Annotated in this window: 102 protein-coding genes, 1 tRNA gene and 1 pseudogene; 45 read left to right on the forward strand and 59 right to left on the reverse strand. The window is 41.4% G+C overall.

All coding sequences use genetic code 11. From position 1 onward, the window contains the following. The first annotated feature begins 97 nt into the window (after positions 1 to 97). The 8 genes from Q4574_RS18350 to nth all read left to right on the forward strand — a co-directional run bounded on the left by Q4574_RS18350 (position 98) and on the right by nth (position 6,985). Positions 98 to 174: transfer RNA gene (locus Q4574_RS18350), tRNA-Asn, on the forward strand. Between the two features lie 151 nt (positions 175 to 325). Continuing rightward, on the forward strand, positions 326 to 907 hold the full coding sequence (rsxA, locus tag Q4574_RS18355) for an electron transport complex subunit RsxA (RefSeq protein WP_303476321.1): 582 nt from the start codon (positions 326 to 328) through the stop codon (positions 905 to 907). Next, complete coding sequence (gene rsxB / locus Q4574_RS18360) at positions 907 to 1,461, forward strand: electron transport complex subunit RsxB (protein ID WP_303476323.1); 555 nt, start codon at positions 907 to 909, stop codon at positions 1,459 to 1,461. The genes rsxA and rsxB overlap by 1 nt, the downstream gene beginning before the upstream one ends. Positions 1,462 to 1,472: 11 nt before the next feature. Further along, the gene (gene rsxC / locus Q4574_RS18365; RefSeq protein WP_303476325.1) at positions 1,473 to 3,872 is read left to right on the forward strand and encodes an electron transport complex subunit RsxC; all 2,400 of its coding nucleotides are present in this window, start codon (positions 1,473 to 1,475) and stop codon (positions 3,870 to 3,872) included. Positions 3,873 to 3,878: 6 nt separating this feature from the next. Continuing rightward, positions 3,879 to 4,973: an electron transport complex subunit RsxD gene (gene rsxD, locus Q4574_RS18370; protein WP_303476328.1), complete on the forward strand. Its 1,095-nt coding sequence runs from the start codon at positions 3,879 to 3,881 to the stop codon at positions 4,971 to 4,973. Positions 4,974 to 4,976: 3 nt separating this feature from the next. Beyond that, on the forward strand, positions 4,977 to 5,639 hold the full coding sequence (gene rsxG / locus Q4574_RS18375; protein ID WP_303476330.1) for an electron transport complex subunit RsxG: 663 nt from the start codon (positions 4,977 to 4,979) through the stop codon (positions 5,637 to 5,639). Position 5,640: 1 nt separating this feature from the next. Beyond that, a complete protein-coding gene (locus Q4574_RS18380; protein WP_303476331.1) occupies positions 5,641 to 6,339 on the forward strand; it encodes an electron transport complex subunit E in 699 nt (232 codons plus the stop codon). A 13-nt stretch (positions 6,340 to 6,352) separates the two neighbouring features. Next, complete coding sequence (gene nth / locus Q4574_RS18385) at positions 6,353 to 6,985, forward strand: endonuclease III (RefSeq protein ID WP_303476333.1); 633 nt, start codon at positions 6,353 to 6,355, stop codon at positions 6,983 to 6,985. Positions 6,986 to 7,129: 144 nt separating this feature from the next. On the opposite strand, the gene Q4574_RS18390 is transcribed toward nth, so the two are convergent. Continuing rightward, positions 7,130 to 7,528: a MerR family transcriptional regulator gene (locus Q4574_RS18390; protein WP_303476335.1), complete on the reverse strand. Its 399-nt coding sequence runs from the start codon at positions 7,526 to 7,528 to the stop codon at positions 7,130 to 7,132. A gap of 86 nt (positions 7,529 to 7,614) precedes the next feature. Between Q4574_RS18390 and Q4574_RS18395 the strand changes: the two genes are divergently transcribed. From Q4574_RS18395 to Q4574_RS18410, 4 genes and pseudogenes are all read left to right on the forward strand, one after another. After that, entirely contained in the window at positions 7,615 to 8,469 is an 855-nt protein-coding gene (locus Q4574_RS18395) for an SDR family NAD(P)-dependent oxidoreductase (RefSeq protein ID WP_303476338.1), read from the forward strand. Between the two features lie 590 nt (positions 8,470 to 9,059). Continuing rightward, positions 9,060 to 10,121, forward strand: coding sequence for a 1-aminocyclopropane-1-carboxylate deaminase/D-cysteine desulfhydrase (locus Q4574_RS18400; protein ID WP_303476341.1), 1,062 nt, complete (start codon positions 9,060 to 9,062; stop codon positions 10,119 to 10,121). Between the two features lie 30 nt (positions 10,122 to 10,151). Beyond that, positions 10,152 to 11,045: a hypothetical protein gene (locus tag Q4574_RS18405; protein WP_303476343.1), complete on the forward strand. Its 894-nt coding sequence runs from the start codon at positions 10,152 to 10,154 to the stop codon at positions 11,043 to 11,045. A 396-nt stretch (positions 11,046 to 11,441) separates the two neighbouring features. Next, positions 11,442 to 11,534: pseudogene (locus Q4574_RS18410) on the forward strand (endonuclease III); the annotation flags it as partial. A 139-nt stretch (positions 11,535 to 11,673) separates the two neighbouring features. On the opposite strand, the gene Q4574_RS18415 reads toward Q4574_RS18410, so the two are convergent. Both Q4574_RS18415 and Q4574_RS18420 read right to left on the reverse strand, forming a co-directional pair. Next, the gene (locus Q4574_RS18415) at positions 11,674 to 12,552 is read right to left on the reverse strand and encodes a M14 family metallopeptidase (RefSeq protein ID WP_303476345.1); all 879 of its coding nucleotides are present in this window, start codon (positions 12,550 to 12,552) and stop codon (positions 11,674 to 11,676) included. Between the two features lie 409 nt (positions 12,553 to 12,961). Next, a complete protein-coding gene (locus tag Q4574_RS18420; RefSeq protein ID WP_303476347.1) occupies positions 12,962 to 13,429 on the reverse strand; it encodes a hypothetical protein in 468 nt (155 codons plus the stop codon). A gap of 596 nt (positions 13,430 to 14,025) precedes the next feature. On the opposite strand from Q4574_RS18420, the gene Q4574_RS18425 reads away from it, so the two are divergent. Both Q4574_RS18425 and Q4574_RS18430 read left to right on the forward strand, forming a co-directional pair. After that, entirely contained in the window at positions 14,026 to 15,084 is a 1,059-nt protein-coding gene (locus tag Q4574_RS18425) for an AraC family transcriptional regulator (RefSeq protein WP_303476350.1), read from the forward strand. Positions 15,085 to 15,170: 86 nt separating this feature from the next. Beyond that, positions 15,171 to 16,439: a serine hydrolase gene (locus Q4574_RS18430; RefSeq protein WP_303476352.1), complete on the forward strand. Its 1,269-nt coding sequence runs from the start codon at positions 15,171 to 15,173 to the stop codon at positions 16,437 to 16,439. Between the two features lie 296 nt (positions 16,440 to 16,735). On the opposite strand, the gene Q4574_RS18435 is transcribed toward Q4574_RS18430, so the two are convergent. After that, positions 16,736 to 17,911, reverse strand: a complete 1,176-nt coding sequence (locus Q4574_RS18435; protein WP_303476354.1) for an iron-containing alcohol dehydrogenase — start codon at positions 17,909 to 17,911, stop codon at positions 16,736 to 16,738. Between the two features lie 47 nt (positions 17,912 to 17,958). After that, a complete protein-coding gene (locus Q4574_RS18440; RefSeq protein ID WP_303476357.1) occupies positions 17,959 to 18,645 on the reverse strand; it encodes a type 1 glutamine amidotransferase domain-containing protein in 687 nt (228 codons plus the stop codon). Between the two features lie 171 nt (positions 18,646 to 18,816). Here Q4574_RS18440 and Q4574_RS18445 point away from each other — a divergent pair, with 171 nt between their 5' ends. From Q4574_RS18445 to Q4574_RS18460, 4 genes are all read left to right on the forward strand, one after another. Further along, positions 18,817 to 19,731 (forward strand): LysR family transcriptional regulator, encoded by a 915-nt coding sequence (locus tag Q4574_RS18445; RefSeq protein WP_303476360.1) that lies wholly within the window; start codon positions 18,817 to 18,819, stop codon positions 19,729 to 19,731. 190 nt (positions 19,732 to 19,921) lie between these two features. Beyond that, a complete protein-coding gene (locus Q4574_RS18450) occupies positions 19,922 to 21,079 on the forward strand; it encodes a helix-turn-helix transcriptional regulator (RefSeq protein ID WP_303476363.1) in 1,158 nt (385 codons plus the stop codon). A gap of 87 nt (positions 21,080 to 21,166) precedes the next feature. Further along, positions 21,167 to 21,847, forward strand: coding sequence for a DUF4386 domain-containing protein (locus Q4574_RS18455; RefSeq protein ID WP_303476365.1), 681 nt, complete (start codon positions 21,167 to 21,169; stop codon positions 21,845 to 21,847). Between the two features lie 55 nt (positions 21,848 to 21,902). Then, positions 21,903 to 22,922, forward strand: a complete 1,020-nt coding sequence (locus Q4574_RS18460; RefSeq protein ID WP_303476368.1) for a serine hydrolase — start codon at positions 21,903 to 21,905, stop codon at positions 22,920 to 22,922. Positions 22,923 to 22,996: 74 nt separating this feature from the next. Here Q4574_RS18460 and Q4574_RS18465 read toward each other — a convergent pair whose 3' ends face one another. Both Q4574_RS18465 and Q4574_RS18470 read right to left on the reverse strand, forming a co-directional pair. Next, positions 22,997 to 23,668 (reverse strand): hypothetical protein, encoded by a 672-nt coding sequence (locus tag Q4574_RS18465; RefSeq protein WP_303476370.1) that lies wholly within the window; start codon positions 23,666 to 23,668, stop codon positions 22,997 to 22,999. A gap of 16 nt (positions 23,669 to 23,684) precedes the next feature. Continuing rightward, the gene (locus Q4574_RS18470; RefSeq protein WP_303476373.1) at positions 23,685 to 24,116 is read right to left on the reverse strand and encodes a hypothetical protein; all 432 of its coding nucleotides are present in this window, start codon (positions 24,114 to 24,116) and stop codon (positions 23,685 to 23,687) included. Between the two features lie 493 nt (positions 24,117 to 24,609). Between Q4574_RS18470 and Q4574_RS18475 the strand changes: the two genes are divergently transcribed. Continuing rightward, positions 24,610 to 26,010: a M20/M25/M40 family metallo-hydrolase gene (locus Q4574_RS18475; RefSeq protein ID WP_303476376.1), complete on the forward strand. Its 1,401-nt coding sequence runs from the start codon at positions 24,610 to 24,612 to the stop codon at positions 26,008 to 26,010. A gap of 79 nt (positions 26,011 to 26,089) precedes the next feature. Here Q4574_RS18475 and Q4574_RS18480 read toward each other — a convergent pair whose 3' ends face one another. Genes Q4574_RS18480 through Q4574_RS18490 form a run of 3 tightly spaced genes read right to left on the reverse strand, consistent with a single transcriptional unit; the run spans position 26,090 to position 28,935 of the window. Next, entirely contained in the window at positions 26,090 to 26,626 is a 537-nt protein-coding gene (locus Q4574_RS18480; RefSeq protein ID WP_303476378.1) for a redoxin domain-containing protein, read from the reverse strand. After that, a complete protein-coding gene (locus Q4574_RS18485; protein ID WP_303476380.1) occupies positions 26,595 to 27,776 on the reverse strand; it encodes an MFS transporter in 1,182 nt (393 codons plus the stop codon). Before Q4574_RS18485 ends, Q4574_RS18480 begins: the two co-directional genes overlap by 32 nt. A 37-nt stretch (positions 27,777 to 27,813) precedes the next feature. Continuing rightward, positions 27,814 to 28,935, reverse strand: a complete 1,122-nt coding sequence (locus Q4574_RS18490; RefSeq protein WP_303476383.1) for an MFS transporter — start codon at positions 28,933 to 28,935, stop codon at positions 27,814 to 27,816. A 171-nt stretch (positions 28,936 to 29,106) separates the two neighbouring features. Between Q4574_RS18490 and Q4574_RS18495 the strand changes: the two genes are divergently transcribed. Beyond that, complete coding sequence (locus tag Q4574_RS18495; protein WP_303476388.1) at positions 29,107 to 30,018, forward strand: LysR family transcriptional regulator; 912 nt, start codon at positions 29,107 to 29,109, stop codon at positions 30,016 to 30,018. Positions 30,019 to 30,166: 148 nt separating this feature from the next. Here the strand turns inward: Q4574_RS18495 and Q4574_RS18500 are convergent, their stop codons facing one another. Beyond that, positions 30,167 to 31,153: a zinc-dependent alcohol dehydrogenase family protein gene (locus tag Q4574_RS18500; RefSeq protein WP_303476390.1), complete on the reverse strand. Its 987-nt coding sequence runs from the start codon at positions 31,151 to 31,153 to the stop codon at positions 30,167 to 30,169. A 126-nt stretch (positions 31,154 to 31,279) separates the two neighbouring features. On the opposite strand from Q4574_RS18500, the gene Q4574_RS18505 reads away from it, so the two are divergent. Next, positions 31,280 to 32,173, forward strand: a complete 894-nt coding sequence (locus tag Q4574_RS18505; RefSeq protein ID WP_303476392.1) for a LysR family transcriptional regulator — start codon at positions 31,280 to 31,282, stop codon at positions 32,171 to 32,173. 78 nt (positions 32,174 to 32,251) lie between these two features. Continuing rightward, a complete protein-coding gene (gene glpQ, locus Q4574_RS18510; RefSeq protein WP_303476395.1) occupies positions 32,252 to 33,256 on the forward strand; it encodes a glycerophosphodiester phosphodiesterase in 1,005 nt (334 codons plus the stop codon). A 54-nt stretch (positions 33,257 to 33,310) separates the two neighbouring features. On the opposite strand, the gene Q4574_RS18515 is transcribed toward glpQ, so the two are convergent. Beyond that, positions 33,311 to 34,174: an OmpA family protein gene (locus Q4574_RS18515; protein WP_303476396.1), complete on the reverse strand. Its 864-nt coding sequence runs from the start codon at positions 34,172 to 34,174 to the stop codon at positions 33,311 to 33,313. Between the two features lie 204 nt (positions 34,175 to 34,378). On the opposite strand from Q4574_RS18515, the gene rnt reads away from it, so the two are divergent. After that, positions 34,379 to 35,005, forward strand: coding sequence for a ribonuclease T (gene rnt, locus Q4574_RS18520; protein WP_303476399.1), 627 nt, complete (start codon positions 34,379 to 34,381; stop codon positions 35,003 to 35,005). Positions 35,006 to 35,140: 135 nt separating this feature from the next. On the opposite strand, the gene purF is transcribed toward rnt, so the two are convergent. The 17 genes from purF to Q4574_RS18605 form a co-directional block, all read right to left on the reverse strand. Next, a complete protein-coding gene (gene purF / locus Q4574_RS18525) occupies positions 35,141 to 36,667 on the reverse strand; it encodes an amidophosphoribosyltransferase (protein WP_303476402.1) in 1,527 nt (508 codons plus the stop codon). 9 nt (positions 36,668 to 36,676) lie between these two features. Beyond that, on the reverse strand, positions 36,677 to 37,168 hold the full coding sequence (locus Q4574_RS18530; protein ID WP_216050228.1) for a CvpA family protein: 492 nt from the start codon (positions 37,166 to 37,168) through the stop codon (positions 36,677 to 36,679). Positions 37,169 to 37,244: 76 nt separating this feature from the next. Next, a complete protein-coding gene (dedD, locus tag Q4574_RS18535) occupies positions 37,245 to 37,925 on the reverse strand; it encodes a cell division protein DedD (protein ID WP_303476404.1) in 681 nt (226 codons plus the stop codon). Between the two features lie 48 nt (positions 37,926 to 37,973). Continuing rightward, positions 37,974 to 39,245: a bifunctional tetrahydrofolate synthase/dihydrofolate synthase gene (gene folC / locus Q4574_RS18540; RefSeq protein ID WP_303476405.1), complete on the reverse strand. Its 1,272-nt coding sequence runs from the start codon at positions 39,243 to 39,245 to the stop codon at positions 37,974 to 37,976. Beyond that, positions 39,245 to 40,093 (reverse strand): acetyl-CoA carboxylase, carboxyltransferase subunit beta, encoded by an 849-nt coding sequence (gene accD / locus Q4574_RS18545; RefSeq protein WP_303476407.1) that lies wholly within the window; start codon positions 40,091 to 40,093, stop codon positions 39,245 to 39,247. Before accD ends, folC begins: the two co-directional genes overlap by 1 nt. Positions 40,094 to 40,288: 195 nt before the next feature. After that, a complete protein-coding gene (gene truA, locus Q4574_RS18550; protein ID WP_303476409.1) occupies positions 40,289 to 41,086 on the reverse strand; it encodes a tRNA pseudouridine(38-40) synthase TruA in 798 nt (265 codons plus the stop codon). A 241-nt stretch (positions 41,087 to 41,327) separates the two neighbouring features. Next, positions 41,328 to 44,828, reverse strand: coding sequence for a FimV/HubP family polar landmark protein (locus tag Q4574_RS18555; protein ID WP_303476413.1), 3,501 nt, complete (start codon positions 44,826 to 44,828; stop codon positions 41,328 to 41,330). A 403-nt stretch (positions 44,829 to 45,231) separates the two neighbouring features. Next, positions 45,232 to 46,248: an aspartate-semialdehyde dehydrogenase gene (locus Q4574_RS18560; protein WP_303476415.1), complete on the reverse strand. Its 1,017-nt coding sequence runs from the start codon at positions 46,246 to 46,248 to the stop codon at positions 45,232 to 45,234. A 58-nt stretch (positions 46,249 to 46,306) separates the two neighbouring features. Next, a complete protein-coding gene (locus Q4574_RS18565; RefSeq protein WP_303476417.1) occupies positions 46,307 to 47,437 on the reverse strand; it encodes a 4-phosphoerythronate dehydrogenase in 1,131 nt (376 codons plus the stop codon). Between the two features lie 8 nt (positions 47,438 to 47,445). Continuing rightward, positions 47,446 to 47,895, reverse strand: a complete 450-nt coding sequence (locus Q4574_RS18570) for a DUF3291 domain-containing protein (protein ID WP_303476419.1) — start codon at positions 47,893 to 47,895, stop codon at positions 47,446 to 47,448. A 379-nt stretch (positions 47,896 to 48,274) separates the two neighbouring features. Next, positions 48,275 to 49,120 (reverse strand): fumarylacetoacetate hydrolase family protein, encoded by an 846-nt coding sequence (locus Q4574_RS18575; RefSeq protein ID WP_303476421.1) that lies wholly within the window; start codon positions 49,118 to 49,120, stop codon positions 48,275 to 48,277. Positions 49,121 to 49,132: 12 nt separating this feature from the next. After that, positions 49,133 to 49,903 carry an SDR family NAD(P)-dependent oxidoreductase gene (locus tag Q4574_RS18580; protein WP_303476423.1) on the reverse strand — a complete coding sequence of 257 codons (771 nt, stop codon included), beginning with the start codon at positions 49,901 to 49,903 and terminating at the stop codon, positions 49,133 to 49,135. Positions 49,904 to 49,926: 23 nt separating this feature from the next. Continuing rightward, positions 49,927 to 50,784 (reverse strand): amidohydrolase, encoded by an 858-nt coding sequence (locus Q4574_RS18585; RefSeq protein ID WP_303476425.1) that lies wholly within the window; start codon positions 50,782 to 50,784, stop codon positions 49,927 to 49,929. Continuing rightward, the gene (locus Q4574_RS18590; RefSeq protein ID WP_303476427.1) at positions 50,785 to 51,822 is read right to left on the reverse strand and encodes an aldo/keto reductase; all 1,038 of its coding nucleotides are present in this window, start codon (positions 51,820 to 51,822) and stop codon (positions 50,785 to 50,787) included. 12 nt (positions 51,823 to 51,834) lie between these two features. Next, complete coding sequence (locus tag Q4574_RS18595; RefSeq protein ID WP_303476429.1) at positions 51,835 to 52,983, reverse strand: alpha-hydroxy acid oxidase; 1,149 nt, start codon at positions 52,981 to 52,983, stop codon at positions 51,835 to 51,837. Positions 52,984 to 52,991: 8 nt separating this feature from the next. Next, complete coding sequence (locus Q4574_RS18600; RefSeq protein ID WP_303476431.1) at positions 52,992 to 55,469, reverse strand: sodium/solute symporter; 2,478 nt, start codon at positions 55,467 to 55,469, stop codon at positions 52,992 to 52,994. A 65-nt stretch (positions 55,470 to 55,534) separates the two neighbouring features. Continuing rightward, a complete protein-coding gene (locus tag Q4574_RS18605; protein WP_303476434.1) occupies positions 55,535 to 58,324 on the reverse strand; it encodes a TonB-dependent receptor in 2,790 nt (929 codons plus the stop codon). 315 nt (positions 58,325 to 58,639) lie between these two features. Between Q4574_RS18605 and Q4574_RS18610 the strand changes: the two genes are divergently transcribed. The 3 genes from Q4574_RS18610 to Q4574_RS18620 are packed head-to-tail and all read left to right on the forward strand — an operon-like array spanning position 58,640 to position 61,497. Continuing rightward, positions 58,640 to 59,338 (forward strand): GntR family transcriptional regulator, encoded by a 699-nt coding sequence (locus Q4574_RS18610; RefSeq protein WP_303476435.1) that lies wholly within the window; start codon positions 58,640 to 58,642, stop codon positions 59,336 to 59,338. 33 nt (positions 59,339 to 59,371) lie between these two features. Next, positions 59,372 to 60,463 (forward strand): mandelate racemase/muconate lactonizing enzyme family protein, encoded by a 1,092-nt coding sequence (locus tag Q4574_RS18615; RefSeq protein WP_303476436.1) that lies wholly within the window; start codon positions 59,372 to 59,374, stop codon positions 60,461 to 60,463. 59 nt (positions 60,464 to 60,522) lie between these two features. Further along, the gene (locus Q4574_RS18620; protein WP_303476438.1) at positions 60,523 to 61,497 is read left to right on the forward strand and encodes a Gfo/Idh/MocA family protein; all 975 of its coding nucleotides are present in this window, start codon (positions 60,523 to 60,525) and stop codon (positions 61,495 to 61,497) included. A 1-nt stretch (position 61,498) separates the two neighbouring features. On the opposite strand, the gene Q4574_RS18625 is transcribed toward Q4574_RS18620, so the two are convergent. Beyond that, positions 61,499 to 62,212, reverse strand: coding sequence for a GntR family transcriptional regulator (locus tag Q4574_RS18625; protein ID WP_303476441.1), 714 nt, complete (start codon positions 62,210 to 62,212; stop codon positions 61,499 to 61,501). Between the two features lie 304 nt (positions 62,213 to 62,516). On the opposite strand from Q4574_RS18625, the gene Q4574_RS18630 reads away from it, so the two are divergent. From Q4574_RS18630 to Q4574_RS18645, 4 genes are all read left to right on the forward strand, one after another. Next, positions 62,517 to 65,897 (forward strand): CBM35 domain-containing protein, encoded by a 3,381-nt coding sequence (locus Q4574_RS18630; protein ID WP_303476443.1) that lies wholly within the window; start codon positions 62,517 to 62,519, stop codon positions 65,895 to 65,897. A gap of 76 nt (positions 65,898 to 65,973) precedes the next feature. Beyond that, entirely contained in the window at positions 65,974 to 66,573 is a 600-nt protein-coding gene (locus tag Q4574_RS18635; RefSeq protein ID WP_303476445.1) for a hypothetical protein, read from the forward strand. A gap of 237 nt (positions 66,574 to 66,810) precedes the next feature. Next, positions 66,811 to 68,205 (forward strand): M20/M25/M40 family metallo-hydrolase, encoded by a 1,395-nt coding sequence (locus Q4574_RS18640; RefSeq protein ID WP_303476447.1) that lies wholly within the window; start codon positions 66,811 to 66,813, stop codon positions 68,203 to 68,205. A gap of 60 nt (positions 68,206 to 68,265) precedes the next feature. After that, positions 68,266 to 68,736 carry an FKBP-type peptidyl-prolyl cis-trans isomerase gene (locus Q4574_RS18645; protein WP_303476449.1) on the forward strand — a complete coding sequence of 157 codons (471 nt, stop codon included), beginning with the start codon at positions 68,266 to 68,268 and terminating at the stop codon, positions 68,734 to 68,736. 94 nt (positions 68,737 to 68,830) lie between these two features. Here the strand turns inward: Q4574_RS18645 and Q4574_RS18650 are convergent, their stop codons facing one another. Then, the gene (locus Q4574_RS18650; RefSeq protein WP_303476451.1) at positions 68,831 to 69,586 is read right to left on the reverse strand and encodes a class II aldolase/adducin family protein; all 756 of its coding nucleotides are present in this window, start codon (positions 69,584 to 69,586) and stop codon (positions 68,831 to 68,833) included. A gap of 100 nt (positions 69,587 to 69,686) precedes the next feature. On the opposite strand from Q4574_RS18650, the gene Q4574_RS18655 reads away from it, so the two are divergent. Beyond that, complete coding sequence (locus Q4574_RS18655; RefSeq protein ID WP_303476453.1) at positions 69,687 to 70,379, forward strand: Crp/Fnr family transcriptional regulator; 693 nt, start codon at positions 69,687 to 69,689, stop codon at positions 70,377 to 70,379. 35 nt (positions 70,380 to 70,414) lie between these two features. Here Q4574_RS18655 and fabB read toward each other — a convergent pair whose 3' ends face one another. After that, a complete protein-coding gene (gene fabB / locus Q4574_RS18660; RefSeq protein WP_303476455.1) occupies positions 70,415 to 71,629 on the reverse strand; it encodes a beta-ketoacyl-ACP synthase I in 1,215 nt (404 codons plus the stop codon). A 210-nt stretch (positions 71,630 to 71,839) separates the two neighbouring features. Between fabB and mnmC the strand changes: the two genes are divergently transcribed. Beyond that, on the forward strand, positions 71,840 to 73,867 hold the full coding sequence (mnmC, locus tag Q4574_RS18665) for a bifunctional tRNA (5-methylaminomethyl-2-thiouridine)(34)-methyltransferase MnmD/FAD-dependent 5-carboxymethylaminomethyl-2-thiouridine(34) oxidoreductase MnmC (RefSeq protein ID WP_303476456.1): 2,028 nt from the start codon (positions 71,840 to 71,842) through the stop codon (positions 73,865 to 73,867). Positions 73,868 to 73,908: 41 nt separating this feature from the next. Here mnmC and Q4574_RS18670 read toward each other — a convergent pair whose 3' ends face one another. The 6 genes from Q4574_RS18670 to Q4574_RS18695 form a co-directional block, all read right to left on the reverse strand. Then, positions 73,909 to 74,643: a FlgO family outer membrane protein gene (locus Q4574_RS18670; RefSeq protein WP_303476458.1), complete on the reverse strand. Its 735-nt coding sequence runs from the start codon at positions 74,641 to 74,643 to the stop codon at positions 73,909 to 73,911. Positions 74,644 to 74,647: 4 nt separating this feature from the next. Then, positions 74,648 to 75,400: a FlgO family outer membrane protein gene (locus tag Q4574_RS18675; RefSeq protein WP_303476460.1), complete on the reverse strand. Its 753-nt coding sequence runs from the start codon at positions 75,398 to 75,400 to the stop codon at positions 74,648 to 74,650. A 15-nt stretch (positions 75,401 to 75,415) separates the two neighbouring features. Continuing rightward, positions 75,416 to 76,030 carry a FlgO family outer membrane protein gene (locus Q4574_RS18680; RefSeq protein ID WP_303476528.1) on the reverse strand — a complete coding sequence of 205 codons (615 nt, stop codon included), beginning with the start codon at positions 76,028 to 76,030 and terminating at the stop codon, positions 75,416 to 75,418. A 381-nt stretch (positions 76,031 to 76,411) separates the two neighbouring features. Further along, positions 76,412 to 76,693, reverse strand: a complete 282-nt coding sequence (locus tag Q4574_RS18685) for a YfcL family protein (protein ID WP_303476462.1) — start codon at positions 76,691 to 76,693, stop codon at positions 76,412 to 76,414. A 40-nt stretch (positions 76,694 to 76,733) separates the two neighbouring features. After that, a complete protein-coding gene (locus tag Q4574_RS18690; RefSeq protein ID WP_303476465.1) occupies positions 76,734 to 77,864 on the reverse strand; it encodes an ATP-NAD kinase family protein in 1,131 nt (376 codons plus the stop codon). Beyond that, entirely contained in the window at positions 77,861 to 78,421 is a 561-nt protein-coding gene (locus tag Q4574_RS18695) for an elongation factor P hydroxylase (protein WP_303476468.1), read from the reverse strand. Before Q4574_RS18695 ends, Q4574_RS18690 begins: the two co-directional genes overlap by 4 nt. A 168-nt stretch (positions 78,422 to 78,589) precedes the next feature. Between Q4574_RS18695 and Q4574_RS18700 the strand changes: the two genes are divergently transcribed. Genes Q4574_RS18700 through Q4574_RS18715 form a run of 4 tightly spaced genes read left to right on the forward strand, consistent with a single transcriptional unit; the run spans position 78,590 to position 81,774 of the window. Continuing rightward, the gene (locus tag Q4574_RS18700; RefSeq protein ID WP_303476471.1) at positions 78,590 to 79,348 is read left to right on the forward strand and encodes a sugar-binding protein; all 759 of its coding nucleotides are present in this window, start codon (positions 78,590 to 78,592) and stop codon (positions 79,346 to 79,348) included. Positions 79,349 to 79,355: 7 nt separating this feature from the next. Beyond that, a complete protein-coding gene (locus tag Q4574_RS18705) occupies positions 79,356 to 80,057 on the forward strand; it encodes a hypothetical protein (protein WP_303476474.1) in 702 nt (233 codons plus the stop codon). A 2-nt stretch (positions 80,058 to 80,059) separates the two neighbouring features. After that, positions 80,060 to 80,587, forward strand: a complete 528-nt coding sequence (locus Q4574_RS18710) for a thioesterase family protein (RefSeq protein WP_303476477.1) — start codon at positions 80,060 to 80,062, stop codon at positions 80,585 to 80,587. Positions 80,588 to 80,610: 23 nt separating this feature from the next. Beyond that, positions 80,611 to 81,774, forward strand: coding sequence for a TIGR02281 family clan AA aspartic protease (locus Q4574_RS18715; protein WP_303476479.1), 1,164 nt, complete (start codon positions 80,611 to 80,613; stop codon positions 81,772 to 81,774). Positions 81,775 to 81,780: 6 nt separating this feature from the next. On the opposite strand, the gene Q4574_RS18720 is transcribed toward Q4574_RS18715, so the two are convergent. The 4 genes from Q4574_RS18720 to prmB all read right to left on the reverse strand — a co-directional run bounded on the left by Q4574_RS18720 (position 81,781) and on the right by prmB (position 85,991). After that, entirely contained in the window at positions 81,781 to 82,584 is an 804-nt protein-coding gene (locus Q4574_RS18720) for a hypothetical protein (RefSeq protein WP_303476481.1), read from the reverse strand. Positions 82,585 to 82,738: 154 nt separating this feature from the next. Beyond that, the gene (locus Q4574_RS18725; protein WP_303476530.1) at positions 82,739 to 83,872 is read right to left on the reverse strand and encodes an MFS transporter; all 1,134 of its coding nucleotides are present in this window, start codon (positions 83,870 to 83,872) and stop codon (positions 82,739 to 82,741) included. A 59-nt stretch (positions 83,873 to 83,931) separates the two neighbouring features. Continuing rightward, complete coding sequence (gene aroC / locus Q4574_RS18730; RefSeq protein WP_303476483.1) at positions 83,932 to 85,029, reverse strand: chorismate synthase; 1,098 nt, start codon at positions 85,027 to 85,029, stop codon at positions 83,932 to 83,934. Between the two features lie 20 nt (positions 85,030 to 85,049). Next, complete coding sequence (prmB, locus tag Q4574_RS18735; protein ID WP_303476486.1) at positions 85,050 to 85,991, reverse strand: 50S ribosomal protein L3 N(5)-glutamine methyltransferase; 942 nt, start codon at positions 85,989 to 85,991, stop codon at positions 85,050 to 85,052. Positions 85,992 to 86,088: 97 nt separating this feature from the next. Between prmB and smrB the strand changes: the two genes are divergently transcribed. Together smrB and Q4574_RS18745 are read left to right on the forward strand one after the other, a co-directional pair. Then, entirely contained in the window at positions 86,089 to 86,691 is a 603-nt protein-coding gene (gene smrB, locus Q4574_RS18740) for an endonuclease SmrB (protein ID WP_303476490.1), read from the forward strand. Between the two features lie 446 nt (positions 86,692 to 87,137). Then, complete coding sequence (locus tag Q4574_RS18745) at positions 87,138 to 87,866, forward strand: NAD(P)-binding domain-containing protein (protein ID WP_303476493.1); 729 nt, start codon at positions 87,138 to 87,140, stop codon at positions 87,864 to 87,866. A 19-nt stretch (positions 87,867 to 87,885) separates the two neighbouring features. Here the strand turns inward: Q4574_RS18745 and Q4574_RS18750 are convergent, their stop codons facing one another. From Q4574_RS18750 to Q4574_RS18760, 3 genes are all read right to left on the reverse strand, one after another. Next, entirely contained in the window at positions 87,886 to 88,527 is a 642-nt protein-coding gene (locus Q4574_RS18750; RefSeq protein ID WP_303476496.1) for a hypothetical protein, read from the reverse strand. 107 nt (positions 88,528 to 88,634) lie between these two features. Next, positions 88,635 to 90,224 carry a glutamate--cysteine ligase gene (gshA, locus tag Q4574_RS18755; RefSeq protein WP_303476531.1) on the reverse strand — a complete coding sequence of 530 codons (1,590 nt, stop codon included), beginning with the start codon at positions 90,222 to 90,224 and terminating at the stop codon, positions 88,635 to 88,637. A 147-nt stretch (positions 90,225 to 90,371) separates the two neighbouring features. Next, a complete protein-coding gene (locus tag Q4574_RS18760) occupies positions 90,372 to 93,236 on the reverse strand; it encodes a pitrilysin family protein (RefSeq protein ID WP_303476498.1) in 2,865 nt (954 codons plus the stop codon). 86 nt (positions 93,237 to 93,322) lie between these two features. Between Q4574_RS18760 and Q4574_RS18765 the strand changes: the two genes are divergently transcribed. The 4 genes from Q4574_RS18765 to Q4574_RS18775 are packed head-to-tail and all read left to right on the forward strand — an operon-like array spanning position 93,323 to position 95,924. Then, entirely contained in the window at positions 93,323 to 93,907 is a 585-nt protein-coding gene (locus Q4574_RS18765; protein WP_303476500.1) for an Hpt domain-containing protein, read from the forward strand. Between the two features lie 21 nt (positions 93,908 to 93,928). Next, a complete protein-coding gene (locus tag Q4574_RS18770) occupies positions 93,929 to 94,630 on the forward strand; it encodes a TIGR01621 family pseudouridine synthase (protein WP_303476501.1) in 702 nt (233 codons plus the stop codon). Beyond that, positions 94,627 to 94,998, forward strand: a complete 372-nt coding sequence (locus Q4574_RS21515; RefSeq protein WP_368411654.1) for a VanZ family protein — start codon at positions 94,627 to 94,629, stop codon at positions 94,996 to 94,998. Before Q4574_RS18770 ends, Q4574_RS21515 begins: the two co-directional genes overlap by 4 nt. Beyond that, positions 94,995 to 95,924: a ketopantoate reductase family protein gene (locus Q4574_RS18775; RefSeq protein WP_303476502.1), complete on the forward strand. Its 930-nt coding sequence runs from the start codon at positions 94,995 to 94,997 to the stop codon at positions 95,922 to 95,924. Before Q4574_RS21515 ends, Q4574_RS18775 begins: the two co-directional genes overlap by 4 nt. 27 nt (positions 95,925 to 95,951) lie before the next feature. On the opposite strand, the gene lysS is transcribed toward Q4574_RS18775, so the two are convergent. From lysS to Q4574_RS18845, 14 genes are all read right to left on the reverse strand, one after another. Continuing rightward, on the reverse strand, positions 95,952 to 97,496 hold the full coding sequence (lysS, locus tag Q4574_RS18780) for a lysine--tRNA ligase (protein ID WP_303476503.1): 1,545 nt from the start codon (positions 97,494 to 97,496) through the stop codon (positions 95,952 to 95,954). A gap of 44 nt (positions 97,497 to 97,540) precedes the next feature. After that, positions 97,541 to 98,639 (reverse strand): peptide chain release factor 2 gene (gene prfB / locus Q4574_RS18785; RefSeq protein ID WP_303476504.1). Its coding sequence is split into 2 segments (ribosomal slippage): positions 97,541 to 98,563 and positions 98,565 to 98,639, totalling 1,098 coding nucleotides; the frame shifts between segments, so codons are not numbered across the junction. 125 nt (positions 98,640 to 98,764) lie between these two features. Beyond that, entirely contained in the window at positions 98,765 to 99,337 is a 573-nt protein-coding gene (locus Q4574_RS18790) for an NADPH-dependent FMN reductase (RefSeq protein ID WP_303476505.1), read from the reverse strand. Positions 99,338 to 99,360: 23 nt separating this feature from the next. Continuing rightward, a complete protein-coding gene (gene argS / locus Q4574_RS18795) occupies positions 99,361 to 101,097 on the reverse strand; it encodes an arginine--tRNA ligase (RefSeq protein WP_303476506.1) in 1,737 nt (578 codons plus the stop codon). 25 nt (positions 101,098 to 101,122) lie between these two features. Next, complete coding sequence (prfC, locus tag Q4574_RS18800) at positions 101,123 to 102,709, reverse strand: peptide chain release factor 3 (protein ID WP_303476507.1); 1,587 nt, start codon at positions 102,707 to 102,709, stop codon at positions 101,123 to 101,125. A gap of 123 nt (positions 102,710 to 102,832) precedes the next feature. Further along, complete coding sequence (locus Q4574_RS18805) at positions 102,833 to 103,438, reverse strand: mobile mystery protein B (protein WP_303476508.1); 606 nt, start codon at positions 103,436 to 103,438, stop codon at positions 102,833 to 102,835. Beyond that, positions 103,435 to 103,917, reverse strand: coding sequence for a mobile mystery protein A (locus tag Q4574_RS18810; RefSeq protein ID WP_303476509.1), 483 nt, complete (start codon positions 103,915 to 103,917; stop codon positions 103,435 to 103,437). Before Q4574_RS18810 ends, Q4574_RS18805 begins: the two co-directional genes overlap by 4 nt. Before the next feature lie 512 nt (positions 103,918 to 104,429). Further along, complete coding sequence (locus Q4574_RS18815; RefSeq protein ID WP_303476510.1) at positions 104,430 to 106,574, reverse strand: TonB-dependent siderophore receptor; 2,145 nt, start codon at positions 106,572 to 106,574, stop codon at positions 104,430 to 104,432. 12 nt (positions 106,575 to 106,586) lie between these two features. Further along, a complete protein-coding gene (locus tag Q4574_RS18820) occupies positions 106,587 to 107,861 on the reverse strand; it encodes a DUF3526 domain-containing protein (protein ID WP_303476511.1) in 1,275 nt (424 codons plus the stop codon). Further along, entirely contained in the window at positions 107,858 to 109,285 is a 1,428-nt protein-coding gene (locus tag Q4574_RS18825; RefSeq protein ID WP_303476512.1) for a DUF3526 domain-containing protein, read from the reverse strand. Before Q4574_RS18825 ends, Q4574_RS18820 begins: the two co-directional genes overlap by 4 nt. Next, positions 109,282 to 110,004, reverse strand: coding sequence for an ABC transporter ATP-binding protein (locus Q4574_RS18830; RefSeq protein ID WP_303476513.1), 723 nt, complete (start codon positions 110,002 to 110,004; stop codon positions 109,282 to 109,284). The genes Q4574_RS18825 and Q4574_RS18830 overlap by 4 nt, the downstream gene beginning before the upstream one ends. A 529-nt stretch (positions 110,005 to 110,533) precedes the next feature. After that, the gene (locus Q4574_RS18835; RefSeq protein ID WP_303476515.1) at positions 110,534 to 110,686 is read right to left on the reverse strand and encodes a hypothetical protein; all 153 of its coding nucleotides are present in this window, start codon (positions 110,684 to 110,686) and stop codon (positions 110,534 to 110,536) included. Positions 110,687 to 110,708: 22 nt separating this feature from the next. Further along, entirely contained in the window at positions 110,709 to 111,638 is a 930-nt protein-coding gene (locus Q4574_RS18840) for a TIGR03571 family LLM class oxidoreductase (RefSeq protein WP_303476516.1), read from the reverse strand. Positions 111,639 to 111,648: 10 nt separating this feature from the next. Then, on the reverse strand, positions 111,649 to 112,830 hold the full coding sequence (locus Q4574_RS18845; protein WP_303476519.1) for an MFS transporter: 1,182 nt from the start codon (positions 112,828 to 112,830) through the stop codon (positions 111,649 to 111,651). A 165-nt stretch (positions 112,831 to 112,995) separates the two neighbouring features. Between Q4574_RS18845 and Q4574_RS18850 the strand changes: the two genes are divergently transcribed. The 3 genes from Q4574_RS18850 to Q4574_RS18860 all read left to right on the forward strand — a co-directional run bounded on the left by Q4574_RS18850 (position 112,996) and on the right by Q4574_RS18860 (position 115,138). Beyond that, positions 112,996 to 113,883 carry a LysR family transcriptional regulator gene (locus Q4574_RS18850; protein ID WP_303476521.1) on the forward strand — a complete coding sequence of 296 codons (888 nt, stop codon included), beginning with the start codon at positions 112,996 to 112,998 and terminating at the stop codon, positions 113,881 to 113,883. 269 nt (positions 113,884 to 114,152) lie between these two features. Continuing rightward, a complete protein-coding gene (locus Q4574_RS18855) occupies positions 114,153 to 114,419 on the forward strand; it encodes a helix-turn-helix transcriptional regulator (protein WP_303476523.1) in 267 nt (88 codons plus the stop codon). 179 nt (positions 114,420 to 114,598) lie between these two features. Next, a complete protein-coding gene (locus Q4574_RS18860; protein WP_303476525.1) occupies positions 114,599 to 115,138 on the forward strand; it encodes a hypothetical protein in 540 nt (179 codons plus the stop codon). The last annotated feature ends 205 nt before the right edge of the window (positions 115,139 to 115,343 follow it).

Consider the following 115,343-nt stretch of genomic DNA (forward strand, 5'->3'; position numbering starts at 1 on the left):
CCCCCTTAGCTCAGTTGGTTAGAGCGACGGACTGTTAATCCGCAGGTCCCCCGTTCGAGTCGGGGAGGGGGAGCCAACTTCAACGACACAATTTGATTCCCCCTTAGCTCAGTTGGTTAGAGCGACGGACTGTTAATCCGCAGGTCCCCCGTTCGAGTCGGGGAGGGGGAGCCAAATCTCCTAGCTCTATCTCTCAGTGTCATTTTAAGTAATAAGTAGGCTAAATATTGGCCAACATAACCTTATAAATATCAAGTTGTTAATCGGTCTGTAAACAGAGATAATAGACGCCGTTTGCATCATCGTTAGGCGTTACACATATCAAATGAGTGAATTTTTAGTTTTATTGGTAGGTACAGTACTAGTAAATAACTTCGTATTGGTCCAATTTTTGGGCTTATGCCCGTTTATGGGCGTGTCTAATCGTTTAGAAACAGCGATTGGTATGTCTATGGCCACAACCTTTGTACTCACTCTTGCCTCTTTAACCAGTTATTTAGTCGAGCACTATGTCCTTCAACCCTTGGGAATGGGCTACCTGCGGACCCTAAGTTTTATTCTGGTCATTGCAGTGGTCGTCCAATTTACCGAAATGGTGGTTCACAAAACAAGTCCTACGTTGTATCGCTTATTAGGCATTTTCTTACCGCTGATTACGACCAATTGCGCAGTATTAGGTGTTGCACTGTTAAACGTGAATCAAGATCATAATTTTGTCGAATCCGTTATTTATGGTTTTGGCGCAGCTGTGGGCTTTTCCTTGGTGTTGATTCTCTTTTCTGCGATGCGAGAACGATTAGCTGCTGCCAATGTCCCCTCTCCTTTTAAAGGAGCTTCTATTGCCATGATTACTGCAGGCTTAATGTCAATGGCATTTATGGGCTTCACAGGATTGGTGAAGTTTTAATGACCCTAATAATCGCACTTACCGTAATTGGAATCATGGCGCTAATTTTTGGCGCTATTTTAGGCTACGCTGCGATTCGCTTTCGAGTTGAAAGTGACCCCCTAGTTGAACAAATAGACGCCTTGTTACCGCAAACCCAATGTGGACAATGTGGTTTCCCGGGTTGTCGCCCTTACGCTGAGTCTATTGCCAATGGTGATGACATTAATAAATGCCCTCCAGGTGGTGATGCGACGATCAAACAGTTGGCAGACTTAATGGGAGTGGAAGCTAAACCTCTCGATGCAGCCCATGGACAAGAAGATGTGAAAAAGGTCGCCTTTATTCGTGAGGACGAATGTATTGGTTGCACTAAGTGTATTCAAGCATGTCCAGTCGATGCAATTATTGGCGCGGCAAAGCAAATGCATACGGTGATTCAAGACGAATGCACGGGGTGTGATTTATGTGTTGATCCCTGCCCTGTTGATTGTATCGATATGATTCCAATAGCGCAGAATACTTCTTCATGGCAATGGCAGCTCGATGCTATTCCAGTAAAACAAGTCAATTGAGGAAGAGTAAATTGTATTCTGACTATGACCATATTTTACAACGCTTAAATCAAGGCCGATTGTGGGACTTCCACGGTGGCGTGCATCCGCCCCAACTCAAATCACTTTCAAACACAAAAGCCATTGAAACCATAACAATGCCTAAAACACTGTATGTTATGGTTAAACAACATATAGGTGTAGAAGGCGGCTTGTTGGTCAAAGAGGGAGACAGAGTTCTCAAAGGGCAAGCGTTAACTCACAGTACCAACCCCTTTTCTGTCCCAGTACATGCGCCTACATCAGGTTATGTGAGCCATATTGGACCTCATGTATCAGCTCACCCTTCCGGCTTGCCAGAGCTTGCCATAGAAATTAGCACCGATGAGTTCGAAACTTGGGCTCCTCTGAAACCCATCTTAGACTATCAACAGAAGCCTAAATCCAAAATTGTAGAAGCCATTTGCAATGCCGGCATTAGTGGTATGGGGGGCGCGGGTTTCCCAACACACATTAAGTCGTCACCAAAGAAAAATGTAGAATTTTTGATTATCAATGGTGTGGAATGTGAACCTTATATCACTTCTGATGATCGATTGATGCGTGAACATGCATGGCAAATTCGCCAAGGTATCGATATTTTGGTGCATTTACTGTCACCGAAACTGGTGATAATCGCCATAGAGGATAACAAACCTGAAGCCATTGAGGCCATGCAAGTTGCTTGTCAGGAAAATGCAAAGTACAGAGTAATTTCCATTCCCACTAAGTATCCCGCTGGCGGTGAAAAACAACTTATCCAAATTTTAACCAATCGTGAAGTGCCTGGTAACGGCTTGCCTATAGATGTGGGTGTGATAATGCAAAATGTTGGCACCTGTTTCGCCATTGCCGACGCCATTTTTACTGGGACTCCCCTTATACGACGCGTGGTGACCTTAACTGGACAGGCATTTAAGCGCCCGCAGAATATTTGGGCGCCGATAGGAACGCCGATCTCACATTTATTGGAAGTGGGTCATTATAAAGCCCATAAACAACGGGCGAGGAAACTCATTATGGGGGGGCCGATGATGGGCTTTGAAACCATTAATGATCAAGTCCCCGTTGTTAAAATAACCAATTGCATTTTGGCTCCATCGGCAGCCGAAATTCAAGAGCCTAATTCAGAACAACCTTGTATTCGCTGTAGTGCATGTGCAGATGCTTGCCCTGCGACTTTACTGCCACAACAATTGTTCTGGCATAGCCAAGCTAAAGAATATGAAAAAGCCGAAGAACAGAACCTGTTTGATTGCATTGAATGCGGTGCTTGCGCCTACGTCTGTCCTAGTGAGATCCCATTGGTTCACTATTATCGCATTGCCAAAGCCGATATACGCACCCAAGCACAAGAAAAAGCGCAAGCAGATAAGGCTAGGATAAGATTCGAAGCACGTAAAGAACGCTTAGAACGAGAGCAAAAAGAGCGTGAAGAAAAACACGCAAAAGCGGCAGCGGCCCGCAAAAAAGCAATGAGCGAAAAAGGCAATGACGCTAAAGACAAAATTGCGGCAGCCTTAGCTCGGGCAAAAGCGAAAAAACAAGCCAATACGTCGCCATCCGATCCCCAAGACGGACCAGCTGCAACAAATGAGAGTGCGGAAAGCACGCAAACACCGCAGTCAACTAGTGCCAACAATCAGGAAACAACGAGCAAACAAGATAAAGTCGCTGCAGCAATTGCTCGCGCCAAAGCCAAACGTGCAGCGGCAAAAGAAGCCGCGGCTAGTGAAACCAGGGAGACGCCTAAACCTGACGAAGCTAAAACGACTGAAGCTGCAAAAACACACAAAGTGGCTGATGACAAGTCACCCCAAGGTAATACCGCGACTGAATCGTCATCAGCACCTGCGCGTTCCGGCAAACAAGAAAAAGTATCCATTGCCATAGCAAAAGCTAAAGCTAAACGCGAAGCGATTAAAAAAGCACAACAAGCGGAATCCGCTGACACGGCCAAAGGTGAAGAAGGACAAGGCGATAATAGGCAAGATAATGAGCAAAATCAAAACGCTCAAGAGGATACGCCTATTGTCAATAACCACCAACAACGGCAAACAGAGAGTGCCAGTGAAGAGACGCCCGCTCCTTCGGCAAAACAAAAAGCCATAGCCGCAGCGATCGCCAAAGCAAAAGCAAAAAAGTTAGCCAAAGCCAGTGAGAATGAAGCGTCTGAAGTCCAGTCTTCAGCCACACAAACGCCTGATGCTGCAAGCAAAGAATCGACAAAGAGTCAGCAAGGTGAAAAATTAACTGCCGCACAAATTCGCAAACAAAAAGTAGAAGCGGCAGTGGCAAAAGCTCGAGAACAAAATCGTCTTGCGAAATTAAAGCGCGCTGAGAAAGCCGCGAAAAAGTCGTCTAGCTCAACAGCAGACAAGGATGAAAGTTAATTAACCATGAGTTTTAAATTTGCCAGCTCGCCCCACCAAAGAGTAAAACGTACCACAGGTCAGGTAATGCGCTTAGTAATGTATGCAGGAATTCCTGGTTTAGCGGTACAAACTTGGTTTTTCGGTTGGGGCGCATTAATCCATTTTTTGATCGCCAGTATTACAATCATTGTCACTGAAGCTGCCATTCTTGAAATGCGTAAAAAGAATTTTGAAGTGGCGATTAAAGATTGTAGCGCTTTGGTGACCGCATTTTTAATTGCGGTGAGTATTCCACCTTTTGCCCCTTGGTGGATCACAGTGATTGGCAGTATTTTTGCCATCGCCATAGTCAAGCAATTGTATGGCGGATTAGGATTCAACTTATTCAACCCTGCAATGGCGGCATACGTCATGCTGCTCATTTCATTTCCTGTACAAATGTCGACGTGGGCGATCCCCCAAGCATTAAGCCAATTCCCCCAATCTTTCATGGATTCCTTTAGTATTATTTTTAGCGGCTTCAGCGCTGACGGTTATAGTATTGAGCAGCTGCGAACCCATGTGGATGGTTACACCATGGCCACCCCTCTTGATGCGCTGAAAACAGCAATCTCCCAAGGAATGACAGTCCAAGAAAGTATGCAAACCTCGGTTTTCAATAATGGCTTAGGGGTTGGCTGGTTTTGGGTAAACTTTGCATACCTTTTAGGCGGGTTGCTTTTATTAAAAGTAAACGTGATTAAATGGCATATTCCCGTTGGCATGATTGCTGGTATTAGCGTTTTATCGCTGTTTATGTACTTGATAGATGATGGGATTTACGCCAGCCCCATGTTCCATTTATTTAGTGGTGGTTTTATGTTGGGAGTCTTCTTTATTGCCACCGATCCGGTTTCCGCTACGACCACCAATCGAGGTCGTATAATTTTTGGTTTAGGAATAGGCGCTTGGGTTTATATTATTAGAACCTGGGGTGGCTATCCTGATGCCATTGCGTTTGCCGTGTTAATCATGAATATGGGTGTGCCATTAATTGATTATTACACCCGACCACGAACATACGGTCATCGTACAGAACACAAAAATGTGATTAAAGTGAAACAGATTGATGAGGACTAGTTAATGAAACAAAGTATCGTTAGCAATGGTCTGAAACTCACCGCATTTGCTTTAGTGACAACGGCAATCATAGCGGTAACCTATGCTGTGACTGAAGATCAGATAACCGAGCAACAAATCCAAAAACGGCTGGCTATCTTGAACGCAATCATCCCAAATTCTTTATACGATAACGACATTCACCATGATTGCACCAAAGTGATAAATACTGAATTGTTAGGCTCAAAAGACCCTCACACTGTCTATTTAGCCAGAATGAACAATGCCCCTTCTGCAGTGGCAATTGAGACAACCGTGCCAGATGGTTACAGTGGTAAAATTGAGTTAATAGTTGGTATTAACATGCAATCGGAAGTGACAGGTGTTCGTGTTTTAGATCATAAAGAAACTCCGGGATTAGGTGACAAAATTGATATCCGTATCACTGACTGGATTACGTCATTTACTGGCAAATCTGTAACGACTGAAAACCATAAAGATTGGCAAGTAAAAAAAGACGGTGGTCAGTTTGATCAATTTACCGGCGCAACCATTACTCCTCGGGCAGTAGTTAAAGCAGTTAAAAATGCCGTTTTATATTTTCAACAGCATCAACCGGCGCTTTTTAACGCAGCCAATGCATGTGAAGCCGAGAATAACCAGCCAGCGCGTGCTGAGGTAGAATAAGATGAATCAATTTAAAGAACTCAGTTGGCAAGGTTTGTGGAAAAACAACCCTGCCATAGTACAACTGCTAGGCCTATGTCCACTGCTAGCAGTAACAATGACAGTCATCAATGGATTAGGCTTAGGTCTTGCCACAACCTTGGTATTAATTGGCTCAAACTGTACTGTGTCTTTAGTGCGTAACCTAGTACCCAATGAAATACGTATCCCTGTTTTTGTGATGGTCATTGCCGGTTTTGTCACAGTGGTGCAATTACTCATGAATGCATATACATTCCGACTTTATGAAGCCTTGGGGATCTTTATCCCCTTGATAGTGACCAACTGTGCCATTATTGGCCGCGCTGAAGCTTATGCGTCGAAAAACCCCGTAGGTCACGCCGCTTTTGATGGTTTGATGATGGGTCTTGGCTTCACTTTAGTGCTATTGATTCTAGGCGGTATGCGAGAGCTATTAGGTTATGGCACCCTATTCTCTGGTGCCAATTTGTTGTTTGGTGAATGGGCAAGCGTATTAAAAATAACTGTCTTTGAATCCGACAGCCCTTTCTTATTAGCCATACTTCCCCCTGGTGCTTTTTTGGGAATGGGATTACTTATCGCCCTTAAGAACGCTTTAGATAAACGAGTCGAATCTTGGGTTGTAAAACCCGAACAAGATAAAGTGGTACAGCGGGCCCGAGTCACCGCAGAAAGTTAAGGTAGTTGATGTTATGAACAATCAGAAACGTCGGGAGATACTGACACGCTTACGGGCAGAAAACCCCGAACCCACCACTGAATTAAATTATTCTACCCCATTCGAATTACTCATTGCAGTGATTTTATCTGCCCAAGCCACTGACGTTGGCGTGAACAAGGCAACCGACAAACTTTATCCGGTAGCCAATACGCCAGAAGCCATATACGCATTGGGTGTCGATGGCTTGAAACAATACATAAAAACCATAGGTTTGTTTAACGCTAAAGCCGAAAACGTGATCAAAACCTGTAAAATTTTAATCGACCAACATCACTCGCAAGTACCCGAAAGCCGTCAAGCCCTAGAAGCCCTGCCCGGTGTGGGACGCAAAACCGCCAATGTAGTGCTCAACACAGCTTTCGGCTGGCCGACCATCGCTGTGGACACCCACATCTTTAGAGTTTCCAACCGTACTAAGCTCGCCATGGGCAAAAATGTCGATCAGGTTGAGCAGAAACTACTCAAAGTGGTGCCTGCAGAATTTAAAGTGGATGTGCATCACTGGTTAATACTCCATGGCCGATACATCTGTGTTGCTCGAAAGCCACGTTGCGGGGCTTGTATCATCGAAGATTTGTGTGAGTTTAAAGATAAGACTGAATAACTCCTGTCTGTTACGATAAGAAAGCGGACGTTTGCAAGGCTTTCTAAAATCGGGCCTGAGCGAAGTATAGTACCTATAGAGGACAGCAGGCACTGCATGGCTGGCGTTAGGGGTTGTGCTGGTTACAATAATCGACTATTTACGCTAAGAGTTTTCTTGGCGCCTTTTGATGTTCGATAATTCGGTTTTATTTGCAAACATTGCAATTCCGTCATCCAAACAATCTTGTTCGATAACATGGCTTAAAGCTACTTGCATTCTTTGCAACCGTTCAATTTGTTTATTAATTTCATCTAATTTTTGGTTCGCCGCATAACGCCAATCACTATTAGTATCAGCTAGTTGAAAAAGTGATTTTATTTCTTCAAGCCTAAAGCCCGTTGATTTTGCTGCATTAATAAAGTTTATTCGCCATAACATTGATTCACTATAGACTCGCTGGCCTGATTGACGAGAAATCTCCGGCAACAAACCAATTTTTTCATAGTATCGAAGCGTTGAAGCTGGTGTGCTCGTTTTCAGCGAAATGTCTTTTATTTTCATAAATTTGAATTTCTAGTTTGACTTAAACCATACTTTAACATTTAGGCTTTATGCTTCCAAATTAATGAATGAGGTTAAATGCAAGCATGAATAAAAAAGTTGTGGTAATGACAGGTGCAACATCAGGTTTTGGGGCGAGTTGGTTTCATAGCCTGACGAAAGAAATTGATGCTGAGTTTTTCATTCTTGCACGCAATAAAGACAAGTTCCAGTCACTACTCACGGGTGTACCCACGAACGTTAAAAAAGATGTTCATTTTGTAGAGTGCGAATTATCTTCTTTTGTAAGTGTTTTCAATGCTATAGGCAGCATAAAAGCACAAGTGACGTCAGTAGATATATTAATCAACAACGCTGGTATTTTTCCTAGTGATTTACCCTGTTATAACAGTGATGCTCTTGAAATGGCATTTGTTGTGAATCATTTAGCTCCGCTTCTTATCACTCTATTATTGGAAGAAAAATTAAGAAACGCTAATTTGTCAAAAATAGTAAATACGTCGTCATTCCAGCATTTTAACGCCAAATTGAACTTGGAGGATGTCAACTTTAAGGGTTCAGAATATAGCGCAATGCTTGCTTATCAGAACTCGAAACTCTGTACTGTACTGTCAACACGCTACTTATCGACGTTTCTAGGTAAAAATATAAGCATAAACTGTTTTGACCCGGGCATTGTTGACACAAGTATGACACAGAAAGCTTTTCCGAAAGTACTTAGATGGACACATCCCCTTCTTCGTACTTTTTTTCGTAATGGTGCAAAGGGAGCAGAAACGGGTATTTACCTTAGTACCGAACGAAATGTCGAACAGAATACTGGTGGCTACTATAAGGATAAACGGCTTAAGCAACCCAGCTTAACTGCGCAATCTAAGATTATTGCTTCACAATTGCATCAAATGTCAACCGAGCTTATACGTCCCTATTTGTCGCGATAGCGTCAATTACATACTAGCGTGAACAACAGGTTTTAACTGGGACGGTAGAGCTTACGTCTGCAATCAGGCAAAACTGGAAATAATCGACGGAAATCGAAGGTCCGTAACCTGCCTCTAAGCGGTTGGTCAACTGAGTCCTTATCTATTTCTGCATTGGCACCAAACAGTCAATCCCGTAGATGTAAAATCGAATATCTACCTTTCTTATACTGTGGCTGGCCTACCATCGCCGTGAGACCATTACCGTGGACACCCGCATCTTTAGATGTTTCCAACCGTACTAAGCTCGCCATGGGCAAAACGTCGATCAGGATGAAGATAAATGGTTTAAAGTCGTTCCCGCTGAATTTAAAGATAAGACTGAATAATGTTCAGTCTTCAAAGTAGTTAAGGAACTCATCTCGAAACCCAAATACTTGCAGTGATTTTCAACTCGAGGCATGAATAAAATAGATTCGTCATTTAAAGCAAAACATTTGTACTATCAACTTTCCTAGTTTATATTAATTTGCGTGACGTCGGCTTATCAAAATGCCTCTAACATTCAACTGAAACGTCGCTAACCCCAATTAAATACTGAGGAAAGCGATATGATTGATAAATATGCGTTGCATGATCTACATTCCCGTCTTGAAAAATTACCACGTGCCTCGCTGGCACTACTCCCTACTCCAATACAAACACTGAAAAGATTTGGCGCGTCCCTAGGCGGTCCAGAGCTATGGATGAAGCGAGATGATTTATCTGGCTTAGAAGGTGGTGGTAACAAAACACGAAAACTTGAATTCATAGTGGGTGATGCGCTGCTACAAGGTGCAGACATGTTGGTAACAGTTGGCGCTATTCAATCCAACCATACCCGACAAACCGCTGCTGCCGCTGCCAAAGCTGGCCTAAAATGTGCGCTTTTACATTGCGCCTGGACCAAAGATGCAAGCGCTACTTATCGGCAGGTAGGTAATATTCTTTTAAGCCATGTAATGGGTGCCGAACTTTATGTGGACGAAACTGAGCGCCCTATCGAAGATCAAGGTCCTCTGGAAGAATTCATGGACTATCTTCGTCAACAGGGACACAAACCATATCTAATTCCAGGCGGTGCTTCTGAACACCCCTTAGGAAGTATGGGCTATATAAACTGCGCTGCTGAACTAGCTGTTCAAATGGCTGAAACTAGCCAAGCCTTTGATTACCTTGTGCATTGCACTGGCTCAAGCAGTACCCAAGCCGGTCTGGTAGCGGGCTTTGCAGCTCTTGATATCAAAACTCAGGTAATCGGAATATCAGACGATAATGAAACCGAGATTAAAAAATCCCGTGTTAAACTTCTAGCCAATAATGCTTTGAGTGAGCTTGGATTAGATGTGCGAGTGCAACCGAACAGTATTGAAATTATACCTGCCAATACCAACGCCTACGGCATCGCTGATACAGAAATTACCGATGCTATCCAGCTATTTGCCAGTACCGAAGGGTTGATTGCCGATCCTGTCTATGAAGGTCGCGCAATACGTGGGTTATTAAACTTGTCTGCTGAAGGTCGTTTTGAGAAGGACGCAAAAATTCTGCTTATGCATCTAGGCGGATCGCCTGCTATACATGCCTATGCCGAAAAATTTGGCGCAATTCAACTTCATCCTTTTACTGTTTAATTCACTCTTTATTCTCAGAGGTATTGTAACGTGACCGACATTTTATTAGATAAAGATTCTCTTGTAGCAAACATTCGAACCCAATTCCAAAATAGTGATCAACTAAAATATCAGCGGGCTTTACAAGAGTTTTTTGATGGTGAAACCTTTATTGGAGACAATGTTTTTGAAACCTGCTTCAAATTACGTGCGGGCTTACCCCCACTTGCATATGAAGTTTCAGGTCCTTATTGTGCAATCAGCAATGAATACGCCACCATAGGGCGCATTTATGAATGTGGTGAACTAATATTTGAAAACAATATAAAACAGCAGATACAACAGCGCACAGCAGCGATGATTTGGCTTTTTCTCTCTGTTTTGGAACATAAACCAGAAAAAATCTTAATAGTGAGCGCAGGGAAACTATCCCTTGAAATCGTTAAATATTTAAAGCACTTTATACCAAGCTTATCCAACATCGACTATCACACGCGAACTCAGCACACGGAATCATTCGAACAACCTTGCGGCAGCATAGGTGTCACTTCTGACTACCAACAGAACCTTAAGCTTGAAGCTTATGACACTATTATTATGGCTACGAATACCAACTGCTATTTAATCGACGAATCCAACATTACTTCAATCAAACCAGGGGCGGTGATCGCGTCACTTTGCACCACCTCACAAACAGGAGAGATTGCAGGCAATGTATATGCCCGAGATGACGTGAATGTTATTTTCGACTTTGAACTAACGCGTCATTTTACAGCCGATATGAAAGCGGCGGATAGAATGGGTTATTTGAATAACGTCCTATTGCTAAGCGACATCTTAAAAGGGCAACACCCTAAAGATATTTCGAAAAAGAAGAAGGTTTTACGCATTACAGGCACGCCCATGCAAAACGTTGCAGTGCTGGATATGATACGTTCAATTTAATTATACAATTCCCCACGGCTGTGCAGTGGGGATAATTCTCGATAAATAATAAACACCTAAGGCCTTGCAAGCAGCTATATGGGTAATTAAGCACAAAAAAAGCCACCTCATTTGAGGTGACTTTAACCTCAGGATTGTAAGTGAAACGTTGGCAGCAATGAATAGCGGTAGGAACAATATAAAAGCTGAATTAAAGTTGTGTTCTGCGACGGGACACAACTAAGCCTGCTAAACTCAATGACAATCACATAAATGTCGCAGGTGCTGAGACATCAACTGCGGGGGACCAAACAGCCCAGGAAAATTCGCCAAAGCTGGATGTGTCTTCGTCGTCAAATATACCAAAAATAGTAGAATGAACATTAGCACTTGAAGGGGATTGATTAATAGTGACGACAGTGAGAGCTCGCTATGGGTAAAAACGTTGATCAATTTGAGCTAAAGCATCTGAAAGTGGTGCCTACCGAATTTAAAGTGGATGTCCACTACTGAGCAAATTTAAAGTGGGTGTCCACTACTGACCTTCAACACTAGCGGCAACCTCTTTTCTGTTTATACACAACTCTGTTGGGGTGTTGCTTAGGGCTATTTAACTAGAGGCCTGGCTCAGTCACTTAGCCGGCCTAGGTCAATTGGCTTTTTTAACTAGACCAATGGCAACTGGTGATTCCCCTTGTTTAATTGGCGGTGTTTCGTTAATCATTAATACGGTTCCGTTTGCGCCGGCGGTAATAGTTTGAACTAGGTCACCAAAATAATTGGTGATTTCGCCTACCGGGGTAGTAGCTGAAACTTTATCGCCGATGGTGACTAGTGGAGTGAAGAACCCTGTGAAGTTGCTTTTAGGGTAATTAACTTGCCGATAAATTGTGGCTGGCTGTGTCTGGATCGGTGAGCCAGACAGCATGTTTAAAAAGTACAAGGCGTTTTTAGCCACTGTGTGGGCATAGTTAATCGATTCTTCGTCACGCAGTCCTAAGTGTCCAATTTCCGTTGTTAGGCCTGGCTTGCCACGAGTCATGGCGGTATTGGGGAACGAGATTGAATTATCTGGGTCGTTAGGGCGGTCGCCATACATGATGATGTGCTTCATACCAATGGCTTTGGCAAATTCGAAAGTGAATGCATCGAGTTCCGGTTCGCCTATGTAGGGAGAATAAACGTGATCGAGTAATTTTTGGTTAGCGCTACCCGAGTGCATGTCGATAAAAAAGTCTGCTTTGCGAATAAATTCACGTGTTAATAGTTCGGCTATTTGTTCAGTATGTGTGCCTTGTTTACTACCCGGAAATTCTCGATTGAGATTTTTATTATCTTTGGGGTTTAAAGCCAGTAAACGTTCGTGAAACCCGTCCAAGTTGGCCAGATGCAATATTATTAGCGTACCTTTTAGTTGCTTAGGGTTAAGCTCTTTGGCGAGCCGTTGCAAGGCAAACATTGATGGATATTCATCACCGTGGGTGCCTGCGGCAAGCAATAATACCGGGCCAGACTCTTTACCATTCACTACTGTAACAGGTAATTTTATGTTGCCCTCACTGCCTAAATAGGCATTTTTCTCACCTGCTGGGGTTTGAATATTAAGCAGTTCAAAGGGGGTTTACATTGCCCGTATGCACTAAATAGGCATAGCGCGACGAGTGAAATGCGCACTGTAGATAGTCGGTTAAAAATAGACAACATCAAGGGGTTCTCCTTAAAGATTTGAGACTGAAATATAAGAAAACCAAGTTAGAAATTAATTCTGGCGTAAAAATGATTGATTTTGCAAGTCGGTATAATCAGGTTTTACTTTGTTTTTTATACTGTTTTACAACTAGTATTCGTCGCCACTGGTTGAGACTGACGATTACGGCCAATGCTAATACTATGCAAAAGGGCGTTAAGCATCGCCCCTTTGCATTGAGGAGGTTATGTTATGCAGGTTGGTAAGGCAGAGATGATTGATGTAATACAATTCTCACCTTGCCGTCTTCACAAAGTTTAAACACGAAGCTTTTGTTAACAAAAATGTGGCTGTCATCCGCGCCAATAAAATGAACGTTACATTGTACAATGGCAAGGTCGTTGTGCAGAATAAAGTCTTCTTTGCTGTACCAAACTTTAACCCATGGCTTTAATTTAAAGCCATTGTCGTTGGGGTAATTTTCATCACCACCAACGAAGTACGATAAAGCGCCCTCTTTGGTATCGCGAAACGTTTGTTCTCCAAAGGTCAGTGTTGGTTTGAACAACACTTTACCGTTATCATAATCGTAATTCTCTGACAAAACTTGCGCAGAGAAGGCCTTGGCGTCACCTCCTTGACTGTGAACTTCACCCACTTTAACTACATTCTCACACCAAGTTTCTAAGGCTTTATGAACCATCTCATCGGTAAACATCCAGTCTTCTCCTATATGATTTTTTTGCTTAAGCAATGTTATATCGTTTTATTTGTTGAGCGTATATCACTATAAACCTTTTAAATAAACAAGTGTTTCTCTTGATAGCTAAACACTATCAACAAGCTAGATTGTTGTGCTTGCTCCGGTTATCTGATTGACTATGTTCTTTGTAGTCGTATAAGGCATATCCTATCTATTTTCTCTGGCTCACCGGCATTGATAAAGACATCCACCAACGAATGAAAGCCAGCTTGCATTGGCTAGCTGGCCATATGCACGTTCTTTTCTGATGGATAATGATTGTACATTGAACAGTTGTTGCCTTTGTTTAGGTCTTATGAAGATATGATAGCTTACGAAAGCGCCTTGAGGTAGCTGCAGTAGTATTATCAGTGGAATTTAATGTAGATTTCATCACTGGTTGTCTCACTGGCTAAGCTAAATACTGGCTAGCCTCTTCACAGGTGTACTTTATGGCAAGTATACCTGTGGAGCGCTTGGGGTGTAGATGATTTTATCTGCCCTTTCTCTTTAACTCGTATCTATACTTTGACAAACTAAAGCGCGGTTAACGTTTTACAATAAGGTTAGAAGTGGAAATTACACTTTCAGGTGTGCAGATTATAGATATATTTTTCAGGTTTGCTGCAGTAGGTCAATTGGCCTTATTAATCATTTTTTTAGTCAGCAAACATTCGGTTCAACCCCTCGCGCAAGTTGGATTAATTACATGCTTAATAGCCTATGTTCTATTAACGGCTCCAATTGAAAATCATCACTACGGAAGTTTACGCAATATCTTATTGCTGATTACCGATTTGACCCCATTTGCCGCTTTGTGGTTCACCTTAACCAAGCTTCATAAGCACTTTAAATTGGCTCAACAAGCCAAATGGATATTGGCTTTGCTGACGTTTTGGCTACTAATCTTAGCTTATGTGTTCTTAGTACTAGGTGGTAGAAGCCCATTACACGACCTCAATCACATCATTGGAATTGGGCTGTTAATGTGGGTCATTTATTTATGTTTAGCGGAATACTTAGATGACCTGGATAATCGCCGCCGCAATGCTCGGCTGTTAATAGTCGCGTTTTGTTGTTTTTATATGTTAGGACTTGTGTCCTTTGAGTTTATCTATCAAAACCTTAGAGATACTTGGCAGTTTAGCCTGGCTAATGCTTTTGTAATCTTTGGATTAGTTGCCATTATTTCAGCAAAAATCACAACCCCAAAAGACCAATTACCGAGTGCTACCAGTAATCAAGTTGATACCTTCGAAGCGACTATCTCTGCACAAAACAAAGCTAAACCGATTGATTTTCCGCAGCTAACAGCATTAAATAAACTGATGAATGACGGTGTATTTTTACAACAGGAACTCACCATTGGTAAGTTGGCACATTTACTCGATTTGCCTCCTCACCAACTTCGTCAGCTGATTAATCAACAACTCGGCTTTAGCAATTTTTCTCACTATCTAAATAGCTATAGGATCCCGTGGGTATGTGAACAATTTCAGAATACCTCGAAAAAGAAAATACCGATCCTGACGATAGCATTGGAAGCAGGCTATGGTTCTATCGCACCATTTAATCGTGCTTTTAAAGCAACAATAGGTCAAACCCCTACACAATATCGTACTCAATTTTAAAAATGATCAGTATTTTTCATATTCGATAAGACCTAGTATCTAACAATGGATGTAATGGCCTCCACTAATTATTTGTAGAAGTCATTATGAAAAAAGTACTGCTCATTTTATTCGTTTTTATACTCTCTGTTTTGTCTTATTTAGCTTGGCCGATCTACCAAGGCATAGCTTATCGTGATAAAGCACCAATGATAGGGATTGACTATGTTACCTGGCCTAGTGAACAGCCAACAACAAACAAGGTATTCGACGCTGATTTCAAATATGCAGCAAGTAAAGCCTTACAATCACTTATTGATCAACAACAAAGCGTTGCAGCACCGGGCTACACTGCTGCAGTAGCCATAAACGGAAAACTCATTTGGGCAGCTAGTGTCGGCTGGTCGGATATTAGCAAGAAAATACAAATGACCACCGATAGCCAAATGCGAATAGGCAGCACGTCAAAAGCGGTGACTGCCACTGGGCTAGCTCGATTGGTCGACAGCGGCAGGCTTAACTTAGATGCACCATTATCGGAGTACTTTAAAACACCTCCCAACCCACAGTGGAAGACAGTGACGGCTAGGCAACTCGCCTCTCATATGGCAGGGATCCCACATTATGGTGAGAACACGGAAACACTTGGCACCTTGGCAATGATAGGTGCTCAGCGCTACTTTGCTGATCCACTTGCTGCCATGGCTTTATTTGACGATAGCGATATGTTATTTGCACCTGGCGACCAATTTAGTTATTCGAGTTTAGGCACTGTATTGCTTAGTGCATTGATGCAAATAAAAGCTGAAATGAAATATCAAGACTATATGCAGCAGAGGGTATTTGCCCCCCTTGCCATGCATGCAACCTTTACTGAAACGCCGACTCAAACTAGCGATGATCTGGCCACGTTTTATTGGCAAGACAAACATCAACCTAGCAGATTAAAGCCTTGGTATCACTTGGATTTAAGTCACCGATTAGCCGGCGGCGGTTGGATATCGACATCTAAAGATCTCGCAATGTTAGGACAAGGATTTATGAATGAGACGTTTATATCTGAACAAACGAGGACTGCATTTTGGACACCACAAAGGCTTAATAATGGCCAAGTAAATCCTCAACAATATGGTCTTGGCTGGCGTATAAATGATCTCGATTTAGGTGAAGGTTATAAATCAGTGACGTTTATGCATCATGGCGGCGTATCAGCAGGTGCTCAAAGTTTTTTGATGGTTATTCCTGAGTACAAGTTGTCTTTGTCCGTTAACGCCAATATTAGAACTGAGGTATTTTCAGATTTCGCTAGCGTCTCTTATGATATAGCCAGGTTTTTTATCGACGAGATAGAAGCTCCAAGTCATGTAGAGAAATAATCTAAAGCAAGCAAACACTGCTTATTGAGTTTTAGTTATGCTCCGACTAGGTTACTCGCTTCACCTTAAGCTGAGCTCAAAATCACTTATGCAGATGTCATGGATGTATAGCGTTATGTCCATTTACAGTGGGTTGTCATTTATTCTACTTGGCCTTGTATACCACTAGTATCTTTTGACTCGCCCACCGCTATTTAGGTGATTTATATTAGTTGATTGAGTCATGATACTTCGAAAATTAAAGGGATTTGGTGGCGTATAGCGTTTCCTATACACCACCAGTGATTTCCCGATGTTTACAAGGCTTGCGTTAAGATCTCTCGACTTTTGTCTAGGGTGATATCACTGTGTTCACCAAGTGCGGTCATGCCATGCTGTTTTAACCCATCAATAAGTAAATCGATATCTTTTGCAGCAAGATCTACGTCAGATAATCGGGTGGGTACTTGCATTGTTTTGAAAAATTGTTCGGTTAACAGAATAGCTTGTTCAATACGAGCATCCTCATCCCCCTCATTTATCTGCCAAACCCGCGCTGCATATTGCAGTAGTTTTTCACGCTTATTGTCACGACAGACTTTCATGACTGCGGGTAATACTATGGATAGCGTACGTGCGTGGTCAATGCCAAACGCCCCCGTTAATTCATGACCTATCATATGGGTTGACCAATCTTGTGGTACACCGGCACCAATTAGTCCATTTAATGCCATGGTTGCCGACCACATAATATTGGCTCTCACTTCCAGATCATCTTTGGTTTGTGGCAGTAATGCTTTAGGCCCTTCTTCAATTAAGGTTTGCAATAACCCTTCACTGAAACGGTCTTGTACTTTGCCATTAACGCTATAGGTTAAGTATTGCTCGATAGTATGAACAAACGCATCAACAACACCGTTACTGATTTGACGATCAGACAATGACAATGTGACTTTCGGATCTAACACTGCAAATAGTGGGCGCACTAAAGGGCTTGAAAATGCACGTTTATTGCCATCTCGAGTAACAACAGCATTACCATTACTTTCAGAACCTGTGGCTGGCAGGGTTAAAACTGCGCCTATGGGTAACGCTTTCGTGATGGTATGTTGCTTTGTGAGAATATCCCATGGATCTTTCTCCTCACTTGGATCATCTCCCTCAAAGAAAGTCGCTGCGGCAATAAATTTAGCGCCATCAACCACAGAGCCACCGCCAACAGCAAGTAAAAAATCAATACGGTGCTCTTTAATAATCTCCTGAGCTTTCATTAATGTGTTGTAACTTGGATTGGGTTCGATACCTGAAAATTCAAACCAGGTGTGTTGTTCAAGGGCATCAACCACTTGTTGATACACGCCGTTATTTTTTATAGAACCGCCACCATAGACCAGTAAAACCCTTGCGTCTGATGGTATTTGTTGGGAAATGGCGGCGATTTTTCCTTCTCCAAAATGAATATGGGTTGGATTTTGAAAACTGAAATTTAACATTGATATATATCCTAAAATTTTGCCAAGAAAAAATGTATAAAAACTCTTTATGCACCAAGGTGAGCGAGTAACTTTTCAGCGGCTAAAGCTGAACTCGCTGGATTTTGACCAGTGATAAGCAGGCCATCTTGTACAACAAATGCTTCCCAATCTTGGGCTTTTTGATAATCACCGCCGCGCTTAATGAGTTCATCTTCAAGTAAAAATGGCACCACTTCGGTTAATTGCACCGCGTCTTCTTCACTGTTAGTAAAGCCGGTTACTGCTTTTCCTTTTACAACAAAGTCACCAGACCCATGTTTTACATTTAATAATGCGGCACTAGCATGACAAACGGTTGAAACGGCTTTGCCTGCAGTTAAAAAACTTTCTAGCAAAGTGATTGAGTCGGGATTGTCGGTAAGATCCCATAAAGGTCCATGACCTCCGGGGTAGAAAACAGCATCAAAGTCACTTTCACTAACAGAAGACAATTTCACCGTAGTCGCAATTTTGGATTGGGCAGCATCGTCTGAGTCGTAACGTTCAGTGGCGGCAGTTTGAAATTCTACGAGTTTGCTTGTGGGATCAATAGGCGCTTGATCGCCCTGTGGCGTAGCTAAGGTGACTTCAACACCAGCGTCAATGAAAGCATAATAAGGCGCGGCGAACTCCTCAACCCAAAAACCGGTTTTATTGCCAGTGTCGCCAAGTTTATCGTGAGAAGTCAGTACCATTAATATTTTTTTATTCATTTTTGTTCATCCATTTATCAAAACAAGCAAGCTTGTTTAGGTGAGTTTTCATTTTCTATGGAAGGAGTATATGCTCACAAAAAAAGTATACAATGCAGATAAAATTGACATCATTGTATCAATAATTGATACAATGGTTTTGATGTTTGTTTTTCAGTAATGGATCCCGGTATGAATGTTTCGTTTGAACGTCTCAAAAGTATGGTTGTTTTTGCTCAAGTTGTTGAACAAGGCAGCTTAATTGGAGCAGCAAAGCAATTGGGACTCTCGCGCGCGGTAGTCAGCTACCACCTGAAAAAACTTGAATCTCAACTTGAGGTGAAATTACTTAATCGCTCTACTCGTTCGATCAATCTCACAGAAGCTGGCCAAGCCTTTTATGAGCGCTGTCATGCTATAGCCGAACATGCCAATGCCGCCAATCAACAAATTGAAAACGTCAAAAATGAACCCATCGGCCTACTTAAAATAACCTGTCCGGTAAATGTTGGATTACAAACAATTGTGCCTGCACTGAATGAATTCAAAAAAATTCATCCTAAAATTGAGCTGGATGTGATGCTCACGGATGAAGTGGTGAATATTATGAAAGAAGGAATCGATTTAGCGATCCGCGGAGCCCCCTTGCCTGACTCAGGATTACAAGCAAGTAAACTTGCTACCCTAAAAACCTGTTTGTGCGGTTCTCCAGAGTACTTTAGCCAATATGGAAAACCAAAAAACCATACTGATTTAGCCAATCATCAATGGGTAATTTACAAATTAACCTCTGGCGTAGTGAACCTAACAAAAGGCAACCGCACTTATCGTATTGTCACCCAAGGAAGTATCAGTACCAATAATGCAGCGGCGCGTACTGCATTTGTTGAAGCTGGCCACGGTTTAGCGCGCATCCCTATTTATGATGCTTGGCCTAAAATACAAGCAGGCACCTTACAAAGAGTACTTGATGATTATGTATTCAACGATATAAATGTCTATGGTGTGTTCCCGCCAGGCACGGCAAATACCAAAAAACTGAGGTTATTACTGACTTTCTTGAAAGAGTATTTTACCCGTCAAATCAGCTTCAGCTCGACCATTTAATAGATGCCAATGATCCTATTTCCAGTATCAAAATTAGGTGCACATTCAAGCCATCTCATATTCAAGCCTTCTTAGCCAAATAAGCTCTTTATGGCGAAAATCTTGGTTTGGCCTTTGTGGTCTGTTTATCCCATAATACAGGCTAACAAAATCGAAACCCTAACCTAAAAAAACGAGTAAAGCATCTCAAATGATTGTGAAAGTGTTACCAACAATAATCTTTTCATTTCAACTTGGCATTGCAGGCCTTGCTATTGCCCAGTCTTTGTTGAGTGCTAAGGGCGGGCAAAAACACACTTACTATCTAACCGGGGTACTGATATTTCTCTCTATTCATACATTTGGTGATTTACTTGTGGTGTCAGGTGGGTATCGGTATTTCCCCAATCTAGTAGGATTACAATTCCCCTTAGCGACATTGATTGGTCCCGCATTTTATTTTTACGCGCGTTCCATGATGACCCGCTCAAATGTGTTAAGCACGAAATCTATGCTTACAGCTAGTATTGGTCCCGTACTGGGTATTTTAGTATTGCTCCCTTTCGCCTTAGGGCTGACCACCGAACAAAAACTTTCTCTTGCGGATCCACTCACCCGAGATGCTGAACTCTACAAGTTTGCTCTTCTAACTTGCTTACTCTCTACCCTTACCTTTTTAATCTCCACGCTATTGTATTTTAGCGCAACCTACCGGCTTCTTAACAACCACAAAGTTCAGCTCATGAAGAGGTTTTCGGTTATCGAAAAAAAATCACTGGATTGGTTACGCACAATTCTACTTTTATGGGGTAGTGTTTGGGTGCTTTACACCATTGAATATATATTGAATTTTATTGGCGTAAGCTGGATTGGATCGGGTGTCGTTATTCCAATGCTAAATTTACTATTGCTTTTGGCGTTTGCTCACTTATCACTTAATCAACCTTTATTGTCAGAAACAGACAAATCAAAAGACAGTGATTTGCAACCTCGAGCCGCCGCATTAGACGATGATAGAATGAAGAGAATTGCAGTAAAACTCCACAAAGTGATGCAAGGGGAACGCTTATTTTGTGAAAATGAACTGAGCCTTCACCGATTATCTGAAGCCATTGGCATATCTCAAAATCATATTTCCGAGACCCTATCCCAGCATTTACAGATTAATTTTTTCTCGTTCATTAACAATTATCGTGTAGAAGAAGCAAAAAGACTGTTAACTACAACAACCTTATCAATTATTGATATCTCGCTGGAGTCGGGCTTTAACTCTCGCTCGACGTTTAATTCTGCCTTTAAAAAAACCGAAGGCGTAACCCCGTCGGCCTATCGCATGCTCATGAATAATCATAATACTGCGAAAGAATAATGAACGAATGGGCCCATTTGGACGACGTTAGTCTCGAAATCCTTGAAACTTTCCCTATCATCAAAAATCACCTAGAGGAAAATTCATATGTCAAACTTGTTCGCTGCTCGTCTGGTGGGCGCGTTATTTATTATATCAACAGGCGCTTACATGACGGCGAGTCATATCATTTCGACGCTATTTAGTGCACCTGATTTTATCCTTTATCTGTACCCGAATAGAAACCTTTTGACCGTAGCCGCCCTATTGGAGTTTGTTAACTCTGCCGCTGTAGTGGCTATAGCCACCGTTATATTTCCCATCATTAAACCTCTTAGTCAGCGAATCGCTTTGACCTATGTTAGCTTTAGGATCATCGAAGCGGTTATGCTACTTATTGGCGCATTAGCGCTATTTTCTTTAATAGCCATTAGCAAAGAAATGGTAACAGCCATGGCCCCCACTGTTGACTATTTAAGTGTTATGGCTGATGTTCTAAAACAGCAACGTTATGTTAGTTTTCAACTTGGCATGATCCCCCTAGCTCTTTGCGGCTTTATGCTTTGTGTTACCTTTTATCAACACCGTTTAGTCCCAAGGTTATTATCCGCTTTAGGCCTTGTCGGGTATTTGTTATTGTTGCTAAAAGTCAGCGCTGATTTTTTCGCCATTAATATTGGCGGTGGCTTGTTGTATATTCCTGGTGCTTTATTTGAACTACTTCTACCATTATGGTTGTTTTTTAAAGGTTTTCATTTAAGTGAACTACCACAAACACACGAGAAGTGAATGACATTAACGCTATATTTTGATTGCCGTGTTTTGCTTTAGGCTAAGAGTGCCCATGAAAAAATGGAAGAAGATCACACTTAAGGTTTTACTCGCTTGTTTCCTGACAACAACAAGTATTTATTTGTTCGCGCCTTGGGAATATGGGCTGTATTATTTAAAGCCTGTACCTAACTCCATTGAGCAACAAGTTCATGAAGCAACGTCACAAGGTATAGACGGAATCATTGTCTATGTGGATGAGGCCAATAAACCAGCTCGGTTGTATGCAAGTGGTTGGCATAATAGACAAGAAAAAATACCGGCATATGGCAATGCTCTATTTAAAATTGCCAGTATTGGAAAATTATATGAAGCGGCGGCAATCGCTAAACTAGTCGCGTCCAATCAGCTCAAACTGGACCAAAGTCTTGCAGACTATTTGCCTCAATTAGCTGAACGTATCGAATATGCAAATAAAATTACCCTACGCATGTTGGTAGAGCACCGCAGTGGTATTCCTAACTTCACCGATCAGGAAGGCTTTGATTGGGCATCAAACTCCCTTGACGTATTGAGTTTAGTATTAGACAAACCTGCGGACTTCCCACCCGGTACTGATTACGCCTACTCCAATTCAAATTATTTGTTGCTACAAAAAATAATGACCGAAACCTTGGGTTATCCTTACTCCCGCTTCATTAACAATGAAATTCTTTTACCATTGGGCTTAAACCGAACTTTCTTTTCAATTCACCAGATCGATACAAATGAGCTCATGAGCGGATATTATGTAGGCTATGACGAAGACTTAAAACACCTCGACCAAGGTTACGTAGCCAGTGCACAAGATGTAGGGATCTTTTTAAGAGCCCTAAATGATGGAAGTGTGTTTACCGAAGCAGAACGCAAAATTTATGCTTCACTTTATGAATATAACCATACAGGTTGGGTGCTCGGCTATTCTAGTATAGCCCGATACCATAGGGATATTGATACCGTTGTCATTCAATTTACCAACACGACCGGTGAAGATAGAGTGATACTTACAGGCATCATATATGACCGAATTATGAGTATCTTACGGAGCCAATAAAATGAATTGTTTGACTAGGTATTGGTAAGATTTAATTACCTCATTCCCGCCACAGCCCCGCAAAGCTTTATCACCTATGATTTTTCACCTAATAACATACTGCCATCGCCTAAAAAGCTTAAAACAATCTGTATTGCTGGGCGGTTATCGTCAAATAAATAGCTGTATTTCTCCACTATTCTATCTCTATCAGCTTGATTTCTTGCTGTCGACATTTCATCGCGAAAAGGCTGTCCTTCCATAATACCAGCATAATGACTAGCAATAGCGGCTGTTGTGCGCAGTGCATTTTCAACTTTGGGGTTTTCTGTAAACGCCTGCGTCAACTGTGTCGAATACGCATAATCAGCCGGTAAAACTAACTGTCCCTGAGTGTTGAATTCTATACTTGCAGGTGGTGAGGGTATGCCATATTGTGCTAACAATGCTTTAAACTCGTTTTGCGAGTATTTGGATAAGGTATCAATGTTGTGCGCTGTTGGCAGTAATAAGGGTATGTCCTTTAAATTCACCGGACTAGGTTGCGCTCCAGGCGTAAGATACTCATCTAGATTGATTTCTTGTTGGTCTCCTTGGGAGGTATTCATGCTGAAAATCGCATTCGTAGCGGGCTTTTCTACCTTTTGAACCTGATGATTTTGTTGATAAGCGGCTAATAATTCCGAAAAGCCATTGTTTCCTTTCGATTGATTGGGTTGCAGTAGGTTTTGTGAGTGAGTTTTAAAAATACGATTGGAGACGTCCATTTTAACCTCGACAATTTTAACTTTGTAAACGCTCTAAAACATCAAGTACATTGGCTCTTAGCTGTGCATCTTTATTTTGTGCCGTGCCAATAGACTGATCAAACTCCACCGACTTTCTTGCCAAGGCTAAAACGTCATATTTTTCATCGGCATCGAAATCTCGGCTTGGAGGCGCTCTCATTGCTAATCCCTCTTGTGAGGTGATTAACCCGTCTAATTGTAACTCTGACGACATACGCGTTAATTCGTTATATGACATATTAGTCGGATCATACTGGTCAGCGACTTCCTGAAATTTTGTTTCTGCAATTAGACCCGCCTGGCTCAGTGTTACTTTATCTGCTGAGCTGTGATTGTTAGATAACTGGTTAGAATGAGTGGTATCTGCACCTTGGTTTTTACTGCTTTGATAGATAGAGCTCAGCTGACTATTATTATTTATTTCCATTACATTCCCATTAGTCAATTTAGTGCTAATCACCACTAATTATCGGCTTATTTAGCTTGATGAGTTTGAGCAGCAATGACTATGCCAAAGGTACTGTTTTTGATTTAGGCTGATACAGGTTAACTAACAGGAATTGCGCCATTAGGCTGCGAGCTAACCCCTTAAGCTGATTTTCAATGGGGTATTATCAGCAATTAGGCAAATTATTGCCGAGGTTAAGACAATATCGGCAATGACAGGAAAAAACGGCAAGAGCGGCAAGTATGATTCCCGCCTCTTTGAGCTTAAAAATAAGACTAATGGCAACATAAAGTTGCACATTAACTATAGGTTAGCCGACGAAATTTTACTTAGCGTATCGAATTTAGATAGTGTTTTAGTTAAGATGTTCAGACGATTGTTATTTTCCAATTGCGTTTAACCCTAAACGCTCACCAAAATATTACCAAAACGATAACTAACTTAAGCACTTATAATAATGAATGGAGAAACCATGCACCTTCGTAAACGCCTTGTCCTTGGCACAATATTGAGCTTTTTTAGCGTTCAATTGCTGGCCGCAGAAGCCATTGTTAGCGCTGAACAGAAGCAAACTGCCGAACAACTGATGCAAACCGCACTGAAAAGTGATCTTGGCATGGACATAGTCACGTCATTGACGACTGAAATTGGCCCTCGCCTAGCGGGTTCAGAAGCTGAAAAGCGAGCTAGAGGTTGGGGAGAAAAATTGGGACAACGCTTAGGGTTTGATAAGGTTCGTGTGGAAGAATTTACGATGCCGTTCTGGGAGCGGGGAAATTTACACATATCCCTTACTTCCCCCTACAATCAAGAATTATACGGCACAGCATTAGGTGGGGCGGCACCATCAAAACAAGATATTGATGCACCCGTGGTTTATTTTAGAGATATTCACGCTCTAATGGAGGTAGAAGAAGGAGAGCTCAAAGGTAAAATCGCTTTTGTTGATGGCGATATTATGGTGAAAAGTCAGGTGGGCGCAGGTTACGGACAAGCGAACCATCGTCGCAGAGTGGGATGGCAACATGCGCAACGTGGCGGTGCAGATGCGTTAGTGGTGCGTTCCGTGGGTTCAGATTCACATCGATTTCCCCATACAGGCATGATGAGTAAAGATGGAGACAAATGGGCAAGTATTCCTGTTATTGCAATTTCTAACCCAGATGCGGATCATCTTCGCCGTTTACATAATTTGGATAAACCCCTAAGTATTTCCCTTCATTCTGAGTCTGACTGGAAAGGTGAAGTTAGCAGCGGGAATGTTGTGTTAGATTTGATTGGTAGCGAGAAACCTGAAGAGATCGTACTTATCGGTGGCCATTTAGATAGCTGGGATCTGGGTACTGGAGCTGTAGACGACGGTGCTGGTGTTGCGATTACCACTGCAGCGGCTGCATTGATTGCAAAATTGCCTAAGCGCCCTAAACGTACTATCCGAGTGGTCATGTTTGGTGCTGAAGAGGTAGGCCTGTTAGGCGCATTTGCTTACACCAAAAAACATGAAGCAAATTTGAGTAATCATGTTCTGGCCACAGAGTCAGATTTTGGAGCACAAAAAGTATGGCAATTGGGATCTAACGTTAATCCAAAAGCCACAGTGTTAATGGATGAAATAGGCAGAATTTTATCCCCTCTAGGTATCGTTAGAGGCCGTTCAGATGCACCAGGAGGTGGCCCCGACATTATTCCAATGGCCGCCAAAGGCGTACCCACAATTCGTTTAAATCAAGACGGACAAGACTACTTTGATTTACACCATACGCCAGACGACACCTTAGATAAAATTGAGCCTGACGCTCTAGCGCAAAATATTGCTGCTTATGCCGCTACTATTTATTTAATTGCCGACTCAGAGGTTGAGTTAAAACCATAAGCTAGCGCCAGCAACTGACGCGAAGACTGAAAAGCCCTAATCCTTTAATTAGCTGGGATTAGGGTTTAAGCATGCAAATTTAGTAGGTTTGTGTACCGCGGATGGGGTAACCAGTTTGATTACGAACAAAGGTTAACCCCCTTACAACTACATCTAACTCTGGGCGTAAAAAAGGCGTATTGGCAATATTTACCCCCTGTAATACTCCCACTTCGTTAATGACAAAAAGCGCAGGCTCTGAAAAATCATGATCGGTTTCTTTTTCAGAACGTGGGGCTGATATGTACAACCCTAATTGCTGCATTTGCTCAACACTTAGCCCGTAAGCGATGGGATAAGTCACATTTAGCACTTCCATGTTTTGACTAAGTTGTTCTTTTGAATCTGCTGATACGGCTGTGACACTCACACCGATGGCATTTAACGCCTCTTTGTGCTCCTCCAATAAATTGAGGTAGCGTACACATAAAGGACAATGTTTTCCCCGATACACTACCAGCATTTGCCAATCGGCCCCTGAGTGAGCTTGTCCTAGATTAACCGTGGAGCCATCTAGAAGCGCTGCATTAATAGATGGAAAAGGACTACCGGGAATGAGTTTTACTAAGTTTGTCATTTTGATCTCTTTGATAGTTAGTGAGTTTTATAGATTGAATAAATAGTGTGAGGGCTATACCCGTGCATAGAACAACACAGCTGATAAATATATTGCTTATGCCGCCAGGTATGTATTCTACAAATGAGGTTAAAAACTGCCCTAGAAACACCGCCATGGTAAAAAATGATAAATTGCGACCACGCACTTTTACTTCGCTTCGCTCTACTGTCATGTGGTTTAGCAATGGAATACTAAAGCCAAACCCAATGCCGATAAAAATCGCCCCTACCACTAAACTAATAGTGCCTGTTTGTAAGAAGAAAAGATAAGCTACCCCGAAACCAATAAATGCTAGAGCTAACACTTTCTGCTCGCCAAAAAGTTTACATACCTTAGGCAGGAAGTGCGCCGCAACTACCGCCATTAATGAAATGAAGGCCAACAAACCTCCTATTTGCTGTTCGTCGTAATCTTGTCCATACATATAACTGGGCAGCAAAACTATAGAGGTGAAAAACAATACCATTGCAAGCATAGCAATTAGATACACACTTTTGAGTGAAATTCCCTTTTGCAAAGTCGCATGTTCATGTTGGGTTTCCACTTCTTTTTCAACGGGATTTTGGCGGGGTACGAAGACCAAGAGCATGGCTAGAAATACCCAAGCAACGAGATAAAGCGAAAGGGGTAATGCCCAGTGTTGCGCCGCGAGTAAGCCTCCAATAAATAGAAATACCACCCCGCCCAGTTCGATCGCCATGCCCTGTTTAGCAATCATTTTTAACCGCTGTTCGCCAAAATACCATTGGGAAATTAGCACCGTACAGCCTGCCATCACTACTGAAGTCACGCCGCCTAAAACGAATCGATTGAACAATACCCATAACGGACCATGCAACCAATAGACGCTTGCCCCCACAACCCCATATAAGAATAAGCCAATAATAAGCAATTGATATGCGCCATATTTGTCAATTAGTTTGCCAGCTAGGGGAGCAAAGACTAACGCGCCTAATGCGGGTAAAGTGACCAACAAAATAGCATTGTCTGTCACGCCCAAGCCAGCCGAGATACTGACTAAACCTGGGGCAACGACAGCCCCTACCATAATCGTTAAACAGGCAATACAAAGTAAGGTGTAGCCACCGGCACTGTTAAGTTTGTTCATGAAAAAGTCCCTTAAATTGATAAAAAAGAAATGTTATTTAGTGTTTGGCCAAGGCGTTAAAAAATGCACTGATGATAATGAAGAGAATACTCACCACCACCACCCCAGGCCATTGATATAGAGAGTAAGCGGTAAGACCTGCTATTGAGCCTAGCGCCCCACCAAGATAGTAACCGAGCATGTAAATACCATTGATACGACTTTGGGCGCTGTTATCGATGCTAAAGACCCGCACCTGATTAGCCACTTGTGCACTAAAAACAGCAAAGTCGATTAGTATAATTCCCACTATCAAGGACACTAGATTTCCGGCAAATAGCCCTGTTATGGCAAACCCTAACGCAGCTAGCCCTAACACCACCATTATTAAAGTTTTAGCGCCGAGTTTATTCACCCATTTACCCGAAGCCTTAGCACCAATGACGCCCGCTAATGCAATCAGACCAAAGAGGCCGGCTTGTTGGGCGTTGTAATGAAAAGGCGCGTCACTCACATAAATTGCCAGTGTTGCCCACAAAACATTAAATGCGGCAAACCAAAATGCACCGGAAAATGTAAATAGTCGCAGCGATCGATGTCGGGCAAACAACACTAAGGTGCTCTTTAACAGGGGCAAGTAACGTAACGAAGCCTGTGGTTTATTGGAGGGTAAACATATCCATAACAAGATCCCAAGGAAGGCGGCGATTAACGCAGACATAATAAACACACTGCGCCAGCCAAACTGTTCTGCAACAAACCCACTTAAGGTTCTTGAGAGCAAAATACCAATGGTTAACCCCATCATTAAAGTGCCAAGGGTGGCACCTTTGTTTTCAATAGACACCATTGATGCAGCAAACGGAATTAGCTGCTGAGTAATATTTGCGCTCACACCAATTAAAAAGACTGCCAGCATCAGTATTGGCAGATTTGGCGCAAAAACGGCGACTGAACAAGCAACCACTAACAAACAGGATAAGAGACCTATAAGTTGCCGCCGCACTACCGAATCACCCAAGGGTGAGATAAACAAGAGTGCAAAGGCATAACCAAATTGCGTGAGTGCTGGAATACTGCCTAATTGCGAATCATTTAAATGAAACTCGTTGGCAATTAACGGCAAAATAGGTTGGTTGTAATACAGGTTCGCCGCACTAGCCGCAATGGCAGTTGTCATAAGTAATAACATTAAAGGGCTTAACACGGGTGTAGAATCTGAATGGGTCATATGTGTCGTTAAGTAAATAAAACATAGACACAGCATAAGACTTATCTATTAATAACAAAAATGATATTATTTAATTGAATCGATACCAAATTTGTATAGATTCTAACATTGGACTTCGTCATGGATATCAAAATATTAAAGAGTTTTGTTTCAGTCGCTAAACATAAGAGCTTTTCAGAAGCTGCCCGCGAGTTACACACTGTTCAACCAGCGATAAGTCGTCATATATCCGCGTTGGAGGAAGAACTTGCTGTCACATTATTTAACCGCAACTCTAGAGATGTTGCGATTACCCCAGCGGGTGAACAATTACTTGATGATGCTTTAGGGATTCTCGCCTTAACTGAGCAAGCTAAGCAAAAGGTAAAACGTGCCCACAGTGGTACTGTGGGAACCTTGAATATTGCCCATTTAAGTTCAGCATGCTTGTCTTTTATGGCCAGCCTGATCCGAACCTATAGATCTCAGTTTCCCCACGTCCACATCGCTCTATTTGAAATGACCGCAACGGAACAAATTGAAGCTCTAAAGCAAGATAAAATCGATATTGCGTTTTCAAGACCCTTGCCGACCCCTATTGCTGACGAATTTATTAGTCACGATATTTATATTGATAAACTGGTGGCCGTGGTAAATCAAAGCCATCCACTTGCAAGCCAAAAACACACTGATCTCGCTAGGTTAAAAAGCGAACAATTTATTATTTTTAATCGTGAAGAAGCCCTTGGACTTTTTGATGAAACCATCATACTTTGTAAACAAGCAGGATTCTCACCGAACATCATTAGTCAACCGAGGCATATGCAAACCTTAGTCACTGAAGTGGCTGCCGGTTTAGGCGTGGCAATTGCTCCTTTTTGCGTAAGCAAATTGTATAGTCAGGGCTGTCATTTTATTGCATTGGACAATGTCGAGACGCAAATTCCGTTACAAATCCAATTTAAACAAAACGACAATAGCGCCACCACCCACGCCTTCTTAACGGTTGCGTTAAACGCCAAAAACGAAATTCAACGCAGCATGACGCTTTAACCCTACCTGCAAATTTGACTAAATCGAATCTCGCTTTCAAAAAGCATGTAAAGCAAAGAAACCATGACAGTCATAAAAGAGCAGCCATAATAGACATAAGATGAATTCAGGCTAGGAACATCTAGCCTGAATCAGTATTAGCTGTATATTAGATTTCGATGACGACTTTACCTAAGCCTTTACCACTGGCTAATCGGTCGTGAGCTTGACTCACTTGTTCAAGACTATAATGATTTTCATCTAATACAGGAGTTAATTTTCCAGCTTCGATAATTTTAGTTAATTGTTTAAGAATCTGACTGTGCTCAGCGCGCTTATAGTTGTGTAACATTGGAATGAGCATAAATACCACATGCAAGGACAACCCTTTGAAATGCGCTTCCGTTAAGTCGATTTCAAGCATAGACACAGTAGTAGATACTTGCCCATTTAACGCTGCCGCTTTAAACGAGTTGGATAAATTCGCCCCGCCAACAGAGTCAAATACCACGTCAAAACCTGCATTGTTTGTGTGCTTAGCAACGTAATCTTCCACTTTTTCTGTTTTATAATTTATGGCTGTCGCACCCAGTTTTTCGATTAAGTTTAATTGTGCTTCTCCGCCGCCAGTAGAAAATACCTTAGCGCCAAAATAGTTTGCTAATTGTAAGGCAATATGTCCTACGCCGCCTGAACCACCATGCACCAATACAGACTGTTGGGCTTTAACGCCGGCTCGTTTGAGGCCTTCGTAAGCGGTGATCCCGCACAATGGAATGGCAGCAGCCTCTCTCATTGAAATGTTTTTCGCTTTAGGTGCGATTAAATTAGCATCTGCAACAATGTATTCCGCTAAGGTACCGGGTAAATCCGCCAAGCCACCTGCACACCCATAAACCTCGTCACCCACTTGGTATTCGGTAACCCCCTCACCTACAGCTTCCACTGTACCGGCAAAATCCATTCCTAAAATTGCAGGAAGTGGTGGCGCAATGGGGAATTCAGCCCCTAATTCACGCAGCATAGTGTCGACAGTATTAACACTGGTGGCTGCAATTTTAACTAGTACATGTCCAGATTTTACAGCAGGTTTAGCAACCTCTGCCGCTTCAAATACATCGCTGCCACCATAGGCTTTAATAATCATTGCTTTCATGTTCGACTCCTTATTGATTGATGAAACAAGTATATTCAAACAACATTAAATTGATAATAGAGAAATTTATTGAATGACTTTCTATATTTTGTTGATAATAATATACAATGAAGGAGAGCCATGAACATGAATTTAGATCATTTGAAATTATTTGTACGCATAGCGGCATTGAACAATATCAGTGCCGCAGGTAATGAACTTCACCTATCCCCTGCAGTATCGAGCAACTACATCAGTAAACTTGAAGAAAGTTTAGGCACTCGGCTGATCCACAGAACAACTCGCAAAGTATCATTAACAGAAGAAGGTAGAACCTTTTTACCCCATGCTGAAAACGTATTGATGAGTGTGGAATCGGCTATGGCATCCGTGGGCATTGGCAAAGTGACTCCCCAGGGAAGGTTGCGAATTACCGCACCCGCTTCATTTGGACGTATGCATCTAGTGCCTGCTCTGGCCGGCTTTCTCAAACACTACCCAGATATAGATATTGATCTTCGACTTTCCGATAGCATAGTCGATCTGGTTGAAGGCGGCTTTGATATTGCAATTAGAGACGCCTCATTAAAAGACTCTAGCCTGATTGCCAAGAAATTAGCGACAGATAAACGGATCGTCTGTGCATCACCCGATTACATTGCCGAGTATGGTGCGCCAGCGACTCCCGATGATTTGCAAGCGCACAGTTGTATTACCTTGGTCGGTTTAGATAACTGGCATTTCCAAACTGACGGTACTACTCAAACGATTAAAGTGATTAGCAGGTTTACTACTGATAATGGTGAGGCCACAAGGGACGCCAGTGTAAATGGATTAGGCATTACCGTTGCTTCCACATGGAGCGTTTACCAACATTTAAAAGAGAAAACCCTTGTTCCTGTCTTATCCAATTACCCGCTATTATCAGAAACAGACATATGGGCGGTTTTTCCGAGTTCACGACTACTAGCGCCAAAAGTACGCGTATTTATTGACTATTTTACAGCGTATTTTGGTGATATTCCTTATTGGGATTTGTGACAATATTCACTGAACCTTCATATGTGAGTGTTATTGTTGACATAATTATTTGTGCAAATGAAACAGAGGTAGGAAGGTATGTCGTACAAATTTCCGTTGTTAATGTGGTTGTGCCTGTTTGGTACGCAACTTTATGCTAAGCCAACGATTATCGCCCACCGCGGAGCTTCTGGGTATTTACCAGAGCATACCATAGAAGCCGCCGTCCTCGCATTTTCCCAAGGGGCGGACTTTATAGAACAAGATTTGGTCTTAAGTAAAGACTTAATCCCGGTGGTATTGCATGATATTCACTTGGAAACCGTGACCAACGTCGAACAAGTCTTTCCTAAGCGTCATCGGACTGATGGTCGATATTATGCGTTTGACTTCACCCTAGAAGAATTGCAAACCTTAAATGTACATGAACGTACAACCCAAAAAGGCGAACAGGTTTACCCCCAACGTTATCATGGACAGTCACCATTCAAGATCGCCACATTTGAACAACAAATTAATTTAATTCAACAACTTAATCGTCAATTTAAACGAAACGTTGGCCTCTATGTGGAAATTAAATCTCCCCGTTGGCACCAAAAAAATGGTGCCGACCTTAGCCAAATAACACTCAATATTCTACGTAAACACGGTTTAGATAACCAAGACAGCCATGTTTACGTACAGTGTTTTGACTTTGCAGAAACCCAACGACTTAGCACTGAATTGCAGGCAAAGGTAAAACTCATTCAACTTATTGCGGAGAACAGTTGGCAGGAATCTGAGTCTGACTATGATTACTTAAAAACCAGCGAAGGCCTTAAAGCTATTGCTAAGGTCGCCCAAGGCATTGGGCCATGGATACCACAAGTATTCAATTTTCAACATAACAGACCCACAACTTTAGTAGCCAATGCTCACAAGGCAGGTTTGCTCGTTCACCCTTATACATTTAGAAAAGACGAGCTACCAAAAGAGTATTCATCCCAACAAACCCTAGAGATTTTATTTGAACAGTTAAAAGTAGATGGATTATTTACCGACTTTACCGATGAGGTAAAAAGCTATATCGATAAGCAGGTAAATGAGGTAAAGCCAAAAGGCTAAATTATTCTCGGGAAATAGCTCGCAAAACCAACAAGGCCCTGCGAGCTGTGTAAATTAAGGTTTGGCCATTCGAATAACAACGCGTCTGTTCTTAGCGCGAGACATCTTATTAGTGTTGGTGGCCGCATGACGACGTTCGCCGTGTCCGGTGACCTCTATGCGATCAGGATCAACACCCATCTCTGTGAAATACGCTTTTATTTCTTCCCCTCGACGAATGGACAGCTGTTCGTTATTCCAACGACCGCCATAACTATCTGAATACCCGTCTAACAATACCAACTCAAGATCAGTATCTTCTTTGAGGTAATCCCCTATCATCTGCAAACGCTTCTTAGAATATTTGGTTAGATCTGTACTGTTACTGTTGTAACTCAATACAGTGTAAGCAATATCTTCAAATGCAAAGGGTAATAAATTGGCTACGCACTCAGCAAATTCAATGTAAGGTTTTGCGAAGTTACTGGCATTCAACCCCACGGCTATACGATCAAAATCACTGTACCAATCTTGATAATAAAGGGTTGGCCAAAAGCCTTTTTCTAATTCGGATAACATTGTCCACGCCGCTTTTTGCGGTAGATCACTGTTGTATTGTTTACGAATGGGCATTTGTGCAATTTTTCGTTGCATTTGCCCTGGCATCCATTTGGGAGGCACAGAATAGACAGACGCCACCGAATAGGTGTTTGGCAATCGTAACATCTGCAGCTCAAACTCCATATTTAGCTGTTTCGATGCTGAGCTATAAAAAGCCGCCTCGCCGTAACCTGGTAGCTGATGACTTAAAGTACATTGTAAGCGACTTTTTTGACTGACCTGCCACTGAGAATCCTCAATAGGTGCAGCATAGTGTCGCAAGCTAGCCTGACTAGCAAAGCTTAGGGTTAAGCCCAAAAAAATCGCGCAGGTTTTCATATCAAACACAAATCCAGTAAATGGGGTTTATTCATAGTAGGTATCGACATTTGAATCAAAAAGTTTAATCCCCTAATGTGTATAGATAATAACCAACTACTACTAACGAATGCAAATGCTTACCAACATATTCACAACTGAACTGGTACAAGGCTGTAAAGGTTGACATAATAGCAAGCTATTTTGTCAATTAGTAAGGTTATCATGTCTGCGCCAATTCACCTGTTGAACCAACGATTTAGAGGGTACTTCCCAGTCGTCATTGATGTAGAAACAGCTGGATTCAATGCACAAACTGACGCTTTGTTAGAGTTAGCCGCAGTCACATTGAAAATGACAGCCAGTGGAGAGATAGAGATAGATAAAACCTTCCACTATCATATTAATCCGTTTGCAGGGGCCAACCTCGAACAAGCCGCCTTAGACTTTAATGGTATCGATCCCCAATGTGCTTTACGGGGCGCTATTGACGAAACAGAAGCAATTAAAAATTTATGTAAAGAAATTCGTAAAGAACAAAAAGCAGCAGATTGCCAACGTTCTGTAATTGTTGCTCATAATGCTGCGTTCGACCAAGGCTTTGTCAACGCCGCAATTGAACGGTGTAATATTAAACGCACTCCTTTCCATCCATTTGTATCATTCGATACCACTAGCTTAGCGGGTTTAACCCTAGGTCAGACGGTGCTTGTAAAAGCTTGTGAAGCGGCAAAAATTGAATTTGATCAGCGTGAAGCCCACTCGGCGCTTTACGACACAAAGAAAACAGCGGAACTATTTTGTTATATGGTTAATAAGTGGAAAGCCCTGGGTGGATGGCCCATTGAGTGAGCGATATTAACCATATAAATTTGACTTAGTTGGCAAGCAGTAGAGGTTTTTAAGGCGATAAAACAAAAGTGAGGCCGAAGCCTCACCTAAACGAATCTAATACTGGAAGGGATACCCTGCCCTAGCTAATATGCATTACTCATCAGAATCGGAATCAAGGTTGTGCATTTCCAAGTTACTCAACTCTGTTTGAATCATCGACTTTTTCGCCCCTTCAGAACGGGCTCCATCGACTCTTTCTAGATACACCTGGTCGATATCACCGGTAATGTAGTCACCGTCAAATACTGATGTTTCGAAGCCAGTGATAGCGGTGTTCTCGGCACTTACGGCTTCAACAAGATCTTGAATATCTTGGAAAATAAGGCCATCAGCTTTAATTAACTCGCTAATTTCGTCGATATCACGTCCATATGCAATTAACTCATTGGCACTGGGCATATCAATACCATAGACATTTGGAAAGCGGATTTCTGGCGCAGCTGAGGCAAAATACACCTTTTTAGCCCCTGACTCACGAGCCATTTCGATGATCTGCTCAGAGGTAGTACCGCGAACAATTGAATCATCGACTAAAAGCACATTTTTACCTTTAAACTCAGATTTGATCGCATTCAATTTTCGGCGCACAGACTTACGTCGCAAGGTTTGCCCAGGCATGATAAATGTACGACCGATATAGCGATTTTTCACATACCCTTGTCGATACGGCAAATCGAGTTCAATGGCTATCTGTAACGCTACATCAGAAGAGGTTTCAGGAATAGGGATTACTACGTCAATGTCTAAATCAGCCCATTCTTTAGCTATTTTTTGCCCTAGTTTTTTCCCCATATTGACCCTAGAAGCATATACGGAAATGCCATCGATAAATGAATCAGGACGAGCAAAATACACAAATTCAAAAATACAGGGAACATTTTTAGGGTTTTGAGCACATTGTTTTGTAAACAATTCCCCTTCTTCGGTTACGTAGATTGCTTCACCAGGCGCAACATCACGAATAAAGGTGAAACCAACTGCATCTAAAGCTACACTTTCAGAGGCAACCATATATTCATCGCCCTGCTCGGTCTTACGCTTCCCTAATGCAAGTGGACGTATGCCATATGGGTCTCGAAATGCAACCATACCATTGCCGATAATAGCGGCAACTACAGCATAGGCTCCGCGAATTTTCTTATGTACATTAGCAATAGTGGTGAAAACATCTTCTGGGGTTAGGGTTAATCCTGCACTTTGTTGTAACTCGTGGGCAAAGATATTTAGTAATAATTCTGAATCAGAGGTGGTATTAATATGCCGTCTAGCAATTCGAAATACCTCATCTTGTAAATCATGGGCATTGGTCAAATTCCCATTATGGGCAAAGGCGATTCCAAATGGTGAGTTAACGTAAAAGGGTTGCGCCTCTGCAGAGCTTGAAGAGCCAGCCGTAGGGTAACGCACATGGCCAATGCCAAACTGCCCCGTTAATCGCTGCATATGGCGGTTATGAAACACATCTCGCACCAAACCATTGGCCTTTCGAAGATGGAACATCTTATCATCAACAGTCATGATCCCTGCGGCATCTTGCCCACGGTGCTGAAGCACAGTTAACGCGTCATAAAGTGCTTGATTTACTGCACTCTTTCCAACAATTCCGACAATACCACACATGCAATTTACCTACTTATTCGGCGTTAAAAAACTGGAGTTATTTTGTATAAAACTAAAAAACCACTCAATAATAGGAGTGAATTCAGGCACTAATACCGACTCTATCCACCAAGAGGATTCGGAAGCAGTCGTAAAAGTATCTAAGAAGAACAAGGCTGCGCTAACAATGAGAATGCCACGAATAATGCCAAACACTGAACCTAGGGCTCTATCCGTGCCGGTCAATCCGGTAAATTGTACTAAGCGCGCAATTAAATAATTTATCAGCCCACCTAAAATTAGCGTACTGGCAAACAAAATCGCTATGGAAACGCCATTCCTGACCATTTGATCATCAAACTTAGTCATGTAAACAGCAAGGTATTCGTAAAATTGGCTAGCAATAAAAAAAGCGGCGAACCAAATAGCTAAAGAGATAGCTTCTTTAATGAATCCCCGTACCAAACTTATAATGGTGGAGACAGCGATAACGCCAATGATGGTGAAATCTATCCAATTCATAATGACCCGGTCATATTAATTGTTGGTTCGTTAAAATCGCGCGCATTCTATCAGAGATAGTATTTATTTCTAGTATTCATTTTACTGTGAATGGTGTGACTCGCCCTTGCAACTTAGTTAATTCCCTCAGCTGGGGAAGCGCATTTTGCAGTTTTTGTTTGTTTAACTCAGGTCCAACAAACACTTTAGTGAGTTCACCGGAACTCGTTTGCACCGGTCGGCTGAATGCTTGATAGCCCGCTTTTCGGAGTGTACTTAATAATTCACTGACATTTTTTTGGTGACGAAATACACCAAGTTGAACAACCCATCCGGCTTTTGCAAGCAGTCGACTGTCAATTTGACTGGGATTGGATTGGGCGTTGTTATTTATTTCGACTTTGTCTTCTACGGGACGATCAATTTCCCTAGATGTGTTCTTATTCGCATCTGTATTTTCAGACGTTGTGTTACTCACAACATCTTGTTGTTTTACTGTCGATGACGGATCATCATTTTGTTCAACCTGATCAATTTCAAAATCATCTGTGGCCACGTCCGGTACTATTTCAACTTTTCGAGAAACTTCTTGTTTTACTTGCTCGACAGGAAATTCTTCAGTGTTACTGACGTTACTCATTTTAGGTTGTTCGGGGATCGACTCAAATTGGTCTTGGCTAGTTTGCTTTTCACCATCAAGCAAATCGGGCAGAAAAATCACTGCTAGTGCTACGACTATAATGGTGCCAACCAATCGGTTTTGAAGTGCTGAAGACAAGACGTTTCCTCTATTAAACCCATGCCAAGGTCATTCATTTAAATTGTATCAAGATGCTTGTATTACTTCACTCACGGTAAAAAATGAACCGAACACAATAATTAAATCATCATGTTTTGCATTTTTCTTGGCTTCATGAAGCGCATCAGAAACACTTTCAAATTCTACCACTTTTTGTGAGTCAGTGAGCACTGTTTTTAGTTGTTTACTCTTCGCACCTCGCGGCACATTGAGAGAAGCAACATACCAATTGGCATTCATGGATACAAGTGGCAATAAGCTTCCAGCAATATCTTTATCTTCTAACATAGCGACGACCAAATGCAATTGCTGGTATTCCAGTCGTTCTATTCTGGATGCCAACAACTCCGTAGCTTGGGGGTTATGGGCAACATCTAAGACTATTTTAGGATTGTGACTTATTACCTCAAAACGGCCAGGTAGCGTGGATTGGTCGATTAACTCTTTTAGCTTGTCTTGATTAGAAGGTAAATGTCCTAACACGCTTAATACTTGCAGTGCAGTTGACGCGTTCTGCATAGGAATTAATGGTAGTGTTAAATCACTGAACTGGTTATCACCGTTGTACCAACACCAATTGGTTTCACAATCTTTGTAGCCAAACTCTTTACCTTGCCAGTATGGCTGAGCTTGCCGCTTTTCAACAGCCGTAAAAAGGGTTATCGGCGGATCGGGTTCGCCAATGACCACGGGGATATTATCGCGCATTATACCCGACTTTTCCGTTGCAATGAGTTCGCGGGTATCCCCTAAATAGTCTTGATGGTCTAGGGCAATACTCGTTATGACTGCGATATTAGGATCAACTATATTTACCGCGTCTAGTCGCCCACCTAAACCCACCTCCAACACCACAAAATTAGGTTGATGGTTAGCAATTAATACCAGCCCTGCTAAGGTGGCAAATTCGAAATAAGTCAAGGATACATCACCGCGAGCGCGTTCGACTTGCATAAACGCATTTACATGCGCTTGTTCACTCAACATTTGACCATTGATACGCACGCGCTCGGTATAGTCAATGATATGAGGAGAACTATAAACTGCAACACTTTGTTGCTGAATCAGTAGACCCATTTCTATCATTCGGCAAGTAGTGCCCTTACCATTTGTTCCAGCAACAGTTATCACCGTACTGTTCGAAAAATCTAATTTTAATCGCGCATAGATTTGTTGGCTGCGGGAAAGACCCATATCGATTGATTTGCTATGGATCCCTTGTAAATATTCCAGCCATGTAGAGAGAGACCAGGACAAACTAGGTTTGTGCTGGTCTTCTGACGATATGTTATCTGTCATTAATGGGGCTGTGAATGTAGCTTTTTCAGTAAGCTATGAACGGTATCGCGCATTTGGCGACGGTCAACAATCATATCGATTGCACCTTTTTCCACCAAGAATTCACTGCGCTGGAAACCCTCGGGTAAGGTTTCTCGCACCGTCTGTTCTATCACTCGTGGTCCGGCAAAACCAATCAAAGCTTTAGGCTCAGCAATATTAATGTCTCCTAACATCGCCAAACTGGCTGAAACACCACCCATAGTCGGATCGGTTAAAACCGAAATATAAGGTAACCCCTTTTTACTCATACGAGCTAAGGCTGCACTAGTCTTGGCCATTTGCATCAATGAAAACAGCGCTTCTTGCATCCGAGCTCCACCACTTGAGGAATAACACACCAATGGCATATTATGTTCTAAACAAGCTTCTACCGCTTTCACAAATCTGGCACCAACTACAGATGCCATGGAACCACCCATAAATGAAAACTCAAATGCTGCACACACAACAGGCATGCCTTTCAGTTTACCTTGCATCACAATCAACGCATCTTTTTCTTTGGTTGCTTTTTGGGCGGCAAGTAGGCGATCTTTATAACGCTTAGAATCTTTAAATTTCAAGACATCTTGAGGCTCTAAGTCGTCACCAATTTCTTTGCGGTCAGCCTGATCAAGAAAAGCGTTAATTCTCGCACGAGCGGTAATACGCATGTGATGATCACATTTTGGACAGACTTCAAGCTGCTTCTCTAATTCGGTTTTATATAACACCGCTCCACAAGATCCACATTTTGTCCAAATCCCCTCAGGCACATTGCTTTTAATAGAAGACTGGGTCCGCGGTAATATTTTTTGTATCCAACTCATTCAATTCATCCTAATTGCAAAAATTTGCGCTTTATATGCTGCTATTTTCGCCAAAATCATGATTAATATCGCTTTATCGACAGCTTATCGACGTAAAATATCTATTCTCGCCATTAAAACATAGTTTACTCTTGGGAAGAAAACAAAACTGGTCTAAGAAGTGGCTTTGCTGTTTCTAATTTGGTTTTTTCACTGCTAGAAAAACGCCGGTCCCAATGGAATCTCTGGGATCCCAAAACGCTCAGGGTAAAGCACATCCACTAAATACAAACCATTTGGCTTGGCTGTTGCCCCTGCTTTTGCTCTATCTTTTTGTTCCAGTAACGTTTTCATCCACTCAACCGGTTGTTCTCCACTGCCTATAACAGCAAGACTTCCGGTAATATTTCGAACCATATGGTGTAAGAAAGCATTTGCTTGCACATCAATCATAATGTACTGGCCACGCCGTGTAACCTGAATATGCTCGAGCCTTCGCACAGGTGAATTAGCTTGGCATAACGAAGCCCTGAATGCACTAAAATCATGCTCACCTACCAGACATTGTGCCGCTTCATGCATTTTTTGATGATCGAGTTGCGTATACATATGTGTCAAACCACCAGCCAGTATTGCAGGACGAAAGGGGTTATTATAAATAATATAACGATAACGACGACCTACTGCAGAAAAGCGGGCATGGAAGTCTGGGCTCACTTGTTTGGCCCATTTGACGGCGATATCTTTGGGAAGATTGGTATTCACGCCCAAAGTCCAACTGCGTTCGGGTCTAGAGGCAGGTGTTTCAAAATGCACTACTTGACCAGTGGCATGAACTCCTGCATCCGTTCGACCAGCACATAATACGGCAACGGGATGATTAGCAACTTTGCTTAACGCTTCTTCTAAATGCAATTGTACACTAGTGACTTGAGATTGCCGCTGCCAACCGTGATAGTTTGTGCCATCATACTCAATCCCTAACGCGATTTTATTTGTTTGCTGCTGCTCCACTGAGACCATTTTCCTTTAAAACTGGAAGGGGTTAATAAGCCACCTTGAATAGGATCTATCTTTCGCCACAATCAAGAGCTTACGAGAAATGGTTGGGAATGAATCTTTATGAACCTGAAACTAACCTCTATGGTTTACATATCTTAATCAGCACAACCAAAAGCCCGCCATTGTAATGAATTTCGGCGAACTTTTCATAGGTTGATTGCACTTTCAATTTAAATATTTTACGTAAAGGTGTTTATTCAGCCAATTTAGTAAGCAATTCTTGCGCTTCTAAGCGTTGGGATTCATCGCCTTTACTAATGACTTCTTCCAGTAACTCTTTAGCCGCGTCAATATCGTCTGTTTCCAAATAAGCTTGCGCTAAATCTAATTTTGCACCTATGCCATTATCACCATCAACATCTACCTCATCAGCCTCACCAAACCCAGCATAGGATTCAAAGGCCGCAGCAAGGTTCAATTCTTTATCGATTTCCTGCGTACCCTCTGCTTCGATACTTTCATTAATCAAGTCATCCACATCCAAAAAGTCGTCTTCTGATTGCTGGTCAGACGGCGTTTGTTGTGGTGAAGCTGTCATATCAGCATCATTTAATAAGGCATCAAAATCTAAACCGCTATCCACGTTTGATAATGTATTTTCATCATCAATTGATGGTAGATCTTTAGGGTTATCTTCAGTTGTATCTATGCTATCGAGTAACTCATCAAAACTCGTCTTTTCAAGCTCATTCAGAGAGTTACTTTCTTCGGCTTCTTCAGAAGACAGCCAGTCACCCAACCCGGGTAAATCGTCTAATTCAACATTTTCTGACTTATCCGTGCTTTGCTTTTCAACTAGGTTGTCTTGCTCAGCCAAATAATCTTCATCAAATGCTTTTAAAGCTTCATCTAAATCAGCATCATCGAAACCATCTGAACCTTCTCCTGACAAGCTATCTATATCATCGATACTTGGAATTTCTTCATCAAAATCAGAGAGAACCTTTTCGATATCATCTTCTTTATCGATAGGAATGATCTGCTCTAGCTGCATGTCATCTGAGTCTTCACTTGGTGTGAAGTTATCATCTCCAATTTCAACATCAAAGCTAGTTGCTTCTGACACAACCTCTTGTTCAAATTCATCTAGTGCTTTATCGAGATCCTCAATTTCATCACTTTGTATTTGTTCAACTTGGTTTTCTGAGTTTTGCTCGGTAGTTAAATCGACTGCTGTTTCTTGTTCATCTACCGTTTCGGGGCTATCTACAAGATTTTGTTCTTCTGTGGGATCTTGAACCCCTTGAGTCTCTTCAATTTCTAGCGGCTCTTCAGCTTCATTTAACACATCGGCAAGTTCTGACTGAACATCTTCAGGTTCCGGAGGTAATGCAGAACCAGATTCAGTTAACTCATCTATTTTTTCCGATTTGTCATTTTCAAACTCAGCTAAGAGTTCATCCGCCGAAAGCGACTCTACGCTGTTATCTTCAACATTTTCTTGGTTAAGTAAATCATCTATGTCGTCAACATCTTGGCTAAAGACTTCGTCCTCTACCTGACTTTCATCCAAAGGAGTTTCAGCGCCATTTTCTGGAGCTAGTACGTCTTCTGACGGGTTAACCTGCTCGTCAACTTCTTGGTTAAGGACTTCGTCCTCTAGCTGACTTTCATCCAAATGAGTTTCAGCGCCATTTTCAGTAGCTAGTACGTCTTCTGACGGGTTAACCGGCTCGTTAACATCTTGGCTAAGGACTTCGTCCTCTAGCTGACTTTCATCCAAAGGAGTATCAGCACCATTTTCTGGAGCTTGTGCGTCTTCTGACGGGTTAACAGATGCCTCAATATCTTGCTCAATGAGATCTTGTTCAACCTCATCTTCTTCGATGGTATCGAAAAGCTCATCAGCGATATCTAGCTCATCACTATCATCATCAATTACATCTTCAACAAGGTCTTCTTCATCTAAATTTTCTGTTAGGGAATCTAACTCCTGAATTCCCATCTGACTTTCCGCAGGTGTTGGTTCTTCTAGGGTTTCAGTATCTTCATCCAGCATTCCACCCATTTGCTCTAATTGTTCGATTTCATTGAGCAATTCATCAGTAATATTATCTAACTGCGCATTTTGCTGATGAATTTCTTTATCAATATTTTGTAGCATTTCCTCATTCATTAAATCTGAATTATCAGAAACTATGGAATCTACTTCCTGCTCTGATTGAGGTTGCTCAAGTAATTCATCGATACTGATTTCAGGCTTATCAGGTTCATCATCAATAACAGGGGGTTTAATTTCGGGGGTAGTTGATTCCGTCGCCTTTACGGACTCATCAACTGTTGACTCGCTTTGTTCAACTTTATCTTCCGGCGTGTCAATATCTAAATCGGGTAACTCACCTAAGCCGTCAATTTCATCAGCAGCAGTATCCTCTGGGTTAGATTGGGCAAAATCTAACTCATCATCTTCTGCCCCTTGCTCACTGTCTTGTTCCACGGTTGAGTCAGCTTTCGCTTCCGACTCTTCCTCAGCTAACTCATCACCAATGTCAGCGAGTAAGTCTTCCTCATCAAACAGATTATCAAGATCATCTTCAAGAACACTATCATCTTCTGCATTGTCGTCTTTAGATTCCTCTATGACTGGATCTAAACTGTCGTCGTCCAAATCATCAAAGGCTTCAAAACTATCTTCGCCGGTTCCATCTAATGACTCTTCTAACTCTTCTGACAACACATCATCTAGGAGATCATCTTCTCCGAATAAATCATCATCACTATCTTCTAGCTCTTCACTTAATTCGTTGGTTAAGGCATCCGCTAAATCATCCATTTCATCACTTTGCTCGAGGATAGCTGCGTGATTTTCATCGAGTACAGGATCAGTTTCTGTTTGTGGTTGCTTACGGCGAATTAACCACATCGCAAACGCGCCTAGTAAGCTAATAGTGAATAGTACAGACAGTAAAATAAGAAACAGTGGATCAGTTAGCCAGGCAAAGCCACTGCTTTGCATTTCCGCTTTACGCTGATTCTCTGCTTCCCGGGAGATGGCTAAGAGTTCATTTTGCAACGCCAACATTTGATCCATTTGCACTTGCAACTCTTCATCTACCCGCCCTCGTAGACTACCAATTTCGGTATCAACCGCATCTAATCGCTCAACGAGTTTACGATTTTCATTGAGTAAGGTTTGAACACTTTCGATTGATTCGGCAAATTGCTGCCGAATTGCCGTAAATTGGCGATTTTGTTCCGCGTCAAGTGCACTTAGTTTTTCTTCAATGACTTGTTTCGTTTCCGTTAAGTCATCTTTACTTGCTGCCTCTTGAGAAGTCTTTACGTTAACTTGTTGTGTTTCGCCTTTAGTGAAAGCGCGCCAAGCACTATCGTCTTGTTCAGCTTTCATCTGTGCGGCTTTAGGATCGATTCTAGCAACATAACGTTCTGAGGGAAGTTTTAGAATGCTGCCATCAACAAGATGATTAAAATTCTGATCTTCAAATGCGTCAGGGTTGAGTTGATAAATGGCCTGCATCACTTGATACACAGACAGATTCTTATTTTGACGATATCGACTGGCTATGCGCCATAAGGTATCTTCCGGAACCACCGGCCCATAGGTTGTGCCAGAAAACTCGGCGGTATTACTTTTAGGACCTCTAATTTGAAGTTGTTGAGCATCAACAGTGGCGCTAATAGACCAAAGTCCTACGCTGGCAAATAGTAAAAACGCTACCTGTCGCACATTCATATAATTAAGTCATCGCCCTGTAATAATTATTATTTTTTGCTCACTAAAATGTGACCAATTGCATAAAAATTAGTATTAAAAATCCGTCTCTAATCAATAACCTTTAACTCGCACCTAGAAGTGCTAAGTTAGCATAGAGAATCATAAAATAAGGAATAAGCAAAACTCATTCCAAACTATTGTTGTTAATATTCATCGATTAACACAAATATAAACCACATAAGAACTATGATCTACATAGATAGAACATAAAGCTACAGATAGCTACGGTTAATCAACTCAAGACTTGCCGATGTTCTTGCCCATTGTGGTTAACTTAGGTTATCGGCATAGCGGTAAATTACTAAAAATAAATCAAAAAAAAGGCCAGACGGCAGTCTGACCTTCGTAGATAAAAATCGAATTACATGTAATCGCGCACCAGCACTTCTGCTATTTGCACACTGTTCAAGGCCGCGCCTTTTCTGACGTTGTCAGACACAACCCACATGTTTAAACCATTTGGATGAGAAATATCATTTCTTACTCGACCCACAAAAGTTTCATCATGACCACTAGCATTTCCCACTTGCGTTGGAAAATCTTCTGGGTTCTCAAGCAATTTAACTCCAGGAGCATCTGCTAATAATCGTTTAGCATCTTCTGCGTCTAGGGGGGAATGAGTTTCTAGGTGTATGGCTTCACCATGACCGAAGAACACGGGCACCCGCACAGCCGTAGCGTTCACTAAAATAGAATCATCACCCATTATTTTTTGTGTTTCCCACACCATTTTCATTTCTTCTTTGGTGTAGTCATTATCCATGAACACATCAATTTGAGGGATCACATTAAAAGCGATTTGGCGACTAAAGGCTTTGGGCGTAATTTCTCTGCCACTTAGCAAGTCGGTAGTTTGTTTAGCCAACTCTTCCATTGCTGATTTTCCAGCGCCAGAAACCGATTGATAGGTAGCCACGTTAATACGAGCAATTCCAACGGCATCTTGAATTGGCTTCAACGCCACCATCATTTGAATAGTTGAACAGTTAGGATTAGCAATGATATTGCGATTTCTAAAATCAGCCAAAGCATGGGGATTTACTTCTGGCACTACCAATGGAATATCGGGTTCGTAGCGGTAATGGGAGGTGTTATCGATAACCACACAACCTGCTTCTGCCGCTTTAGGTGCAAAAATTTCTGAAACACTTCCGCCAGCCGAAAAGAAACCAAGTTGAACCTTTGACCAATCAAAAGTATCTGCATCTAATACGGTAATCTCTTTGCCCTTGAAGGTCACTTTACCACCCGCTGAGCGACTGCTCGCCAATGGATATAATTTATTAACCGGAAAATCTCGTTGTTCGAGAATTTCAATCATGTGTTGACCAACTAAACCAGTTGCCCCTAAAACAGCAACATCAAAAGCGCGAGACATTAGTGCATTACTCCAAAAAATATAATCAAATTAAGCGGATGCTGAATAAACGATCAGCTTACTCTCCAATGGTATTAAAACCAAGGCCGTAGAGTGCCTCGGAAATCGGTAAATTTCCAGTTTTTAAGGTCACAGATGCAAATTCTCTTCTTATAGCATAGTGTTTTCGGCTATAAACGAAGTCTGCAGCGGATTTTACATCTTGTTTGAATGATTCACTATCCTGTTGAACATTGTAAGTGCTCAAAATTGCGGCACTGACTTGTTCAAATTTGCTGCTCTGGGACAAGTCTTTTATTTCGATAGTGTCAGCTGGCGGTAAACAGCTTTCAAAATTCAATTTTTGAGGCAAATTGAAACGCTGACATAGCTGTTCATATAACATGTAGGTTCCTCTGGCCTTTCCCTCAATGGTATGTCCCGCAATATGGGCAGTAGTTATAGGGCAATAGGGAACCAAATCAAAATCAATCCCGGGCTCATTTTCCCACACATCCATATTTAATCGCAGTTTCTTACCTTCTTGTAACAGGTTTTTCGCTGCTTGATTGTCGACTACTTCGCCACGACAAGCGTTGATCAATAACTGCTGGTCTTGTAGCTCGGATAACCTTTTACGATCAAACATGTGGTGAGTTGCATCTTCCCCTTCTGCGACAAAGGGAACATGTAAACTAATAATGTCACATTGGCAGATTTCCTCTAGTGAGCAGAAAACCCGAGGGTCACCTGCTTTTTGTAACGGGGGATCGCACAATTTCGTTTTTATGCCCAGTACCTGCAAACGTTTATCCAATTGTGTACCAACATGACCTGCACCAACAATACCAACAGTTTTATTCGCCAAAGCGGTTAGATCATCTGCATATTCATTTACTAAGCAACTTAGTACGTATTCAGCTACTGCAATGGCATTACAACCCGCTGCGCTGCCCCAAGGAATGGACCTTTTTTCTAGCATGGGTTTATCAATGTGATCAGAACCTGCGGTTGCAGTGGCAACAAATTTTAGTTTTCGCGCTTTACTAAGTAATTGTTCAGTTACCTTGGTTGTTGAACGAACTAAGAATACATCAACATCCATAAGATCATCAGGCGTTATTGTTTGACTTGAGAATGACTGAATATCACCAAGGGGTGAGAAAAAATGCTCGGCGTAGGGCATCGAGTCTTCGTAAAATATTTTCATGACTAACCTTATTCCGTTGGTTTAGGATAAACCTGTGAAAACGTAAAAGCGGAGGCGCTAGTGCCCTGCTCCCGTAATTGGGTTAAACGCGCTAGCGCTTCTGGAATTTCTGGTAAATGCCCCGCTGGGATCCACCACAGCACATAGGTATCTAATCGCTCTGGTTCAAACCACCTTTTACGCTGTTTGAGGAAGTCCATATGATGAGTTTTAAACATAAAACCTTTTAAGCTCTCCACATCTTCCCAAACCGATAGATTGACCAACATATTTGGATCATCAAAATAGTGTATGTTTGTCGCATTACCACTTTCGTCTTTTAACCGCCAAACAAACCCAGCGGATTGCTCTGCCAACGTATTGATAGGCTCAAGACCGTCGGCAAACTCTTTCATCACAGCACTTTCCATCGTATCTCGCGCTTTGCCGATATTCAGTTGGGCTAAGTGATAACACATGATTTTTCCGAATAATTGTTTACCGCTTAGTTTATACCTTTGATTGGGTAAAATCACTACTTGCTAACTAAAGTGGTTATATAGGTTTTAATAGTCAGACTAAATGAACTAAAAAAAACAACCTTAATTTCCCGCAAATACAGCGAGTTGTTCGATTCAGTTAGGCGGTGAATAAAATAACTAGAGTAAGACTACTGGTTGTTCATACTTAAGCCGTTGCTAAAGGGGAATTGTGAAGTGCCATCTGCGCCAAATTGGATTTAACGCAGATGTCATTTTGGAAAATCCTTACATAACAAGGATGGAGAACTCAGTGTTGATTTTTCTAATGTGTCTCGGTTTAACTTTTTAAGCCTGCATTTTCAAATTATTGTACCCATTAGTTACTCTCAATAACTGTTTGCGATTGGTCACCTAAACCTGCAATTCCCAAGGTGATTTTATCGCCAACATTCAAATATAGTGGTGGATTTTGCCCCAGACCGACACCAGGAGGTGTACCTGTTGAAATAACATCACCGGGCTCTAATGTGCAGAATTGGCTAAGGTAGCTAACAATGAAAGCGGGTTTAAAAATCATCGTTTTGGTATTGCCGTTCTGGAAACGTTTTCCATTCACTTCTAGCCACATAGCTAAATTATGAGGATCTGTTATCTCGTCACTGGTAACCAAGTAAGGACCAATGGGACCAAATGAATCACACCCTTTCCCCTTATCCCACTGATTACCTCGTTCTAACTGAAAGGTTCTCTCGGAAACGTCATTACAAATACAATATCCAGCAATATGCTCCGCAGCATCACTTTCAGAAACATATGATGCTTTTTTACCGATAACAATAGCTAGTTCAACTTCCCAATCTAACTTATCGCTATTTCGAGGTTTGATAATATCATCATACGGTCCACAGATTGCGCTAGTAAATTTTGAAAATACTTCGGGTTCTGTGGGAATAGGCATATTGGATTCAGCTGCATGATCTGCGTAGTTAAGCCCGATGCAAATAAATTTACCAACCTTATTTACACAAGCCCCTATACGCACATCAGAACTAACTATAGGCAAACTTGATAAATCAAGGCCTCTAATTTTTTCAAGTAAATCAGGTTGTAACGCCGTACCATCAATATCATCCAAAAAAGAAGATAAGTCGCGAATTTCATTGTTCCCATCTAAAATCCCTGGTGCCTCTTGCCCTTTGGGGCCAAATCGCAATAATTTCATTATTAGTTCCTGTTAGTTGTTAATGGTGACAAAACCACCGTCTATGGGAAAATTACTTCCGGTAATAAAGCTTGCATCATCTGAACATAGATATTTTACCAATTGAGCGACTTCAAAGGGGGTTGCCATCCGACCTATTGGCTGACTTTTGGACAGTTTGTCAAACATTTCCGGTTTGTTTTCAGGGTAATTTTTGTCTAAATAATTATCAACAAATGGCGTGTGAACACGAGCGGGGGCTACACAATTGCAACGAATGCCATCATTAATATAATCCTTAGCAATTGAATACGTCATGGTTAGCACTGCACCTTTACTCATTGAATATGCAAACCGATCTGAAATACCTACACTTGAAGCAATAGACGCCATATTGACTATGACACCAGACTGTTGTTTTTTCATGTGAGAAATCGCCGCAAACGCGCAGTTATATACCCCCTTCACATTCACCTGAAACACTTTATCCAACTCACTTTCAGTTGTTTCCTCTAGGGTTCCTATTGATCCAATTCCTGCATTATTAACCAAAATATCAATGCTACCGTGTTGCTGGACGACTTGTTCAAAAGCCTGTTTAGCTTGTTCATGATGGGTGACATCTAACGTTACTCCTTGGGCATCACCGCCTGCAGACATGATATTTTGCACAGCTTCAGCACTAGCTTCTGCTGATAAATCCACGACAATAACTTTATGTCCCACCGCTGCCAATGCCTTGCAAATAGCCAGACCAATACCACTTCCTCCACCAGTGACGATAGATACTTTTTGCTTATTCATGTGTTTTTTCATAGCGTTTTATTTTACTTACCTAAGTTATAAAATTCTGTTGCGGTACCAGACCAAAAACGTTGCTGCTCTATCAAACTTAGCGGCTCAACTAGTTTTTGAGAAATGTGTAACCAATCTGCATAGTTACTCTGCAAATTCAACACCGGCCAATCGCTTCCCCACATCATTCGGTTTGCACCAAAAACCTGATATACATGATTAAAATAGGGTTTGAAATCACTTACACTTTGTTGTTCTGCATTCGCTTCTAAGGTGAGACCTGAGACTTTAATAAATATATTTTTGAGAGTTGCAAAACTGCTGATAGCTAGCGCCCATTCAACAAATTCGCATTCTGCTATGTTGGGCTTAGCACAGTGGTCAATCACTATTTTTAAATTTGGATATTGCACCGCAAGTTTATTTATCGCTGATAAATGCCCTATACGCACTAAAGCATCAAACCTGAGGTTGTGCTTAGTGAGATGTTCAAAAATGGGTTGGAAGTCTGGATTCAAAATCCAATTTACATCATCCATATCTTGTAACATGGGGCGCACACCTTTAAACGCGGGATGAGTCGCCAAAAATGCTAAACGCTTGAGAACATTGTCGATGTCAGACTCGAAATCGATCCAACCAACAACCGCAGAAATCCCCTCAACCTCGGACTTAGATAACAAATAATCGGTTTCTGCGTCTGTCTCAGCAGCTTGAATAACGACCGCTTTATACACAGTTATTGGTTGACTTTGTAAGTGGTAATCTTGGGGACTAAAATCCTGATACAACGTAGTTATTTCAGGTGTCAACCAATGATAATCACCTCGTTTTAGTTGCCAAATATGAAAATGGCTGTCAACGATATACTGATCTTCGTTGTATGCCATTTAATTGTTTCCTTTAGGCAAAGGGGCTTGAGCATGGATTAGTTCCTTTGCTTTTAACTTCAACCAAAACCCTTGAGGTATGGTTTCTTTAAACAAAGCAATGGTTTGTTCCATTCGAGCAGCACTGTCAATGCCCGGTATGACTGTTGCAACAGCTGTATGAGCTAAAGGAAATTGTAGGGCCGCTGCGGGTAGATTCACGTTAAACTCTGCACACACAGCTTCAATTTGTGCAACTTTCTCGATAATGGATTTAGGCGCGGGCTGATAATTATAATAAGGCACCGAGCTACCTTTCACACCTGTTGCCAAAATACCGGAATTGTATGGGCCCCCTAAAATAATTGATGCACCGTGCTGTTCACATTTCGGTAAGAAACCGGTTAAAGCATCTTGTTCTATTAAGGAGTACCGACCTGCTAATAAAAAACAATCAAACTGTGCAAAATCCATGACCCGCTCGCAAATTTCGGTTTCATTGACGCCTAAACCGATAGCTTTTATCGAGCCTTGCGAGCGCAACTCATCTAGAGCACGATACCCACTAGACGTAAATTGTTTATAATAAAAAGTATCTTTATCACCATGAGTACTTTTTCCAATATCATGCACTAACAAAATATCAACTTGCGCCAATCCTAGTCTTTGCAGACTATCTTCATATGACCGCATAATGCCACTGTAGGTATAATCATAATGAGCATCAAAAGGCATCGGTGTTTCGAAACCATAACGCGGTTCACCAACATTTGCATGACGATCTGGCGTTAACATTCTGCCTACTTTAGTCGATACAAAGTAATCAGATTTTGGCAATGTTCGTAACGCGTCTCCTAACCTTCTCTCACTAAGCCCTAAGCCATATCTGGGCGCAGTATCAAATAATTGAATACCTTGTTTGATAGCTGCTTGCACAGTGAACCGCGCGTCACTGTCAGATATAGCCTGATACAGATTGCCAAGTGACGCACCGCCAAACCCCAACATCGGTACCTGTAATTCTGTATTACCAATTGATTTAGTTGCAATTTTGGTCATTATCTTTCTCGGCTAGTCGACTAGATACTGCGGTAAGTCAGAGACCTGCGCACAGCCCAGTTGATTCATAATTTGTGTCAGTTGTGTACTAAGCGCATTGATAGCGTGATACCCCCCTTTTTTACCCAAAGCACCTACTGCATATACGAATGGTCGTCCTAGAAATGTAAAGTCAGCGCCGAGTGCTAAAGCACTGGCAATATTAGTTCCACTTCGAAGACCACTATCCATCATTATTTTAATTTGGCTTTTGTACTTTTCACTGATAACTTGCAAAGGTTTGACAGGCGACTCACCGGCATCAAGTTGACGACCTCCGTGATTTGAAATAATTACTCCGTCAGCTCCTAATTCAATGGCACTTTTCACATCGTTCTCGTTAATTAACCCTTTTATGACTAATGGACCTTTCCAAAAATCTCTGATCGGTTTTAAACCTTCTATGTCAACTCTTCCCATTACAGTTTGATTCATAAAGGCAGCTAATTGATCAACTGGCATATTTGGCGGCATATAAGGTTTGAGAGTTTGCATTTCAGGCTTGCCAGCTAGTGCTGTTTCAATAAACCAACTTGGGCGGCTGAGCATTTGCAGTATATTTTTAATGGTCATTTTGGGAGGCATAGCTAAACCATTTTTGATATCTCTTGGTCGATAACCAAAAGTAGGTACATCGACAGTTACCACGAGAACTGGATACCCAGCCAATTTAATTCTTTCAAGTAAATTTTGACGAATTTCCTTATCAGTTGGGTTATATAACTGGAACCAAGCCTTACCTTCTGAAATTTCGGCGATTGTTTCAAGGGATGCCGATGATACGGTGCTCAAAATGTACGGGATGTTCTTATCAGCAGCAGACTTTGCTAAAATTTCGGGGGCCTTGGGCCACATAAGTCCTTGTAAACCTACAGGTGCTATACCAAACGGCGCACTGTATGTTTGACCAAATAGATCAACATCTAAAATACTGCTTTCAAATGGTTTGAGAAACTCACTGCGCAATTGTACCGCTTCAATATCAAGCCGATTACGCTTTACGCTTATTTCTTCCATACAGCCACCGATTAGGTAATCATAAGCAAATCCAGGCATTCTTTTCTTCGCATGGGCTTTTAAGTCTTCAATACCGGGAAACCTTGGATCAAAAAAGTCGTTCATTGGTACCCTTATTCAACTGTGGTTTTAAACTTGAAATCACCATGTAAGATCATGGTTCCCCAATTTTTTAACCATGTCGGTTTGTTTCTGTCACCAGACCACCAATTCTCATGATGAATATTTCCCCAATTCCCCTCACCGTCATGTTTATTATCTAAATCTGCAATGGCAATATTAAGACCCATTCTTGTAGTAGGCATATCTGCGTGCCAAAATTCACCCGGTGCAATTTCTAAAGTCGGATTAGGTTTAATTCGCCATTCAATGGTGTAGCCTTTGTTATTTGATTTTATCTGAACCTTTGCTTCCATCGCTTTTTCTAAAATCCACTTTTGGTAGTTGTTCCAAGCACTCTCTATGGAACGTTCTTCACCTTCCAATAAACCGCCTTGACCAATGCCATTAAGCCTAGATTTATGAGTACTCACTACCATCTGCCAACTATGTCCGTTTCCCTTATTAAGCTCCTCGTCCTCTTCACGCCATTGGTTTTCGGCATTGATTAACACTTCTACGCCATCACCAAACCAAGGAAAACCATCTCGTGTTAACTCGTGAGCTTTATCATTTTCATTTGGCAACCATCTTTTTGTATCAAATCCATAAAGCAGGTTGTCATTGACATCAAAAGCAAAATAGAGATATTCACCGTCATGCTTTATCCATACACTACCATTTAGATCACTCGTGTCTTTAACTGGTGAAAACTGTGAAGTCCAGTGCTCAATTCCACTTAGTTTTGTTGCGTCTGCATATTCACCTTGGCTGATATATCCATCGAAAGTTGGACTTGAACCTCGGTAAACCGACACTTCCGGTAAGGGAGGAATGTCGACTTGTTTGTTTCCATTCGTTTTGAGAGAAGGTGTTGAATCGTTTTGACTGGCAAGAATTTCAAAGCCGGCATATAGTGAGACCATCACTAAAGCAAGTATTGCCCATGCTCGCCAAATATTCTTTGATTGTTTTTTAGATTTACTGGTAGCTTTTCTCGCCATTTCTTTAAAGCTAGGTAGTAACTCTTCTTCAGAGGAATGCTGCGTTAATAGCGAGAGCACTACCGTTAATAACGAAGTAAACAAGAAAAGCAGAAAAGACAATGTTAGAAAATGTGGCCAGGCCTCAAAAAGCCCCAATGTATTGCCATTTACACTTAATAAACCAACTGTGACACAGGTAATACAACCAATAACGAAACTATATATTGCCGCCGTAGTCGTAACCCGCTGCCAAAATAAGCCAATTAAAAATAATGTGGTTAGTGGTGGGGCTAAAAAAGCAATCAAACTTTGCAACAACTCAAACAAATTACTCGCTACCCCTTCCATGGCAATGGCCCAGACAAACGCCAAGACACTAGCTACGACCGTCACGATACGCCCTACAAGCCTGGTTTCTGGTAACGAAAGTGGCTTGCCTTTTTTGAATATGGGTTCGTAAAAATCTAAGGTGAATATAGTACTAAACGAATTTAATCCTGAATCTAAGGTACTGATTAACGCAGCCATTAAAACTGCAATCATCAACCCTCTAAATCCTACAGGCATATACTCGCTGACCATAGAAATAAACGCGCCATCGGTATTTTCAATACCTGGATTGAGGATATAGAACAAAATACCTGGCAGAATAAAGATAAAAGGAGGAAGAATTTTTAATGCGGCAGCAAGGAAAACACCTTTTTGTGCTGTTGGTAGATCTTTTGCTGCAAAGACACGCTGTACGATGGTTTGGTCAGTACACCAAAACCAAACTGCCATAATTGGATACCCTAAAATAAATGCAGTCCAGGGAACCTCTTCTGATTCTAAGTCAATTAACGACCAATACTCAGGTGGTGCTTTGCTAACAAGCTCCCCCACACCACCCACTTCATACAGGCCAATTAAAGTCAATGCGGCCATGCCGACAATCATTAACACAGTTTGGAATGCGTCAGTGACAATAACCGCGGCTAAGCCTCCCACTACGGTAAAACTGGTGGCAATAACCAGCAACAATAAAACAGACTGCCACAACTCCCAGCCAGTAAATTGTGAAAACAGTAACCCGCCAACATATAACCCGCCGCCAAGCCAAACAACGACAACTGTTAATAACGAATAAGCGGTTAATAATCGATACATGGTCTCGCCGAACCGGCGTTTGATAATTTGCGGAATGGTTGTGACATTTAAACTTAAATAATAAGGCGTAAATACCATCGCCAGTAGTAGCATAAATATCCATGCCATCCACTCAAAGTTAGCAATCAACATACCGGAGCCATATGCTGCACCGAAACTGGCAATTAGAAATGAAGGGCCAATATTTGTCCCCCAAATAGACATCCCAATACTGGCAAAGCCGACACTTTTATCTCCAACAAAGAGTGAAGCATCTTTTGATTGCCTTAACGAAACAAATAGCCCTACGGCCATTAAAAGAATGACGTAAATAGCTATGACAAAATAATCGAGAGAGTGGAGTGATACTTCTACATTCATGATGATTTGATTACATATTGAGTGTCCCTATGAACAGGGACACTCGTTCTATGTATATTCCTTAATTAAAAGTTACCTCTAACGGCGAAAACAACGGTGCGACTTCTAGTGACATAATCGCGAAAGTTAGACTCATCTACAATGTAATTTCTGGCGTCTTCTTCTGTTGCATTAATAACATTCAGAATTAACTCTACATTCTCATTTAGGTTATATGACAAATTAATATCTATCTGGCCGGTTGCTTCACTAAAAGCAGGCTGATTCGCTCGGTCGAAGCCACCTCCTAGTGCCTGGAAGAACTCATCGCGATAAACATAGGCTAATCTTGCGCCAAAGGTATCAGTTTCGTAATATACAGTTGTATTAAAGTTGTTTTCGGATGAACCAGGGAAACCGTAGCTCAACAACGGATTGTTTTCAGGGTTGTCAAAACTTGAATCAACGAAGGTATAGTTAGCTTGAATACCAAAAAACTCAGTAATTGGCATATTGGTCCCTAGCTCAATACCTTGTACTTTACCACTAGAAACATTGACTGGTTGTGTCACATCAAATAGCTGATCACCAAAACCATCAAGTTGCACGTCTGAACGTGCTTCACGTAGCACAAAATTCGATACATCTTTGTAGAAAACACTGGCGTAAATTGCACCGTCGTTTTGCGTATAGTATTCAAGCGTTGTATCGAATGACCATGCTGTGTACGGCTTCAAATTAGGATTACCAATTTCGGCGGTGGGATTGATTGTTGGATCGTAACCAGATGCAGTTGGATCGACAAAATCGACTGTTCCATTAGACTTCAAATCAGTATATTCAGGTTGAGACATAGATTTAGAGACACCAAAACGCACTTGCATATCATCACTCAACTCTACCATTAAGTTAGCACTAGGTAGGTATTCCCAACCATCGTTACTCACTGTTGAAGGCACATACTCAGCACTAATCTGGCCTGCAACTGGGTGAACTACTCTAACGTTTTGGAAACCATATACATCGCGATCTGTTTCTATTGCTCGCAAACCTAAGTTGCCGGTAAAGGGCAACTCCATGGAACCAAATTCGCCGTTGAAATCAAGCTGAACATAAAATGCTAGCGTATCTTCTTCAACCACAAAAGAACTGGCTCTATCCAATGGCATCGCGCCATCAACTACATCATACAAGGGAGAATCAAAAGAACTTCTATCGGCGCTCAAACCAAAGATATCCGGATAGGCAGCTAATTGAGCATCATAATCAGCGAGTAAGAATTGGTTATAGCCGAGATTTTCATCTGGGAAGAGCACTTCGGTTAGCGAACCGTCAAAAGTGGCAGACTCTAAAGCTTCATCATCAAAAATAAGACCGAAAGCACTGGCTTCACGAATATCAATCTCCGCTGAGGTATATCGCATTCCACCTTTTATCATTAAGTTTTCGTTGATATAGTATTTTGCGTCTAACTTGAATGCATGTTTATCAGAGTCACCTTCGCGTTCTCTTACAAACGCGCCGATACTGTCATATGAAGCCGGATCATTAGCATCTGCACCAAAGGTAAACGAAGGTACATCGCCCGTTCCATCAAAGGTGATTTGACTCTGATCGAGCACAGTGTTGATATTCGACTCGAAAATACCTAGCCTTAAATCTTGTTTGAAGTCGACAGTAGAATAGGAATAATCAGCCTCGACCGTAAAATCGCTGTATTTCCCCCAAATTAAATTGAAACCAAAAGTAGAGTTATCAGATAAGTTATCAAACAGTAAATCAAATGGACTCAGGTAAATGCCGCTACCGCCAACAACTTTAGAAGCGTCGATACCTTGTACAAAATTATTCTCAATATCAATGGCACCGGGACCAAAAACGCCACTGTAATCAAAGAACACATCTAGGGTAGGACGCTGTGAATAAACATCAAAACTGGAGGTATATCCATCGACAGTGAGTTCTAAATCTTCGTTAATTTTCCACTGTAAACCGGCTGAAATCGACTGACGTTCTTTGCTACCGCGGATAGCATTATAAGAAATTCTGGTATGGGAAAGTACGTCTTCACGAATGGTGTCAGCCTGGCCGTCACCAGTAGTATCTAATTGAAGGTCCCTTTCTTGCGCTCTTGTAAACACTTCATCTACCGAGTAATCTGCATCAGAAATAATTGCTGAAATATAACCAGCAACTGTATCTTCATCATTTTTAAAGCCAAAAATACCCGATAATTTTGGTGCAACCTCACTCGTTTGACTGTCGTGATATCCAGAAATTGTAGCCGCACCAAAATAATTGCTACCATCTTTGAATGAGCTCAACGCATTTAACGGCTTGAGGGTTTCTAACTCAATTGATCCGCCGATACCACCCTCTATAGTCTCTGCAGAAGGAGTTTTACGTACCACTACACCACTTATAATTTCTGAAGGTATTACATCGAGGTTAAATTGGCGGATATTTTGTATTCCTTCATCCCCATGGGACAAGGGAGAACGACCGTTTACTGTAGTATTGACAAAAAGAGGCCCCATGCCGCGAATTGAAGCACGGTCACCTGAAATTCCATTATTATTGCGTTGAATTTGCACGCCCGGAATACGGTTAATGGCGTCGCCTATATTGTCGTCGGTGAATTTACCAAGATCTTCTGTAGTAATGGCATCAACAACGCCACTAGCCCCACGTTTTAAATTTTGCGAATTAACGATACTGCCTCGAATTCCACCTCGAACCTCGATCACTTCAACATCACCAGCTGATGAAGATGGGTTTGCAAGTTCATCTGTCACTTCAGCTGAATGTGCATTAGCTAAAAGGGTGCTACCAATGACAACGGATAACACAGATAACTTAGTTTTCAATTTTTTCATACTTGTACCCTGCGACATAATTTGTGTGTGTATTTTTTTGTTAATTTAATGATCAAATGCGCTAGCTGAAAATCATATTACACCCAATTTATGATATTTCAACCATAACAGTTGATATTTTTTAAACTTTATTTAACATAGTTTAACATTGACTTTTGATATCTCATAAAGTTTACTTATAAGCAGTTTACGTATTTTAAGTGCCAATTCTACAGGTAATATAGATAACTACCAATTAGAAACTGCATACTTAATCAGGGTTAATAATCAATATTATCAACATCTTAACGTTTTCAAGAACACTTAAAGACTGATATGGAAAAAATAATGAGCGGATTCCATGATATTTCAGAAGGCAAGGTAAGCTTAAGTGATGAAGCTTATTTATCGTTAAAAGAAAGTATCTTAAATGGTGATATTGCTAAAGGGGCGACTTATACACAAAGTGAAATTGTAAAAACACTTGGAATAGCCATCAGTCCCCTTCGTGCAGCAATTAACAAATTAGAAACAGAAGGATTAATTAAGGTATTGCCGCGCAGTGGAATTCAAATAATAGACACTGATTTTGCGCTTACAAGAAACACTTATCAGTTGCGAGTTATTTTAGAAAGAGAAGGACTAAAATCGTATATAAGATCGGCAACAGATGAAGAAATTAATAACTTTAGACAGAAACATATTGCATTACGAAACGAAATTAACAGTTGCAGTAGTAACGTACTCGTATGTGAAAAATTAGCTAAGTTGGATTCTGAATTACACAACGCATTCATTTTATCTTTAAATAATCAAATCATTACAAAAAACTATTTAGCCAACGAAGATTTGATTCGACTGACTCGGCTAGATCGAGTTGATTTAGCGTCAAATGAAATGTTGTTGCGCACTAATGAAGAACACTTAACTCTAATAGACGCGATTGCTGACAGAGACCCAGTGAAAGCATTAGAGAGTTTAGATACCCACTTGGAAAAATCAATAAAAAGGGCAATGGGGCTTTGGGGCTTCTGAAAGAATTATGCCGGAAACTAATAAGGGAAATAAATGAACTCTAAAATAGAGAATATTCGCATTCACTGCTTTGACTATCCTCGCGACAGGGTCATTGGCGATTCACAAATATCATCAAGTAGAGTGTGGATCGGCGCTTTGGAGATTTTCGATGAGGATGGGTTATCTGGTTTAGGATTTTTTCAATCGCTAACATCACCACTACCAAATGCGCATAATATTAGAGAGTTGTTAAATGCTAATGGCCTGGACGCTATGCTGAAGCAACCACCAGAAGGGTTAATTCATAAAGTTTATCGACCTCGAGGTGGCAATATCCAAGCCTTACCTTACCATTTAGATCAAGCGCTAGATCAAGCCTTATGGGATTTAGTGGCAAAGCGCGCTAATCTTCCTTTGTTTAAGTTACTTGGCGGTACAGAAGATAGAGTAAAAGCCTACGGAAGTGGCGTATGTTTTCATTTAACAGAGGATGAAGTGACTGATTTTTATAGCAAAGCAATCAAACATAATTTTAGTGGCTATAAAGTAAAAGTGGGTCATGCTGATCTAAGCCGCGATATCAAAAGACTCAAACAAATTGTAGAAATTGTTGGTCCAGACAAACTCATCATGGTGGATTCCAATGAAGCTTGGTCACCTAAAGAAGCAATTTCGAAAATAAAAGCCTTTGAACAAGCTGGTGTACCAATATATTGGGTTGAAGATCCTATTCTAAGAACCGACTATGCCGGTTTGAGAGAAATTAAGCACGCATTAGGTAACACCTATTTAAATGCGGGTGAATATCTAAACCTCGCGGGGAAAAAAGCCCTAGTTGAAAATGACGCTGCCGATGTGATTAATATTCATGGTGATTTCTCTTCTGCTTTAAAAATAGGTTGGTTGTGCGCTGAGAAAGGCATTCCTATTGCCTTGGGAAATACCCCCATGGAAATGGGTGCACATATCGCTTCCGCTTTACCGGAGGTTTTATATACCGAACATTCGATGCTCAATTGGGACTACATAGTAAAAACACCTTATAAAATTACTGATGGCTTTATTGAATTACCCAATATTAATGGTCACGGATTAATACTGTCTACTGACGCTATTGGCGAGTTAAAACCCAGTATTTCTTAATTTACGATGTAAATGAATTAGCAGAAAGGTATCTAAACAAAATTATTAGAGGGCAATGAATGTCTGGAAACACACAAACTAAACAGGTTAATTGGGGAATAGTCAGCGCCGGTCGCATTGCCGAAAAGTTTTGTGAAGATATGCAATACGTGAAAAATGGTAGGCTAGCTGCGATTGCAGCTAGATCTATACAAAGTGCGGTGAACTTTGCAGAAAAATTTCAAATAGAGAGAGCATATGCTGGATACCAGTGCTTATTTGACGATCCCGAAATAGACGTTATCTATATAGCCACAACCCACAACTTTCATTTTCAACATGCCAAAGCTGCCTTACTGGCTGGTAAGTCCGTTTTATGTGAAAAGCCCATCACCGTATCAGTTAATGAATGCGTTGAATTACAAACCATTGCCAAACAAAAGAACGTATTTCTTATGGAGGCATTGTGGACCTATTTTTTGCCTTCTGTGCTTCAAGCAAAACAATGGGCTGAACAAGGTCTAATCGGTAAAATTAAACATATAAAAGCCGATTTTGGTTATCAGGTACCTTATGACGCAATTGGCAGAATGTATAATCCCGAACTAGCCGGTGGATGCCTTTTCGATATGGGAATTTATCCTCTAGCAATCTCCCACTATTTCAATCCAGCTCCTTTATCAGAAATTGCGATTAAGGTGAAAAAAGCCGAAAGTGGAGTGGAAGATGATCTGGTTATATTAGCAAAGGCCGGTGATGTAACCTTGTCCCTTGCAACTTCGTTCCAATGTCGATTACAAAATGCAGCGTTAATTATTGGCGAAGATGGATATATAAAAATTCCGGACTTTTGGCGGGCAAAATCCTGTAGCCTGCACAAAATGGATACTAAAATAGACGAATTCATCGATTCAGAAGCAAACTTAGGGTATTGCCATGAAGCTAATGCGGTAGGCGAAATGATTTTACAGAATTGCAAAGAACATCCTTTTGTACCTCACTCAACAAGCTTAGCTTTGCAACAACAATTAGAAGCTATTCGTACAATGTTCTAATTTAAAATAATTTCATATGACGATGTAAAGCTTCTTTAAAATGCTTCATTAATGCCGCTGAAGCAGCGTCTTGATCTCTATCAGCACAAGCTTGCAAAATCTGAATATGTTCGTTTAAAGTGTTTTTAACTAGATTTGAAGTAAAGTGATGTTCTAATTGAATTAGTTTGATGTAGTATTTCAAACGAGTCGCCGTCACTTCAACAAATTCATTATTTAAGCTAGATATCATAGTACCGTGGAATTTCTGCTCAATTCCTTCAATTTCATCCAAGAGCCTTGGAGTAATACCCGATTTATCCACTTTTTTAATCAGAATTTCATGCTCTTTAATCAGCGAATGAATAATATCTTCGTGTCCATATAACGCGAAATGACGAGCCGCTGCACTTTCAATAATCGAACGGAATTGATACGTAGAACGAATAAACTCTAAGTCGGGTTTCCTGAATTGTATTCCAGCTCTGGGGTGTATCGTCAGCATTTTTTCACTTTCTAATACACGTAGAGCATCTCTCAATGGTTGGGTGGGAATATCCATTAGTTTGGATATTTCATTTTGTGACATAAATGCACCGGGTGCTAACTTACCTTCAAACACCCACTGGAGAATTTTATCGTAAGCAGCTTTATTCAACGAAACACCTTGGCTATTTGATGACTCGCTCTTTGCCATTTTACCTACATTACCTTTCACTTTTTTCGCCACTTCCACGTAAAACCCTTGGATACAAAAACAATAATCTGGTCATTATATTTTTTAAATTTGATTCATCAATACTACCCAAATTCCAAATAAGGGCAAGCTTTATGTGGTAAGGAGGTCTTACCTCTCCCCCCCCTCATTTTAAGAACGTTTTTTTGCGATCCATGTCAAATTACAACATTTTGTAAAATATTAACGATAATTTATAAATGCATTGTTAACTGATTGTGAATATATTAAATTCTACATTTGAGATATCAACACGCGCTAGTTAATATTTTAATTGGAAGATAAATCCACTAGGAGAAAACTTATGAGTCAATCAAACACTGATTGTTTTAGAAACTCTTCTGGCTTATTTAAGCAAATGCGCCGCAGCGTATATGCATTAATGTTAGCCGGAATGTCAGGTTTAGCTACCGGACAAACTTACTATGTGTCAGCGGATGGCGACGATGCTAATCCCGGTAGTTTGACATCTCCATTCAAAACACTAGAAAAAGCCAGAGATACCGTCAGGCTAGTTAATGATGATATGAACGAGGATATTTACGTTTATATTAAAGGCGGGCATTATCCAGTTGAAACGCCAATCGAATTTAATTCAAGCGATTCCGGCAACAATGGATATCGGGTTATTTATGAAGCCTATGATAGTGACAAACCTATTTTTAATGGGGCAACTGAAGTTACTAGTTGGACTCACCATGTTGGAAATATCTATAAAGCGACGCTAAATCGAGACGAAAAGCTTAGAACCTTGATTGTAAATGGAGAACGCGCTTATATGGCGAGTCAACGGGTTGGCACAACGGGTAGTTGGGGAACCTATAACATTACTGCTGGCGAAGCCTCTTGGGCTAGAATTAGCGGTTCACATCCAGACGGCGTAACCTATAAATTATCCGACATCCCTTCCATAAACAACGTTACCGACGTTGAAATCATGAACCAAACTAAGTGGAATACGAACTTTGTAACGGTTCGTGAAACAGCTGTGGAAGGAGATGATCGGGTAATGAAATTTTCACAACCCTACGCCGCCATTGCCATGAACCAAAATTGGGGTGGATTTACAACCAGTGGTACGCATACAGTGATAAATGCGTATGAATTTTTAGATGAGGCGAATGAGTTTTATTTTGATCGCACCACTAATACTCTTTATTACTACACTGAAACCGTCAATATGGATACAGCAGAAGTGTGGGCTCCTCATGCGAGTGAACTGCTTAATTTAACCGGCGATTCAAAATTAAACCGTATTGAAAACATCACGTTTAAGGGGCTAACATTTGCTTACACTGAAGCAAAATTACCCGAAGTAGCCGGCTCTGCCGGTAAAACCACAGTACAGGCTGCCACCTATAAAATGGCTTACAGTGATGGAAATTGGCACAACGATAAATATACAGCTTATGATGTTATGCCAGGTGCAATCAATGTAAATCATGCGCAAAACATTAGTTTTGAAGATGGTGAAATTAAACATATCGGTGGTGAAGGGATTAATTTCACCAATGACGTTGTTGAGTCACAAATTATTGGTAATGCAATAATTGATATAGGCGGTTCAGGTATCAACGTAGCTCATCCACAACATGTCTATATTGGAGACGGTGGCACTTATGAAAAGTATGCCCCTTCAGAAGAAGGTGTTGTGCAAAACATCTTGGTTAAGAACAATCTAATATATGATGCAACTCGCATTTATTGGGGACATGCCGCCATTACCGCATTCTTTACTGATGGTTTAAACATTGAGCATAATCAAATTCAAAATACCAATTATTCAGGTGTAAGTTTGGGATGGGGTTGGAATAATTTTGGTCCAGAGACTACACCGGATAACTACACAACAGTTGCTCGAAATAATAAATTCAATAATAACCGTGTTTATAATGTGATGACGACTCTTGAAGATGGTGGTGCATTTTATACCTTGGGTAACCAGCCAAATTCAGAGGCTAGTAGAAATTACGTAAAAGCACCTACTACCCACTTTCAAGGGGTATATCATCCTGATGAGGGTACAGCCTATTACACTGGTGACGACCTAGTCTTCGAAATTGTCCCAGGACAAGATAATTTTGAATTAAATAAATGGCGTGATAAACGCGATAATCATTACAGCAACATCTATACAACCTCTAGTTCTAACGCCACAGGAGCACCAAACACATCAATTACCAATATGCAGGTAATTCCTGATGCAGATTGGCCAGCCGAAGCACTGGATATTATTGCCAATGCAGGCTTGGAATCTAATTACCAATATATGCTAGATGATATTCCAGAGCCACCTGAAGTACCTGGACTAGTTGGCTCTTCAGCGGGAAGTGTGCTCGAAGCAGAAAGCGGCACCCTGCTAGGCAGTGGTTCTATCTTTAGTGACGGAGAAGCTTCTGGTGAGTTAGCCGTTGAAAATATTCATACCGACGGTTCAGGTATTGAATTTACAGATATGCCTCAAGCAACAGCACTGCAGCTTCGTTACACAACAAAAAGAACAGGCACTTATAGTATTTATGTTGATGGCGAGCACAAAGCAAACGTTGAATTTAACTCGACAGGCAAATGGGCAGGTTCCTATGTGTTTACGGATACTGTTTTAGTTGATATTCCTAAAGGCGCAACACTCACACTGCAAAAAGACAGTGACGATACCGGCATTAATATTGATTACATTTTGCTGATCGATCACAGTTTCAAACAAGAAGCTGAAGATGCAGCTATGCTGGGAAGTGCAAAAGCTCAAGACGAACATTCAGGCTACAGCGGCACCGGGTTTGCTGCGCAAATACTCAATCAAGGAGACGGCGTTGAATTTAATTTAAACGTGGGAGTATCAGGACAATACCTTATCGATATGCGGTATGCCATGGGTACATTCGGTCCTAGCGGCGACAGAACCTTAAGTGTGTATGTTAATGGTAGTGAGCAAACTGAAGCCACTTTTCAAACCACTGTTGAATGGAATGTTTGGGCTAACACACAACACCTAGTCACTTTGCAAGAAGGACAAAATACTTTGAGCTACCGTTTTGATAGCGACGATACTGGATTCGTTAACATTGATTACATTCAATTGACTCATAAAGTTGAAGCGGAAGACGGTTTGTTAAATAGCGTAACAGCAGACAACAGCCACACTGGTTTTAGTGGCTTTGGATATGTTGCCGATATTGTGCACGAAGGTGATTCAGTTGCGCTAACGGTTTATGCCCCTAATGCGGGGGAATATAGTTTTGGAACGCGCTATGCGATGGGCCTAGACGGACCTTCTGGTGACCGCACACTGAGCGTCTACGTAAATAATATCGACCAAGGTGACAGTACTTTTGTAACTACTGGAGCTTGGGACAGTTGGGCAACAGTGCAAGATACTATCACCTTAAACACCGGCTTGAATGTCATTCGTTTCCAAAACGACATTGACAATACTGGTTGGGTAAACCTTGATTTCATAACTCTGGGCCTTGTCGAAGAAAATGACAATATTTGTGCAAACGGTATTCAAGGTGACTTCGATTGTGACGGGGCAATTAGTCTTGATGATAGAGATATATTTTTATCCGCTATGGGCAGTCAAGTTGGCGATGAGAATTATTTAGAAGCCGCTGATTTAGACGGTGATGGCGGGATCACTCGTCTTGATTACAGTCATTGGTTTGTATTGTATAGAAATCAATAGGCCTTAATTAGCTGCCAGAGCTTGTTCGCGCTGGCAGCTTTTTATTTTTGAACAAAATTAATTTAGGAATTACAACATGCAAATTTTTCATAAATACATTTCATCTTTTGTTTTAGGTGCTTCGCTAATTGTCACATCAGTTGCAACCCAAGCAAATATTATCGAATATGAATTAGGCTTCAGTGACATAACGGATGTGCAAATAGGCGACTCTTTTTCAGTCGATGTTTTTATTGATTCACCAACAGATTTAACCTTAACCACTTTCGGTTTTGATTTTGTTGATTCAATCGACACGACCTCCTTCGCTGGTTTTAACAATGTTAGTTTCGATGGGTTCACCCTAGCATCTTGGCTAAACAGTGATTTATTAAATGATGTGGGTGGCCTAACTGATTTGTTTGCTACGCCCGTAGCAGGGGATGATACATTCATTGCGTCTTTAAACTTTACCGCTACTAGCCTAGGTAGCCAAACGGTAGCTGTGTTTGGGGATCTATTTTCTAATGGCGGAGGTGTTTTCTTTGATGATTTTTCTTTTGCCAGTATAGGTGGCATATTTGACATCAATGTTATTGACGAAACAGTGCAAGTATCAGCACCTTCTACTTTTTCTATCTTTTTGATGAGTTTGTTTTCTTTGATAGCGCTGCGCGTTGTTAAAAAATCACACTAATTTATCTAAAGTGTGCGCCACGAATTTAACGCTGGCGCACTTTCCTTTCCGTTTAAAACTGCCGCTGCCCGTATCAAATCCAAAATTGAAAACAGATCTGCTGACGACAACACCTTAAACGTCAATAATGGCAAATTTGGTCAACTGACGTGTAAAAAAGTGAAATGTGTGAATGCATTTGCCCTTCGTTCCCGTTAATCTAGTTAACCTAGATCACTTCAATCAAGGCGCGAACCCATGAAATATGCTTTAGTACTGAGTTTCTTGCTGTTTACGACCACATCGGCATTGGCTAATACGCTAGAAAATTCTGAACATGCTAAAAAATCCTTGGATATTTATAAAACTATTGTGGGTATTCCTACTGTTGCAGGCAGGGGTAATGTGCCCAAAATGGCTTCGTATTTGGCCAGTGAATTTAAACAAGTGGGATTTAGCGATGACGACATTCAGATTATCCCTAGTGGCGAAACGGTTGGGTTAATTGTTCGATATCAAGGAGATAGTTCGAGCAACAAGAAGCCTATTCTATTGTTAGGGCATATGGATGTAGTAGAAGCGTTAGCAAAAGACTGGCAAAGACCGCCATTTGAATTGACCCAAGACGACAAAAATTTCTATGGTCGAGGTAGTATCGATAATAAGTATGGGATTGCCATGCTTTCTTCCACTTTTATTCGTTTGAAAAAAGAAGGGTTTGTGCCAAATCGAGATCTCTATCTGGTGTTTTCTGGTGATGAAGAGACCGGCATGGTCACTACCCGCATGTTAGCCAATGAACGTCCTGAATTGGCATCGGCTGAATTTGCACTAAATTCAGACGCTGGAGGCGGTAGTTTGGATGCTAATGGAAATGCCATAGCATATCTGGTTCAAGCTGCAGAAAAGACATACGTGAGCTTTGAGCTAACCTTGCGCAATAAAGGTGGACACAGTTCTAGACCACGCCCTGATAATGCAATTTACGAGCTTTCAGAGGCTTTATTAAACATTAAAGACTATCATTTTCCAGTCATGTGGAGTGAGATGACGCGTGAATACTTTAGGATCTCAGGCCTTCAACTCGGTGGTGAATTGGGAGATGCGATGCTCGCTTTTGCCAAAGATCCAACGGATAAACACGCATCTGACCGTTTACAAATAGAATCGTCTTATGTGGGTACAACTCGTACCACATGCGTTACGACTATGTTGAACGCGGGCCACGCTGAAAATGCCCTTCCGCAATCTGCCACAGCAACGGTGAATTGTCGTATTTTCCCAGGGGTTTCAGTCGACAACGTGAAACAAACCTTGCAAGAGGTCGTGGATAACCCTGAGATAGAAATTGTCACCCTAGACGATCCCGTTGAAAGTCCGATATCTGAATTACGAGAAGATGTGATGTCTGCCATTGGAAAAGCCGTACATGCAAGGTATCCCAATGTGGATATCATCGCTTATATGGAGTCAGGTGGTACAGATGGGAAGCACTTTCGTAAGGCTGGGATCCCAACATGGGCTATGTCGAGCGGGTTTATGAATCAAAATGAAATGTTTGCCCATGGCCTGAATGAAAGGCTTCCCATTAAGGCATTTTATGACGGATTGGATCACTGGAGTATTATTCTCAAGGAGTTAGCTGGAAATTAGCCATACAAATAGGACGTACAAGGTAACTAAGTCAATCAATTAAAAATAAATAGGAAAATTATGAAATTTATTGTTTTAGCTGTGGTTATTGCATTAGCAGTATTCTACTTCAATAGAAATTCAAATAATAAGAAGTTAGCCGTTGAAAACACCGCAACAGGTAAGGCGTTTTTAACCAAAAATAAAGCTAACGAGGATGTTGTAGAGACCGCAACAGGACTTCAATATCAAGTAATGCAAAAAGGGGATGGTGAGACTCACCCAAGTGCAACTTCAACCGTTAAAGTTCATTATCACGGCACATTGCTCGATGGCACTGTATTTGATAGTTCTGTAAATAGAGGCCAACCTATTAGCTTCCCTTTGAATCAAGTGATTGCCGGTTGGACTGAAGGTGTTCAATTAATGGTGGTCGGAGATAAATTTAAATTTTTTATCCCTGCTAACCTAGCCTATGGCGACCATGCAACGGGAAACATTAGCCCTGGCTCGCTTCTTATCTTTGAAGTCGAGCTGCTTGAAATTCAATAGTGTTTTTTGCCGGTAACTGGTACTGCTAGCCATTTAAACTTAAGGTTTTTCAGCCTTGAAAAACCTTCATTTAAAGCAATGCACTCCCCCATTTTTACTGATCATATCCAGGATTAATGCGATCAAGTTTACGCAATATTCCCGGCCATGCTAACGCGCCTCCTGCAGCGCGAGTTACCTGCTTCGCTTGGGCTTGTATACCGCTTAAAATTGGATCAGGAATTTTAATCATTGGCTGTCCAGTAGCTTGAGCTTGTAGTTGAATTTCGCATGAACGCTGAAGTAGGAACATGCCAAGAAAGGTATCTGCTATGGACTCGCCACAAGTGAGTAATCCATGATTACGCAAGATCATAAAGTTGTTCTCGCCTAAATCAGCCACTAAACGGCTTTTTTCTTCAGGATTAAGGGCAACACCTTCGTAGTCATGATAAGCCATGGACGATAAGGCAAACAGAGACTGTTGACTGTAAGCCTGTAAACTGTCCTTTAAGGTCGATACCGCAACTCCAGCCGTGGTATGCAAATGTAAAACGCATAAAGCATCGGCTCTAGCTTCATGGACAGCACTGTGAATGGTAAAACCCGCTGGATTAATATTGAATTCAGTATCCATTACAATATTTCCCTGCAGGTCGACTTTCACTAAGTTTGACGCTGTGATCTCTTCAAATAATAAACCATAAGGATTAATTAAAAAGTGATGTTCGGGCCCCGGAACCCTCGCAGAGATATGAGTGAAAACCAGATCGTCCCAACCGTAATGGGCGACAATCCGATAACACGCGGCTAAATCCACGCGCGTTTGCCACTCTTGTTGGCTAACCCGTTCTTTTACACCAGCGACCATAATGATTCCTTCAAAAATTACAATTTAATAACATTTGTTCACTGTAAGGGTTTTGTTTGGGTTAGACTGTCGTCAATTTGACAATCTTACTGGAATAGCTATGGATCATTCACAAATAGAACAGCTTTTCAAACACCACAATTGGCTAGATCAGTTACCTTTCCAGGTTATTCAGGCTTTAATTTCTGTGAGTAAATTAAAAACCCTCAAAAAGGGACAAATTTTACATGCTAAGGGGGATAATGCTGACGGATTTTATTGCATTCTAAAAGGCAAAATTCGCGTTAGTAATGTTAATTCTCAGGGCAAGGAAATGGTGCTGACATGGCTAGAAAGTGGGACATGGTTTGGCGAAATATCGATGTTTGACGATTTACCACGAACCCATGATGCCCATGCCGATGATCAATGCCATTTGTTAATGATCCCAAAACTCGCTTTTCATCATTTACTGCAAGAAAAACCGCACTTTTATCCCTATTTTATACGTATGTTATGTCAGCGAATTAGAGTGACATTTAATCTAATTGATGAAACCGGTGGTTTATCTTTATTGGGACAATTGGCACGACGGATATTACTGCTGGCAAACGGACTACATAACACTAAGCAAAATCAAAAAAATAAACAGATCGCTATATCCCAAGAATCATTGGCACATATGATCAATAGTTCGCGGCAGACAGTTAACAAACTGTTGAATGAATTGAATCAGAAAAATATTGTCAACGTTGACTACGGGACAATTGAGATTATAAATATGCAGGCGTTAGAAAGACTGTGTGAAATTTAATGAGCAAGGCAGCACCTTGCTCATTATAAACGTCATTAAGCTTCGTATTTCTTTAATACAAGAGTGGCGTTAGTGCCGCCGAAACCAAAACTGTTCGACATAACTGTATTCAGTTTAGCTTTACGTGTTGAGGTCACTACGTCTAAGCCTTCAGCCGCTTCGTCCAAATTATCAATATTAATTGATGGTGCAATAAAATCATTTTCCATCATTAATATGCTGTAAATTGCTTCATTAACACCTGCCGCGCCTAACGCATGACCGGTCATTGACTTAGTTGAACTGATAGCAGGACTCTTGCCACCAAATACTTCTTGAATAGCCCCTAACTCCTTCACGTCACCTACTGGCGTGGAAGTACCATGGGTATTCAGGTAATCAATGGGAGTATCTACGTCTTGCATCGCCATTTGCATACAGCGAACTGCGCCTTCACCTGAAGGAGCCACCATATCCACACCATCTGAAGTTGCACCGTAACCAACGACTTCGGCATAAATTTTAGCTCCGCGGGCCAATGCATGCTCGAGCTCTTCAACGACGACCATACCGCCACCGCCAGAGCTAACGAAACCATCGCGATCAGCATCATAGGTACGTGAAGCAACAGACGGATTGTCATTGTATTTCGAAGACAAAGCTCCCATGGCATCAAACTGTACCGATAACGTCCAATCCAATTCTTCACCGCCACCAGCAAATACAACATCTTGTTTGTTCAATTGAATTAACTCTAAAGCATTACCAATACAATGAGCACTGGTAGCACAGGCTGAAGCAATAGAGTAATTGATGCCTTTGATTTTAAAAGGCGTTGCTAAACATGCAGACACCGTGCTGGCCATAGACTTAGTAACCATGTATGGGCCAACTCGTTTAACGCCTTTAGCACGTAAAATATCAGCAGCATCAACCTGACTTTTTGATGATGCGCCGCCGGAACCTGCAATAATACCGGTGCGAATGTTAGACACTTGATCTTCAGGTAAACCGGAATCCTCAACTGCTTGTTGCATCGCTATGTATGCATAAGCCGCTGCGTCACCCATAAAACGTAACTGTTTACGATCAATATGCTCTTTAAAATCGATATCTACCTTTCCCCAGACCTGTGAACGCAAACCCATTTCCGCAAACTCATCTGAAAAGGTGATACCTGAACGACCTTGTTGCAAGGAATCCAGAACTTCTTCTTGGTTAATCCCTATGCTAGAAACAATACCGATACCTGTTATGACTGCTCTTCTCATTTTTCACCTTTTTTACGATTTAATCGAAGAATTTTCCGCTTATAATAATGATTTTACAGACTTAACTGGTCTGCTCTTCTGCTAAATGAAATAATGCCTTTAGTAATGCTAGCATGGGATTTACTAAGTTACCTAAAAATCACCATTTTTAAGCAGAATTAAATTGAATTCAGTTATCTACATGATCCAAATATAAATTAAGGACACCCGTTGACTATCCAACCCGCCACAATCGTATACAACTCAGAAGGCACTCCTGTAGCAGAAGATTTCGACGATGTGTATTTCTCTAATCACAATGGACTAGAAGAGAGTCGATACGTTTTTTTGAAGAATAATCAACTGCCTGAGCGTTGGACAACACACAATCAAAGAAGTTTTGTTATTGCTGAAACAGGCTTTGGAACCGGCTTAAATTTTTTGGCTGTGTGGCAATTATTTGAGCAATATTGTCAATCTTCAACAGCTCCCTTCCCTGAGTGTTTGCATTTTATCAGCTGTGAAAAGTTTCCCATACCCAAAGCCGATTTAATCACCGCATTAGATAAATGGCCTGAACTGAAACACTACGCAATGCAATTAACAGAGCATTACCCAGATTTAGTCGCTGGCTGTCATCGTCTTAGTTTTGCACAAGGAAGGGTAATACTTGATCTTTGGTTAGGAGAAGCCACCGAGGTTTTTGCGAGTATGCATAATCAACCTCAAGGTTTAGTTGATGCTTGGTTTTTAGATGGCTTTGCCCCAAGCAAAAACCCTGAGATGTGGAATTCTAGCCTTTATCAACAAATGGCCAGACTGAGTAAACAAGGTGCCAGTTTTGCCACGTTTACAGCTGCAGGTATCGTCAAACGCGGATTAGCAGAACAAGGCTTTGATGTGAAAAAAGCCAAAGGCTTTGGACGTAAACGGGATATGCTGGTGGGTCATTTCGATCATCTTAAGGTAAACCGTCGCAGTGCGCGCTATTTTCAACGACACGGTTTAGCTGAGGCTGTCCCTTTGCAAAAACAATCCATAGGCATTATTGGCGGAGGGATAGCTGCAGCAAATTTAGCCCTATCTTTGGTCCACAAAGGATGTAAAGTGACTTTGATGTGTAAGGACGCGAAACTGGCTCAAGGGGCTTCAGGAAACCCTCAAGGCGGGTTTTACCCACAACTGAATGCCGAAGCCAATATTGCCAGTCGAATACAGGCAATCTCCTTTGGTTTTGCCTGCCGTCGATATCATCAATTGCTGAAGCAGGGCTATCAATATGCGCATCAGTGGTGTGGTGTTTTGCAGTTAGGCTTTAATCATAAGGTTTTACAGCGTCAGCAGAACTTACTGCAAAACAATATTTGGCCAGAATCACTGATTACCTATAGTGATCCACAACGCTCTACACTTATTTCCGGCATAGATTTACCCTACGAAGGATTATTTATTCCCCAAGGTGGTTGGTTAACCCCAGCCGATTTGGTTGATGCTATGTTGCAAATGGCAAAGGATTTGGGAGATTGCGAAGTATTACTAGGTGCAGATGTGTCTGCTATCAGCGAATCTAACGGACAATGGAATGTTGAACTACCTGAAAAATATTCTAGTAATGCTAAGCAATTTGACGCTTTGGTTATTGCCACAGGATCGGATATATCGAACTTTACCTACTGCGATGGGATTCCTTTTCAAATGGTCAGAGGGCAAGTTGAAGCAATTCCAACCCAAGCCCCTTTGGATAAATTGCAAAGCGTTTTATGCCACAAAGGCTACTTAACACCAGCATTAAACGGGTGCCATGCCCTAGGTTCAACTTATATCAAGGAAGATACCAATCTTGAATATCGCCACAAAGAACAAACGACCAATTTAGAGATGCACAAAAAAGCTTTAGCGAACACCACCTGGGCTGACGGTATTTATGGGCAAGATGCAGGACGAGCGGCTGTACGATGCTCTTTACCTGATCACCTTCCGGCCGTAGGGGCGGCTTTTGATCCAAAAGTACAATCGCAGCAATTCAAGGATTTATACAAAGCATTACCCATTGATCGTTATGCAGAGGCGCAGGATCTAGAAGGATTATTTATTTTTGCAGGCTTAGGCTCCAGAGGACTCACCACTGCACCATTGCTCTCCGAGTTATTGGCTTCGCAAATATGCAATGAACCCTTGCCCATGGAAAAGCAACTTCTCGATGCCCTTAATCCTAATCGCTTTTTGATAAAGAACTTAATCCGGCGGAATGACAGCTAAATCAGTATCTCACTGGTTACATAGGATGCTATTTAACGGATTTAGTCGCTAACTAACACATATTCCGGCTGCAATGACTTCACCACAAAATTGGGGATCAGGATGGACGCGCTTGCCACCACAATTTTGGAATCCATGGAAATCACTCTGGCGTTAACCCGAACGCCCTTTTCATTGCTTATTAATGTACCAGATAAGATAAAATCTAAATTTAACTGATTGGACAATTTACGGGCGTCGCGGCTAAATACCATGTCACCGTCAGCTCCCACACCTATGTAATCAGTGGTTTTAAAATCCACCACTTGCACACCAAACCCCTGCACTTCTACAATCAACATCTCAGCCAATTGATTCCCCAAAACACTCGTTTGCTTGAGTGTATTGTCGAAATTAACAAAAGATGCCACTCCAACTTTACTTTGGGTATTCAATTGTCTGCCATTTTTGACCAATTCCATGGTTAACTGCTCAGCATAACCCGATAATGATTTATGGGTGTATGTCGGTTGGTACAGGGAATTAGGAGCCCGATAAATGGCCATAGTTTGCTGATTGTTTTGGCTATTGGATTCTATCATTCGCGCTCTAGAGTCCGCGCGATAGGCTAAACCAGTTTCAGGATTCGGATTAATATCCACTTTTTCAACCGGTGCTTCTGGAGGAGGTTCTGGACTGGAAAACCAACCAACCAAGGCATTGTCAGACGAAGCACAAGCACTCAGGAACAAAACTGTTCCGGCCAAGAAAACACGACTGATGAGCATCCATTTCATCCCACTATTCCCCTTGGGTCAATTGCACACCGTCCACCATGTTGTGCTCACTAGGCAGTAGCGCGTCGACGACGTAAAAAGGCATCAACATTTGTGCGCTAGCCACCACAGCTTTACTTTCTAAACCAAGTATTCGCGCATTAACAATATAACCACCTTGATGCTTAGTCATAGTGCCCGTTAGAATATATTCGATTGGAGATTGCTCAGTTAACTCTAAAAAATCCCTGCTTAGCAAGAAATCACCTCGTTCAGTCACACGAATATATTCAGTTGCTTTAAAGTCAATGACTGGAATACGAAACTTGTGCAGTTCATGCATAAATGACTCGGTAAGTTGAAACCCAAGTAAATTACTTCTTTGTAAATCACTGTCGATGAGGGCAAAATTGGTCACCCCTACCGGAGTTTTATCGGTTATGTACTCCATGTTTGAAATTAAATCTTGGGTCATATTTTGTACGTAGTCACCAACATGCTTAGTCACCATTCGAGCATTTGTGCCAGTGCCATTACCATATAAGGCATCCGCAGGTTCACTGCCGTATAAATCCGATTGAGAAGTTGTAGATGTCTGAGCATGATCAGCAGGCTTTATCGCTGGATCAGCAACAATATTAACCACCTGCATCTGCGGGGTTATTTCAGTTTTAGATTGATTATCCGGCTTTTCTGAGTCAGCTTCACCAAATAAAGAAAAACTTGAACAGCCTGACATGAGCAACGCTGCTGTGATTAGTGGTATTAGTTTAGTCACTTAAGACTCCTTTATTTATGAACCTGTGCGGTAAATCATGCCACCTCGCATGGTGACTTTTTCTCTTAACCAAAACAATTCTGCAGGGAAAAATTTCGTTGCCGATGCCACAACATCTTTACTTTCAACATGAATAATTCTCGCATTTACAATGGCGCCTTCTTGCTGCTCGGTTATGGTTCCAGCAATATAGAAGTCAACATTTTGCAAAGGCGCTAATCGAGAAACGTCTCGACTTAAAGCGTATTCTGCTTCTTTGGTTACTAATATATCGTTTGTAATCTTATAGTCTTGAGTAATAAATCCACGACGACTGGCTTCGGTGACCATTCCTTCGGATAATTGATGGCCTAACAGCATCAACGGATGTTGATAGGTTTTATCAAATTGCAGATTAGTGACAGGAACAAAATTCACTACTGCATAGCGGTAATCGCGATTTGCCGTCAAACCAGCAAACAACTCATTGGCGAGTATCGAAGTGTGATATTCAATGTTCCCAAGTGCCGGTAACGATTCTTCATACTGCATTTTTGGCTGATTTTCAGTTTCAGACATTGAAGAACAAGCGCTCAAACACAAGGCTAATACTGTCCATATACAGCTTTGCAATTTTTGTTTATTTAGCATCTTCACTTTTTACTCTCTTATTCTAGTAATAGGGTTCTATGTTTAACAAACCCCATCCATTGTGCCATTAGCGGTTGTTTAGACATGTTTGCCTAATTGCCAACATCACTCAAAATCAGTAATACCGTTGAAAATATATGATTAAGTAAGTCTTGCTAGTTGTAGGTGAGAAATGCATATATTAAGCCATTTTTGCAAAGGCTAATTGGATTAGGTTTACATTCAGATAAGGTCCTGAATACCTCTAGAATCGGCAGAAACAGGGTTACCCTTAAAACTATCAACAGGCAAAACGGCAATGAATCACCCTTTAGCGGCAAGGATTGACAAAATCAGCGGAATAGAACGCGCTTGAGAGAGTTACATTTAAGGTGAATAACGTTAAGCATTATTTATTAAAGACTGCCACAACAATATCACTTTTTGTTGATCTTCAGGTTCAAGTTCTTTTTGTGCAAAAGCACTGTCTAGATTTTCCGTCAATAGTTTATTCAAGGTCTTGATATTGGCTTGCTCACTGATCAAAGCTTGGCTTACCACCAAAGAAAAATGCCCATGCAAGTAACCAGCAATAAACAATTCGTCATCTGTACCTGTTTCCACCACTGCGTCTAATTGCGATTCGGCTTGTTGAATAAACTCTTCTAATTGCTGATACGACACGACTTAAGGTTCCTAATGATAATGATGAATAAAATCATTGCTAAATTTCAGCAATGGGATATAAAACTTGGTCACGGTAGCCGGTTATGACGGGTATCAATCCGGACAAATGTGCATCCACTTGTACGTCCCCAATATCACTTATTAGGGGACGGCCTTGCAGAGACTGCAATTTAGATTTGGTAGCCACTATATTGATATTATCTCGGCCGATTGTTGAGACAACTTGTGGACTAAGTTGCTGGTTACCACGCCCGAAAATATGCCCTTGCCCGCCGATGAGCGTGATCACTAGCTTACAGGGCTTATTCTCTATGAACCTTAAAATATCTTTTTCAGTTGCATCCTGAAGAACCAAGTGTTGATCAACAACAATATCAACTCCCAACAAGGTGTTTGGTAACCCTAGTTCTTGCATAATTGCCCCCACAGTTGAACCCGACCCCATAATAAATACGGTTTCCGGACAATCTTGCATCAATTCAATAATCTGAGCAGCAATGTCAATTAACACTAACTCTTCGGATTCCTTTCCACCCATTTTAACGGCTTGAATATAACGCAATTCAGTTGGGACGCGCATTTCCCCGTAGTAACGAGCATTTACTTTACCTTGCCGAAATTTCTCCTCATCGATGTCTTTCACTTCGGCTTCACTTAAACTAACAATTTCCCCTTGGATTAACATATTCACCACTCGACCAGCAGATTTAGGGGTAATTGCGTAAACACCAGAATGAATTTTGCAGCCAGCGGGTACGCCTAACACTGCGACTTTATCAGCAACAATGTCATAGATATTACGGGCTGTGCCATCACCTCCAGCAAAGAGAATTAAATCGACTTTGGACTCCAATAAAGCTTGGGCGGTGCGTTGGCTATCTTCAGGCTCGGTTTGAAAGTTTTCAGGGGTATATATAACTTGAGTACGAAAGCCCATTGAACGGCACAAATCTTCGCCCATTTCTCCTGATGCGGTATAGATTGTCAGATTATCTTTATGGCCTAACAATTCTTCCAAGGCTAACTGTGTTTTCCCATTGGCACGTTTCTCAGCCCCCATTGACAATGCTTTTTCTCTAATTTCAGGCCCATCACTGCCTTTTAATGCTAGGGCGCCACCGATGCCTGCATAGGGATTAATGATTAAACCTAATTTGAATTGTCTCATGCCGTCAACCTATCCACTGATTTCGATTTTCTCTCTGTTTGTTCATTAAAAACAACGGATTTCAATGCAACCTGATAAAACGAACATAAAGCCTTAATCATAATTAACGCTCTGGGCGGAAAACCATAGTGTTGGTAATGTTTTAGTTGTTTACGCACTTTACTTTCAAATGCTGCTCTGTCTGGCTGAACGCCACTTAAATTATCGGTACTGACTTGAAACGGAAAATCTGCAGCCAGACTAAATGCCCATTCAATTGCTTGAGGTTTAACTTCCACTTGTTCAAATGCTTGCTGTTGTTGTTGATCGCGCCCATCAGGACAATACCAGTAGCCATAATCTTCTAATAATCGCCGTTGTTTGCCAGCAATACACCAATGGGCAATTTCATGGAGTCCGCTGGCGAAAAAACCATTGGCAAATACAATTTGATGATAGTCAGTTAGGTGATTAGCAGGTAAATAAATGGGTTCACTTTCGCCTTTAATCAATCGCGTATTTTCGCTTTTTTGGAAACAGTGATTAAAGATCTCAATTAGGTCGCGATAGTGATGCACAAATTATCCGAAACAGGGTTGTCATTTAGAAGTGCTATTGTAACCAATTGCAACTGAGTAACTCAACCACCATCAACGGTTGTATTCACCTAATGTATTTAGTTATTGTTATCAATGCTGGTTTGAGACAAGCTATCATACAGGGTTCATCAATTGGGAGAAAAGCATATGCTTGGACTTGCAAAGAAAATTTTCACCCTAAGCCGAATATGCAGTGCAATGGCTTTATTTTGTTCACTCTTTTTCAATGTCAGTGCCATTGAAGTACCGGCAACAGACACAGCGCCTATAATAGATGGGGTGAACAATGAACCCCAATGGCAGAAATCACAATGGCTAGCAATCGACCAAGTCATAATAGGTGGCCCATTAAACAAATACGACTTTCAAGGTCGTTATCGATTGCTGTGGGGTGCCAACAAACTCTATTTGCAGGCTGAAATTGTAGATGATCGCTTAGTTGACTTTAATGCTGATCCCTTAGATAAATATTGGGATGACGATACCTTGGAAATCTTTTTAGACGAAGATGCTTCAGGCGGTGACCACCAGTATTCATATAACGCTTTCGCGTATCATATTGCACTAGACAACCAAGTTGTTGATATTACGCCACAACGCACTTTTGCGTTATTTAATGACCACATTGAAAGCCGCTGGAAAAGAGACATTAATGCCCCTCATAAAATTATTTGGGAAATGGCAATTTCGCTTTATGCTGATGACTTTGATCCAGCAGAAAAGAACTCACCTGTGGGTTTGCACAAAGGTAAAAAGATTGGCTTTATGTTGGCCTACTGTGACAATGATAACAGTGAAACTCGCGAACACTTTATCAACTCTAAAGATGTAACCGCGGTGAATGGTGACAAAAATCGAGGTTGGATAGATGCCAGCGTGTTTGATACTTTAATTTTAGGTGAATAAAAAAGATATGAGTTTAATTCTGGATAATATTATCCAACACCTTCATCATGCGAACGAACTGCATGAGCATACTCTCGAAGCCCAGCTTACGGAGCCCTTACGAGCTTTACAACATTGGCAAACTAAGCGCCTTCTGGCGACCCATCAAAACTTATGGCAAAACAAACGTTTTCGGCCTGCAATGGGATTTTTCATTGACGAGTTATATGGCCCAAAGGACTTCAGTCAACGGGATCAAGAACTGGCTAGAGTCGTCCCCAAAATGGCCAAAATCATTCCCAAACAAGCATTAGAGTCGTTAGAAGCTGCACTACGTTTAAATAGCCTTTCTTTGGCCTTAGATATTGCATTAACAGAGCACTTAAACGCCGCCCCTGTGAACCGAGAAAGCTACGCCTTAGCTTACGTAAAATGTGATAATCAAGCACAGCGAGAAGAGCAAATTGTTTTATTAGAAAGGTTGGGGGTAGATTTGGCCGATGTAGTAAAAATTAAAGGTATTTCAACTTTATTAATGTTGTCGCGCAAGCCGGCTAAAATGGCTGGGGTTGAAAGTCTGCATCAGTTTCTTGAATCGGGGTTTAAAGCGTTTAAAAAGCTCGGCAATGTGGATGAGTTTATCCAGCCTATCATCACACGAGAGCGAGCATTAAAAAATGCGCTTTTTGCCCAACAGGCTCCCAATCCTCTCCCCGAATTTGAGGCCTAGTCATGTCAAACGAACCTATGATTAACCAAATTGATGCCCACGAAACAGCGAGACAAGAAGTGGCGAAAGAAATAACCACAGATCACCAAAACCTTCCTTGGCGATTACCTAATCCTCATATTATTAAGTGGACAATTGCACCTGAGCAAATAGACCACTATAACCATGTTAACAATGTGGCTTATGTTTCACAGCTGGAACGAGTATCTTGGTCACACTCCATGTCCCTAGGACTGGATATAGGTATCTATCAGCAATTAGATAGAGGCATGGCTATTAGTAAACATGTTATTGAATATCATGCTGCCGTCTTGCTAGGTGATCATTTACTTTGCGCAACCTGGGTGACTCACTGCGATGGCAGATTAAAATTATCTCGTCAGTTTCAGTTTATTCGTGAATCAGATGGTATGACTGTTTTGACAGCGCAAACGGACTTTGTATGCATTGCCTTAGGGTCAGGAAAACCGAAACGTATGCCAGTTGAGTTTCGAGAAACCTATGGCAAGGTATGTGTTTCTAATGAATAAGTATTGCTAAGGTTCGCAACATCATGAGTAAATTTTGGGTTCCTTTCTGGGTGTTATGTTTAGGGATTTCGTTATCTTTAAACCTGTATTTTTGGTGGCAACTAAAATCCATTAATACCACAGTCGAAGTCAATGCTGCTAGACAAACTCAGTCACCAAACTCAAAGAACAAAATCAATTCGCCCGCTGATGCTTTACCTGAGGTTTACCAGCAGTCCGGGGAGCAGCAAAATCATAGTCTCGCCAATAATTCAGATAAAAACAGTCAATACCAAAAAGCCATTTACTGGATAAAACAACAACTGGCTGCCGGTGAGCTAGTAGAGGCAAAGGAGGCAATCCAAGCTTATTTACGTCATCAACCTCAAAACATTGATTACCTATTACTCGAAGGGCAACTCATTGCTAAAACTGCGCCCATTGATGAAGTATTAGCACACTACTATGGGCTACTCGATTTTCCTTTAGAGACGGAAGAAAAAGCGAAAGTACTAGCCCTGATCACTGAGCTTACCAGCAGTAATATCAGCAAACTCAAAGCAATTCGGTCCTGGGATGTACTGGCTACATTTCTTGAGCCTTTGTGGCAATTTGATCCGACTCGACGCTCCATAATAGTCGCTTTAGCCGAAGCCTATGCGTATCAAAATCAAGAGTTTTTAATGGAGAATGTGTTGGCATCCCTGCAACAGGGTGATCTTGATGCTGCGCGAATAAGACAAATTTTGGCGCAACAAACGTCCCCTATCAAAACCTCAACTCCCCTACAAGAAAACGAACCTATTGTTAATGATTATGAGCGCAATATAAAACTGCGCGCTTTAGGTGATCATTACACAACCCCGATTATGATTGGCAGAAGTACTCACGAGTTGATGCTTGATACTGGCGCAACCACCACAGTTCTGACCTCAGAAGCCTTTGATAGAATTTCCAGACGTACGAGTTGGGAATATGTAGGAACTTATAAAATAAATACCGCAGGTGGACTGTTTGACGCACCAGTCTATCAATTAAAGCAGGTATTCTTTGCCGGTTTTCGATTAGATAATGTGGCCATAGTGGTATTGCCTATGCCAGATTTTAGCTACGCAGATGGTTTACTTGGCATGAATATCCTGCGCCAATTCGATTTTAAAATAGACCAGCAAAATGACAGGCTACTTTTGAACAGAAATGACTCTTAGAGAAAGCTAAAAGGTAATGTCTATTTCCGGTTGCGCTTTTTGTAACTCAAAGTGCTCTATTTGGTTTTGAATAGCAAAATTTCGCAGCGTTAGCGTGATCCCCTGCCCTTTCATATTGCCACTAGATGGCTGAAAAGAACATAAACTCAATAACTCTGTAAACTCGTTAACGGACCAAAAATAACACTGTCTAAACCCCGTTAATAAGAGAGCGTGCCCTTTTTCCGTTTCCACGAAATGGGTCTTTGGAGTAACTTGTAAGTAATTAAAGTAAGCTTTCACCAATTCGCCAGTTTCACCTTGGTTTGTCAATTTAGCCACAAATGCCCGCAGTCTAACCTCGTCCCTGTTTTCTTGCGCAATATCTTGAACTTGCTTGAAGCTCATTGGCTCACCGTATTTAACAATCGCCTGCTCTACGGTTTTATTATAAACCGGTAAAATATCAAGATAGCGGCTTGCGATACGATAGGTGAGTGAAATCTGATGAATAAACCCCAGATCTTTGTCAAAACGTAGAGATAGGCTTTGCAGAAGTTCAGATTCTAAATAAGGTTGTCTAAAAACAATATCGACTTTTTCACTGCGATTGCCGCCAGAAATATACTGTACTTCACCATTTTGATTAATTAAATTAAGGGTTTGACCAAGAACATTGTCGCCAATTCTAACATCGCGAATATCCATTTGAGACTGAACGTGGAGGTTTTGATTGACGTCGAAGCGAGACAAACTAGATAAGTTTTTATCATCTTGAGCAAACACATTGAGAACTAAAAACCCACACCCTAAACAGATACTTCTAAGCATAATTAAACTTCACATTCTGGTTTGATTATAAAAATCAATGATTTCAAATTAGTTAACAGAGTATATACCCAAGTAGGGGGAAAATGCAGATTTGTGTAGACAAGTTAGTTTTAGGTATTTTCCCTAAAGCTGTTTCTCTGAAATGAAATCAACTTTAATAAGACATTTTCTTTGCGGGTATTCCCAACAAAACCAAAGCTGCGAGTAAGGCTGTTAGCGCAGAAAATAAGAAGGCTTGATAAGAACCGGCCCCTTGTTGCCACAAGTATCCCGATACATAATTGCCTATCGCGCCACCTAGTCCAAATGCGATACTAATGTAAAGTGCCTGTCCACGACTTTGGTATGCCTGTCCAAAATAATCATGAATAAACTTGATTGAAGCAGCGTGATGCATTCCAAAACTAAAGGCATGTATTATCTGGCTTAAAATCAAGATCCACAAATATTCTGCAGCCACACCTAACACATACCAGCGCATTGCGGTAAGACCAATACTGATAAATAAAATCCACTTCAGTCCAAAAACTTTAATCAATTTTCCCGCTAACAGAAATATCACTATTTCAGCGGCTACCGCTAAAGCCAGTAAAATGCCAGTAGTTTGGCCGCTGTAGCCTAAATCTCGTGTATATAATGCAAAAAATCCATAATAAGTCGCGAAGCTAACTTGCAAGAATATGGCACTGAACATAAACAATATAAAAGGAGTGGTACAAGCTTTACGCCAAATGCTGCCATTTGCAGTCTGACTTATCACCTTACCAGGCCCTTCATAAATAAATAAAGTGGCAATAAACAAGCAGAATAATACTGCAAAACTGACATAGATAGGTGCGTCGGAGGAGCTTATATCAATGGCTTTACCGGTAATGATGGTTAAAATGATAAACCCCACACTACCCCATAAACGAATGCGGCTGTAGCGGCTAGGATCACTGGCAACACAATTGAGAGTTAATACTTCCAGTTGCGGTAATACCGCAGTCCAAAACATCATCATTAAAGCAAAGGCTAAGGTTAAGCCCCAAAAACCGTCTAGCCAGAATACCAAGCAAAAGGTGGATACAGTCAGCAAGCAGCCTAACCTTAATATAGCGAGGCCTTTACCTGACTTGTCCGCCATAGACGCCCAAAGGTTTGGGCCTAGGATACGAGTTATGGTGATGAGCGCAAACAACTCGCCAATCTGTTGTGAACTGAAGCCCCTACCATCCAAAAAAACGCCTAAATAAGGCACTAGCACCCCTAACTGCCCAAAGTAGAGCAGATAGGTGATAGCCAACAAAATTAAATTCGTTTTAGACTGTGCTTGCCCAGACGCGGAGCTAGCGCCGAGCAAAGGTTTTACGCCTGTCCGGGAATAATAGGTGTGATTGAAGTAACATCTGCATTTTGACCTCGATGCCGCAACAGGTGATCCATTAATACAATCGCCATCATAGCTTCAGCAATGGGGACGGCGCGGATCCCAACACATGGATCATGACGTCCACGGGTAATAATTTCAGCCGCTTCACCGTGAATATCCACTGAGTCACCAGGAACACTAATACTAGAAGTGGGTTTAAGGGCTAAGTGCACTAGCAAATCTTGTCCCGAGGATATTCCCCCCAAAATACCGCCAGCCCGATTGGTTTTAAATCCCTCGGGTGTGATCTCATCGCGGTGTTCACTGCCCTTTTGTTCCACAACATCAAAGCCGTCACCTACCTCAACGCCTTTTACTGCATTAATTCCCATCATCGCAGAAGCCAAATCCGCGTCTAAACGATCAAATATGGGTTCGCCCAATCCAACGGGCATATTTTTGGCAACTACGGATACCTTAGCGCCGATTGAATCTCCCTGTTTGATTAAATCTCGCATATATTCATCGAGCTCATCAAGTTTGCTAGGATCGGGACAGAAAAACGCATTTGTATTTGTCACACTTTGGTCAACATTATCAATTTTTATTGGCCCTAGTTGTGACAAATAGCCGTGTATTTCGATGCCGTGCACTTGTTTTAAATACTTCTTGGCAATACCACCAGCAGCCACACGAATAGCCGTTTCACGGGCAGAAGAACGACCACCGCCGCGGTAATCCCGTAAACCATATTTCTGCTGATAGGTGTAATCAGCATGTCCAGGACGGAAGGTATCTTTGATTTTCGAATAATCTTGACTGCGTTGGTTAGTATTATTAATTAGCAAACCAATACTTGTACCTGTGGTTTTTCCTTCAAACACGCCCGACAAAATTTGCACTTCGTCACCTTCCCGTCTAGCGGTGGTGTAGCGAGATGTCCCTGGTTTGCGACGATTCAAATCAATTTGCAGATCTGCTTCGCTAATGTCTAAATTAGGTGGACATCCGTCAACGACTCCACCAATGGCAATACCATGACTTTCGCCGAAAGTAGTCACAGTAAACAGCTTACCAAATGTATTTCCAGCCATATCTTTTTCAGTTCCTAAGGTTAACTATGTGTAGCCCAATATGCTTTAAGCGTCGCTTGATTAATTGCAAACACACCACTTCCGCCGTGTTCAAATTCGACCCATTCAATCTCTAAATCTGGATATTTATAATCCATGTGCACTTCACTATTTCCCACTTCTACAAACAACCAGCCATCTGGATTTAAGTGCTCTACAGCTTGGCGCAGAATGTGATCAACCAAGTCTAGTCCATCTTCACCCGCGGCCAAGCCGAGTTCAGGCTCATGCTGAAATTCATCGGGTAAGTCAGCCATATCTTCAGCATCCACGTATGGTGGGTTCGACACAATTAAATCGTATTTATGCCCTTGCAATGCACTCATTAAATCTGACTTGATGGGAAATACCTGCTCACTCATAGCATGCTCTTGAATATTGATATCAGCTACTTGTAGGGCATCATCACTGATATCAACGGCATCTATTTGAGCTTCTGCAAACTCATACGCCAAGGCAATAGCAATACAAGCACTACCTGTGCATAAATCGAGAATATGCTGTGGTTCTGTTTTTAACCAAGACGAAAAATGTTGGTTAATCAATTCTGCAAAAGGAGAGCGAGGTACTAGCACACGCTCATCCACATAAAAAGGCAATCCGCAAAACCAAGCTTGATTGGTCAAATAAGCTACAGGCACTTTTTCAGTGATGCGCCTTTTTACCAAGGCCAAAATTTGGCTTTTCTCGGCTGTGGTTAACCTTGACTGTAACAACATTCGGCTATCATCTTCAGGCATATTTTGCGGTAAATGTAGTACTTGCAGAGCAAGTGTTAACGCTTCGCTCCAAGCGTTATCCGTGCCATGTCCAAAATATAAATCAGCTTGATTAAATAGGCTCATGGACCACCTCACCACATCCAAAATGGAAATGAGTTCAGTGGCGGTACTTTCCAAATCAATGGAGTCAATTGATGTCATATAAAATGGTCTTATTTAAGGTGTTTAGTGCCCGTCAGTATTTTGCTATGCTTCTGATAAAATTGCCTGTCAAATTACGCATAAACCATAACAAAATATGAAAAAGCAGCCTAACAATCCGTTTAAAAGGTTATCGATTGCGCCAGTTAACCCCCCAGAGCCAGACGACCATTCACTATTTCGAGGTGAATTTAAGGATGTTGCGCAAATTAAGCAGGACAAAATAACGCCTCCGCGGCCTTCCAGCAAGAAAATTTCGCATTTACAGCATAAAAAACAGCAAGAAAACCTCGAAACTAAACAAGCAGCCGCATCCTTCCATTTTTCAGATGGTTTTGAAGCCTATTTTTCTGAACAAGGCCCCCTTAAATATATTAAACCCGGAAAACCTAGTTATGAAGTCAAGCGACTCCGACGAGGTGAATACCCCCCAGATCTGATTTTGGATTTACATGGATTAACCAAAGAAAATGCTAAGCTAGAAATAGCAGCACTCATTGTTGCGGCTAAGAAACAGAATGCCCACTGCGTGTGCATTGTGCATGGTCTGGGTTCACTCGTGTTAAAAAACGCCGTACCCAATTGGTTGGTGCAACACCCTGATGTCGAAGGTTTTCACCAAGCCCCATTAGAATGGGGTGGTAAAGGCGCTCTACTGGTCTTAATTGAGCAACCAGAATCATTTACTGATTTTTTTTGATTCAATAAATCCCGATTGCTCAAAGGGTTTTCAACCTACCCGATTTTATAAGTCGTGACTAGTGTTGTGTAAAAACAAGTAAGTGTAATACGCGCAAATCCCCACAACTACTGACAAGCCTAGTAGAGAACCCCAAACCACCGGATCTTTTAATAATAATGCAAACATGTCGATTTCCTCATGTAGATATAAATTGATGAATTAGTTTATGGGGTAAGTATAAATTCGCGGCATAAAAGAGAACTGATCTGGATCAACAAATTGAACATATTTTAAGCTAGATTTTAAAACTGTCTGCAAAAGGTGACACAGCAAAGTATAAAACCGCCTTTAAGAATCATAACTATTTGATTTAATTAAATATTTAAATAGTGGAATGAATTATGCGACACCTAAAGTTCCCATGCTTAACAGACATTTTTAAAGAACTAAATAGGTAATTTATCATGTATCACTCACATCAAAGTCAAGTAAGAACACGACCTATCTACAATTACAGACACCCAGCAACTTCGCTGAGTGCATCAGACGTCAGTTCTCAAAACGAGCGTATCAGTGTAATAGGTTTGGGTTTGATGGGGAGTTTACTCAGCGTTTCTTTTGCCAATAATGGGCATAAAGTGATTGCCGTAGATATGGACTCTCGTAAAGTAAATGGAATTAACCAAAACCACTCCCCCATTCAAGACGCAGAACTTGAAGAAGCAATAGTATCCGCTCGAAGTAAACGCAATTTGGTGGCAACTAGTGATTTGCATAATGCTATTTTACAAACAGAGGTAACCTTAGTTTGTATTGGCAAAGTAGATGCTCAGGAATCGACAGTGGCCAAAAATATAGAAACGGTTTGCCAACAAATTGGCGCGACCTTAGCAATCAAAGGTCACTACCATCTTATTGTTATCCACAGCGATTTAAAATCTACCTGTACAGAGAAACACCTAAAACCAATCTTAGAAAAATGGTCTAATAAGCGCTGTGGTAAAGATTTTGGTCTATGCTATTTACCACTACATGTTGCTCACAAAAGCCAATATTCGACGGCAAAATTAAATGAGGGAATTTTACAAGGAACTCACGACAATAAAAGTGCCAATGCCGCCTCTAGGTTGTTCTCTACCCTGGATATCGGTTTAAAGAACGTGGGTGTCACCGCCAAACTACATTCAGATTGAGCAATGTGAGTAGCTAGAATTAGTCAAATAACTTCCAGAACCAGCTTTTGTCTAATTCAGCTTCGCATTTTTTTAGTTGAGTAGCATAGCGCAGTGAACGGGCGTTAACCTTTTTCGCAACTTTAACTAACCAGGCTTTTTTGTTGTAGGTGCGCCTTTTATAACCACCCCAACCTTCGTGGTAATTAAGGTATTGGGCGTATGCATCCCATTTAGAAATGCCATTCACTTTATAAGTCTTTGAAATAAACCATCCCATAAAATCAATGGCATCATCGAAATCATCTCGATCCGCTCCGCTATTTTTAGTTTCTCTAATATAATCAGACCAAGTGGGCGTTTTTGCTTGAGAATACCCATAGGCACTGCTGATTCTCCCCCAAGGAATAAGTCCAAAAAACACATAATCTCTAGGAGGTAAGGCATCATGCCGAAAGGAACTTTCTTGATACATCATCGACATGGGGACATGTATTGGCACTCCCCACTTTTCATTCATGTCTTTAGCCGCGTCATACCAATGACTTTTTTCTTCGAAGATATTACAAATATTGCTGATATTTTTGGGAGGAGTGGTGCTGCAGCCCACGAAAAATAGGGATAGTACTGCAACCAAGAAAGTTTTTACGAAAAAACTAGGATTTTTTATGAACTTTCTCATTACTACTGACTCTATACCTATGTGTGTTTAAGTTTTTGTGTGTTTTCCCTGGTAGTAGTTTAATGCCTGACCTTGAGTCAGGCATTTTTTTGCCTTAAATTCACTCGCTATTTGGCTAAATAATTACTTTGGGGGGCGGCAAAATAGTCTTTTAAAAACTCTTCAAAAGACAAGGTATCTTCCTGTTCCCGCTGTTTTTGTATTTCAATAGAGTCCTTAGCTTGTTGCTCAAAAGACGTTTTTGAATACACTTTATAATCCGCACTAAGTAAAGCATCACGATATTGTTGTGCTAGTTCAACCCCTAAAGCGCCATTGTCTTTGTTTTCAGAGATTAACTTTTCCAACAGTTGTGCAGAAGGTGTCAATGACGGATCTGCCACCTTTTGTTTTTGTTGCTCAAGGGCCTGAGAATAAAGCGAATTATCATTTGCCTCATCTAACACTGCAGCCACCTGTGCCATTTCCGCAAACAATGTCTCGGTCCATTGCGGAATAGATTTGGCTTCGAGTTCATCACTTAATTTCAGTTCTGGATCTCTACCATTCACCACAACAGCTTTAAGGTTTGATTCCGTTTCTGCGTATTGTTGTTGGGTCATAAAGTCGCTTGGAGCAATCAAACAATAGGTCAGGAACACATCTAGAAAATAAAACTGCTCCTTCGATATACCGATATCACTAAACGGATTGACATCAAGAGCTCTAACTTCAATGTAGTTAACCCCCCTTTTCGCCAATGCATCTGTGGGCTTTTCTAATGGTTCTGTGGGTTGTTTTGGGCGAATGGGCGAATACAGCTCATTTTCAATTTGCAGTACATTGCTGTTGAGTTGACGGTATTCTTCACCTTCTTTAACCTCAAACTCTGCGTACTTTTCCGACGGCGTATTGATGGCCTTACGCACAGATGAAATATAACTGTCCATCTGGTTATAGCAAATATTCAACCCCGCTTGTTCCGAGTTGGTATACCCTAAGTCACTCATTCTTAAAGAAGTTGCATAGGGTAAATACATTGTGCCTTTACCTAAGTGCTGAAACGGTAACTTAGTCTCTTTACCACGAATAAAAGAGCCGCAAATAGCCGGTGATGCACCAAATAAGTATGGGATTAACCAACAAAAGCGTCGATAATTTCTTATCATCGCAAAATAAGCATCTGAAATGCTGTGTTTGTCGGCCTTAGCGCCATCAATATTAGCTAACCATTGTTGCCAAAACTCTGTTGATAAGGAAAAGTTAAAATGCACACCAGCGATGGCTTGCATCATGCTGCCGTAACGATTTTTTAATCCCACTCGATAGAGGCTCTTCATTTTTGCAACGTTAGAACTGCCATAATCAGCGATGGGAATATTGTCTTCGCCATTAATAAAACAGGGCATACTCATTGGCCACAAACGTTCATCCCCAATGTTTTCGATAACATATTTATGCACGTCTCGAAGTTGTTCTATGGTTACATTGGGATCTGCCTCTGGTGGTGTAATAAATTCCAACAGCGACTCAGAAAAGTCTGTAGTAATAAAGTCATGGGTCAACGCCGCCCCTAATTTTTCATTATGCGGAGTTGTCGCCAGACCACCATCGGCATTGATTCTTAGAGTTTCGCGCTCTACACCGTGTTTAATTTGAGGCAAAGTAGCACGCACTTCTGGGCGTTGAAGGATCGCTAACCGATCAGTAAAAGACATTGAACTAGACGTCAAAATACATTCCTAATGAAAAATCGAATTTTAAAAGGTGGGGAAAAATATCTGGTTTTCAAGGGAAAATCACCAAATACCCCATGAATACCTATCCCCCTCCTATCTTAAGGTGAAAGTTAATAATAACAAATTTTATTTAGAAACATTTATTTCTACTACTTCACGGCCTAATTCAGTTAATTGCGGTTTAATCTTGTCTGCATCACCCACAACAATCACTTGCATACGCTTAATATCAAGTAATTCACGGGCTATATCATTTAGCTCTGACAAGGTTATATTCTCAATCACATCCGCTTGGATATCTCGATATTCTCTATCTAAATCATAAGTGAGTAAATGATTTAAAAAGTTAGCTTTGCTTGACGGCGTTTCATAACTCAACGCATCTGCTTGAGTATAAGCGCTGCGCATGGATAACAACTCACTTTGCGTCATCCCATTTTGACTAAAGCGTTGGATTTCGGTTAAAAACTCTTTGATACTGTCGCCGGTATTTTCCTGTTTAACATCAGCAGAAGCTTGAAAACGACCAAGGGTTTTACCGCCCACAAAGCGACTCGATGCCCCATAGGTGTAACCTTTATCTTCACGCAAATTAAGATTAATGCGACTATTAAACATCCCCCCTAATGGATAATTCATCAGCTTACTTTTAAATTGTTGTCCGCTAGCATCATAAGGTAATGCAAGTTCAACTACCCGTACCACAGATTGTGCTGCGCCTGGTTTATCCACTAAGTAGATTTTAGGCTCATGGTGCTCAGGAAATGGCTGGTATGGGGGGATTTGATAAGACGCCCCTTGCCAATCAATTAGAAACTGAATGTCTTTATTAATTTGCTTTTGATCGATATCACCCACTATCACTAAATTGGCCATGGCGGGTGAATAATACTGTTGATAAAACGCTTTAATATCTTCCAGTTCAATATTAGCTAACGTACTTAAATTGCCAGAGTCAGGTAGGCTTATTCGGTTGCTTTGGCCATACAACAAAGTATCCGTGGCGCGTGCAGCTAACACTGACGGATTTTTTAATTGTTGTTGTAGTTGCTGGGCTAGATTTTGCTTAATACGATTAAAATCTTCTGACAAAAATGCTGGTTTAAACAGCTTTGTTTTCAGCAGTTCTAAGGTTTTATCCAAATTATGCACTAAAGAATTCACACGAATTTGGGTATACCGTCCTCCTGCACTGAAACTAATTTGACTGCCTAACAACGCTAGCTCATTGGCCATTTGTTCATTTGTCATAGATGTTGTTGATTCGTTCATCATTTCGGCTGTAAAACTAGCCAGACCCGCCTTTTCAATTGGATCAAGCAAAGGGCCACCTTCTAAACTCAACAATAAGGTGACTGTGGGTGTCTCATCCGTGCTATGTGTGAGCATTTCAATACCATTACCAAACTGGGTACGCTGATACTCTGGCACTTTTACTGTTGGATTAGGTCCGGCTTTTGGCATGATAGACCGATCAAAATCATCAATAATCACAGGCGCTTCAACTTTGTGACCGACAGTGCTAGTGGTAATTTCCCGTTTTGGAAGCTCAAAATTCTGCGGCTTAGCGACCAGTTCGGTTTGTCCGGCAGGCACTATACTCAAAACGACTTTCGCTTTTCCCTTGATGTATTTGCGATAAACACGCATGACATCTTGTGCTGTTACATTGTTGTAGCGATTAAGATCGTATTGAACTAAGTCAGGTTGAGAGTCGAAGGTTTCATTTGCCGCTAATGTCGAAACTTTACCTGAAACACTTTGTAATCCGAAAATGGTTGATGATTCAATGCTCGCTTTCGTTCTAGCTAAATCGTCTTCGCTCACGCCACGGGTTTCGAACTCTAATAAAGATTCTTCGATACGTTGTTGTAAATCAGATAATTTCGTCGACTTAGCAGGGTTTGCTAAGGCGATAAGCTGAAACTCACAAGAAAGTTCTCGACACGGGTGAGAAACCATCGCTTGAACAGCATGGTTGTCTTTCACTAAATTTTTATAAAATAGCGAGGTTTTACCGCCGCCAAGTATATCTGAAAGCACATCCAAAGGCGCTTCGTCAGGATGCCTAACATACACGGTTGGATAGGTTAATTGGATAAGCGGCAAATAGACCTGATCTTCAATAGTGACATAACGATCCCTTTCCAATGATACTGCTCGTTTTTTCGGATCTTCAACGGCAGGCCCTTTGGGTATGCTGCCAAAGTACTTTTGAACCCAGACTAGGGTTTTGTTTTTATCTATGTCGCCACCAATGGTAAGCACCGCATTGTTAGGTCCATACCAACGCTTAAAAAACGCTTTTAAATCATCTACTGTTACCCGGTCTAAATCTTCTACGTAACCAATAGTAGACCAAGAATAAGGGTGCCCAACTGGATATAGAGATTCACCGTTGCGCTCACTTCGCAAACCATAGGGTTGATTGTCGTAACTTTGTCCCCGCTCATTTTTAACGGTTTCGCGCTGAATTTCGAATTTCTCTTGGGTCACAGTATCAAGTAAGAACCCCATACGATCTGATTCTAACCAAAGTACTTTTTCCAACTGATTAGCAGGAACAGTTTCATAATAATTGGTTCTATCACTGTTAGTAGAACCATTCATAGTACCCCCCGCTTCGGTAATGATCTTAAAGTGCTCATCATCTTCCACGTTTTTAGAGCCTTGGAACATCATATGTTCGAAAAAGTGCGCGAAACCAGATTTTCCGACCTCTTCTCTGGCTGATCCAACATGATAAGTAACATCTACGTGCACCAATGGATCTGAGTGATCTTCATGCAATACTACCGTCAAACCGTTATCCAACTGATACTTGCTGTAAGGAATGGACACATCACCATTGGCCTTATCAGAGTGTTGCTCAACGAGTGTAATGCCAGAGGGGAGATTATCGGTTACTACCTGTGGTTTAGAGTGGTTTTCGGTGGAACATCCGCTGAGAAGTAACGCTGCACTTCCCAAGATCAAAACGAGTCTCTTCACAATACTGCCTTTTATTAATATTCTATACGTGATTTTTTAAATAACTTTGTGTATTAAGTCTACCTTGATGGCACAAATAAAGTAATATGTTGTTAGAAATTGTGTCTGGTGAGTACGAAATGAATACAGAAGAACAAATTATTGATTTAGATTTTGCGGTTTCGCAGCTAAGTGGAAATCAATCACTACTGATTAAGTTACTATCAAAATTTAATGCCCAATATGAAAACTTAGAACATGAGCTAGCGGATTTAAAACAATCACAGGACTTCAAAGCTTATAAAGAAGTGATCCACACAGTTAAAGGTGTATCTGGCAATTTAGGGCTTAATGCTTTGCATCTGTCTTCTAAAAATTTAGAAAGTTCGGTGATCAATCAAGCCGATATTGTTGAGCCTGAAGCAAACTTTCTAACATCTCTTAATCAAACCATAGCTAAAATTAATAGCCTGACCGACGAAAGCTCTGAAGCTGATTCTGTCACAGCGCCTAAAAGCAGCCGCGACCTATTAATTGAGATGTTGAAAAATAATGAATTCATCACGCAAGATAAACTCAATTCTTTACTTGATGACTGCGCTATAACCGAAACAGATAAACAAGAATTGCTCAACGCCATTGACGATTTAGATTATGCTGAAGCTCTTAATGTTATCAATAGAAGCAGTTAGTTTATTGGTGGCAGCGTTGCGATGAAGCCTATCCCCATTGTGTTTGAAAATAGTGATTTTGTTGTTATAAATAAACCTGAAGGTGTAGCCGTTCAAAATGAACAGTCCCAATCAGGAATCTTGCCGCGAATTCAAACACAATTACAACTAGATAAGCTTTGGTTAGTTCACCGTTTAGATAAAGTCACCTCTGGTTTGCTGATACTAGCTAAAAACGCGGTGGCGGCAAGTCGATTAAGTCAATATTTTGCTGCGCGTAAAATTCAAAAATATTATCTTGCTATCAGCGACAAAAAGCCAAAGAAAAAACAGGGTGCAGTCATCGGTGATATGCATAAAGTACGGGATGGTAAGTGGGCACTCAAAACCTCACGTCATCAGCCTGCAATAGGACAATTTTTTAGTGCCGGATTAGGCGATGGACAACGTCTTTTTGTTATCAAACCCCACACTGGCAAAACCCACCAAATTAGAGTGATGTTAAAAAGTCTTAGCAGTCCAATTGTGGGCGATAGCAGCTATAGTGGTACTCCATCTGACCGCACCTACCTGCACGCATACGGATTAACATTTGAAGATTGTGGGCAACAAATTCAGATTAGTTGCCTGCCTGACTCTGGTCAACATTTTACATTCTCAACCGCTAATCCAAAAGTAGCTAGCTTACTTACACCTTGGGAATTAGATTGGCCACAATTGCACATCCAAAAGTCGACTAAATGATACATACCTACATTCGGCACCCGTGGGGCTTAGTTTTCGCCTTAATTATTTTTCTCATATTTTCTGTCGCTGCTGTGATCCCAGTAGAATACATCCCCCTTGACACTCGGTATGACAAGATACAACACGCGAGTATTTTTTTACTATTAACCTGCTCAATCACTGCAAGTTTGCGGTTTAATCAGTGGCTTATTGGGTGTTTACTAAGCATATTTGCGGTGGCAAGCGAATGTATTCAAAACTTGCTCTCCTATAGAAGTGGTAGCTGGGAAGATCTTTATGCTGATTTTATCGGTATCTTCGTTGCTTGCCTGCTTATTGAATTGGTAGTTCGAGTGTATCGAGTTTTACGGAAATTATTGGCATGATGAACATTTTAGGCAATGGTGCAATCGGCAACCTATTGGCATTGCAATGTCACAAGTTGCACCTTGATTATTGCATCCTTGCCCGCTCACAGGCCCCTACAGAACTACTCTGTCGTGCTATTGAGCAGACGCCCCAATCTCACCATTCCCAGCCGTCATTTAGCACAGCAACTGCATTGCACCCCGTTTATCATCAAGAAACTGATTCAATAGATGATGGCCTGTTTATTTTACCTTTGAAGGCCTATCAAATCATTCCCGCTATTGAACAATATAAAGCGAAACTTAGCCCTGAGGTTCCAGTGGCTTTATTGCACAATGGAATGGTGGATCAGCAACATATACTGCAGCTTTTACCCAGCAACCCTATTATTGTTGCCACCACTAGTTATGGTGGGTTTAAACCCCAGCCAAATAAATTAAATATAACAGGTATCGGGGCAACGCAAGCGGGATGGCTGCGAAACAGCGTAGATAACCCCTACTTCCAAAGTATATTTGAGAAGCTGTTACCTCCTTGTACTTGGCATTCCGATATTTCACTAATATTGTGGCGAAAGTTAGCGGTAAATGCGGTGATAAACCCGCTCACCGCAATTTATAATATTCCTAACGGAGCCTTAGCACAGCCACAATATCACAACACCATCATGGCAATTAATGCTGAAATTTGCACCCTTATGAATCGCTTAGAAATGCCCGTTACTGAACAACAATTATTGAGCAATTGCATGTCAATCATTGACAAAACCGCGGCTAATTATTCGTCCATGCACCAAGACGTGCTGCATAACCGCAAAACCGAAATTGAAAATATTAATGGATATGTGGTGAGTCAGGGGAAGATTTTATCAATACCAACCCCGATAAATAGTCATTTACTTGAGCAGGTAAGAAAAATAGAGACTTATTCCGGTAAAAAATAAATCTCTATTTAAATCAAGTGTGGCGAATTATTCCTGCGAGCCCTGTGGTCTCATATGTGGGAATAAAATGACATCTTTAATAGTTGGACTATCAGTGAATAACATCACTAAGCGATCAATACCAATGCCTTCACCAGCGGTAGGAGGAAGACCATACTCAAGTGCAGTAATGTAGTCTTCATCAAAGTGCATGGCTTCATCATCTCCAGCATCTTTTTCTTCTACTTGCTTTTTAAAGCGTGCAGCTTGATCTTCTGAATCATTTAATTCCGAGAAACCATTGGCTAATTCACGTCCTCCAACAAAAAACTCAAATCTGTCGGTAACAAAATGGTTTTCATCGTTACGACGAGCCAGAGGCGAAACTTCCCAGGGATAAGCAGTGATAAATGTAGGCTGGATTAATTTCTCTTCCGCTGTTGCTTCAAAGATTTCACACAGGTATTTACCCGCTCCCCAAATACCATCGACTTCAGGCTCTTTAATTTTCAGTTGTTTCGCCATGGCTTTTAATTCATCCAAATGATTTTCTGGATCTTTAATTGCCGCTTCGTTGGCTTCAGGCCAATATTTTAGTACCGCGTCGTTCATGGTTAAACGTTCGAAAGGTTGACCAAAGTCATATTCAACCTCACTGATAACATTGCCTTCAATGTCTTTTTCAGTGCTTTTAATAATAGTGCTACCCAATACATCCTGAGCTAACGTACGCAACATGTCTTCGGTCAAATTCATTAAATCATGATAATCAGCATAGGCCTGATAGAACTCAAGCATCGTAAATTCAGGGTTGTGACGTGTGGATAAACCTTCATTTCGGAAGTTTCTGTTAATTTCAAATACACGTTCAAAACCACCCACCACAAGACGCTTCAAATAGAGCTCTGGGGCGATACGCAAATACATATCAATGTCTAAGGCATTATGATGAGTCACAAAAGGTTTAGCTGTGGCACCGCCAGGAATAACTTGAAGCATAGGTGTCTCAACTTCCATGTAATTTCTGTCGGTTAAGAATTTACGAATGCCTGTCACAATTTTACTGCGGATCATAAAGGTATCACGGGTTTGTGTATTGGTGATCAAATCCACATAACGCTGACGATATTTAGTTTCTTGATCAGCCAGACCATGAAACTTTTCTGGTAGCGGTCGCAAAGACTTTGTCAGTAATTGATATTCATCCATGTTGACATACAAATCGCCTTTACCTGATTTATGCAATACACCCTTAACGCCAATAATGTCACCAATATCCAAGCTGCCGTATCTCGCTTTAATATCTTTTTGGGTATCTTTTGCTGCGTAAGATTGAATACGCCCAGTCATGTCTTGTAGCAATAAAAATGGACCACGTTTAGCAAGTATACGCCCAGCGATACTAACCACTTTGCCTAGTTCAGCAAGGGCTTCTTTTTCGTGATCGGAAAATTCGTCTTGTAGATCTTGGCTATAAAACTCACGTCTAAATGAATTTGGAAAACCATTCGAGTTACACTCGCTACGAATTTGCTCTAACTTGCTGCGGCGTTCCGCAATTAATTTATTTTCATCTTGCTGAATGTCAGTCATCGACTTTCCTGAAAGTGTTTAAATCTGTAAAAAGACTCTATTTGTTAAAGGCCAGACTTTAAGCTGGCCTGAATGAATTTATCTAAGTCGCCATCTAAAACGGCTTGGGTATTTCTGGTTTCAACACCCGTTCGTAAATCTTTAATCCGCGAATCGTCTAACACATAAGAACGGATTTGACTGCCCCAACCTATATCGGACTTACTGTCTTCCATGGCTTGCTTTTCGTCGTTCTGCTTTTGCATTTCGTATTCGTGAAGTTTCGCTTTTAACTGTTTAAAAGCCTGATCTTTATTTTTGTGTTGTGAACGGTCGTTTTGACATTGCACAACAATATTTGTTGGTAAATGGGTAATCCGCACCGCTGAATCAGTACGGTTGACGTGCTGCCCACCAGCACCTGATGCACGATATGTATCGATACGCAAATCAGCAGGATTAATATCAATTTCGATATCATCATTAATTTCAGGATACACAAAGGCTGAAGCAAATGACGTATGACGACGGTTACCTGAGTCAAAAGGCGACTTTCTGACCAGACGATGTACTCCTGTTTCAGTGCGCAGCCAACCAAATGCATATTCACCGGAAAATCGAATAGTGGCACTTTTGATCCCAGCGACATCGCCATCAGAGACTTCAATTAATTCTGGTTTGAAGCCATGAGCTTCTCCCCAGCGCAAGTACATGCGCAAAATCATATTCGCCCAATCTTGAGCTTCGGTGCCGCCCGAACCCGATTGGATATCAAGATAACAATCATTAATATCGTTAGGGCCTGAAAACATACGACGAAACTCAAGCAACTCTAATTGCTCAACAAGCTGATCAAGTTCAGCTTGGGCTTCATCAAAGGTTTCTTCATCTTCAGCTTCAACGGCTAATTCAAGCAGGCCTTCAACATCTTCTGTACCCTGATCAAGTTTTTCAATAGTTTCAACAACTTGCTCTAAGGCTACTTTCTCTTTACCTAAAGCTTGAGCACGGGCTGGCTCGTTCCAAACCTCAGGACTTTCTAACTCGCGACTAACTTCTTCTAATCGTTCTTTTTTAAGATCGAAGTCAAAGATACCCCCGAAGCAAAGCAGTACGTTCTCTAACGTCTGCTAGCAAATTTTGTATAGGATTGATTTCAAACATAAATCTTATTTGCGTATTTTAAATTAGGGCGAGGATTCTACCGGATTTAGCGGCGTTTGGACAGATGTTGAGAAGGATTAAGACGGTATAAATTATACCGTCAATGTGAATTCAAATATTTATAATTAGTGATTAAGTTTGCGGCAGGTTTCCACCAAGGTTTTACCAATATTTTTCAACGCCTTTTCTGTGGCTTCATCCGTAATGTTGCCATTGTCATCAAATTTAGAAAAAGCATCACTTATGGCTATTTGCCCTGGTAAAACCATAGTGCCTAGATTTTCCATTAGCATGCGTAAGGTAACCAACACACGCATCCCGCCCAATCCTCCCGGAGATGCCGCCATAATACCAGCCACCTTTCCTCGATAAGCTTGCAATGGTGTTTCCCCTTCAATTTTACGTGACGCCCAATCTATGGCGTTTTTAAACAGCGCGCTGTAAGAACTGTTGTACTCGGGTGAAGATATTAAAAATCCATCGCTATTGATTAAAAGCGCTTTGAATTTTTGAGCATTGGGATCCATGCCTCTTTCAGCTTCCAAATCTTCTGTAAAAAAAGGCAGGTTAAAATCTTCTAAATTCACTATTGTCACTTGGGCACCTTCTTCTTCAGCTCCCTTAGCAGCCACAGCAACCACCTTTTTGTTCACTGAATCACGACGACCACTGCCGCTAAACGCCACTATTTTAACCATTTCAAATCCCCTGCTTTTATCTATTACATTTTTTCTAAGGTGCTGATACCAAGCAATTCTAACCCTGATTTAATGGTCTTAGCCGTTAAAGCAGAGAGTGCGATTCGACTGTTTTTTTGTTCTTCAGTCACGCCATCTTTGAATATTGGGCAAGCTTCGTAAAATGTCATAAAACTGCTGGCTAAATCATACAAATAACTACACAGAACATGTGGCGTCGCTTCATTAACAAGTAAATTTAACGCTTCAACGTATTGCAATAGCTTCACCGCTAAACTGCGTTCCTGAGCAGTTTGCAGATCAATATTAGCAACAAACTTGCTTGTGTCGTCGGCCCCATCGTTGAATATTTTATTCGCTCGGGTGTAAGCATACTGAATATAAGGCGCAGTATTGCCTTCAAAACTTAGCATTGAGTCCCAGTTGAAAATATAATCTGTGGTTCTATTTTTACTTAAATCTGCGTATTTAACTGCACTAATGCCGATTTTTTCAGCAATTTCTTGCTGTTCTTGGGCACTAAAATCAGATTTTCTGGCAGCCATTAATTTTTCAGCCCGTTCCACCGCTTCATCTAACAAATCAGCTAACTTCACGGTGCTACCACTGCGTGTTTTAAAGGGTTTGCCGTCTTGCCCTAACATCATTCCAAACGGACAGTGCTCATATGTTTGTTGAGGGCCAATGAACCCTGCTTTACGCGCTACAATTTCAGTTTGTTTAAAGTGCAACGCCTGGCGAGCGTCAGTAAATATTAAGGTTCTATCTGCGCCCAACGTTTGACAACGATAGCGAATTGCAGCCTGATCTGTGGTTGAATATAAATAGCCCCCACCAGATTTTTGAATGATATATACCGCAGGCTCTCCCTCTTTATTGGCCAATTCTTGGATGAATACAACGAGCGCACCTTGATCCTCAACTGCAATACCTTTTTCAATAAGTTCATCAACGGTTGGCTTCAAATCATCGTTATAGGCACTCTCTCCCATAATGTCTTTGCGGGTAAGGGAGACATTTAGCTTATTGTAGACTTCTTCACTGTGCTTAATTGAGATATCAATAAAATCTTTCCACAATGATAAACAATGGGCATCACCACCTTGCAGTTTCACGACATATTGTCGAGCACGATCAGCAAACCCTTGCTCTTCGTCAAACCTAACTTTAGCTTCACGATAAAAGTCTTCCAAATCAGATAGCGCAGTTTCAGCTACCTGGTTAGACGCTATTTTGTCACTTAGATGCGCTAACAACATGCCAAACTGAGTCCCCCAGTCGCCCATGTGATTCTGACGAATAACATTATGGCCCATAAACTCAAGAGCTTTGACAACGGCATCACCGATAATAGTGCTGCGTAAATGCCCTACGTGCATTTCTTTGGCGAGATTAGGAGAAGAATAGTCAACCACAACGGTTTTCGCTTCTTGCTTCTCCACACCTAAACGCTCATCAGTAAAAGCACTTTGCAATTGCGTGGCCAACCAGTTGGGGTTTAGGTGAATATTGATAAACCCTGGGCCGGCAATTTCCAGCTTTTCGGCGACATCATCTAATTTTACCGCCTCAACAATTTTCGTGGCGATATCTCTGGGCTTTTGCTTTAATATTTTTGCTAACGCCATCGCGCCATTAAACTGGTATTCCCCAAATTCTGGTCGGGTACTTTTGGCTAGTGGCGCTGGAGAGTTTTCAGGCGCACCTATTGCAACTAATGCTGCTTTAAAACGGTCTAGTAAGACAGTATGTAAATTCATAATTTAAACTTAGTTTCTTTAAAAATTAGTGTTCACGAGTAGTATGGAACTCAATATCAGGATAACGCTCTTGAGATAAATTTAAATTTACCATGGTAGGCGCAATGTAGGTTAGGTTATCACCGCCATCGAGGGCTAAATTAACCTCAGCCTTACGTCTAAATTCATCCAGTTTTTTATCATCTTTGCTGTAGACCCAACGTGCAGTGCTAACATTCACATGCTCATACAACGCATCCACATTATATTCGGCTTTTAAACGAGCCACGACCACATCAAACTGCAAAACACCCACCGCGCCCACAATCAAATCATTATTGACCAATGGTCTGAACACTTGCACAGCACCTTCTTCAGATAATTGAATCAAACCTTTTTGCAGTTGTTTCTGTTTCAATGGATCGCGCAATCGAATGCGTTTAAATAACTCTGGCGCAAAATTAGGAATACCCGCAAAGCGAAATTTGTCTCCCCAGGTAAAAGTATCGCCGATTTGAATCGAACCATGATTGTGCAACCCGATTATATCGCCGGCATAGGCTTCTTCTAATAAAGCCCGATCTCCTGCTAAAAATGTGAGGGCATCTGAAATACGCACATCTTTGCCGATCCGGGTTTGGTGCATTTTCATGCCTTTTTCGTATTTACCAGACACGATTCGGCAAAATGCAATACGATCTCGATGTTTAGGATCCATATTGGCTTGAATTTTAAACACAAAACCACTGAATTTATTTTGCTCAGAGGGTACAAGTCCATTATTAGACTCCCTGCCCTGGGGTTTGGGTGCCCATTCCACTAAGCCATCTAACATATGATCAACACCAAAGTTCCCCAGTGCTGTACCAAAATAAACGGGGGTCAGTTCACCATCTAAAAACTCTTGCATATCAAATTCATGTGAAGCACCTTTCACTAGCTCTAGCATTTCACGGATTTCTTCTGCATAACTACCAATGGCTTCGTCTAACATCGGATTATCGATGCCCTTTATAATTTTCTCTTCTTGAATGGTGTGTCCCATACCGGTTTGATACAGAATGGTTTCATCTCTGAGTAAATGGTAAACACCTTTAAATTCTTTGCCCATGCCGATGGGCCAAGTAATAGGTGCGCATTTTATTTTCATTACATCTTCGATTTCATCTAATAAGTCGATGGGATCACGAGTATCTCTATCTAACTTGTTGACGAAAGTCAGAATGGGGGTGTCACGTAATCGAGTGACTTCCATCAGCTTAATGGTTCGTGCTTCAACCCCTTTCGCGGCATCAATCACCATCAAGCAAGAATCCACAGCGGTCAATGTCCGATAAGTATCTTCAGAGAAATCTTCGTGCCCTGGTGTATCAAGTAGATTCACTAGGTGATCTTTATAAGGGAACTGCATCACGGAAGTGGTCACGGAAATACCGCGCTCCTTTTCCATCTCCATCCAATCAGACTTAGCGTGCTGACCTGACTTTTTACCTTTTACCGTTCCGGCTTTTTGAAGCGCATTCCCGAACAAAAGCACTTTTTCAGTGATCGTTGTTTTACCCGCATCCGGGTGAGAGATGATAGCAAAAGTCCTTCGCTTATTGATTTCATTGACAAAATTGCTATTACTCATATCGACAGAACCCTTATATACACCTAAATTTACACCCGTTTATTACACCACCTTCAAAACATTATTTGTAGGTGGCTTCTGATCTGGAGATTGATATCGAATTATCAAGCTCCAGTTGCTTTATCAAGTGCCGACGAATTTCAACAAAAAGCTAAAATCATGACCATCAGCGGCTCTTAGCGCAGCAATATATTCATTGCGGCGCTCATTCATGGCTTCCAGCCTATACCCACCAGCCCAATCAATGGCTGGCTCATTTAATAGTTTAGTTAAAATGGCATCAGCCATTATTCTCGCATGTCTACCATTACCGTTTGGAAACGGATGAATATATACCAGCTTGTGATGAAAACGCGCCGCCAGTTCTTTTGGCGGATATGTACTATGTTCAACCCAATATTTAGCATCATCTAATAACTGTCTAAGTTGAATAGATACTTGTACGGGGTCTACACCAATATTCTTTTCAGTTAGCCTGAATGAACCCGCCCATTTCCACACACTGCCAAATAAACGCTTATGAAGCTCTAACGTAAACCCTTCTGATAAGACATCGGGATGCTTTTGCTTGGCAAGCCACTTCAAACCATCCGTAATGCCAGCTTGTTCCAGTTGGTCTAACTCACCACTGGTGGAGACGTGCTTAAATTTAAGCCCCCCCATTTCATCAGGCTCAAGCGGTGTTGCACCCTCGGGCGTTTCAACAAGGTTTGAATATTCACCCGTCATTCATTATTCCAGAGGTCAGATGGCATCTTATCCACGATTTGAGCGGCAATGCGCTCTATTTCATATTCCAACTGGTCTTTACTCAATGATTGCGCCTCAAGTGCCATATGAGTAGATGCGGTTTTTACCCGCGCACGCGCCTTTTCTATGGCACGCTCTTTAATTACATCTTCAACGTTTTGTTTTGGTACAACGGCATACACAAACTTGCAGTCCATCGCTTCAGCCATTGTCTGCATGGTTTTCAAGGTAACACTGCCATGAGGCTCATCTTGTTCAGCTTTTGACACTCTAGCTTTAGTAACGCCTAGCTTTTTAGCCAATTGCGTACCAGTCATGCCAAGCGCGGTTCTTACCGTTCTTAACCAGCCTTCTTTCGGAAGTCCATGGTTAGGGAGCATAAAGAAGCTACCAAACTGACTAACAGCATGGTTAACTTTATCTCGATATTGCTTGGCAACTATCTTTTCTATACTCATTGTCAACCTTTATGTATACGTGAACAATTAGTTCGTAAACATATTTATATACTTTACATTCTAAATGGTCAACATATTCGTTTACTAAAAAGAAGTTTAAGTAAACAAAATTGTATACCAAAAGCAGTTTAAGATCTTCTCTTTTTGCGGTGTTTGTTGCCGTAAAAAGGAACAAAGCTAAACCCGTAGGGTTTAAAATAACGGCGATATCGGTACTGAAAGTACCGAAAACCATCCTTATTCAAACTTTTAGGGCTTGCGGTTAAAACAACATATTCAATATCAGCGAAACAGGAGGGGTGTGGCAATCAAGCTTATTAGCTCCATAAACCTGATTACGAAGCCTAATAGAAGGACCTGTCCCCATAAGAAAAAGCACGACTTGAGTTAATGATCTCAAACAAAATTATAAAGGGACAGTTTGAGTATTAAAGTAGTATGAGTATTAGGTCTGAATATTAAAACAGACATAGGCGAGGAATTTCCCTCGCCTATGAGCTGACATTTTGATTTTAGAATGCGTATTTGATCGAGGCTTTTACTGTGCGCGGTGCGCCCGGCATAGTCCAAGCTTCAAAATAAGAGTTTTGGTAATATTCTTCATCCAGTAAATTATTTACGTTAAGGTTAAGCTCTAAGTTGTCGCTGAGTTCAACATTGGCAAATAGGTTAATGAGAGTATAACTGGGTAAGTAAAAGTCTTGTTCCAAGAAGTCACCTAGTTGGCTCCCAACATATTGAATAACTATACCTCCATTGCCTTGATAATCACCCACTTGAGCGAATTGACGAAGCATCAAGCTACCGCTGTGCTCTGGCACATTACCCAGCGGAGCACCTTCTTCAATGACATAATAATCCCACAGTGTGATCTCTTTTGAATTTTGCGCATCGACATAGGCGTAGGACAGAGATAATTGCGTGTCCGCGGCTAAGTTGTATGACATATCCACTTCAAAACCTTGGCTTTGCGCTTCGCCGATTGCTTCGGTTGATCCGTCGCCACCAGGGCTACTTGCCAGAATGTTGTTTTTTTCAGTATTGAAAATAGCCGCGGTGCCTTGGAATCCAAGATCGCTTAATTCCCATTTTAGCCCCACTTCCCAAGATTTACTTTCTTCAGGTTCATGGCCTGTACCCTCAGAATTGACGCCGGAATTTGGCCTAGCGCCTTCAGAATAACTTGTGTAAATTCGGGCTTCATTTGACAACTCATAAACTAAGCCCAACCTGGGGTTAGAGTAAGATTTTGAAATACTGGTTTTAGTGTCGGTAAGACGATTGGTAATGTCTTGTTCAAATTTATCAAATCGGATGCCGAACATGGCTTTTAGAGCATCGGTTAAATTAATTTGATCTTGAAAATAGATACCTTGACCGCTTTGCTCTTCAAGATCATCAATATTTGATCCCATTTCAGGTAAATCATTCCTATAAGTGGGGTTGTCAAAATCGATGGCGTAGGCGTCGGCACCATCACCTTCTTCACCTGAATGACGGTAACGCAGAACTAAACGATCGAGTTCATATTCGTATACATCGCCGCCAATCAATAGGTTGTGTTGTAAACCGAATAATTGTGCGGTGCCACTAAACTCAAAGCGTCCCGAATAATCTTCAGCATCAAATTCTCGGTAGCGCCGTTGACGAACCACATAGTTGTTGTCAGCATCATACCAACGAGGTTCAGACACGCTGCCTTCAAACGACGAAGTCCGCACGCTTATTCCCGCGTTAAAGGCCCAATCACTCGATAAATCGTGCTGAATTTCAAGTTGATGGCCAATGGCGTTAATTTTTACAGGACCATCCGCGGGTTCACCGTAGAAATTTGAATATGAAAAAGGCTTATCTTCAACATAAACAACCCCGCGATCCATGTCGGCTTCTTGCTTTAAATATTCTAATTCATAACTGACAAGAGTATGGTCACTCAGTTGATAGAGAAATGAAGGGGTTATGACGGTTTTTTTCTTATCTACCGTATCGCGATAGCTTTCTGAGTCTTCATGTGCACCATTTACTCTAAATGCTAAATTGTCAGTAAGCCGATTGGTGTAGTCGCCTTCGGCACGTAGTTGAGCATAACTGCCTGCGGTCAGTTTAAGATAGCCAGCTTCTTGGAATTGAGGTTTTTTAGTGGTGATATTCACTGTCCCACCGGGCTCTCCGCGACCATAAAGTGCAGAGCTAGGGCCTTTTAACACTTCAATAAACTCAACGTTCGAAGTATCACGGTTACCGCTAAAACCACGGCCAGCGCTAAAACCATTAATCAAATAAGCCGAAGGCAAGTTTTCGTCCCCAGCAAACCCTCTGATTGCAAACATGTCCCATAAGCCACCAAAATCATTTTGTCGGGTAACACTGCTGACCAACTCTAAGGACTCAGTTAGCCCTGTTATACCCGTAATTTCGAGGGTTTCGTTTGAGATGCTAGCGATAGCTTGCGGTAAATCTTTCACTTTCACGTTGCCGCGATAAGACTGGCGTAAACTCTTTACTTCAACCACTTCTAAACTCTCATTTGCCGACTCTGTAAGATCCGCTCCTTGCGCCGCGAATGGCGCGAGTAAAGCAGCACCAATATAAAAACTCAGAGGCTTCAGTGAGCGCATAGGTAAATGGCTTTTCATAGCTATTGTTTTCATTTTCATGTTTGTCATTACTTATTGTGTGGAGTAGTCGGAAAATTTGGGTAATGTTGACATTGTTTCTAAACGATATTCCGCTCGAGTAAACAACAGCGGGTAATAGAAATGTCGCAAAGCTTTGTGGTAGGCGCGAATATCTTGTTCATATTGCATGGCCGCACGCGTGTCTGTTTTAGCCAATGAAGACATTAACCTTTGGGTTAACATCGGCGGTGACAACAGTGCAAATTTTCCTGCAAGCGTGTCTTTTTTTAGGGTTGCTTGTTGATAGGCTTTGGAAAGTTCGCTGACTTTTTTATCGCCGACTTGCTGAAACGCGTAATACCATTTCCATTCAAATGTCGGTCCCATATCAATGTGATCTTTCCATTGGGGATAATCAGCTAAAAAAGCGTCCCAAGTGTCAGATTCAGGCAAATCCCAAGCATCATTTACGGCTTCGCGTTGAGTCAATAATATATCTGCCCCACTCGGACTCGTGACCATGTTGTCAATCGCAACATCGCTAGCAACAGGGATTAAGACACTCACCAGGATCCAAACCGACAATAGTACCGATGCGATTTTAGTAGAATTTTGATTTGAGCTTAATCGGCTTGAGGTATACCAAAAAATGAGTAGCGTCCAAAATAGTATGTGAGCCACGACCACCATGATGGTAAAAGCTGTTTCCACAAAAGATGCACCCGAAACAATAGCGCCGACAATAAATGGCGCCAATATAACTCCCCCTAAGGCGGAACTCATGACGAAAGCACGAGGAAACCACAGGAACTTTTGTTTTACCGCTGTTGTGAGCAATAAATCGTAGCGTCCTGCTTCACGCTCCGATGAGCGCAAGTCGTGCAATAATAAAATGACGAAGAGAGGCAACAAAATGCTGATTAAAAAGGCAAAATCAAAGCGCCCTAAAAACGAGAGCTCCGGGTTATCAGCATCGGTTTCGTATATTTGCCCCTCAATCGCTAGCATTCGAATACGGTGTTTCCAGGGATAAATGTCTCTTTGCCCTATTGCCGCAAACGCCAATGAAGAAGGCTCGGAGTAGGTTAAATTAAAGGTGTAGTATGCGGCCATGCCGTAATCTGGTTGGTGTGCTATTACACTATCGCGGTCTATTTTGTCTTTTTCTTTTAATCGTTCAATGGTAGTTGACTGGCTTTGCATTTCACTCAAACCAGACCAAACAGCGAATATCGACAAGGAAAACGCGATGCCTAGTATTCCCAATAAATACTTTTGTTTAAAAAGAAAACCGGCTTCTCGACGAATATTTGAAAAAAACCTCATTGGCTAATTCTCCTTACTGCAAAACGAAGACCCAAAAAGACAATTGCTCCCCATAACAGTAATTGCAGAAAATGAGGGACACTTTTAGCAAGCCTGACTGTCGCGCTATCTGGCGTAAAAGAAAACTCAGACAAGACACGCCAGTTGCCGGCACTCACTCGCGCCGCTTGGTTGTCGTTATGACGATTCATATCAGTTTTATAATCTAAGGTGTCTTGATGGACCTGATTAAGAGATTGCACAAAATCAAACCTTAACTTTTCAGCTTCTCGCAAAAATCTGTGGTGAGTTTCTAAACTTGTGCCGGCTATCATCATTGAAAAAGAACGAATAGCCGTCATTGGGGTTATCCAACCGAACTGGCGCGCGATTTTGGCTTGTTGTAACTCCTCCTCCATACGCTGTTCAGAAAATTTGTTCAGAATTTTAGTAAGTTTTTCTTCGGAATATTTGGCAACAGTGCCGCGGAAGTTAATAGGCAGCTCATCAATGTTTTCCACACCGTATTTTATCAACAGATTTTTCTTTAATTTTTCAAACGCGGGAGATGAGGCATTATGTCCGTCTCCAAGTTTTCTGAGCTCTTCGTAAACAGCAAAGTCTGCTTCTAGTTTCCCGGGAGATGGCGCTAGAACAGCGGCACTGGAGCTACCAATACGAGGAATAAGAATACAAAAAATAATCCACAAACCAACCAAAGTGGCAAAACTCACACTATTTTTTCTGCTTAACCCTGAAACCGTTAAAACAATTCCGCTCCAAATTAAAATATAAAGAAGATAACCTCCAACAAAACTACTTGTCAGTAAAAATGACTCCCCCTTGGTTGTTGCCCAAAATGCAGCGATCACTAATGGCAATAACATCAGAATACCGCTACCGACCAAGGCTAAGTACTTACCAAACAGTAAATGCCATATATTCACCCCTTGGGTGATCATGATATTCAGTGTACCGGCTTCTTTTTCGCGGGTGATACTGGCATAGCCAATTAATATGATGAAAAGAGGCACCAACACTTGCAGCAAAAAGCTGGGTGTTAAGCTGCTAAACCGGGTCATTCCTGATGCCTGTCTTTGATCGGAAAATACGGCGCTGTTTTGTCTGTGCCCTTCTAAAAAAATTGAAGTACCGGTGTAGGCATCAACACCAGGTTCAATAATACTTAGGGGAGAAGGTGCTCGAAAAACATAATGTCCATAGTGCACCATTCGATGGGGGTGACGATCGGGCTGCTCAAAAAATTGAGCTTCAGATGCCTCTTGAAAGTGTTCCCTCTCATGGGTAGCGTGCTCCATTTGCACGCTATTGATCAGCGCAGAAATGATGGTTAGCAAAATGCCAATGAGCAATATACTGGTTGCCGTTTTTGTTCGTTTCCAAAAACGCCATTCGTCTTTGGTTATTTGGCTAATGGCACTCATCGCTTGTTTCTCGCTGAAAAGGCGGAGTGAACCACTTCGGTATCGATATGAGAATCTTCCCCTCGCTCGAACATACCGACGATTTTCCCCTGATCTAATAACGCAATTCGATGGGCAATTTGGCAGGCCCCATATACATCGTGAGTAACCATAAATACAGTCGTGCCTTCAGCTGCTAAGGTTGCGATTAGCTGATTGAATTCGTCTATTGCATTTGGGTCTAAGCCGGATGTGGGTTCATCTAAAAACAATACGGGCGCTTCTCGCAACAGTGCCAGAGCAATGGCGACTTTTTGGCGCATCCCTTTTGAATAGTCAGCCATCGCTCGATGCCAAGCAGACGATTGCAATGCTACCCGTGTTAACGCTTGCTCTATTTCTGTTTGCGTTCGTGAGATTTGCGCTAACGAAAGAAAGTAAGAGATATTTTCAATACCTGAAAGGTGTCCGTATAAGGTAACGGATTCAGGCAGATAGGCGACTTTCTGACGAATATTGTCGATTTGCTTAGTGACCGACATGCCTAAAACTTCAGCCTTACCAGTTGAAGGCCGCACAGTGCCTAGAAAAGTTTTTAACGTGGTTGATTTGCCTGCGCCATTGCCGCCTAGTAGGGCAAACACCTCTCCTTTTTGAACCTTAAAACTGACATCGTCTAATACGGTTTGTTGGTTAAAACGAACACTTAAAGACGAAGCTACAATAATTTCGTTGTGCATTTATTTACTCTGTATCGGTCGTGGGTGATAGAAGATTTACAAAAGAATTGGAATGATATAATATAACATCACGTTTTGTATATTTTTTTATTTTGATTTTTGTTGTGGCAAAAAGGAATGGATTGATAAGTTCTACACTTAAGCCACACAGGGGCAGAAATAGAGGTTAAACGTATAACGTTGCGGTTGGGGTAAATAAGGGAGAACGGCTTCTATGTGTTAAATGTTTAGTCACTAAACATTGTTATTCGACGTATTTACTCCCATGCAATCTTGGTCAACGCAAAATAACGAGATTTTTAATCATGATTGCAGCTGTCAGCATAAAAGAGTACTAGCTAATCGGGTGTCGATACTGGAAAATTTAGCTGGGCGGTACGTGTCCATGTTGAAAATGGTAAAGTAAAAAGCTGGAACTGGTTTGAAGACAGCTTTGCAGTTTCTAAGGCTTACCACGCTCAAAAATAATATCAATCAAGTATTAAAAGCTCGATATGCTGTTTAAGTATATCGAGCTTATGCTCTAGCTTTATTTAATCACCTCAACCACGGCTTTTTGTTTCTCTATTTTAGAAAACTGCAAAGCATCGTTGAGTTTGGCAAAATCAAATTTATGCGGGTTTTCGACAACAATGGTTTGCTGAGCAATTTGGCCCAACAACCTCTCTGCATCTTTAATCAACCGCAGCCACTGGGCGGCCTCCTTATTGATGAAAATGGGGTAACACTTGGTCGGCAATACGCTGCATGGCATCTTCAACCGGCAAGGCGTTGCGTCTAAAATGTAGGCCGATGTGGTTAACACCGGCGTCTTTCATGGCTTTTAGCTCTGTAATAAGACCATTCACACCGGTTTCAATGCCAAATCGATGGCGTTTTATCGGTGCTTGATCCTCTGCTAATAAATTTAAATGAATAAAACTGACATAGGGTTTGTCGCCTGCCACATTTCGCCATAACTGAACCCGCTTAACATGGTCGCTAGGTGTGCCTGGATAGGCCAACCAACCGTCCATATTTTCGCCAACCCACTGCGGGCTTTGCTGAGCAAGCCCTGCTACATAAAGGGGAGCTTGAGGCGATTTAGGTAATAAATCCATGCCCTGCGATAAGCTTTTTTCACCCTCTTTTAAAATACTCAACGATTGTCTAAACGTTTCACCGCGAGTTTCAAAATCAACGTCAAACAATGGATATTCAACGGGTCTGTCGCCGCTAGCAACCCCCAGAATTAATCGGTTATTACTAAGCTGCTGAATAGTGGCAGCGGCTTTTTTAACTAACCAGGGTTGGCGCAATGGCAGTACCACGGCCGCTGTACCCAGTATGATATTTTCAGTGATAGCAGCCAAATACCCAAGGTAGCTAAAGGTCTCAAAAACTTGTGCTGCATCGCCCAAATTAGGGTCGTAAATGGGCACATCCCTAACCCATGCAACTCTAAAGCCTAACTTATCGGCCAGCTGAATTCTCCCATGATGTTGGCTCATGTCAGGAACGCCAAACGGCGTCCCCTGTGTAGCATCAAAGCGGGCCCAATCATTGTCTAGGGGCAGTTCTACGCCAACTGAAAATGTATCCTTAGCCAATTTGTCAAAGGTATTGTTTGCTGCTTGTGAGACTCCCGTTGTCATACCTGGCTCCTTATGCATTATTGCTTGTTGCTAGTGAGCGCTTGTCTAGATGTCCGCTGTAACGGGTTACGGCGAGTGCAATTATGGTAATCAAAGCCCCAATCCAAGCTGTGTCTGACAGCTCCATACCATCAACAATGCTTCCTCCGATGATTGAACCTAAGGCAATCCCTATGTTAAAGGCGGCAATATTAAGGCCAGAGGCGACATCTACGGCATTAGGAGTGAATTTTTCAGCAAGTTGCACAACATACACTTGCAGGCCTGGCACGCTACCGAATGCAAATGCCCCCCAAACCAATACGGTGATAACAGCTGCAACTTTACTTCCCATGGTAAAAGTAAGGGCTAAAAGAATGACTGACAGCAAGGTGAAAATCACGCTTAGCGCACGAATAGGGCCTTTTTTGTCTGCCAATTTACCGCCATAGATGTTGCCTACCGCGACAGAAACCCCGTACACCAACATGATTAAACTAATGGCAGAAGGTGCAAATCCGGTTTCTTGTTGCAAAATGGGGGCAAGGTAAGTAAAAGCAGTGAAGGTGCCGCCATAACCTAGAATCGTCATTAAATAGACCAAAATTAAACGTGGCTGTATTAAGACTTTCATTTGTTCGCTTAACGTAGTTGCTTTGCTCTGCTTAAGGTTATTTGGCACTAATAAAGCACTGCCAATTAAGGCAAGTGTACCTAGCCCTGAAACTACCAGGAATGTCGCTCGCCAACCAAAATGTTGGCCAATCCAAGTCCCTAAGGGTACGCCAGTGACGAGTGCGACAGTTAAACCAGTAAACATAATTGCAATAGCGCTGGCTTCTTTTTCCTTTGCCACTAAGCCGGTGGCAATAGTCGAACCAATGGAAAAAAATACGCCATGGGCCAAACCTGTAAGAATCCGTGCCATAATCAAACTTTCATAGCTAGGTGCTTGCCAAGCAAGAATGTTGCCCGCCACAAATAAGGCCATTAAGCTAAGTAATACGTGCTTTCTGTTCCACTTGCCTGTTAATGCCGTTAGCACTGGGGCACCAATGGCAACTCCTAGGGCATAAAGACTAACTAACAATCCGGCACTGGGTAGCGAAACCCCAAGATCGCCTGCAATGGTCGGTACCAGACCGACAATAACAAACTCGGTGGTGCCAATAGCAAAGGCACTCAAAGTTAAAGCAAATAACGCAATAGGCATTTTTTTATCCTCTAAAGTGAATTTGTCAGTGCTCTTAAATGATTGTTAAGTACACCGACGTTCTGATAGTTAAGTAAGTGCGTAGAGTATTGCGTTATTTTTATTTGCAAAAAACAGCATTAATGACAAAATACTTTTGTTAATTTTGATAAAATAGAGCAGGCAATGGCAGTAAAAGCGAAAACTGAAGACTTAGAAGCTTTTCTCACAGTGGTTGATACAGGTAGCTTTTCCAGTGCAGCCAACTTACTCGAACAGCAAGTGGCCAAGATCAGCCGTTCAGTCACGCGCTTAGAAAAATCCCTAAACGCAACCTTATTAAACAGAACGACCCGCAGGCTTGAGTTGACTGAAGAAGGCGAGTTGTTTTTGCGGTACGCAAGAGACGGGCTGAATATACTTGAAAAGGGAGAGGAAACCTTACGACTATTAAAGCATTCTCCTTCAGGTAAGTTACGAGTGGATGCCGCTAGCCCTTTTGTTCTTCACCAACTTGTCCCGTTGATTGGCGAATTTAACCAAGCTTTCCCCGACATCAAGTTAGAAGTTACTAGTCATGACAGCATTATCGATTTGCTGGAATATAAAACTGATATTGCTATTCGAATAGGTGATTTGAGCGACTCCAATTTACACGCTAAACGATTAGGGAAGAGTCAGTTGCACTTGGTAGCAAGCCCAGAATACCTTAAACGCCATCCAATTGACGGCAATGTAAGTATGCTTACCAACCATAGGCTGATAGGCTTTAGCGATTCTCCTAACTTGAATAAATGGCCACTTAAACAACAGGCGAAGCTGAACTTCAATTTGTATGCATCAAGTGGCGAAGCCATACGACATCTTTGCTTAGCAGGCCAAGGTATTGCTTTGCTGTCAAACTTCATGGTGAATAAGGACCTTGCCGCTGGCTCATTGGTTACTGTGTTGGATGACGAAATTATGTCGCCAAATCGACGAGAATCGATACAAGCCGTGTATTACAAAAATAGTGCGGTATCGTCGCGCATATCAGCATTCTTAGATTTTATTCAGCCAAAACTTACTCTCTAATGGCTTAAACAAGCCGCTTTTGTGTACTTTTACTGATTAAAACAGTCATATTATTTTGTGAACTCACAGCAAAAATTATCAGCGCTGAATTTAATAAAGCCCAGGAAACGTCTCAAAACCCTTGGGGATCTGAAGTTTTTTGACTAAATGGTCTATGTTTTATAAAAATAAAGTAAAAAAATGAAATTTTAGATTTACTGTTAGAATTTTTTAGCTTATATTTTCATCTGGTAAGTTTTTTACCGATTTTTATTTTATTGGAAAAGTCGATGTCACGAAGAAAGAGATTTAGCGGCGAACAGCTGCGTTCTTTGAGAAAAGAAGCTGGTTATACTCAGGAAGAGCTTGGTTTGCGAGTTGGGATCAGCAGAGAAACTGTGTCAGCTATTGAAAATGACAAACCTGAAACCATGAATAGTATTGGCGTAGAGGTTATCAGTAAATGGTGGTCTGTTTGTCGTCAAAGGGCCTCTGAACAAACGAGAGAGTCATTTTTCTCAACCGTGATGGATTATTTCGGCTTTTCACATAGCTGATGCTACTTTCTCATTATTTGCCCAAATTGATTACAGCCCTCCTAGGAGGGCTTTTTATCTTTGCGGGTATGTATACTTTTGGAAATCCCCTTTTATTCGACCGATTATTTATCTGTATCCTAGTATTTACTGCAATCGTGTGCCGGAAAAATATCAATGTCTTAGGTGTTGTTATTATTTTGGTGCTTCAGCGATTAGTTGAAGAAACGGCCTGGTCTATTAGCGAATTAGAATTTACGGATTTGATCAAAGCTTCTTTCTACCTGCTGAGTATCGCCGTTTACTGGAAGATCAAATACGACAAAGCAAGTAGACTCCTGTTGCTAAGTCTCATTATTTCAATATCCGCTGAATTTTATTGGATATTTTATCAAATAATCGCCCCTGAAATTTACTGGTACATCTCGTTACAATCCTCTTACTTGTTTGCTCGACACCTTTTTTTCATGCGTGTTGCCTACATGTCTGATTTATTGCCAAAGCAAAAAGTAGAATCGGTAAACCTCGATTGGCAAATGTACAAACTCAATGCGCTATTCGCCGCACTGCAAATGTTTATGATTATTGAATACATTATTCGAGGTGTATTTGACTATACAAAAGTAATGTTGATTTGGACTTCATATCCATACCTAGCTCAACTTTGCTATACCTACCTAATCTGGATCGTTTTCTACGAAAGCTATAAGTTACTCATACCCAAACTACTCCGCGCATAAATTACTGCAAAATTGTTTAAAAAAAACGCATACTGTTACACTGTTGTGGATTTAAATCCACATTTGCTTTTTTTAGATATAAGTAAGGAAAACAATGAAGCACGAAAGCGTTTTGAGCACTATTCAGCTTGCTTTAGTACATTCCACCTCCGCGGTGACTAGCCGTGGTTGCACTAAATCTAAACTAAAATCACCCACAGCCGAA

The sequence above is a fragment of the Aliiglaciecola sp. 3_MG-2023 genome (assembly GCF_030548205.1).
Lineage (GTDB): Bacteria > Pseudomonadota > Gammaproteobacteria > Enterobacterales > Alteromonadaceae > Aliiglaciecola.

Bases quoted from the DNA above. Each gene is read 5' to 3' on its own strand.
- rsxA (WP_303476321.1), top strand. From the start codon at position 326: ATGAGTGAATTTTTAGTTTTATTGGTAGGTACAGTACTAGTAAATAAC.
- rsxB (WP_303476323.1), top strand. From the start codon at position 907: ATGACCCTAATAATCGCACTTACCGTAATTGGAATCATGGCGCTAATT.
- rsxD (WP_303476328.1), top strand. From the start codon at position 3,879: ATGAGTTTTAAATTTGCCAGCTCGCCCCACCAAAGAGTAAAACGTACC.
- rsxG (WP_303476330.1), top strand. From the start codon at position 4,977: ATGAAACAAAGTATCGTTAGCAATGGTCTGAAACTCACCGCATTTGCT.
- Q4574_RS18380 (WP_303476331.1), top strand. From the start codon at position 5,641: ATGAATCAATTTAAAGAACTCAGTTGGCAAGGTTTGTGGAAAAACAAC.
- nth (WP_303476333.1), top strand. From the start codon at position 6,353: ATGAACAATCAGAAACGTCGGGAGATACTGACACGCTTACGGGCAGAA.
- Q4574_RS18390 (WP_303476335.1), bottom strand. From the start codon at position 7,528: ATGAAAATAAAAGACATTTCGCTGAAAACGAGCACACCAGCTTCAACG.
- Q4574_RS18395 (WP_303476338.1), top strand. From the start codon at position 7,615: ATGAATAAAAAAGTTGTGGTAATGACAGGTGCAACATCAGGTTTTGGG.
- Q4574_RS18400 (WP_303476341.1), top strand. From the start codon at position 9,060: ATGATTGATAAATATGCGTTGCATGATCTACATTCCCGTCTTGAAAAA.
- Q4574_RS18420 (WP_303476347.1), bottom strand. From the start codon at position 13,429: ATGTTTACCGATGAGATGGTTCATAAAGCCTTAGAAACTTGGTGTGAG.
- Q4574_RS18430 (WP_303476352.1), top strand. From the start codon at position 15,171: ATGAAAAAAGTACTGCTCATTTTATTCGTTTTTATACTCTCTGTTTTG.
- Q4574_RS18435 (WP_303476354.1), bottom strand. From the start codon at position 17,911: ATGTTAAATTTCAGTTTTCAAAATCCAACCCATATTCATTTTGGAGAA.
- Q4574_RS18440 (WP_303476357.1), bottom strand. From the start codon at position 18,645: ATGAATAAAAAAATATTAATGGTACTGACTTCTCACGATAAACTTGGC.
- Q4574_RS18445 (WP_303476360.1), top strand. From the start codon at position 18,817: ATGAATGTTTCGTTTGAACGTCTCAAAAGTATGGTTGTTTTTGCTCAA.
- Q4574_RS18450 (WP_303476363.1), top strand. From the start codon at position 19,922: ATGATTGTGAAAGTGTTACCAACAATAATCTTTTCATTTCAACTTGGC.
- Q4574_RS18455 (WP_303476365.1), top strand. From the start codon at position 21,167: ATGTCAAACTTGTTCGCTGCTCGTCTGGTGGGCGCGTTATTTATTATA.
- Q4574_RS18460 (WP_303476368.1), top strand. From the start codon at position 21,903: ATGAAAAAATGGAAGAAGATCACACTTAAGGTTTTACTCGCTTGTTTC.
- Q4574_RS18465 (WP_303476370.1), bottom strand. From the start codon at position 23,668: ATGGACGTCTCCAATCGTATTTTTAAAACTCACTCACAAAACCTACTG.
- Q4574_RS18470 (WP_303476373.1), bottom strand. From the start codon at position 24,116: ATGGAAATAAATAATAATAGTCAGCTGAGCTCTATCTATCAAAGCAGT.
- Q4574_RS18475 (WP_303476376.1), top strand. From the start codon at position 24,610: ATGCACCTTCGTAAACGCCTTGTCCTTGGCACAATATTGAGCTTTTTT.
- Q4574_RS18480 (WP_303476378.1), bottom strand. From the start codon at position 26,626: ATGACAAACTTAGTAAAACTCATTCCCGGTAGTCCTTTTCCATCTATT.
- Q4574_RS18485 (WP_303476380.1), bottom strand. From the start codon at position 27,776: ATGAACAAACTTAACAGTGCCGGTGGCTACACCTTACTTTGTATTGCC.
- Q4574_RS18490 (WP_303476383.1), bottom strand. From the start codon at position 28,935: ATGACAACTGCCATTGCGGCTAGTGCGGCGAACCTGTATTACAACCAA.
- Q4574_RS18495 (WP_303476388.1), top strand. From the start codon at position 29,107: ATGGATATCAAAATATTAAAGAGTTTTGTTTCAGTCGCTAAACATAAG.
- Q4574_RS18500 (WP_303476390.1), bottom strand. From the start codon at position 31,153: ATGAAAGCAATGATTATTAAAGCCTATGGTGGCAGCGATGTATTTGAA.
- Q4574_RS18505 (WP_303476392.1), top strand. From the start codon at position 31,280: ATGAATTTAGATCATTTGAAATTATTTGTACGCATAGCGGCATTGAAC.
- glpQ (WP_303476395.1), top strand. From the start codon at position 32,252: ATGTCGTACAAATTTCCGTTGTTAATGTGGTTGTGCCTGTTTGGTACG.
- Q4574_RS18515 (WP_303476396.1), bottom strand. From the start codon at position 34,174: ATGAAAACCTGCGCGATTTTTTTGGGCTTAACCCTAAGCTTTGCTAGT.
- rnt (WP_303476399.1), top strand. From the start codon at position 34,379: ATGTCTGCGCCAATTCACCTGTTGAACCAACGATTTAGAGGGTACTTC.
- purF (WP_303476402.1), bottom strand. From the start codon at position 36,667: ATGTGTGGTATTGTCGGAATTGTTGGAAAGAGTGCAGTAAATCAAGCA.
- Q4574_RS18530 (WP_216050228.1), bottom strand. From the start codon at position 37,168: ATGAATTGGATAGATTTCACCATCATTGGCGTTATCGCTGTCTCCACC.
- folC (WP_303476405.1), bottom strand. From the start codon at position 39,245: ATGACAGATAACATATCGTCAGAAGACCAGCACAAACCTAGTTTGTCC.
- accD (WP_303476407.1), bottom strand. From the start codon at position 40,093: ATGAGTTGGATACAAAAAATATTACCGCGGACCCAGTCTTCTATTAAA.
- Q4574_RS18555 (WP_303476413.1), bottom strand. From the start codon at position 44,828: ATGAATGTGCGACAGGTAGCGTTTTTACTATTTGCCAGCGTAGGACTT.
- Q4574_RS18560 (WP_303476415.1), bottom strand. From the start codon at position 46,248: ATGTCTCGCGCTTTTGATGTTGCTGTTTTAGGGGCAACTGGTTTAGTT.
- Q4574_RS18565 (WP_303476417.1), bottom strand. From the start codon at position 47,437: ATGAAAATATTTTACGAAGACTCGATGCCCTACGCCGAGCATTTTTTC.
- Q4574_RS18570 (WP_303476419.1), bottom strand. From the start codon at position 47,895: ATGTGTTATCACTTAGCCCAACTGAATATCGGCAAAGCGCGAGATACG.
- Q4574_RS18575 (WP_303476421.1), bottom strand. From the start codon at position 49,120: ATGAAATTATTGCGATTTGGCCCCAAAGGGCAAGAGGCACCAGGGATT.
- Q4574_RS18580 (WP_303476423.1), bottom strand. From the start codon at position 49,903: ATGAATAAGCAAAAAGTATCTATCGTCACTGGTGGAGGAAGTGGTATT.
- Q4574_RS18585 (WP_303476425.1), bottom strand. From the start codon at position 50,784: ATGGCATACAACGAAGATCAGTATATCGTTGACAGCCATTTTCATATT.
- Q4574_RS18590 (WP_303476427.1), bottom strand. From the start codon at position 51,822: ATGACCAAAATTGCAACTAAATCAATTGGTAATACAGAATTACAGGTA.
- Q4574_RS18595 (WP_303476429.1), bottom strand. From the start codon at position 52,983: ATGAACGACTTTTTTGATCCAAGGTTTCCCGGTATTGAAGACTTAAAA.
- Q4574_RS18600 (WP_303476431.1), bottom strand. From the start codon at position 55,469: ATGAATGTAGAAGTATCACTCCACTCTCTCGATTATTTTGTCATAGCT.
- Q4574_RS18605 (WP_303476434.1), bottom strand. From the start codon at position 58,324: ATGAAAAAATTGAAAACTAAGTTATCTGTGTTATCCGTTGTCATTGGT.
- Q4574_RS18610 (WP_303476435.1), top strand. From the start codon at position 58,640: ATGGAAAAAATAATGAGCGGATTCCATGATATTTCAGAAGGCAAGGTA.
- Q4574_RS18615 (WP_303476436.1), top strand. From the start codon at position 59,372: ATGAACTCTAAAATAGAGAATATTCGCATTCACTGCTTTGACTATCCT.
- Q4574_RS18620 (WP_303476438.1), top strand. From the start codon at position 60,523: ATGTCTGGAAACACACAAACTAAACAGGTTAATTGGGGAATAGTCAGC.
- Q4574_RS18630 (WP_303476443.1), top strand. From the start codon at position 62,517: ATGAGTCAATCAAACACTGATTGTTTTAGAAACTCTTCTGGCTTATTT.
- Q4574_RS18635 (WP_303476445.1), top strand. From the start codon at position 65,974: ATGCAAATTTTTCATAAATACATTTCATCTTTTGTTTTAGGTGCTTCG.
- Q4574_RS18640 (WP_303476447.1), top strand. From the start codon at position 66,811: ATGAAATATGCTTTAGTACTGAGTTTCTTGCTGTTTACGACCACATCG.
- Q4574_RS18645 (WP_303476449.1), top strand. From the start codon at position 68,266: ATGAAATTTATTGTTTTAGCTGTGGTTATTGCATTAGCAGTATTCTAC.
- Q4574_RS18650 (WP_303476451.1), bottom strand. From the start codon at position 69,586: ATGGTCGCTGGTGTAAAAGAACGGGTTAGCCAACAAGAGTGGCAAACG.
- Q4574_RS18655 (WP_303476453.1), top strand. From the start codon at position 69,687: ATGGATCATTCACAAATAGAACAGCTTTTCAAACACCACAATTGGCTA.
- fabB (WP_303476455.1), bottom strand. From the start codon at position 71,629: ATGAGAAGAGCAGTCATAACAGGTATCGGTATTGTTTCTAGCATAGGG.
- Q4574_RS18670 (WP_303476458.1), bottom strand. From the start codon at position 74,643: ATGAAATGGATGCTCATCAGTCGTGTTTTCTTGGCCGGAACAGTTTTG.
- Q4574_RS18680 (WP_303476528.1), bottom strand. From the start codon at position 76,030: ATGCTAAATAAACAAAAATTGCAAAGCTGTATATGGACAGTATTAGCC.
- Q4574_RS18690 (WP_303476465.1), bottom strand. From the start codon at position 77,864: ATGAGACAATTCAAATTAGGTTTAATCATTAATCCCTATGCAGGCATC.
- Q4574_RS18700 (WP_303476471.1), top strand. From the start codon at position 78,590: ATGCTTGGACTTGCAAAGAAAATTTTCACCCTAAGCCGAATATGCAGT.
- Q4574_RS18705 (WP_303476474.1), top strand. From the start codon at position 79,356: ATGAGTTTAATTCTGGATAATATTATCCAACACCTTCATCATGCGAAC.
- Q4574_RS18710 (WP_303476477.1), top strand. From the start codon at position 80,060: ATGTCAAACGAACCTATGATTAACCAAATTGATGCCCACGAAACAGCG.
- Q4574_RS18715 (WP_303476479.1), top strand. From the start codon at position 80,611: ATGAGTAAATTTTGGGTTCCTTTCTGGGTGTTATGTTTAGGGATTTCG.
- Q4574_RS18720 (WP_303476481.1), bottom strand. From the start codon at position 82,584: ATGCTTAGAAGTATCTGTTTAGGGTGTGGGTTTTTAGTTCTCAATGTG.
- aroC (WP_303476483.1), bottom strand. From the start codon at position 85,029: ATGGCTGGAAATACATTTGGTAAGCTGTTTACTGTGACTACTTTCGGC.
- prmB (WP_303476486.1), bottom strand. From the start codon at position 85,991: ATGACATCAATTGACTCCATTGATTTGGAAAGTACCGCCACTGAACTC.
- smrB (WP_303476490.1), top strand. From the start codon at position 86,089: ATGAAAAAGCAGCCTAACAATCCGTTTAAAAGGTTATCGATTGCGCCA.
- Q4574_RS18745 (WP_303476493.1), top strand. From the start codon at position 87,138: ATGTATCACTCACATCAAAGTCAAGTAAGAACACGACCTATCTACAAT.
- Q4574_RS18750 (WP_303476496.1), bottom strand. From the start codon at position 88,527: ATGAGAAAGTTCATAAAAAATCCTAGTTTTTTCGTAAAAACTTTCTTG.
- gshA (WP_303476531.1), bottom strand. From the start codon at position 90,224: ATGTCTTTTACTGATCGGTTAGCGATCCTTCAACGCCCAGAAGTGCGT.
- Q4574_RS18765 (WP_303476500.1), top strand. From the start codon at position 93,323: ATGTTGTTAGAAATTGTGTCTGGTGAGTACGAAATGAATACAGAAGAA.
- Q4574_RS18770 (WP_303476501.1), top strand. From the start codon at position 93,929: ATGAAGCCTATCCCCATTGTGTTTGAAAATAGTGATTTTGTTGTTATA.
- Q4574_RS21515 (WP_368411654.1), top strand. From the start codon at position 94,627: ATGATACATACCTACATTCGGCACCCGTGGGGCTTAGTTTTCGCCTTA.
- Q4574_RS18775 (WP_303476502.1), top strand. From the start codon at position 94,995: ATGATGAACATTTTAGGCAATGGTGCAATCGGCAACCTATTGGCATTG.
- lysS (WP_303476503.1), bottom strand. From the start codon at position 97,496: ATGACTGACATTCAGCAAGATGAAAATAAATTAATTGCGGAACGCCGC.
- Q4574_RS18790 (WP_303476505.1), bottom strand. From the start codon at position 99,337: ATGGTTAAAATAGTGGCGTTTAGCGGCAGTGGTCGTCGTGATTCAGTG.
- argS (WP_303476506.1), bottom strand. From the start codon at position 101,097: ATGAATTTACATACTGTCTTACTAGACCGTTTTAAAGCAGCATTAGTT.
- prfC (WP_303476507.1), bottom strand. From the start codon at position 102,709: ATGAGTAATAGCAATTTTGTCAATGAAATCAATAAGCGAAGGACTTTT.
- Q4574_RS18805 (WP_303476508.1), bottom strand. From the start codon at position 103,438: ATGACGGGTGAATATTCAAACCTTGTTGAAACGCCCGAGGGTGCAACA.
- Q4574_RS18810 (WP_303476509.1), bottom strand. From the start codon at position 103,917: ATGAGTATAGAAAAGATAGTTGCCAAGCAATATCGAGATAAAGTTAAC.
- Q4574_RS18815 (WP_303476510.1), bottom strand. From the start codon at position 106,574: ATGAAAATGAAAACAATAGCTATGAAAAGCCATTTACCTATGCGCTCA.
- Q4574_RS18820 (WP_303476511.1), bottom strand. From the start codon at position 107,861: ATGAGGTTTTTTTCAAATATTCGTCGAGAAGCCGGTTTTCTTTTTAAA.
- Q4574_RS18825 (WP_303476512.1), bottom strand. From the start codon at position 109,285: ATGAGTGCCATTAGCCAAATAACCAAAGACGAATGGCGTTTTTGGAAA.
- Q4574_RS18830 (WP_303476513.1), bottom strand. From the start codon at position 110,004: ATGCACAACGAAATTATTGTAGCTTCGTCTTTAAGTGTTCGTTTTAAC.
- Q4574_RS18840 (WP_303476516.1), bottom strand. From the start codon at position 111,638: ATGACAACGGGAGTCTCACAAGCAGCAAACAATACCTTTGACAAATTG.
- Q4574_RS18845 (WP_303476519.1), bottom strand. From the start codon at position 112,830: ATGCCTATTGCGTTATTTGCTTTAACTTTGAGTGCCTTTGCTATTGGC.
- Q4574_RS18850 (WP_303476521.1), top strand. From the start codon at position 112,996: ATGGCAGTAAAAGCGAAAACTGAAGACTTAGAAGCTTTTCTCACAGTG.
- Q4574_RS18855 (WP_303476523.1), top strand. From the start codon at position 114,153: ATGTCACGAAGAAAGAGATTTAGCGGCGAACAGCTGCGTTCTTTGAGA.